This is a genomic window from Xanthomonas rydalmerensis (assembly GCF_033170385.1).
Lineage (GTDB): Bacteria > Pseudomonadota > Gammaproteobacteria > Xanthomonadales > Xanthomonadaceae > Xanthomonas_A > Xanthomonas_A rydalmerensis.
Genome location: NZ_CP126170.1, coordinates 520001 through 635343 on the forward strand (window position 1 = coordinate 520001; position 115343 = coordinate 635343).

The following is a 115343-nucleotide window of genomic DNA, read 5'->3' on the forward strand; positions in this document are numbered from 1 at the left end:
ACCGAGTCTGATAAGGGCGCATAGTCGCGGGCAGTAGACCCGAAACCGGGTGATCTAGTCATGCCCAGGGTGAAGGTCAGGTAACACTGACTGGAGGCCCGAACCCACTCCCGTTGCAAAGGTAGGGGATGAGGTGTGATTAGGAGTGAAAAGCTAATCGAACCCGGAGATAGCTGGTTCTCCTCGAAAGCTATTTAGGTAGCGCCTCATATGTATCCTCTCGGGGGTAGAGCACTGTTATGGCTAGGGGGTCATCGCGACTTACCAAACCATTGCAAACTCCGAATACCGAGACGGACTGTATGGGAGACACACGGCGGGTGCTAACGTCCGTCGTGAAAAGGGAAACAACCCAGACCCACAGCTAAGGTCCCAAATTCACTGCTAAGTGGAAAACGATGTGGAAAGGCATAGACAGCCAGGAGGTTGGCTTAGAAGCAGCCACCCTTTAAAGAAAGCGTAATAGCTCACTGGTCGAGTCGGTCTGCGCGGAAGATTTAACGGGGCTAAGCAGTGAACCGAAGCTTGGGGTGCATCGCGATAAGCGATGCGCGGTAGAGGAGCGTTCCGTAAGCCTGCGAAGGTGGATTGAGAAGTCCGCTGGAGGTATCGGAAGTGCGAATGCTGACATGAGTAACGACAATGCGGGTGAAAAACCCGCACGCCGAAAGCCCAAGGTTTCCTTGCGCAACGTTAATCGGCGCAGGGTGAGTCGGCCCCTAAGGCGAGGGCGAAAGCCGTAGTCGATGGGAAGCAGGTTAATATTCCTGCACCTCGCGTAAGTGCGATGGAGGGACGGAGAAGGTTAGGTGTACCGGGCGTTGGTTGTCCCGGGGAAAGGCGGTAGGTTTGGATCTTTGGCAAATCCGGGATCCTTTAAGACCGAGCACCGAGACGAGTCTTTTAGACGAAGTCACTGATACCACGCTTCCAGGAAAAGCTCCTAAGCTTCAGCTTACGCAGACCGTACCGTAAACCGACACAGGTGGGTAGGATGAGAATTCTCAGGCGCTTGAGAGAACTCGGGTGAAGGAACTAGGCAACATGGCACCGTAACTTCGGGAGAAGGTGCACCCTTTTTGGTGGCTCGTGCGAGCTATAGCTGAAGAGGGTCGCAGAAACCAGGCCGCTGCGACTGTTTATCAAAAACACAGCACTCTGCAAACACGAAAGTGGACGTATAGGGTGTGACGCCTGCCCGGTGCTGGAAGGTTAATTGATGGGGTCAGCCGCAAGGCGAAGCTCTTGATCGAAGCCCCAGTAAACGGCGGCCGTAACTATAACGGTCCTAAGGTAGCGAAATTCCTTGTCGGGTAAGTTCCGACCTGCACGAATGGCGTAACGACAGCGGCGCTGTCTCCACCCGAGACTCAGTGAAATTGAAATCGCTGTGAAGATGCAGCGTTCCCGTGGCAAGACGGAAAGACCCCGTGAACCTTTACTATAGCTTTACACTGAACGTTGAGTTCGTCTGTGTAGGATAGGTGGGAGGCTATGAAACTGTGGCGCTAGCTGCAGTGGAGCCATCCTTGAAATACCACCCTGTCGTGCTTGACGTTCTAACCTAGGTCCGTAATCCGGATCGGGGACCGTGTATGGTGGGTAGTTTGACTGGGGCGGTCTCCTCCTAAAGAGTAACGGAGGAGCACGAAGGTACGCTCAGCGCGGTCGGACATCGCGCACTGTGTGCAAAGGCATAAGCGTGCTTGACTGCAAGATCGACGGATCAAGCAGGTACGAAAGTAGGTCTTAGTGATCCGGTGGTTCTGTATGGAAGGGCCATCGCTCAACGGATAAAAGGTACTCCGGGGATAACAGGCTGATACCGCCCAAGAGTTCATATCGACGGCGGTGTTTGGCACCTCGATGTCGGCTCATCACATCCTGGGGCTGTAGTCGGTCCCAAGGGTATGGCTGTTCGCCATTTAAAGTGGTACGCGAGCTGGGTTCAGAACGTCGTGAGACAGTTCGGTCCCTATCTGCCATGGGCGTTGGAGATTTGAGAGGGGCTGCTCCTAGTACGAGAGGACCGGAGTGGACGAACCTCTGGTGTTCCGGTTGTCACGCCAGTGGCATTGCCGGGTAGCTATGTTCGGAAGCGATAACCGCTGAAAGCATCTAAGCGGGAAGCGCGCCTCAAGATGAGATCTCCCGGGACACAAGTCCCCTAAAGGAACCATGTAGACTACGTGGTTGATAGGTCAGGTGTGTAAGTGCAGCAATGCATTGAGCTAACTGATACTAATGATCCGTGCGGCTTGACCATATAACCTCAAGATGCTTCCTCATTAAGCATCCCTTAGCGCGACACACGTCGATCGCTCTCACTCGCTCGCTACATCACACCCTATGAGAGGCTGGCGCCCATGCCGTCCTCGGTCCAACAACCGAGTACCGTGCACGTGGCGACACTCCAACCGTCTCCCTGGTGAAATTAGCGCTGTGGAACCACCCGATCCCATCCCGAACTCGGAAGTGAAACGCAGCTGCGCCGATGGTAGTGTGGCTCAAGCCATGCGAGAGTAGGTCATCGCCAGGGGCTTTACCCCAAATCCCCGTCCCAAAAGGACGGGGATTTTTTATTGCGTGAGAAAAATCCCTCGCACGCGAGCGCCGCGCGGCCAACGGCTCTACAGGGCTCTCTCTGCAGCGAGCCAAACGCCGCTCAACACGGCAGCAGATCTTCTTCGCTGGCCGTGCCGCACTGTGTGCATGTGCATGTGCATGTGCATGTGGACGAGGCGCTGCGAGACGGCGTGGATCGCGACTGCAGAGCACATGCACTCCAAATCTGCGCATACCTCGCACCCGCGTCACGCCGGGCACCGCGCACGATGCTGCGAGCCGAAGGCGCGGCCTTGCAGCGGCCTCAGGCTCCCCGCGATCCAGCTGTTAAGCAGCTCCAGGCCATTACGTCAGGCGGCCTCTGGCATGCAGCCGCGCTAACCAATTACAGCGTGCGGATGGGCCGCGTTACAGCGATCGACTGGTGACCATGGGAAGAATCAGCGGTGCACCAAGGCAGCAAAACGCGCAATTTCCGGAGCGCTTGCGACTGGAACTGCGCTCGGGTGCGTTGCACTCACACCCTGCCTTCTGTCGCGCTTCTCATTGATCGCCGCTGGTCATCCGCAGGGTCCGCTTTGCCGATGAAGTCCCGCCGTCTGCACGTCATCAGTGAAGTGCATCTACGTTCAGCTGAGTACGTGCGCCAGTCCACAACTGAGGGCGTCTAAAGCGGGTTTTGAACTCGCGCATCGCACCGTTCCATATGACGATGCGTGCCTTTCATGCCATGGCGCTTAGACTTTTTACGATTCCGGCGAACGCGTGCGCAGCATCTTCTGCCCGCCTCGCGCATCGTCCTTCGGCCCCTTTCACCCACCACGAGGCCTTCCCCATGAGCCAAGCCAATGGATACGCCGCCAAGGCATCCGATCAGCCGCTGACCCCCTTCACCTTCGAACGCCGCGCACTCGGCGCGCACGATGTCAGCATCGAGATCCTCTACTGTGGCGTCTGCCACTCCGATCTGCACACCGCGCGTAACGAGTGGCACAACACCCAGTACCCGTCGGTGCCGGGCCATGAAATCGTCGGTCGCGTCACCGCGGTGGGCGACCAGGTTGGCGCCTTCAAGGTCGGCGATCTGGCCGGCGTCGGCTGCATGGTCGACAGCTGCCGGCATTGCGCCTCCTGCGCCGATGGCGAGGAGCAGTACTGCGGGAACGGTTTTGTCGGCACCTACAACGGTCCGATGTTCGGCGGCGAGAACACCTATGGCGGCTACTCCGATCACATCGTGGTCGACGAGAAGTACACGCTGCACATCCGCCACGATGCCAAGCAACTGGCTGCAGTGGCGCCGCTGCTGTGCGCCGGCATCACCACCTATTCGCCGCTGAACCATTGGAAGGTCGGCCCGGGCAAGAAGGTCGGCATCGTCGGCTTGGGCGGCCTTGGGCACATGGGCGTGAAGATCGCCCACGCCATGGGCGCGCACGTGGTGCTGTTCACCACGTCGGCCGGCAAGCGCGAGGATGCGTTGCGCCTGGGCGCCAACGAGGTGGTGGTGTCGAAGAATCCCGACGAGATGGCGGCGCACGCCAACAGCTTCGATTTCATCCTCAACACCGTCGCGGCGCCGCACGATCTGGATGCGTTCCTGACCCTGCTCAAGCGCGACGGCACCATGACCCTGGTCGGCGCGCCGGCCGAGCCGCATCCGTCGCCGGCGGTGTTCAATCTGATCCTGAAGCGGCGCCAGTTGGCCGGTTCGCTGATCGGCGGCATCCGCGAGACGCAGGAGATGCTGGACTTCTGCGCCAAGCACAACATCGTGTCCGACATCGAGACGATCGAGATGGCGCAGATCAACGAGGCCTACGAGCGCATGCTCAAGGGCGACGTGAAGTACCGCTTCGTCATCGACATGGCCAGCCTGGGGCAGGCCAAGCAAGCGGCCTGAGGCGGTTGTCCGCGGTAGCGGTCGGCTACCGCGGGCACATCACGCGTCATGGCGCGGCCATGGAAGCCCGGGCAAGAGCATGCCCGGGCTTTTTTATTGGGAGCGTGCCGCTGAGATCGTAGTGTGCCGCAAGGGCAATGGAACCGTCGCCGCCAGGCGACAGATCTCGGCATCCTAGGGACGCAGTCACAGGGCGCCGCATGATTGAGGCAGCCGATACGCAGAGCGGTGCATGGACGCAGAGAGGGCCACGCGCTTTAGGGGGCGATGCTCCGTGTCGGCCGCGAATGCGGGTTGTCGCGATCGAAGAAAACCGCAAAGAACGCCAATCAGAATCGCTACGCTACCGACAGACACACCGACAGACCGACAGCCTACGATTTCGCGTTGCACATCGATGGGGCCGCGGACATCCAAGCGACCGGTGCGCTATCCGCCGTTGTAGGAGCGGCTTCAGCCGCGACAGGAGTGACCGGCTAAGCCCGTCGCGGCTGAAGCCGCTCCTACGGTTGTGTCTCGTATTGCTGCTCAAGGCGCCACGCAGTCGTTCCTGCAACGGCGCACACCGTAGCGCGCTGTCGGAGTGATTTTGATCGCAGCCGGACAGCGACAATCGAAATGCAATGTCGTCGTGTCCCATACGCCGCACGCCTGATGGCCTGCACATACGACAACGGCGCCGAAGCGCCGCTGCCATGGAAGCGAAAGATGTGCAGCCGACTACTTGCCGTTGGCAGGCGCCGTTGCCGGCAGCGACGTCCGCCTGCCCATCATCTTGTCGCGCGCGGCCTTGAACGGGTTGTCCGGGTACCAGTTCGGCCAGCTGTCGCCGGCCGCCAGTTCCTTGCCGACGCCATACACCGCCTGCAGGTCGTCCATCACGCCGTCGAGTTTCCAGGTTGCCGGGTCGTACTCGTCGGCCGGCGAGTGGTAGCGCTTGGCGTATTCCGCCGCGGCACGGCGTCCGGCCTCGATGCCACCGTCGATCAGGTCCTCACCGCCGTCGATGTACAGCGCCGGCACGCCGGCCTTGGCGAAGTTGAAGTGATCGGAACGGAAGTAGAACCCGCTCTGCGGCGCGTCTTCGGCATGCAGCACGCGGCCTTGTGCGGCAGCGATGGGCTTGAGCAGGTCTTCCAGTTGGGAACTGCCGAACCCGTTGACCACCAGGTCCTTGGCACGCCCGGCCACCGGCATCGCATCCAGGTTGATGACGCCGGCGATCTTGTTCAATGGGAATGTCGGATGCGCCACGTAATACTTGGAACCGAGCAGCCCCGACTCCTCCAGCGTCACCGCCAGGAACACCACCGAGCGTTCGGGCTTGGGTTGCTGGTGCGCGAACGCCTCGGCAATTTCCAGGATGCCGGCCACGCCGGTGGCGTTGTCGACCGCGCCGTTGTAGATGTTGTCGCCCGGTTCGCCATCGTGCTTGCCCAGGTGATCCCAGTGCGCCATGTACAGCACCGCTTCGTCGGCGCGGCTGCCGCCGGGCAGCACGCCGACCACGTTGCGCGAGGTCTTCTCGGCAATCGTGCTCTTCAGGTCCACCGAGAGTTTGGCCTTCAGCGGAATCGGCTTGAAGCCGCGCTTGCTGGCGTCTTTGTACGCCTGCGCCAGATCCAGGCCGGCGTCGGCGAACAGCTTCTTGGCGGCGTCGGCGGTGATCCAGCCTTGCACCGGGATGCGCGGCTCCGGATCGTCCTTCGCCGGCAGGTCGTACTGTGCGCCGGACCAGGAATTCTTGACCACGTCCCAGCCGTAGCTGGCGCCGGGCGTGTCGTGCACGATCAACGCGGCAGCGGCGCCCTTGCGTGCGGCTTCCTCGAACTTGTAGGTCCAGCGCCCGTAGTAGGTCATGCGCTTGCCTTCGAACAGGCTGCCTTCGCCGGTGTGGAAGCCGGGGTCGTTGACGAACATCACCACGGTCTTGCCCTTCCAGTCCTGGCCGGCGTAGTCGTTCCACTTCTGCTCCGGCGCGTCCACGCCGTAGCCGACGAAGACCATGTCGCTGCCATCGAGCTTGACCTCGGGGTGGCCGGTGCGTGTGCCCACCACCATGTCGGTGCCGAAGGCGAGCTGCCGCGCTGCGCCGTCGTGGGCGATGGTGAGCGTGGTGCTGGGTGCCGCCGTGGTCTCGGTCATCGCCACGTCCTGGAACCAACTGTCGCCGTTGCCCGGTTGCAGACCGATGCGTTGCATCTGGTCGCGGATGTAGGCGACCGTCTTGTCTTCGCCAGCTGTGCCGGGACCGCGGCCTTCGAAGGCGTCGGAGGACAGCGTCTTGACCAGTTCGGCGAAGTCCGCCGGCGCGATCCCGGTGGAAAACGCATGCGCGGGCGCCGGAGCGGGGGCGGGCGCAGCGGCTTGCGGCGCGGCGTCGGCGGCCGGGGCAGGCGCTTCGCGTTTGCACGCGGTCAGCGCCGCCGCCGCGGCCAGGCACAGCATGAGCTTGCGGGTCATGAGGGCTCCTGTTGGCGAGGGAACCCTGGATTCTATAGGCAAGCCGCATGCGCCCGGACGGGCGCGGCGACGCGGCACGGCTCAGTTGTTCGGCGCGGTGTCGCCGTCGAAGGGCAGCGCGGTGGCGCCAGTGATCGGGCCGGTCTTGGCGCTGCGGTGCACGTATAGGGTGACTTCGCGCTCGAAGCGCAGCGGGCCGTCGATCACCGCACGCGGGCCGACGATGACCCGCGGCTTGCGCGTGGGCTTGAACGACATGCTGAAGCTGGGCTTGTTGATCGAGATGCCGCCGCCGACATGCGAGTCGTGGCCGACGGTGATGTCGCCGTTCACCGTTTCGATGCCGTGGTCCAGTTGCGTGGCGACCAGGCCGATGCTGCCGTTGACGCTCTCGATGCCGCCGCTGACGCGGCCGCCGCGGTCGACGAAGATGCCGCCGTTGACGGTTTCGATGGAACCGGCGACCTGCGCGCGCTCGGCGAGGGTGATGCCGCCGTTGACCGTGGACAGGCCCTTGGTCTGCGCGCCGTCGGCGACCTTGACGCTGCCGTTGACCGTTTCCACGCTGCCCACCTGGGCGCCCGACTGCACGGTAATGCTGCCGTTCACGGTTTCCAGGTCGCCGTACTGCTTGCCAGCGTCGGCGGTGATGCTGCCGTTGACCTTGCTGATGCCTTCGTCCGCGAACGCCGGGCCGGCCGCCAGGGCCAGTGTCAGCACAACCGCCAGATGCATGCGTTTCATCCCTCACCTCCCGGGCGCCGGCGCTGCGGCAGCAATCAATCGTGGGGCGATCACAACACGCTTCGCTACAATCCACACCTGCCTGAAGTCACTGGACCCCCTCTTGCCCGTAGCCGCTCCTGTCCCGTTGCGTTCCGCCGCGCCCCGCGCGGTCGAGCGGCGTGCGCCCGGGCGCTGGCGCGGGCTGTTGCGCAGCCTGCTGGCGGCGGTGTGCTTGCTGACCGCAGGATTGGCCGTGGCGCAGAACCCGCGCGAGGCCGAGAAGCGCCTGGAGAAAGTGCGCGGCGAGCTGAAGAGCGTGGCCGAGGAACGGCGGCAACTGGAAGGCAAGCGCGGCGATGCCGCACGCCAGTTGCGCGATGCCGACGAAAAGGTCGCCGCCACCGGCCGCAGCCTGGCGCAGACGCAACAGGCGCTGCAGCGGCACCAGCAGACGCTGGCCGAACTCGAGCGCAAGCGCGATGGCCTGCGCAGCGGCTTGACCCGCCAGCGCGCCGAACTGGCGCAACTGCTGCGTGCGGCCTATGCCATCGGCGGCAATGCGCCGCTGAAGCTGCTGCTGGCGCAGGACCGCGTGGCCGACGCCAACCGCCTGCTGGCCTATCACCGCTATCTGCAGCGCGAGCGCGCGCAGCGCATCGCCACGCTGACCCACGAGTTGCAGGCGCTGGAGCAGGTGCAGCGCGAGGTCGTCGAACAGAAGCAGCAACTGAGCGAGGCCCAGCGCCGCCAGCAGGAACAGGCCCAGGCGCTGCAGCGCGACCGCAAGCAACGCGCCAGCGTGGTCTCGGAACTGGACCAGCGCTACCAGGACCGCAGCGAACGCGAGAAGGCGCTGGGCCAGGATGCCAAGGCACTGGAAACCCTGCTCGCCAATCTGCGCGCCGCCGCGGCCCGTGCCGAAGCCGAGCGTCGTGCCGCGGCCAAGCGCGAAGCGGCCGAACAGGCGGCGCAGGCCAAGGCCGCGGCGAAGTCCGGGCGTGGCGGCGGCAAGGTGCCGCCCAAGGTGGTCGCCTCGGCGCCGCCGCTGAAGGTCGGCGGCCTGGGCTGGCCGCTGTCGGGCGATCTGATCGCGCGCTACGGCGGCAGGCTGCCCGATGGGCGCACCAGCAGCGGCGTGTTGATCGCCGCGCCCGCCGGCAGCACCGTCACCGCCGTCGCCGATGGCACGGTGGTGTTCTCCGACTGGATGACCGGCTACGGCATGATCCTGATCGTGGACCACGGCAACGGCTACATGAGCCTGTACGCGCACAACGACACCTTGTTGCGCGACGCCGGCGCCAAGGTCAAGCGCGGCGATGCGGTGGCCAAGGTCGGCAATTCCGGCGGCCAGGGCCGCCCGGCGCTGTACTTCGAATTGCGCCGCAATGGCCAGCCGGTGGATCCGTCGTCGTGGCTGCAGCGCCGCTGAGCGGCGCCGGCTGCGCGCGTTCAACGCGAATTTAGCTCGGCTTCGCGCATAATCCGGGCAATCGCGCCGTGCACGGTGCGGGCCTTCCCCAATCGGAGTGCTTCATGCGCGTAGTCCTGTCCGCAGCCCTGTTGCTCGCTCTGGCGCCGCTGCCGTCGATGGCGCAACGCGCCGAGGCGCAGACGCCCACGGCCCCGGCGGCCAGCGCCGACGATCCCGATTCCACCGAATCGGCCAGTGCCAAGGTGCCGCTGGACGAGATCCGCCGCTACGTCGCGGTCTACAACGCGGTGAAGGAAGCCTACGTCGATCCGGTCGACGACAAGAAGCTGATGCAGTCCGCGATCCGTGGCCTGCTGCTGGACCTGGATCCGCACAGCACCTATTTCAGCAAGGAAGACGCCGAAGCGTTCGACGAGCAGACCAGCGGTGCCTACGACGGCATCGGCGTGGAGCTGCTGCAGCTGCCGGACAACACGCTCAAGGTGGTGTCGCCGATCGACGACACGCCCGCCGCGCGCGCCGGCCTGCGTTCGGGCGACATCATCATCGCCATCGACGGCAAGCCGATCAGCGCGGTCAAGGCGATGGAGCCGCTGCGCGGCGAGTCGGGCAGCAAGGTCGTGCTGACCATCGCCCGCGACAAGGTGGCCAAGCCGTTCGACGTGACCCTGACCCGGCAGACCATCCGCGTGGCCAGCGTGCGCAGCCGCATGCTCGAACCCGGCTACGGCTACATCCGCATCAGCACCTTCCAGGCCGACACCGGCGCCGATTTCCACAAGCAGCTGCAGCAGTTGCAGGCGCAGGCCGGCGGCAAGCTGCGCGGGCTGGTGCTGGACCTGCGCAGCAACCCCGGCGGCCTGCTGACCGCGGCGGTGCAGGTGGCCGACGACGTGCTCGACAAGGGCACCATCGTCAGTACCCGCGGGCGTATCTCGGTCAGCGATTCCAAGTTCGACGCCACTCCCGGCGACCTGCTCAACGGTGCGCCGATGGTGGTGCTGGTGGATGCCGGTTCGGCCAGCGCCTCGGAAGTGCTGGCCGGCGCGCTGCGCGACAACAAGCGCGCGCGCATCGTCGGCAGCCGCACCTTCGGTAAGGGCTCGGTGCAGACCGTGCTGCCGCTGGACAACGGCGACTCGGTCAAGCTGACCACGGCGCGGTACTACACCCCCAGCGGCAAGTCGATCCAGGCCAGCGGCATCGTGCCCGACGTGGTGCTGCGCCCGGAGGCCAGCGCGGAGGATGCCGACAAGCCGGCGGCGATCGCCGACTACAGCGAAGCGACCCTGCCGGGCCACCTGCATGGCGATGACGAGGGCGAGGAAGGCTACCGCGCCGGCGATGTGCTGCCTGGCGATGGTCCGATCGCGCAGGCGCTGGCCGAACTGAAGCAGCCCGGCGCCGTGGCGCGGGCGGCTGCGGCGGCACCGGCCGGCAAGGGCAAGGCCAAGCCGGCGCACAAGCCGGCGGGCGCGGTGCCGAAGGCAGCCCCGGCGAAGCCGCCGGCGGCGGAACCGGCCAAGCCCGATCCCGCCAAGTCCGAACCTGCAAAGACCGAGTCCGACAAGACCGAGCCTGCGCCGGCCTCCAGCCCCTGAGCCGGCCGCGGCCGCCCCACCGCCATCGCGCGCGGCTTGGCCGCTGCGCGGTGGCGGCCAGCGGCTCAGTCGGCGGCGCTGAGGACGTCGGGATTGGCCAGGCGTTGCGGCGTGCCGGCGGCGAAGGCCAGCACGTTGTCGAAGGCCGCGCCGAAATACAGGTCGTAGCTGCTATGTTCGACGTAACCCAGGTGCGGCGTCGCCAGCACCCGCGGATGCCGCAGCAGCGGATGCTGCGGATCCAGCACCGGCTCCTGCTCGAACACGTCCAGTGCCGCCTGCCCGGGACGGCCGGCCTCCAGCGCCGCCAGCAGCGCGCCGGGAGCGAGCAGTTCGGCGCGGCTGGTGTTGACCAGCAGCGCATCGGGTTTCATCCGCAGCAGGTCGTCCAGTCCGATCTGGTGGCGGGTGGCCGCGGCCAGGCGGCGATGCAGCGTCAGCACGTCGCTCTCGGCGAACAGCGCCTCGCGGCTGGCGGCGACCGCGAAGCCGTCGGCGCGCGCCTGCGCACAACTGTCCTCGCCGCCCCACACCTGCACGCGCATGCCGAAGGCACGGCCGTAGGCGGCGACGCGTCGACCGATCTTGCCGTAGCTCCAGATGCCCAGGGTCAGGCCGTCCACGCTGCGGCCCAAGTGCGCATCGCCGGTGGCCTGCCAGTGCCCGGCCAGCAGCGCATCGCGGTAGGCGGGCAAGCGCCGGCTGGCCGCCATCAGCAGCGCCCAGGTCAGTTCCGCCGGCGCCACCGGCGAGCCGACGCCTTCGGCCACGGCCACGCCGCGCGCGGTGCAGGCGGCCAGGTCGATGTGTTCGCCGATCCGTCCGGTCTGGCTGATCAGGCGCAGCTTCGGCAACTGCGCCAGCAGCGCGGCATCGATGCGGGTGCGCTCGCGGATCAGCATCAGCGCCTCGGCCTCGGCGGCGTGGCGGACCAGGGTTTGCCGGTCGGGCGCCAGCGCGGTCAGCACCTGCACGCTGTGCGCGTGCAGCCGCGCGAAGCAGGGCAGGTGGCGCACCGCATCCTGATAGTCGTCGGCGATCAGGATGCGCATCGACTCAGCGGGGTTTGCCGGGCATCGGGAACGGCGTGACCACCTTCTCACCGGTGGCCGCATCGCGGATCGTCGATTGGCCCTTCTTCTCCACTTCCTCGATGCGCACGATGCTCTGCATCGGCAGGTGCAGCGTCTTGGTGTCGCCGAACTCCTCGCGCAGGCGCTCCTCGGTGGGATCGATCACCAGCCCGTCGTGCACGTCGAACACCAGCGTGCCGATCTCGGTGAAGCCCCACAGGTGACTGCTGCCGACGTGCTGGCAGTACAGCTCGTAGACCTTGCCGTGGTTGAGGAAGGTCACTTTGTACAGGTGCTTGAACATGCGCGCAGTATAAGGCGGCCGTCGCCGCACGCGGCTCAGAAGCCCTTGCGCTTGCGCAGCCGTCGCGCGATCGCCGCGCGCACGTACAGCCCGTAGACCATGCCGAAGGCGAAGCCGGCCAGGTGCGCCGACCACGCCACCATGCCGAACGCCGGGCCGATGTAGGCGAATACCACCTGCAGCGCCGCCCAGGTGCCGATCAGCAGTGAGGCCGGGGCGCGCACGAATTCCAGGAACAGCCCCAGCGGCAGCACCACGCCGAGCTTGGCCCGCGGGAACAGCGCTAGATACGTGCCGATCAGCGCCGAGACCGCGCCGCTGGCGCCGATGATGACCCGGTCCGGGGTACCAACCGCGAACACCGCGGCCAGGTTGGAGATCGCCCCGCCGCCCAGGAACAGCAGCAGGAACCGCCACGGCCCCAGCACGCGCTCGGCGGGCAGACCGAAAATCAGCAGGAACACCAGGTTGCCGAGCAGGTGCGACCAATCGGCGTGCAGGAACAGCGCGGTGAACAGGCGCAGCACGCTGCCGTCCTGCACCGTCGCCAGCCAGTCGCGCGGGCTGCCGACCCCGGCCGAGAGCGCCCCCCAGTCCAGCCACAGGGTCGCGCGCGCCTCGTCGGGGCGGCTGATCGACCACAGGAACGCCAGCCACATCGCCGCGAACAACAGCGGGGTGGCCCAGCGCAGCGTGGTGCGTTCGCGGGAAGGGATGGAGACGAACATGCGAGAGAAAGAGGGGACCGGAAACCGCCAGGGACGCCACGATAACGGCTTCATCCGGCTGAACGCACGCCCACTCCACACGAAGCTGAACGCATCATGTCGTTATTGTTTAGTTAACGGTGCGGGGTATACTCGCATACGGCGTCGTATGTCGGGAGGGGACTCCGGCGCGCATTCCTGGGCCTGCTCGGCCCGGGCCTGCGCAGGCGCGAACACAGACAATTCGTCTTCCGGAGAAAAACTAGCCATGCAAAACGCAACCCAGTTCGTCCGTTTCACCGCTCTGGCCGTCGGCATCGTCGGCGCGCTGGCCATGGGCCAGGCGCACGGCGCCGCGTTCCAGCTCAAGGAGAACAGCGCCAAGGGTCTGGGCCGCGCCTTTGCCGGCTCCGGCAGCGCCCCGGGCGATGCCTCGATCATCGCCGTGAACCCGGCCGGCATGCGCCAGCTCGACGGCAAGGTGTTCCAGGCCGACGTCAGCGCCATCCAGTTCTCGGCCAAGTACCAGGGCGACGGCGGCACCTATGCCAACGGCGCGCCGATCTCCGGCGGCCGTGGCGGCGACGCCGGCATGATCGCGCCGGTTCCGGCCGTGTACTTCCACATGCCGTTCGGCGAAAACAACAACATGCACTTCGGCACCTCGCTGACCGTGCCGTTCGGCTTCAAGACCGAATACGACCGCGACTGGGTCGGCCGCTACAACGGCGTGAAGACCGAGCTGCAGGCGATCGATCTGAACTTCGCCTTCTCCTACGACGTCAACCCGTACGTGTCGTTCGGCGCGTCCGTGTTCGCCGAGCGCCTGGACATCGACCTGAGCAATGCCATCGACTTCGGCACCCTGCTGGCCGCGCGCCGCGTGCCGGGCTTCGCGCCGGGCAGCGCCGATGGTTTCTCGCGCATCAAGGGCGACAACACCGAGGTCGGCTTCACCCTGGGCGGCCTGTTCAGCGTCGACGAGCACACCCACATCGGCTTCAGCTACCGCTCGCAGGTCGAGCACAAGATCACCGATGGCGATGCCAACTTCACCGTGCCGGGCAATGCCGCCACCGTGCTGGCCTTCGCCGCGCCGGGTACCTTCGTCGACACCAAGGGCCGTGCCACGGTCAAGCTGCCGGCCAGCGCCACCGCCAGCTTCACCCACGACATCAACGAGCAGTGGACGGTGATGGCCGACGTCACCCGCACCGCCTGGAGCAAGTTCGACAAGGTCACCGTCGACTTCGCCTCCAACCAGCCGGATAGCGTGCTGGACTTCTCGTACCGCGACACGACCTTCGTCTCGCTGGGTGCCGACTACCGCATGAGCGATACGCTGACCCTGCGTGGCGGTGTGGCCTACGACCAGACCCCGACCACCGACCAGCACCGCGACGTGCGCGTGCCGGACGCGAGCCGCAAGTGGGTCTCGCTGGGTCTGACCTGGAAGCCGTCCCAGCAGGCCGAGTACAGCTTCGGCTACACCCACCTGTTCACCAGCGACCCGAGCATCGCCACCACCAGCGCCACCGGCAACACCCTGGTCGGCGACTACGACGTGAGCGGCAACGTGCTGGCGGCCTCGGTCAACTACAAGTTCTGATCGCAGACGCCTCGCAGTGCACGAAAAAGCCCCGCTTCGGCGGGGCTTTTTTTATGCCTGTCCGCGGCGGGCGATGCGCGCGGCGGCAGGCTGCGCTCGGCGCAGGTTCCGGGCGGAACGCTGCGCCGAGGGCTGGGGCGACTCAGTCGCCCAGCGTCAGCAACGAGGCGTTGCCGCCGGCCGCGGTGGTGTTGACCGTCACCACCTTCTCGGTGGCGAAGCGCAGCAGGTAGTGCGGGCCGCCGGCCTTGGGGCCGGTGCCGGACAGGCCCTGGCCGCCGAACGGCTGCACGCCGACCACCGCGCCGATCTGGTTGCGGTTGACGTAGACGTTGCCCACCGCCACGCGCGAGGCGATGCGCTCGATGGTCTCGTCGATGCGCGAATGCACGCCCAGGGTCAGGCCGTAGCCGGTGGCGTTGATCTGGTCGATCACCGCATCGAGCTGGTCGGCCTTCCAGCGGATCACGTGCAGCACCGGCCCGAAGATCTCGCGCTGCAACTGCGCCAGCGACTGCAGTTCGTAGGCACGCGGGGCGAAGAAGCTGCCGTGCGCAGTGGCCTCGTCGGTGGCGGCCACGGCGATCGGGCGCGCCTCGCGGTCCATGCGCGCGGCGTGATCGGTGAGGATCTGCAGCGCATCGGCGTCGATCACCGGGCCGACGTCGGTGGACAGCAGGCCGGGGTCGCCGACCTTCAGTTCGGCCATGGCGCCGGCCAGCATGGTCATCACCTTGTCGGCGATGTCGTCCTGCACGAACAGCACGCGCGCGGCCGAGCAGCGCTGGCCGGCGGAGATGAAGGCGCTGGAGATCGCGTCCTTGACCACCGCTTCCGGCAGCGACGAGGAGTCGGCGATGAAGGCGTTCTGGCCGCCGGTCTCGGCGATCAGCACGCCGATGGCGGCATCGCGCGCGGCCAGCGCGCGGTTGATCGCGCGGGCGGTGTCGGTGGAGCCGGTGAAGGCGACGCCGGCCACGCGCGGATCGCGGGTCAGCGCGGCACCGACGGTGGCGCCGTCGCCGGGCAGGAACTGCACCACCGCCTCCGGCACGCCGGCTTCGTGCAGAAGCTTCACTGCGGCATGGCCGACCAGGTTGGTCTGCTCGGCCGGCTTGGCGATGACGCTGTTGCCGGCGGCCAACGCCGCGGCGACCTGGCCGAGGAAGATGGCGAGCGGGAAATTCCACGGGCTGATGCACACGAACACGCCGCGGCCGTGCAGCTGCAGTTCGTTGGACTCGCCGGTGGGCCCGGGCAGGCGCTCGGGCGCGCCGAACTGCGCGCGCGCCTGGCCGGCGTAGTAGCGCAGGAAGTCCACCGCCTCGCGCACTTCGGCGACGCCGTCGGGCAGGGTCTTGCCGGCTTCCTTGACGCACAGCGCCATGAACTCGGGCATGCGCGCTTCCAGCAGGTCGGCGGCGTGTTCGAGGATGGTGGCGCGGCTGGCGGCCGGCGTGCGGTTCCAGGCCGGGTAGGCGGCCGCGGCATTGCTCAGCGCCTTCTCCACGGTGGCGGCATCGGCCGGCTTCCAGTGGCCGACGACCTGGCGATGGTCGGCCGGGTTGGCGACCGGGAGGGCATCGCCGGCGATCACCGCGCCGGGCACCAACGGCGCGGCATGCCAGGGCTTGAGCGCGGTGTTGAGCTGGTCGGCCAGCGCGCGCAGATCGTTGTCGTTGGCGAGGTTGGCGCCCATGGAGTTCTTCCTGTTGTGGTTCTGGCTGCGCAGCAGATCGACCGGCAGCGGAATCTTCGGATGCGGGATGGAAGCGAACGCGGACACGGCCTCGACCGGATCGCGGATCAGGTCTTCGATGGCCACGTCTTCGTCGGTGATGCGGTTGACGAAGCTGGAGTTGGCGCCGTTCTCCAGCAGGCGCCGCACCAGGTAGGGCAGCAGGTCCTCGTGCGAACCCACCGGCGCGTACACGCGGCAGGGCACGCCGAGGCGGTCGGCGGGGATCACCTCGGCGTAGAGGTCGTCGCCCATGCCGTGCAGCTTCTGGTGCTCGTAGTCGCGGCCGCCGGCGATGGCGCGCACCGCGGCGATGGTCTGCGCGTTGTGGGTGGCGAACATCGGATACAGCGCATCGCTGTGCGCGAACAGGCGCTTGGCGCAGGCCAGGTAGGACACATCGGTGTTCTGCTTGCGGGTGAATACCGGATAGCCCGGGTGGCCCTCGACCTGCGCGCGCTTGATCTCCGCGTCCCAGTAGGCGCCCTTGACCAGGCGCACCGGGATGCGGCGGCCGACGCGGCGTGCCAGGTCGGCGAGGAAGTCGATCGTGTACGGGGTGCGCTTCTGGTACGCCTGCACCGCCAGGCCGTAGCCCTCCCAACCGTCCAGCGAGGGATCGGAGAAGGTGGCCTCGATGATGTCCAGCGACAGCTCCAGGCGGTCGGCTTCCTCGGCATCGACCGTGTAGCCGATGCCGTAGGACTTGGCCAGTTGCGCCAGTTCCAGCACGCCGGGCACCAGCTCGGCCATCACCCGTGCGCGTTTGGCATGCTCGTAGCGCGGGTACAGCGCCGAGAGCTTGATCGAGATGCTGGGCGCGGCGAACACCGCGTCCTTGCCGCCGCCCTGCTGGCGCTGCGCCGCGAAATGCCTGCCGATGGCGTGGATCGCCTGGCGGTAGGCATCGAGATAGCGCTGCGCGTCCTTCATGGTCAGCGCGCCTTCGCCGAGCATGTCGAACGAATAGCGGTAGTTGGCGTTGTCGCCCTTCTTCGAGCGGGTCAGCGCCTCGCCGATGGTGCGGCCCATCACGAACTGGTGGCCCATGATCTTCATCGCCTGGCGCACCGCCAGGCGGATCACCGGTTCGCCGACGCGGCCGATCAGGCGCTTGAACGCGCCGGACACGTCGGCGCGGGTGAGGTCGTTGATCTGCACCAGCTTGCCGGTGAGCATCAGGCCCCAGGTCGACGCATTGACCAGGATCGAGTCGCTCTCGCCCATGTGCTTCTTCCAGTCCGCATCGCCGAGCTTGTCGCGGATCAGCTTGTCGGCGGTGTCCTGGTCGGGGATGCGCAGCAGCGCTTCGGCCACGCACATCAGCAGCACGCCTTCCTCGCTGCCGAGGTCGTACTGGCGCATGAAGGCCTCGATCGCGCCCTGGTCCTGGGCGCGGGCGCGCACGCGGGTGACCAGGTCGGCGGCCAGCGCCTGCACCTTGGCCTGGTCGGCCGCGGGCAGGCGCGCCTGCTCGAGCAGTTCGCGTACGTGTTCGGCTTCGTCCTTGAGCCAGGCGGCGGTGATCGCCGCGCGCAGGGCCTGCGGCGCGGGCGGGAGTTCGGGGGACAGCAAGGGCGAAGGAGACGCGGACGGCATCGCCGGAACAGAGCCGGCGCCAGGCAGAGCGTTCATGCGGGAAAGGCCAGGGACAGAGCCCGCTATTTTATGTCAGCGCCTGCACGCGCAGGGCGTCGCCGGCATCGTCGCGACACGGTCGATGGCGCCGAGGCTGAACGCGAATCTGGTTGCGCTGCAGCATTTTTTGTGGTGAACGCGCGCTTGCCGCCGCGCAGGCCGGGGGCTACCATCCAGGCGTGCTCGCGGCTCGGGCGTGAGCGGTTCGGAAGCGCGGTTCGACATGATCGAAATGTTTCCGTTTTCTCCGGAGGGGTCGGGTACGCAGCTGCGGCTGCGACCGCCGCGGGCGTTGAACGCCCGGCAATTCGTTCTGTTGTTCCTCGCACTGGCCGGGGCGATGTGGGCCGTGGCTGGGCTGGGGTGGCTCGCGGGCAATGTGTTCGCGCCTGCGTTCGCTCTGTTGCACAGCATCGTGGTGGCGCTCGCGCTGCATTGGTCGTGGCGCGGCGGCGAGCGCGAAGAGGATATCCGGGTGGGTCCGGCCTGCGTGGAAGTGACCCGTCCGAATGCAGGAACGCCAGCGTTCCGCGCCCATCCGCATTGGGTGCGGTTGCGGATCGAAGGCGACGACAGGGTGGTGCTGGCATCCAGCGGCAAGCAGGTCCGGGTCGGCGAGTTCCTCGGCCCCGACGAACGCCGGCAACTGGCGCAGACCCTGGAAGGCTTGCTCGCGGCCGTGACCGGCCGCAACCGATGACGCTCCAAGGGGTCTAGGCAATGAAGCAACGCGGCGGGTGGGTGCAACAGGCGGTCAGGGGCGGGATGGCGTTGGCGGCGGCGATGGCCGCACCGCTGGCGTGGGCGCAATCGGCTGATCCCAAGCCGTGGCAGCTCAACATGGGCAGGGGCGTCACCCAGAGCGCGCGCAATGCCTACGACGCGCACATGGTCGCGTTGTGGGTCTGCGTGGTCATCGGCGTGTTGGTGTTCGGCGCGATGGCCTATGCGATCTTCAAGTTCCGCAAGTCCAAGGGCGCGGTGCCGGCGCAGTTCAGCCACAACACCAAGGCCGAGATCGTGTGGACGGTGATCCCGGTGCTGATCCTGATCGTGATGGCCTGGCCGGCCACGGCCAAGCTGATCGCGATGTACGACACCCGCGATGCCGAGATGACGGTGAAGGTCACCGGCTACCAGTGGATGTGGCGCTACGAATACCTGGGCGAGAACGTCTCGTTCACCAGCCGCCTGGCGCGCAGTTCCGACCGGCTGCGGCAGAGCGGTGCGGTGCCGACGGTCGAACACGACCCGCACTATCTGCTGAACGTGGACAACCGGCTGGTGCTGCCGGTAAACACCAAGGTGCGCTTCGTCATCACCGCCGACGACGTCATCCACGCCTGGTGGGTGCCGGCGCTGGGATGGAAGCAGGACGCCATCCCCGGAATCATCAACGAGGCCTGGACCAGCATCGACACCCCCGGGGTGTACCGCGGCCAGTGCGCCGAACTGTGCGGCAAGGACCACGGCTTCATGCCGATCGTGGTCGAGGCGGTGAGCAAGCAGGACTTCCAGAAGTGGCTGGCATCGCGCAAGCCGGCGCCCGCCGCCGCGCCCGCGCCGGCCACCCCGACGGCGGCCCCGGCTGCCGCGCCGGCCACCGCCGCACCCGCTGCGGCGCCCGCCGATGCCCAGGCGCCGGCGGCCCCGCCGCAGGCGCGGCTGTCGCGTCCTCGTTCCGACTCGCACCTGACCGTGCAAGCCGCCTGATCTCCAGCATTCCTTTTCTGAGGTAGCCGCCATGGCCCATTCGGCAGTCGATCACCACGACGAGCACGGGCATCAGCAGAGCTTCGTCGAGCGTTGGTTGTTCTCCACCAACCACAAGGACATCGGCACGCTGTACCTGCTCTTCAGCTTCACCATGTTCGTCATCGGTGCGGCGATGAGCGTGGTGATCCGCGCCGAACTGGCGCAGCCGGGCCTGCAGTTCGTCAAGCCCGAGTTCTTCAACCAGATGACCACCGTGCACGCGCTGGTGATGATCTTCGGCGGGGTGATGCCGGCCTTCGTCGGCCTGGCCAACTGGATGATCCCGCTGCAGATCGGCGCGCCGGACATGGCGCTGCCGCGCATGAACAACTGGTCGTTCTGGCTGCTGCCGGTGGCCTTCACCCTGCTGCTGCTGACCCTGTTCCTGCCCGGCGGCGCACCGGCGGGCGGCTGGACCATGTATCCGCCGTTGATGCTGCAGGGCGGCTACAACGTGGCCTTCTCGGTGTTCGCCATCCACGTCGCCGGCATCAGCTCGATCATGGGCGCGATCAACATCATCGCCACCGTGCTCAACATGCGCGCGCCGGGCATCGACCTGCTGAAGATGCCGATCTTCTGCTGGGCCTGGCTGATCACCGCGTTCCTGCTGATCGCAGTGATGCCGGTGCTGGCCGGTGCGGTGACCATGCTGCTCACCGACAAGTTCTTCGGCACCTCGTTCTTCAACGCCGCCGGCGGCGGCGACCCGGTGATGTATCAGCACATCTTCTGGTTCTTCGGGCACCCCGAGGTCTACATCATGATCCTGCCGGCGTTCGGCGTGATCAGCGAAATCATCCCGACCTTCAGCCGCAAGCCGCTGTTCGGCTACCAGGCGATGGTCTATGCGATCGCCGCGATCGCGTTCCTGAGCTTCATCGTCTGGGCGCACCACATGTTCACCGTGGGCATGCCGCTGGGCGGCGAGATCTACTTCATGTTCGCCACCATGCTCATCTCCATCCCCACCGGGGTGAAGGTGTTCAACTGGGTCAGCACCATGTGGCAGGGCTCGATGACCTTCGAGTCGCCGATGCTGTGGTCCATCGCCTTCGTCATCCTGTTCACCATCGGCGGTTTCTCCGGGCTGATGCTGGCGATCGTGCCGGCCGACTTCCAGTACCACGACACCTACTTCGTGGTCGCGCACTTCCACTACGTGCTGGTCACCGGCGCGGTGTTCGCGCTGATCGCGGCGGTGTACTACTGGTGGCCGAAGTGGACCGGGCGCATGTACAACGAGGCCTGGGCCAAGTTCCATTTCTGGTGGACGATGGTGTTCGTCAACCTGCTGTTCTTCCCGCAGCACTTCCTCGGCCTGGCCGGCATGCCGCGGCGCATCCCCGACTACAACGTGGTGTTCGCCGACTGGAACCTGGTCAGCTCGATCGGTGCGTTCGGCATGTTCGTCACCCCGTTCCTGATGGCCGGCATCCTGCTGGCATCGCTGCGCAGCGGCGCACGCGCCGAAGCGCGCTCCTGGGAAGGTGCGCGCGGCCTGGAGTGGACGGTGCCGTCGCCGGCGCCGGCGCACACCTTCACCCTGCCGCCGGTGCTCAAGCCCGGCGACCTGGCCCACGACGACATCAGCCACTGATGACCGCGCAACCGCCGCTCGACGACCTGGTCCTGCGCCGCAAGCGTGCGGCGCGCACCGCGCTGGTGGTCGGCGTGGTGGCGCTGGCGATCTACGTCGGCTTCATCCTCTCGGGGGTGCTGGGACGATGAACGCGCCAGCGCCGCAGGTGCACAGCAGTGCCGGGCTGTTCAAGCTGGTCGGCGTGGCGCTGGCGGTGTTCGTGCTGACCTTCTCGCTGGTGCCGCTGTACCGCATCGCTTGCGAGAAAGTGTTTGGCGTGCGCCTGGAGCGCGGCCCCGGCGAGGGCCCGCAGGCCGGCAAACCGCTGGCGGGCAAGCGTACGGTCACGGTGCAGTTCGACGGCGGCGTGAACTCCAAGCTGCCGTGGTCGTTCCATCCGGAGCAGCTGACCATGCAGGTGGTGCCGGGCGAACTCAACGAGGCGCTGTACTACGCGCACAACGACGGCGCGCATGCCATCGTCGGCAGCGCGGTGCCGTCGGTGGCACCGGCACGCGCCTCGGGCTACTTCACCAAGACCGAGTGCTTCTGCTTCACCGCGCAGACCCTGCAGGCCGGCGAGAAGCGCGACATGCCGGTGCGCTTCATCGTCGACCCCAACCTGCCCAGCGACATCTCCACCATCACCCTGTCCTACACCTTCTACAAGAACGATGCGCTGAGCGCGGAACTGGGATCGCCGAAACTGGCCGGTTCCGCGCGCGCGGCTCCCTGACCCGACCGGAATGCCTGCCATGGCCCAGCCCAGCACCGACGCCACCGCCAACGCCTACTACGTGCCCAGCCAGAGCCGCTGGCCGTTCATCGGCTCGATCGCGATGTTCGTGACCATGATCGGCGTGGCCAGTTGGCTCAACGACGCGTCCTGGGGCAAGTGGACCTTCTTCACCGGCATCGCGATGCTGGTGGCGACGCTGTTCATGTGGTTCGGCGACGTGATCCGCGAGTCGATCGCCGGGCACTACAACCGCCAGGTCGACGTGTCGTTCCGCATGGGGATGGTGTGGTTCATCTTCTCCGAGGTGATGTTCTTCGGTGCCTTCTTCGGTGCGCTGTTCTACACCCGCACCTTCATCCTGCCGTGGCTGGGCGGCGAGGGCGACGGGGTGATGACCAACGCGCTGCTGTGGGACGGCTACTCGGCGGCCTGGCCGACCAATGGCCCGGGCGGCGTCGGTGGCCAGTTCCAGACCATCCCGGCGTGGGGCCTGCCGCTGATCAACACGCTGATCCTGCTCAGCTCCGGCGTGACCCTGACCATCGCGCACCACGCGCTCAAGGCCGGCCAGCGCACCCGGCTGATGGTGTTCCAGGCGTTGACCGTGCTGCTCGGCTGCACCTTCCTGTACTTCCAGGCCGAGGAGTACATGCATGCCTACAAGGAGCTCAACCTGACCCTGGGCTCGGGCATCTACGGCTCGACCTTCTTCATGCTCACCGGCTTCCACGGTGCGCACGTGCTGCTGGGCACGATCATGCTGCTGGTGATGCTGCTGCGGATCAGCCGCGGCCACTTCAGCCGCGACAACCATTTCGCCTTCGAAGCGGCGGCGTGGTACTGGCACTTCGTCGACGTGGTGTGGCTGGCGCTGTTCTTGTTCGTGTATGTGCTTTGAGGGCGGGGATTGGGGAGTCGGGATTGGGGATTGGTTGGTTTCCGCGCGTGCCGGTGTTCCAGGCGGTGGCGTGGTGTAGGAGCGGCTTTAGCCGCGACGCGTTACCGGTAAGGCGTCGCGGCTAAAGCCGCTCCTACAAGGAATCAGCGTTTTACGGGTCGCGGGCGTGCACCGTTCCCATGCGGACGGCATGCTGCCATCCCGAATCCCGAATCCCGAATCCCGAATCCCGAATCCCGAATCCCGAATCCCGAATCCCGAATCCCGGCACTACGTTTAGCGTCCCAATCCATGCGGCTTGATCACTCCGGTATAGATGCCCAGGATCACCAGCAGGATCAGGCACACCGAGAGGCCGATGCGCCAGGTCAACGCGTTCACCGTGCGCTTGCTCTGGCCGCGGTCCACCAACAGGTAGTACAGGCCGGCGCCCAGGTTCCACAGGATGAGCAGCAGGAACGCGACGATCAGCAAAGTCTTCAGCGAGTCGTTCATGGGCGTCTCGGCACATGGTGTGTCCGCATTATGACCCTCGCTGCTGCCTCGCGCGTGCGTGCGCGCCGGCGCATGCCGTTGTGGCTGGGCTGGAGCGTGGCGCTGGCGGTGGCGCTGGGCTTCTGCGCGTTGGGCCGCTGGCAGTTGCAGCGCATGCACGAGAAGCAGGCATTGCTGGCGCAGGCGGCGCATGTGCGCGACCACCCGCAGGCGCTGGCCGATGCGCTGCGCGCGACGCTGCCGGGACAGTTGCGCTGGGTGCATGGTGCCGGCCGCTTCCTGCCCGGGCAGATCCTGCTCGACAACCAACTGCGGCAGGGCCGCAGCGGGGTCAAGGTGTACCAGCCGTTCCTGGCCGACGGCGCCGCGGCGCCGCTGCTGGTGGAACTGGGCTGGTTGCCGCTGCCGGCCGACCGCGCGCTGCCCGAGCCGGTGCCACTGCAGGGCCGCTACACGCTGGTCGGCCTGCTCGGGCCGGCGCCGTCGCATGGACTGGCGCTGGGCCCGGCTCTGGTCGCCGCGCCGTCGCCGCAGCGCTGGCTGGCGATGCGCATCGAGCCGGCGGCGATCGGGACCGCGCTCGGCCGCCGCGACATTTTGTCGCAGGTGCTGCGCCTGGATCCGGCCCTGCCGCTGGGCTATCCGCGCGACCTGGACCTGCTGCCGAACACGCTGCCGCCCGAGCGCCACTTGGGTTACGCGGTGCAATGGTTCGGCCTGGCGCTGGCGGTGCTGGTCACCGCGGCGCTGCTCAGCTGGCGCGCGCGCAGGGGACGGGGCGGGCGCTGAGCGCGCGCGCATGAGAAAATCCCCGGCATGAATGCTCCCATCCCGGCCCCGCGCCCGGCGGCCGCTCGCGGCCGCTGGCCGCTGATCGTGTTGTTCGCCCTGTTCTTCGGCTCGATGCTGGTCGCCGGCGTGTTGCGCTTTTCCGGCTGGCAGCCGGCGGCCGCCCGCAATCATGGCGAACTGCTGCAGCCGCCGGCCGACCTGCGCGCGCTACAGCCACGGCTGGCCGATGGCCGCGTCTATGCCTGGGAACCGCAGCGGCGGCTGTGGCGCATCGCGCTGGCGCCGCCGGCGGACTGCGGCAGCGCCTGCGATGCGCTGGCGCGCGACCTGGACAAGGTCTGGCAGCTGTTCGGCCACGATGCCGACCACGTGCAGATCCTGTGGATCGGCACGCCGCCGGCCGCCGCCCGGGCGCTGCCGCCGGTGCAGGCGCTGCGCGCGGACCCGGCGCTGCTGGCGGCGCTGCCGCGGGTGCGCGATGCGGCCGGGGTGCCGGTCTATGTCATCGATCCGAACGGTTTCGTGGTGCTGCGCTATGCCCCCGGGTTCGACCCGGCCGGGCTGCGCGCGGACCTGGCGAAACTGCTGAAACTCCTGTGAGCCGCTCCCTATGACCCTGTTCGCGCGCCCGGCGCTGTTCCGGCATTTCCACCGCATGGCCTGGCTGGCGGCGCTGTTCACCGCCAGCACCATCATGTTCGGTTCGTTCGTGCGCCTGTCCGATGCGGGCATGAGCTGCCCGGACTGGCCGACCTGCTACGGGCGCATCACCTGGCCGCAGACCAGCGCCGAAGCCGACACCCACGCCGCCAGCAAGATCCGGCCGCTGGAGACGCACAAGGCCTGGCGCGAGCAGATCCACCGCTTCTTGGCCGGCGCGCTGGGCGTGGAAGTGCTGGTGCTGTCGCTGCTGGCGGCACGGCGGCGCCGGCTCGGCATCGCCCAGATCGTCACGGCGGCGGCGCTGGTGGCGCTGTCGATCCCGCTGTACATGTCCGGCTGGCCGGGGCTGGCGATGTTGGCGGCGGTCGGCGGCGAGGCGATTCTGCTGCTGGCGGCGCTGCGCTGGTCCAACGACGACCTGGCCCGCGCGGCGGTGCTGACCCTGTCGGTGGTGATCTTCCAGGCCTTGCTGGGCATGTGGACGGTGACCCTGCTGCTCAAGCCGATCGTGGTGATGGGACACCTGCTGGGCGGCTTGCTGATGTTCTCGCTGCTGGTGTGGATGGCCTGGCGCGCCACCCACCTGCCGATCACCCTGGCCGATGCGCCGCGGCTGAAGTGGCTGCTGCGCCTGGGCGTGGCGGTGCTGGTTCTGCAGATCGCGCTGGGCGGCTGGGTCAGCGCCAACTACGCGGCGCTGGCCTGCGGCGGCGGCAGCTGGTCGGCCGACAACTTCCCGCGTTGCGTCAGCCAGTGGTGGCCGCCGCACGATTTCCGCGAGGGCTTCACCCTGTGGCGCGGCATCGGCGTGGACTACGAAGGCGGCGTGCTCGACGGCGCGGCGCGCATCGCCATCCAGATGGCGCACCGGATGATGGCGATGGTGGTGGCGGCGTACTTGCTGTGGCTGAGCTGGCGCCTGAGCCGCACGCCGGGCATGCGCGGCTGGGCCGCGGCGCTGGCGTTGCTGCTGGTCGCGCAGGTGTGCCTGGGCATCCTCAACGTCAAGCTGGCGCTGCCCCTGCCGGTGGCGGTGCTGCACAACGCCGGCGCGGTGGCGTTGCTGTTCGTGCTGGTGTCGCTGCTGGCGCGATTGCGGGCGCCGCAATGAGCGCGCACCGCGTGCACTGGCGCGACTATTGGGACCTGACCAAGCCCAAGGTGGTGGCGCTGATCGTGTTCACCGCCCTGGTCGGCATGTGCCTGGCGATCCCGGGGCTGCCGACCTGGGCGCAGGTGCGCACCGGCCTGCTCGGCTTCTTCGGCATCTGGCTGGCGGCTTCGGCCGCGGCAGCGATCAACCAGCTGCTGGACGCGCGCATCGACGCGCAGATGGCGCGCACCTCCTGGCGTCCGCTGGTGGTGGGCAAGGTGCTGCCGTGGCAGGTGCTGCTGTTCGCCACCCTGCTCACCGCGCTGTCGATGACCGTGCTGGTGGTGTGGGTCAACCTGATCACCGCGGTGCTGACCTTCGCCTCGCTGATCGGCTATGCGGTGATCTACACCGTGTTCCTCAAGCGCACCACGCCGCAGAACATCGTCATCGGCGGCCTGGCCGGCGCGGCGCCGCCGCTGCTGGGCTGGGCCGCGATCACCGGCATGCAGGGCCAGTGGGACTGGGCCTACGCTTCGCTGCTGGTGCTGATCATCTTCGTGTGGACGCCGCCGCACTTCTGGGCGCTGGCGATCTTCCGCCGCGCCGACTACGCCAAGGCGTCGATCCCGATGCTCCCGGTCACCCACGGCGTGGCCCATACCCGCCGGCAGATCCTGGTGTACACGGTGCTGTTGGTGGTGGTGACGCTGCTGCCGGTGGCGGTGGGCATGAGCGGGGTGTTCTATCTCGGCGGCACCCTGGTGCTGGACGCGGTGTTCCTCTGGTACGCCTGGCGCATGCTCGACCCGCCGGACGAGATGTTCTCGATGCGCATGTTCGGCTATTCCATCGTGTACCTGATGGCGTTGTTCGCGTTCCTGCTGGTCGATCACTGGATCGCCTGAACCGCGCGTTCAGTTCTCCGCTCAAGTGTTGCCGCTCGCGGTCGTTACCGAGCGATTGACCAGAATCGGCAAAGCCGCGGAGACGTGTATGTGGGGCAAGAGCAAGCAACAGGCGGCCAAGCTACAGGCATTGAGTGAGCGCTTGCGCGAGGCCGAGGCCGAGCGTGACCGCGCGCGGGCGCAGGCCGACCGCGCCGGCACCGATCTGGACGCTCTGCGTGGTCGTTTCGACCTGGTCACCTCCGCGACCACCGACGGCCTGTGGGAGATGAGCGTGATCGCCGGCGATCCGATCAACCCGGCCAACGAATTCTGGTGGTCGTCGCAGTTCCGCGCGATGCTGGGTTTCTCCTCCGAGCTCGACTTCCCCAACGTGCTCGACAGCTGGGCCTCGCGCCTGCACCCGGAGGACAAGCAGGCCACGCTGGACGCGTTCGCCGTGCATTTGGCCGACCGCAGCGGCAAGACCCCGTACGACGTGGAGTACCGGCTGCAGCTGAAGAACGGCCAGTACCGCTGGTTCCGCGCGCTCGGCACCACCCAGCGCGACGCCCAGGGCTCGCCGCTGCGGGTGGCCGGCGCGCTCACCGACATCACCGAGCGGCGTGAGCGCGAGGCGTTCCTGGACGTGGTCCTGACCCGCTTCGAACTGGGCGCGGACATGCTCAACGACGGCCTGTGGGACATGAGCGTGATCGCCGGCGATCCGATCAATCCGTCCAACGAGTTCTGGTGGTCGGCGCAGTTCCGTTCGCTGCTGGGCTTCGCTTCCGAGGCCGAGTTCCCCAACGTGCTCGACAGCTGGTCTTCGCGCCTGCACCCGGAGGACGCGCAGTTCGCGCTCAACGCCTTCGCCGCGCACCTCAACGACCGCACCGGCCGCACCGGCTTCGACATCGAGTACCGGCTGCGCATGAAGAACGGCGAGTACCGCTGGTTCCGCGCGCGCGGCCTGACCAAGCGCGCCGCCGACGGCACCCCGCTGCGCGCGGTCGGCGCCTTGCTGGACATCCATGCCGCGCGCCAGCTCGGCGAGGCCGCGCATACCCTGCAGACGGCGGCAGCGGAAATGGTCGACGACAACAGCGACCTGGCCCGGCGCACCGAGCAGCAGGCCGCCGCGCTGGAAGAGGCGGCCAGCTCGATGGAAGAGATCACCGGCACCGTGCAGCGCAACGTCGAGCACGTCGGCCACGCCAACCGCCTGGTCGATGGCGCCACCGACGTCGCCCAGCGCGGTGGCGACGTGGTGCGCGACGTGGTCCAGACCATGGCCGGCATCGAGAGCGCGTCGCGCAAGATCGCCGACATCATCAGCGTCATCGACGGCATCGCCTTCCAGACCAACATCCTCGCCCTGAACGCGGCGGTGGAAGCGGCGCGCGCCGGCGAGCAGGGCCGCGGCTTCGCCGTGGTCGCCACCGAAGTGCGCAGCCTGGCCCAGCGCTGTGCCGATGCGGCCAAGGAAGTGCGTGGCCTGATCGCCGGTTCCAGCGAGCAGGTCGATCGCGGTTCGGCGCTGGTCGCGCGCGCCGGCGCCACCATGGAAGAACTGCTCGGCTCGGTGCGCGAGGTGCAGCGCATCATGACCGACATCGCCGGGGCCAGCCGCGAACAGAGTGCCGGTATCGGCCAGGTCAACCAGATCGTCGTGCAGATGGATACCGCCACGCAGCAGAACGCGGCACTGGTCGAAAAGATGGCCGAGGCCGCGCGCGCGCTGGAAGGGCAGGCGCAAGGCCTGAACGCGCATACCAGCAGTGGCCGCCGCGCCGGCAGCCAGGGCGCCGGTCACGTGGCACCGGCACGCGTCGCGGCCTGATCGGGAGCCGCTGAGCGCACGGCGCGTGGTTGCGCGCCGCTGCGCGCGGCATGCAATTCGTCGTGCGGCGCGGGCAATCGCGCCGTGGCGACGCGGTGGACCGGAACGCATGAGAGGGCGGCAGTACAGCGCGCCGGCGGTTGCCGATGGCGCGTTGCACTGCGCGTCGCGCGTGACGCGCCTTATGCCCTCATCCCAGCCAATGCTGGCAACTGTCGCGCGCCTGGCTGCCGCAGCTTTGCTGCATCTTGTGCTGCAGCCGCGCGAGCACCGCGCTGCCGTCGTGGCCCTTGCTCCAGGCCTGCAGGGTCTTGGCCAGGGTGTCGAAACGCTGCCGGGTGCGCTGGTGATAGCCGTCGGGCTGGCCGGCGAGTTCCCCAATGACCTGTCCGGCGGCCGCCTCGATCGCGGCCGCATTGTCCGGCTGCAGCCGGATCAGCCCATCGACGTAGAGCACGCCCCATTGCACGCGGGTGGCGGGGCCTTCGGCGCTCTCGTAGGCCTTCTTCAGCCAGAACAGCGCCGTTTGCTTGTCGCCGCGCGCCTCGGCCAGGCTGGCCAGTTCCGGCATGTAGTAGTACGGGGTCTTGCTGCGCTGGAGTTCGGCCAACAGCAGTTGTTCGGCGCCGGCGCTGTCGCCGGCGGCGTCGAGCAACGCGGCGGCGCTGCTGATCGTGGACTGGCGCTCGTAGTCGGTCTTGGCGGCCTGCTCGGCCCATTGCACGCGCTGCTGCACCTTGGCGACCACCGCGGGCGGCAGCGGCTTCTTCGGGCCATCGCCGGCCTCGGCCGGCTGGCCTTGCGCCAAGCGCGCCAGGGCGATGTCCGCGGCGGCGGTGTCCAGGCGGTCGCTGATCGGCAGGCTGCTGTCGGCGTAGACCTGGTCCAGTGCATGGGTCAGCGCACTCGACAGCGCGCTGCGTTCGGCGGCGTCGTCGGCCGCGGCCTGCACCAGGTCGCGCGCGGCATAGGTGAGCGTGCTGCGGTTGGCGCGCACCTCGGCCGGATCGGCCAGCACCGCCCGCAGCAGGTCGCGATCGGCGGCGCGATGCTTGGCGTCCACGCTGGCGGCCGTGGCCGGATCCTGCGCGGCCAGCGCGAGCAATGCGAAACGGCGTTGCAGGGCCGGCTGTGGTGCCGCTGCGGCCAAATGCGTGAGCACGTCGGCCGCCTGCCCCGGCTTGACCAACTGCGCCGCATCCACTGCCCAGCCGTATTCGCCGAGCAGGGTCCAGTCGTCGGCGATGAGCGTGGCCGGCGCCTTCAGCGCCTGCTGCAGCAACTGCGCCGAGGTGGCGGTGCGGGTCGCGGCCACGCGCAGGGCCTCGGCCAGGCGCACGGTATCGCTGTCGCCGGCCAGGCGGGTGATCTCGCTGCGGTCCGGGCGCAACACGATGATGGTCGGATAGCCCTTGATGCCGAAGCGTTCGCCCCAGGCCTGCGCACCCTCCGAATCGCCGTCCAGGTGCACCGCGACGAAGGCGCGGGTGCGGGCGATGAACGCCGGGTCCTTGAACAGCGTGGCCTTGAGCCGATTGCAGGGTGGGCACCAGGCGGCGCCCCAGTACAGCAGCACCGGCTTGTTGTGTTCGCGCGCTTCGGCGAAGGCATCGTCGACGTCGCCCTCGCGCCAGGCGATGCCGGCGCTGTCGGCGGCAGGCGCCGGTGTGGCGGCCTTGGGCGCAGCAGGCGCGGGCGGTTTCTGGCAGGCGCCCAGCGCCAGCAGCGTGACCAGGCTGGCGGAAATCGTCGCGCAACGGCGAAACATGCGGCTCATGGGGGCACCGGATGGGAAGGGAGCACGGCACCGGCCGTGCCGGCCGTCCACTGTACGCAGCCCCTGCCGCGCTTGCACATGCCGGCTGCGCATCTGCATATGCCGCCATGCGCGGTGTCGCCGCGGCGGAGAGGTGGCTCGCCCGCGGTCGGCGCGCTGCGCGGCCATCGCCTCCGCACCGCCCGGCTGCTGTCCGCAGTTGGCTAGTGCTGCGCTTCCGCTTCCACCTTGGCCGCGCGCGCGTAGCGTTGCGCGATCACCGCGCAGACGATCAGCTGGATCTGGTGGTAGATCATCACCGGCAGCACGATCGCGCCGAGGCTGCCGCTGGCGAACAGCACCTTGGCCATCGGCACGCCGGTGGCCAGGCTCTTCTTGGAGCCGCAGAACACGATCGGGATCTCGTCCTCGCGCGAAAAGCCCAGGCGCCGCGCGCCGAAGGTGATCAACGTCATCGCCAGCGCCAGGAGCACCGCGCCGACCACGGCGACGCCGAGCAGTGCCGGCAGCGGCGTCTTGTGCCACAGGCCTTCGACCACCGCCGCGCTGAACGCGGTGTACACCACCAGCAGGATGGTGCTCTGGTCGGTGTAGCGCAGCACCGCGCGGCGACGCTCGACCCAGCCGCCGATCCAGCGCTGCAGCAGGTGGCCGGCGACGAACGGCACCAGCAGTTGCAACATGATCTTGCCCATCGCCTCCAGCGGATTGGCAATGGCGCTCTGTGCGTCGCTCAGCACGCCCATCAGCAGCGGCGTCAGGAACACCCCGAGCAGGCTCGACAGCGAGGCGCTGCACACCGCCGCCGGCACGTTGCCGCCGGCCATCGAGGTGAAGGCGATCGACGACTGCACCGTGGACGGCAGCGTGCACAGGAACAGCACGCCGATGTACAGGTCCGGGGTCAGCAGCCAGTGCGACAGCGGCTTGAACAGCAGGCCCAGCAGCGGGAACAGGATGAAGGTGGCGGCGAAGATGGTCAGGTGCAGGCGCCAGTGCAGCGCGCCGGCGACGATGGCCTCACGCGACAGCCGTGCGCCATGCAGGAAGAACAGCGCGGCGATCGCCAGATCGGTGACCACGTCCATCACCGACGCCGCGCGTCCCTGCACCGGCAGCAGCGAGGCGAGCAGCACCGTGCACAGCAGCGCCAGGGTGAACGGTTCGATGCGCAGGCGCGCGAGCCAGGACTTGATCATGGGGGGAGTCGAGCGGCGGGAATGTGCATTTTAGGAAGCATGGCGCCCGCACGCGAATCCCGACGCACCGCGTAGACAACTCGCAGACATGTTGCGGTGCCAACCGCTTCGGTCAAATACGTGCGGCGGTGGCTTGCTAGATTGCCGCGACCCGGTCGATGAGGAGCGCGCCGGGCAGCCAGGCGCGCGTTGCGCGCGTGCGCTTCTTGCTCCTTCAGGCACTGCCACGGACTAGGAGCTTGCACATGCAATACGATCAGTATCAGACCGTTTTCGCGCTTTCGAGCCTGGCTAATTGGGTCAGCCACCGGCATGGCGTTGCGTCGGCGCTACAGGCCGACTATCAGCGTGTATTGCATGCGACGCTGGGTTCGGCACCGGCGCAGGCCGCGATCGGTACTTGGGATGTCGTGTGGGGGCCGCAAATCTGGCAGGCGAAGGACTCCGACCGCTCGGATAACGCGATGTTCGTCGCCAAGTCGAGCAACGTGGATGGCATTGCCGGCGATGTCTATGTGGTGGCGATTTGCGCGACCAATCCTTCCTCGTTCTACGATTGGCTGGTGGAGGACTTCGACGTCTCCGCTACGGTCAAGTTCGCGAAGTACGACCCGTTGGCACCTACTCCACCGGTCGCGGCGGGCAAGCTGATTCTGTCGGAGACGCCGGTTATTTCGATGGGCACCGCCCTGGGTGTCTGGCACCTGCTCAACATGGTGAGTCCCGCCTCGGCGGCCGCGCCCGGCACAACGCTCGACGCGTTCCTGAAAACCGTAGAGCAAAGCGGCGCGACAGTGGTCTTCACCGGGCATAGCCTGGGCGGCGCGTTGTCGCCGACCATGGCGACCTGGTTCAAGAGCAGAGGCATGCTCGCTGGCTGCAAGGATGTGTACTGCTATGCCACTGCTGGCGCCACGCCCGGAAATGCGGCGTTCGCGGAGTTGTGCACACAGATGCTGCCGCCCCCGGCCATCGGCGCGAAGCCGTATCAGGCATGGAATCACGACCTGTGGAATATGCTCGACGTGGTGCCGCATGCGTGGGCGCCGGAGATGCTGAGCGAGATCCCTCACATCTACGACAACGGACCGATTCCCGGCGTGGAAGCGTTTGTGTTCCTGGCCCGGATCAATGCGCTCGCTTCCGGCATTACCTATAGCCAGATCGCGAATCAATCCTTGCAGGGAACACGCAGCGGCTCACCGCCGACGGATACATTCGAGTTTCTCAAGCAGATGGCAATCCAGCACGGAACCGCCTACCAAACGCTGATCGCCGATTGGCTGACGCCGGTCGTGTCGTTGGGTTACGCGCTGCGCAGTGCGGAGATCGATACCGATGCGTTGTTGCAGGTGCAGGCGACGCGTCTGGACGAGGCAGGTGCGGGCATCCGCGCGCTACAGGCAAAGGATCGTGCGGCGTTCACCGCTTCCACCGCCGCTGCGGGCGGCTGATTGTGTTGACCGACGGCTGACTGCAGGGACGATGCCTGGCATCGCGCCGGCCACTTACGTTGCGTGGCTGGCGCCGATGCTTGGTGCATCGGCGCGTCGCAGCTAATGCAGCCCCGCACGCGCCTTCAACAGTTCCCGCAACTCGTACTTGTCGGTCTCGTCCAGGCCTTGCGCGCGCTGCTTGGCCTGCAGTTCGTCCAGGCGCTGCTGCAACGTCTGCTTTTCCAACTGCACGACCACGTCGTGCAGCTCCTGGCGCCAGCTGGCGGTCTCGCCGGCGATCTCCTGCACCGCCAGCTTCTGCAGCGCGGCCAGTTCCTCGCGTTCGTGGAAGTGTTCGAGTAGCGCGCCGGTGGTGATTTCCGGGCGCGCATGCACGATCTGCAGCAGTTCGATCATCAGCTCGATGCCGGGCAGACGCAGGCCGGCGAACGGGTAGGGCGGCGGCAGGTCCAGCGCCAGCGACGGCGCCTGCAGCAGGCGCACGATCGCCTCGCGGACCAGGCTGCGCTTGTGCGCCGGGCGCGGCGCGCGCGGCGGTGGCCTGCTCGCCGCGGCTGTGGCGGCCGCCGGTGCGGCGGCGCCGATGCCGGTGAGTTCGGCCAGGCGCTGGCGCATCAGATCGCCGAAGGCGCCGTCGGGAATCTGCGCCAGCATCGGCCGCGCGCGTTCGGCCAGGCGTGCCTTGCCGTCGAGCGTGCCGAGGTTGATCTCGCGCGAGAGCTCGTCGAAGAAGAACTGCGACAGCGGCGTGGCCTGGACCAGCCGCGCGTCGAAGGCCGCGGCGCCTTCCTTGCGCACGATGGTGTCCGGGTCCTCGCCGTCGGGCAGGAACAGGAAGAACGCCTGGCGCCCGTCCTTCATCCGCGGCAGCACCGATTCCAGCGCCTTCCAGCCGGCGCGACGGCCGGCGGCGTCGCCGTCGAAGCAGAAGAACACGTCCGGCGCGTTGCGGAACAACAGTTCGGCGTGGTCCGGCGTGGTTGCGGTGCCCAGCGTCGCCACCGCCTGGGTGACGCCGAACTGGAACAGCGAGACCACGTCCATGTAGCCCTCGACCACGATCAGCCGCTCGATCTTCTGGTTGGCCTGGCGCACCTGCCACAGGCCGTACAGTTCGCGGCCCTTGTGGAACAGCGCGGTCTCCGGCGAGTTCAGGTACTTGGGGCCGTCGTCCTTGTCGAGCACGCGGCCGCCGAAGGCGATGACCCGGCCTCGGCGATCGAAGATCGGGAACATCACCCGATCGCGGAACTTGTCGTAGACGTGGCCGCGGTCGTTCTTGGAGAACAGCCCGGCGCGGTCCAGCAGCTTGAGCCGGCGCTCGTCGGTGCCCAGCGCGTCCTTGAGCGCGCTGTAGCCGTCCGGGGCGTAGCCGATCTGGAAGCGCGCGCGGTTCTCGGCGTCCACGCCGCGGCCGTCCAGGTAGGTGCGCGCCTTCTCGCTGCCGTCGAGCTGGCGCTGGAAGAACTTGGCCGCCGCTTCCAGCGCCGAGTACAGGTCGCGGTGGTCGTCGCCGGCGGCCTGGGCGGCGCCGCGCTGCTGGGCGTCGCGCGGGATTTCCATGCCGGCGCGCTTGGCCAGTTCGTCGACCGCGTCGAGGAATTCGAGGCGGTCGTAATTCATCAGGAAGCTGATCGCGGTGCCGTGCGCGCCGCAGCCGAAGCAGTGGTAGAACTGCTTGGTCGGCGACACCGTGAACGAGGCCGAGCGCTCGTCGTGGAACGGGCAGCGCGCCGCGTATTCCTTGCCCTGGCGCTTCAGCGGCACGCGCGTGCCGACCACCTCGACGATGTCGGTGCGGGCGAGCAGGTCGTCGATGAATGCGTCGGGGATGCGGGCCATCCGCATAGGATGCCACGCGCGTGCGCCGTCACGCTGGGCGCGCGGCCTGCGCGGTTCAGCGCCGTGCGATCAGGGCGTCGGTGGCGCCTGCGCGGCGCTGCGCGGGTCGATCCCGGCGGCGGTGAGCTTGCTGTGCGAGCGCAGGCGCTCGTCGATCACCGCGGTGATCAGCGCGCCGACGAAGAACACCACGGTGGCGTAGTAGATCCACACCAGCAGGATCACCAGCGCGCCCATCGAACCGTAGGCGCTGCCCGGCGCGGCGGTGGCGATGTACAGGCCGATCGCGTAGCGCCCGGCCACGAACAGGCAGGCGGTGATGGCGCCGCCGATGACCGCCTGGCGCCATTGCACCCGGCGGTCGGGCAGGTAGTGGTAGAGCACGGCGAAGGCCAACACGTAGATCGCCAGGGTCGAGATGTAGCCGACCGCCGGCAGCAGCGACGGCATCCGCGCGAACACCACCTGCAGCACGGTGGTCAGGATCATCGAGATCAGCAGCAGGAAGCCCAGGCCCAGCACCACGCCGAAGGAGAACACGCGCTTCTTCAGCCAGGCCAGGATGCCGTCCAGGCGCTGCTTGTCGGTGCGGAAGATCAGGTTCAGCGCATTCTGCAGCTGCGCGAACACCGCGGTGGCGCCGACGAACAGCAGCAGGGTGCTCCACAGGCCCGCCAGCGAGCCGACGTTGGGTTGGTTCTTGGCGTTGTCGATCACCGTCTGCGCGACTTCGCGCGCGCCGTGGCCGGCCAGTTGCCCGATCTGTGCGATCAGCGCTTCCTGCGCCTGCGGATACAGCGAGGCGGTGAGCCACAGCAGCAGCACCAGCAGCGGCGCCAGCGACAGCAGCGCGTAGAACGACAGCGACGCCGCCTGGGTCATCACGTCGATCTCGACGAAGCGCCGCACCAGCGCGGCCGGCAGGCTCTGCTGCAGGCGGTCGAGATGTTTGTGCAGGCGATCGGACGACAGGGGCAGGGACATGGGCGCGGACCTTCGGCGCGCGGCGTCGCAACGCCAGTCCCGCACTGCGCGCTGAAAGAGTGCGCGGGCTTGCCGGGCGTTGTAGCAGCCCGGCGTCGAAAGGCGGGTGAAACCCGCCGTCCGCGAGTCCGGCAGTCCGGTCAGCCTGCCAGCTGCTGCTTGACCAGCACCGACACCTGGCCCATGTCGGCCTTGCCGGCCAACATCGGCTTGAGCACGCCCATCAGCTTGCCCATGTCGGCCGGGCTGGCGGCGCCGGTCTGCGCGATGGCCGCCTGGATCGCGGCGACGATCTCGGCTTCGCCCATCTTGCTCGGCAGGTAGCGCTCGATCACCACGATCTCCTCGCGCTCCACCTTGGCCAGGTCGTCGCGGCCGGCGGCCTCGTACTGGCTCACCGAGTCCTTGCGCTGCTTGACCATCTTGTCCATCACCGCGATCACCGCGGCGTCGTCCATTTCCACGCGCTCGTCCACTTCCTTCTGCTTGATCGCGGCGTTGATCAGCCGGATCACGCCCAGGCTGTGCTTGTCGCCGGACTTCATCGCGGCCTTCATGTCGTCGGTGAGCTGCTGCTTGAGGGTCATGAGGGGCTCCACAGGGATAGAGAAAAGGGGAAGGGCATTCTAGGCAGGCGCGCTGGCGTGGGCCGTGTGGCCGAGGCGGCATACGGGCGCCGAGGGAACAGGTGCGCGACCGGGATCCCGCGCAGGGCGGAGCGCCTGGTCAAAACCGCAGACGCACAAAAAGCCGGCGACGCTTGCGCGTGCCGGCTTCGTGGGCTTACCGTAGCGGATGCCGAAACCGGCACACCCGCTACCGCAGGCCGCGATCCTCAGTACAGACGCTGGCGCTTGGTGACGTCGCGCGAGGTGCGACGCAGCTGGCGCTTCACCGCGGCAGCGGCCTTGCGCTTGCGTTCCTGGGTCGGCTTTTCGTAGAACTCGCGCTTGCGGGTTTCGGCCAGCACGCCGGCCTTTTCGCAGGTGCGCTTGAAGCGACGGAGCGCAAACTCGAAGGGCTCGTTCTCGCGGACTTTAACGCTGGGCATGGAATCTCCGGGACACAATGGTGACCGGGTCACGCCCGGCGAGCCGCACATTATAGCGACAGTTTTCGCGGCTGCAAGCACCCCGTTTGGCCTGCCGCCGATTCGGCCGCACAATGCAGCGTATGAACGTTCTTGGCATTGAATCCAGTTGTGACGAAACCGGCGTCGCCGTCTACGACACCAGCCGCTCAGGGGCGGCCGCGCTGCGCGCGCACGCACTGTATAGCCAGATCGCGCTGCACGCCGAGTACGGCGGGGTGGTGCCGGAGCTGGCCAGCCGCGACCACGTGCGCAAGCTGCTGCCGCTGATCCGCCAGACCCTGGCCGAGGCCGGCCTGCAGGTGCGCGACCTGGACGGGGTGGCCTATACCGCCGGCCCGGGCCTGGTCGGCGCGCTGCTGGTCGGTGCCGGCGTGGCGCGGGCCCTGGCCTGGGCGCTGGAGGTGCCAGCGATCGGCGTGCACCACATGGAAGGCCACCTGCTGGCGCCGCTGATGGAGGATCCGGACCCGGTGCACGGGGCGCCGGCGCCGCCGTTCGTGGCGCTGCTGGTGTCCGGCGGCCACACCCAGTTGATCGCGGTGGAGGCCATCGGCCGCTATCGCCTGCTCGGCGAGACCCTGGACGATGCGGCCGGCGAGGCCTTCGACAAGACCGCCAAGCTGATGGGCCTGCCGTATCCAGGCGGCCCGCAACTGGCGGCGCTGGCCACCCAGGGCACCCCGGGACGGTTCCGCTTCGCCCGGCCGATGACCGACCGGCCCGGCCTGGACTTCAGCTTTTCCGGGCTCAAGACCCAGGTGCTGCTGGCCTGGCGCGACAGCGACCAGTCCGAGGCGGTGCGCGCCGACATCGCCCGCGGTTTCGAGGATGCGGTGGTGGACACGCTGGCGATCAAGTGCGAGCGCGCGCTGGAGGCGGCCGGCAGCGACACCATCGTGGTGGCCGGCGGCGTCGGCGCCAATCTGCGCCTGCGCGCCAAGCTGCAGGCGATGGCGCAGGCGCGCGGCGGCCGCGCCTGCTTCCCGCGCCCGGCGCTGTGCACCGACAACGGCGCGATGATCGCCTTCGCCGGCGCCCTGCGCCTGCAGTCCGGGCTGCACGACGCCGCATCCGCGGTGCAGGTGACGCCGCGCTGGGACATGGCCACGCTGCCGCCGTTGGCGGCGGCGCGAGATTCGGGAGTGGGGATTGGGGATTCGTAACGCGGCTCCGCTCCTGCCTCTACTTTTGCTTTGCTTTCGCCTTTCGCTCTTACCATTCCCCAATCCCCATTCCCCAATCCCGGCTCCTCATGGATAAAGTCTTCATCGAAGGTCTGGAAATCGACGCGCTGATCGGCATCTACGATTGGGAGCGGCGGATCCGGCAGACGCTGCGCTTCGATCTGGAAATGGGCTTCGACAACCGCAAGCCCGCGGCCAGCGACGACATCGCCGACACGCTCAACTACAAGGCGGTGAGCAAGCGCCTGGTGCAACTGGTCGAGCAGTCCGGCTACGGCCTGGTCGAGACCCTGGCCGAGCGTTGCGCGGCGGCGGTGCTGGACGAGTTCGACGTGCAGTGGCTGCGGCTGAAGCTGAGCAAGCCGGGCGCGGTGCGCGGGGCGCAGGCGGTGGGGGTCATCATCGAGCGCAGCCGCGCATGAGGGTGCAGGCGTTGTCGCCGTTCGCCAGCGCCGCGCCGACGGCGGCGCCCGGCGCGAACTTCTTCGCCCACCTGCAGCACACGCTGGCGCCGTACCCCTGGGCCTACGACGCGATGGTGATCGCGGCGCTGCTGCTGGCGGCGTGGCTGGCCAACTGGGTGACCAAGCGGATCCTGCTGCGCGGGCTGCGGCGGGCGCTGCGCGCCACCGTGCTCAGCGACAAGGAGGTGAAGCTGAGCGTGATCCCGCGCCTGGCCAACGTGATCCCGGCATTGGTGCTGTCGCTGGGCATCGGCGCGATGCCGCACCTGCCGGCGGCGATGGTCAGCGTGGTGCGCAACGTCTGCGCCGCCTTCATCGTGCTGACCGTGGCGCTGGCGGTGTCGCGCGTGCTGGACCTGCTCAACCACGTCTACGAGCGGCGCCCGGATGCGCACAACAAGCCGATCAAGGGCTACATGCAGTTGCTCAAGATCGTGCTCGGCGTGGTCGCGGCGGTGCTGATGGTGTCGGTGCTGGTCGACAAGTCGCCGGTGATCCTGCTGTCGGGCGTGGGCGCGATGATGGCGGTGCTGATCCTGGTGTTCCAGGACACCCTGCTGTCGCTGGTGGCCAGCGTCACCATCAGTTCCAACGACATGGTCCGTGTCGGTGACTGGATCGAGATGCCGCAGCAGAACGCCGACGGCGACGTGATCGATATCGCGCTGCATACGGTCAAGGTCCAGAACTGGGACAAGACCATCACCACCATCCCGACCAAGAAGCTGATCAGCGACTCGTTCAAGAACTGGCGCGGGATGAGCGAGGCTGGCGGGCGCCGGATCAAGCGCGCGCTGTACCTGGACCAGCACAGCGTGCGCTTCCTCGACGCCGCCGAGATCGAGCAGATGCGGCAGTTGACCGTGCTGCGCGAGTACATCGACCGCAAGCGCGACGAGATCGGCGCCTGGAACGGGGCGCTGGCCGAGCGTGGGGTGGCGCCGATCAACGGCCGCCGGATCACCAACCTCGGCACCTTCCGCGCCTACGTCGAGCACTACCTGCGCGCCAGCCCGCACGTGCGCCAGGACATGACCCTGCTGGTGCGGCAACTGGAGCCCGGCGCCAACGGCCTGCCGCTGGAGCTGTACTGCTTCGCCAACGACACCCGCTGGGCGATGTACGAGCAGATCCAGGCGGACCTGTTCGACCACCTGCTGGCGATCCTGCCCAACTTCGACCTGCGCGTGTTCCAGGCCTCCAGCGACGCCATGTTCATGGACAGCGCACGCATCCGCCGCGCCCCGGACGCCGTGCCGCCGCCGTCCGCTTGACGGCCGTCACGTCTGCGGGCATGTTGCGGGACAACATGCCGGCGCTTCTCGCCGCCGGCCCGCAGCAACAAGGGGCGCGATGGACTGGAGCAAGTACCGCACGGCCACCTACGACGAGCTGATCCAGTCCGGTGGGCAGCCACGTCCGGCTGCGCGCCGGGTCATCGAGTACCTGTCCAGCCTCAGCGGACGCGAATTGTCCGAACGCCAGCTCGCCGCCGACGTCGCCGCGCGGGTCATGGGCATCACCTTCACCGTCTACTCCGACGGCCGCAACGTCGACCGCACGCTGCCGTTCGACCTGATCCCGCGGGTGATCCCGCTGCACGAATGGCAGCGCACCGAGGCCGGGCTGAAGCAGCGCATGCGCGCGCTCAACCTGTTCATCGGCGACATCTACGGCGCCCAGCGCATCGTCAAGGACAAGGTGTTCCCGGCGATGCTGCTGGAGCACTCGGTGAACTTCCGCCCGCAGTGCGTGGGCATCACGCCGGCGCTGGGGGTGTGGGCGCACGTGTGCGGCTCGGACCTGGTGCGCGACGCCGACGGCACCCTCTACGCGCTGGAGGACAACCTGCGCATCCCCAGCGGCGTGTCGTACATGCTCGAGAACCGCATGGTCGCCAAGCGGGTGTTCCCGGAGCTGTTCGAGACCAGCGCGATCCTGCCGGTGGACGACTACCCGGCGCAGCTCTACGACACCCTGGCGGCGCTGTCGCCGCGTCCGGGCGACCAGCCGGTGATCGCGCTGCTGACTCCGGGCATCTTCAACAGCGCCTATTTCGAACACGCCTACCTGGCCCAGGCGATGGGCATCGAACTGGTCGAGGGCGACGACCTGTTCGTGGCCGACGACGATTGCACCTACATGCGCACCGTGTACGGGCCGCGCCGGGTCGACGTGATCTACCGCCGGGTCGACGACCTGTTCCTGGATCCGGAGGCGTTCCGCGCGGACTCGGTGCTGGGCGTGGCCGGGCTGATCCGCAGCTGGCGCGCCGGCAAGGTGGCGCTGGCCAATGCGCCGGGCGCCGGCGTGGCCGACGACAAGGTGGTGTTCGCCTACGTGCCGAAGATGATCCGCTACTACCTGGACGAGGAGCCGATCCTGCCCAACGTGCCCAGCTACCTGTGCCACGACGACAGGGACCGCCAGTACGTGCTCGAGCACCTGGACGAGCTGGTGGTGAAGCCGGCCAACGAGTCCGGCGGCTACGGCATGCTGATCGGCCCGCGCTCGACCACGCGCCAGCGCGAGCAGTTCCGCAAGCTGATCCTGGCCGACCCGCGCAACTACATGGCGCAGCCGACCCTGGGCCTGTCCACCGCGCCGATCGTGACCGACGCCGGGCCGGCGCCGCGGCACCTGGACCTGCGCCCGTTCATCCTGTCCCGCGACGACGTCTACGTCACCACCGGCGGGCTGACCCGGGTGGCGATGGAGGAGGGCTCGCTGGTGGTCAATTCCTCGCAGGGCGGCGGCGCCAAGGACACCTGGGTGGTGGACCTGGACGAGGAACTGGACTGATGCTCTCGCGCGTTGCCGACAACCTCTACTGGTTCAGCCGCTACGTGCGCCGCGCCGAGACCACCGCGCGGCTGGTCGGCGTGGGCAGCCTGCTGCAGCTGGACCTGCCGCGCTCGGTGCGCTTCGCCTGGCGGCCGATGATCGACACGGTCGGCGCCGGCGAGATCTTCGCGCTGTGGTTCCCCAACGCCGGCGATGACGTCGGCGACGCCGACGTGGTGCGCTTCCTGCTGCTGGACGAACGCAATCCGTCCTCGCTGCGCACCTCGGTGCAGCACGCGCGCGAACTGCTGCGCGGCATCCGCGACACCCTGCCGCAGGAGATCTGGGAGGCGGTCAACGACCTGCATCTGTACATCGACGCCAACGGCGAGCGCAGCGTCGGCCGCCGTTACCGCATGGAGTTCCTGGGCCACGTCACCGACGCCTGCCTGAAGGTGTCCGGGCTGCTGACCGCCAACGTCAGCCGCGACATCGGCTTCCAGTTCCTGCGCCTGGGCACGGCGATCGAGCAGGCCGACATGACCACGCGCATCATCGATGCCGGCGCCTCGGGCCTGATCACCCCGCGCAAGGCCGACGACCGCGAGGCCTACCAGGCGATGCAGTGGATGAGCGTGCTGCGCGCGCAGGCCGCCTACCAGATGTACCGCCGGCACGTGCGGCAGCGCGTCACCGGCGAGCAGGCGCTGCGTTTCCTGCTGCAGAACAACGACTTCCCGCGCAGCGTGCAGTTCTGCCTGGTCCGCGCCCAGCACATCCTGCCGACCATGCCGCCGCGGCCGCCGGTGGAGCGCGCGCTGATGCGCATCAGCGGGCTGGTGCGCAATGCCGACCCCGCCTACCTGGCGCAGCACAACCCGGCCGGGTTCATGGACGAGATCCAGACCCACCTCGGCCACCTGCACAACGCCATCGCCGAGGCTTACTTCAGCTCCTGAGGTGCCCCGGGGCGCCGCCGGGCCTGAGGCCGGCGGCCCGGCGTGGCCCTTGCCAGCCGGGGCCTTTCTATGCCTAGCCCACCATCGCCTTCCCCTAGGCGGTGCACGTGCGTAGGCGTATGGTACGCGGCGGCCGCGCCGGACCCGGCCGGTAGACAGTTTTATGAATAGGCGATTCCGGCGCCGGAACTTGCCCCATCGACTGGCCGCAGAGCTAGAATTGGCGGCTATGTAAACGTTTTCTCAAAGGACCCCATGGCTTCGGATCGTATCGAATCGCTCATCGCCCGCATGACCGTCGAGGAGAAGGTCGGCCAACTCGGCGTTTTCGCCGACATGGTGCGCCCGTTCGCCCCCGACGTGAATCCGGAAGCCAATGTCCGCAATGCCGACGAGGTGCTGCAGCAGGTGCGGTCCGGTCTGGTCGGCTCGCTGTTCAATGGCGGCGGCGCCGAGTCCGGCCGCATGATCCAGCGCGCAGCGCTGGAGAGCCGTATGGGCATTCCCGTGATCCTGGCCGCGGACGTGATCCACGGCATGCGCACGGTGTTCCCGATCCCGCTGGGCGAGTCCGCCAGCTTCGAGCCGGACCTGGCCGAGCGCACCGCGCGCGCCACCGCGGTCGAGGCCACCGCCGCCGGCATCCATTGGACCTACGCGCCGGCGGTGGATATCGCCCGCGACCAGCGTTGGGGGCGCGGTGCCGAGGGCGCCGGCGAGGACGTGGTGCTGGGCTGCGCCTTTGCCGCCGCACGGGTGCGCGGCTTCCACGGGCCGGACCTGCGCGCCGACGATGCGCTGCTGGCCACGCCCAAGCACTTCGCGGCCTACGGCGCGGTCGCCGCCGGCATGGAATACGCCAGCGTCGACATCTCCCCGCAGACCCTGCGCGACGTGCACCTGCCGCCGTTCAAGGCCGCCTTCGAGGCTGGCGCGCTGAGCGTGATGACCTCCTTCAACGACATCAACGGCGTGCCGGCCAGCGCCAACCACGAACTGCTGACCGAGATCCTGCGTGGCGAATGGAAGTTCCGCGGGGTGGTGGTCTCGGACTACACCGCCGACATGGAGCTGATCGCGCACGGCTATGCCGCCGACGAGCGCGACGCGACCAAGAAGGCGTTCCTGGCCGGCATGGACATGAGCATGCAGAGCGGCTTCTACGCCGCGCACCTGCCGTCGCTGGTGGAGGACGGCGAGGTGCCGATGGCGCTGCTGGATGCGTCGGTGCGCCGCGTGCTGGAACTGAAGGAGGCGATCGGCCTGCTCGACGATCCGTACCGCTCGCTGGACCCGGCGCGCGAGGCCGACCAGTCGCACATCGCCGCGCACGATGCGCTTGCGCGCGAGGCGGCGCGGCGTTCGATCGTGCTGCTGAAGAACGACGGCCCGGTGTTGCCGCTGCGCAAGCAGGGGCAGAAGATCGCGCTGATCGGCCCGTTCGTGCAGGACCGCGACAACATCGAGGGCTGCTGGACCCTGTTCGGCGACAAGAGCCGCTACGTGACCCTGGAAGCCGGCGTGCGCGCCGCGCTGGACGACGCGCAGGCGTTGACTGTGGTGCCGGGCTGCGCGCTGGAAGCGCCGCTGGACGGCGGTATCGAGGCGGCCGTGGCCGCCGCGCGCGCCGCCGACGTGGTGGTGCTGGCGCTGGGCGAGCCGCAGCGCTACAGCGGCGAGGCGCAGTCGCGCACGCAGATCGTGCTGCCGCCGGCGCAGCAGGCGCTGGCCGAGGCGGTGGCCGCCACCGGCACGCCGCTGGTGGTGCTGCTGCGCAACGGCCGCGCGCTGGCACTGCAGGGCGCGGTGCGCGACGCCGCGGCGATCGCGGTGACCTGGTACCTGGGCACGCAGACCGGCCCGGCGGTGGCCGACGTGCTGTTCGGCGACTACAACCCGTCCGCGCGCCTGCCGGTGAGTTTCCCGCTCGACGCGGGGCAGCAGCCTTACTTCTACAACCACCCGCGCACCGGCCGGCCGGAACTGCCGACGATGAGCGAGTTCAAGTCGCGCTGGCGCGAGGTGCCGAACGCGCCGCTGTATCCGTTCGGCCATGGCCTCGGCTATACGCAGTTCGTCTACGGCGCGCCGCAGCTCGACCGCACCCAGGTCGGCTGGGACGATACCCTGACCGTGACCACCCGCATCGACAACGTCGGCGAGCGCGAGGGCGAGGAAGTGGTGCAGCTGTACATCCACGATCGCGTCGCCAGCCGGGTGCGCCCGGTGCGCGAGTTGAAGGCGTTCCGCAAGGTGCGGCTGGCGGCAGGCGAGGGCATGGAGGTCAGCTTCACTCTCGACCGCCACGCGCTGGCCTTCACCGGCCGCGACGGGCAGTGCGCGGCCGAGCCGGGCCTGTTCGACCTGTGGGTGTGCGCGTCGGCGGCCAGCGGCGAGCCGGTCGCGTTCGAGCTGCTGCCGCAGGCCTGAGCGCCGCGGCGCGGGAGTGCGGCAAGTCCTGCCGCCGCCGCGTCGATGGACGTGAATACGCGACGTGTCTACCGGACCCGTCGCCGTGACGTGACCGCGGCCACGCCCTGGCCGCGGCATGCTTGCCGTGCACGCGGCGTCTGCTAGGTTCGGTATTCGACCCCAACCGATAGGTGCACGTCATGCAACGGACTCCCCTGGGTTTGGCTTGCGCGCTGGCCATGGGCCTGGCGATCTCGGCGGCACACGCCGCACCCGCCGACAAAGCGGCCGAGCGGCGCGGCGACTGGCCGTTCTCGGCGACACCGGTCGCTACTTTCAACGAACCGTGGGCGATGAGCTTCCTGCCCGACGGCACCGCCTTGGTCAGCGAGAAGGGCGGCACGCTCAAGCGCATCGACCCGGTCAGCGGCCACACCGGCACGGTCAGCGGCGTCCCGGCGGTGGCCTATGGCGGCCAGGGCGGCCTCGGCGATGTGCTGCCGCATCCGGGCTTCGCCAAGAACGGCTGGGTCTACCTGAGCTACGCCGAACCCGGCAGCGGCGACACCCGCGGCGCGGCGGTGATGCGCGCCAAGCTGACGTTGGACACCAGCGGCGGTGGCACCCTGTCGCAGCAGCAGGTGATCTGGCGGCAGCAGCCCAAGGTGTCCGGCAACGGCCACTTCGGCCATCGCCTGGCGTTCGGCCCGGACGGCAAGCTGTGGATCAGCTCCAGCGAGCGGCAGAAGTTCGATCCGGCGCAGGACATGAGCGGCAATCTGGGCAAGATCGTGCGCCTCAACGACGACGGCAGCGTGCCGGCCGACAACCCGTTCGCCAACCGCGGCGGCGTCGCCGCGCAGGTCTGGTCGCTCGGCCACCGCAATGTGCTCGGCCTGGCCTTCGACGCCAATGGCCGGTTGTGGGAGCACGAAATGGGTCCGGCCGGCGGCGACGAACTCAATCTGATCCAGCGCGGCGCCAACTACGGCTACCCGATCGTGTCCAATGGCGACCACTACGACGGCCGCCCGATTCCCGATCACAGCACGCGCCCGGAATTCGCCGCGCCCAAGGTGAGTTGGACGCCGGTGATTTCGCCGGCGGGCTTCGTCATCTACAACGGCAGCCGCTTCCCGCAATGGCGCGGCAACGGCTTCATCGGCGGCCTGTCCTCGCAGTCGCTGGTCCGGATCGAGTTCAATGGCGAGACCGCACGCGAAGCGGCGCGCTACGACATGGGCCAGCGCATCCGCGAAGTGGAGCAGGGGCCGGACGGCGCACTGTGGCTGCTCGAGGATGGCGCGGGTGGACGCTTGCTGAAGTTGCAGCCGCTGGAGAGTTGATGCACGCGCCAGGCAGCGGCGGTTGCGTCGCTGCCTGGCGAGGGCATTCGTGCGCGTTGACGATGGTGCGATCCCGTGCGGTGTGGGTGGGCGTGCAACGTCACCCAGAAAGCAACACGGTTGTTCGATCTCTCGCAGGCAATGGTGCGGCCGACGGCCCTCTGTTCCGGCAGCCATTTACGAGAGACCGGGTGCGCGAGTGCAACAAAAACGCGACACCCAAAAACGCGACGCCCATGCGTCGTAGGAGCGGCTTTAGCCGCGACAGTTTTCTCGGGAAGGCCTATCGCGGCTAAAGCCGCTCCTGCAAGTTCTGATAATTGCGCGCCTGTGTTAGAGGCCGCCCGCCTTTTTTTGCGGACCACGTGCTCCGCGCCGCCGATGTGCTGACAAGCCGGAGCAACTCAAGCTAGGCCGCAATTCGTCGCCACATTCCCGGATGCAGGCATTGCATCCACGACAGCGTCGTAGGAGCGGCTTCAGCCGCGACGGTCTGATGGTCGATGCCACCTGCCGGTCGCAGCTGAAGCCGCTCCTACGCTGTTTTTCCTGCGGTCATCGGATAACGCGGAAAGCCGGCGTCATTCTCCGTTGCCAGCGCGCTCCCAGGCGCGCCGCACCGCGTGGCGGGCCTTGCTCCAGCTCAGCGTCTGCGAGCCCTTGTTCTGGTCCCAGTCGCGGTGCAGTTCCGCTTCCACCTGTTCGTAGGCGCGGTTGAAGTCGCGGATGCGCGCCTCGTGGCCGGCGTGGTAGGCGGGCTCGTAGTCTTCGAATCGCTCGCCTTCGCTGTAGTAGGGCTCGTCGGCGAAGCGATCGCGCCAGTACTGCGAGATAGTGCTGCGATCCTCGTCGTTGGGCGCGCGGCCGGGAATCTGATACGGAACGCTCATCGTGGGTCTCCGTTGCTGTGAATGCGCTCCACGCTAGCCAGGCGGCCGTTAATCCGGTCCCTGCGCGGCGTGATCGCGATATGAAACATTCATGCCTTCTGGCAGGCTGCGCCGGCGCGCCCGGTGGCTTACGATCCGCCGCTACCTCCCTCTCTTCCGGCACACCCCATGGCCGCCAACGGCATCGCCTTGTTGACCCCGTACCTAGCCACGGCCGGGGTCGGCTGGCTGTATTACCGGCGCATCCGCCGCTACTTCGGCCGCCAGCCCTGGCAGCCGCGGCGCACCGGTGTGCGGCTGGGGTTCCTGCTGCTGGTCGCGGCCCTGCTGACCTGGCTGGCCGCGCACTTGCCCGCCGTGCGCCTGGGCATGGCGCTGGGCGCGGTGGGCGGCGCCGCGCTGGGCGCCTTCGCCCTGCACCACACCCGCATCGAGCTGCAGGACGGCGCGCGCTGTTACACGCCCAACCCGTGGATCGGCGCCGCGCTGAGCGTGCTGTTGCTCGGGCGCCTGGCCTGGCGCTGGGCCAGCGGCGCGTTCTCCGGCGGCAGCGCGCAGACCCTGCAGAACGCCAGTCCGCTGACCATGAGCATCGCCGCGGCGCTGATCGCCTATGGGTTGGTCTACGCCGCCGGCCTGTTGGTGCGCATGCGGTCGCTACCGCCGGTCTGATGAGGGGCGCGCCCACAGATGACGACGCGATGGCAGTCTTCTCGCGGCGTTTAGGTCTCGCAGACCATCCAGCGCAACGACCTGTGCAGCATCGAGGTCTCGCGCAATGTACCCAGCCGCCGGCGTGGCCTCAGTGCGCGGCGGCAGCCGCTTCGTAGGGCAAGGCCGTGGTACCGGCCGCCTGCAGCGGCGCGTCGGCGGCGTCCAATTGTTCCGGCTCGCCTTCGATCACCACCAGGATGCGGCCGGCCTCGATTTCCTCTTCGAAGTTGCGTCGCACCGGGTCCGGCACGGTCGACCCGACCAGGGCCGAGGACCAACTGCCGACCAGGGCGCCAGCGATCGCCATGACCCCGGCGCCAGCCAGGGTGATGCCCAGCGGCGGCACCGCGATCGCCGCCAACCCGGCCAGCAGCCCGGCTGCACCGCCGCCCAGCGCGCCGCGCGCGGCGGCCGGCACGGTGTCGGTCTTGCCTTCCTTGCGGTCGTCGGGGATGGCTTCCAGCTCGATGTCGCCGCGGGCGACCAGCGACAGGTCGTCGTTGTCGAGGCCGGCGCCGCGCGCGGCCTGCAGCGCACGGGTGGCGGTGGGCAGATCCGGAGCGCTGTAGACGCGGCGTCGTTTCATGGCGGTCGGCTCTTGCTGGCGGGCATCCAGCGTCTGGGCCCCGCGGTTATCCGCGCGTGACCTGCGCGCAAGGCGGCGTGAAGGCGTTCACGCCGCGTCCTTGCGCGGGAATCGATAGAACAGCGCACCGACCAGCAGTGCCACGCCTGCCGCAGCCAGGTTCTGCCAGCTGGCGCTGAGCAGCAGCGCCAGCGCCAGCAACAGCGCCGCCAGCGGAATCAACGGCCCGCCCGGCAGGCGCAGCGCACCGGGCCGGTCACCATAGCGCCGCGCCAGCACCAGCACCGCCGCGGCGGTGCCGATGTAGGCGAACAGGCGGGTCACCATCGACAGCAGCGCCAACTGCACGAACGACCCGGACAGGGCCAGCGCCAGCGACAGCACGCCCTGCAGCAGGATCGCCGCGGCCGGCGTGCGGAAACGCGGATGCACCCGCGCCAGGAACGCCGGGCCGTAGCCGTCCTTGGCCAGCGCGAACAGGAAGCGCGGCCCCAGCATCACCGTGTTGCTGGTGGTGCCGAGGATGGAGATGGTGGCGCCCACGGTGAGGATCAGCGCCAGCGCCTCGCCGCCGAAGCCGCTGGCGGCATCGGCCAGCGGCGTCGCCGACTGCGCCACGTTGGGCAGCGTGCCCTGCGCCACCACCTGCACCGCGGCATAGATCAGGGTGACGGTGACGATCATGGTGATCAGTGCGAACGGCACGTCGCGGCGCGGATTGCGGTACTCGCCGGCGGCGGCCGGGATGTTCTCGAACCCGGCGTAGGCGAACAGCAGCAACAAGGCTGCCTCGCCCAGGTTGCCGACATCGCGCGGGTCCGGAGTCTTGCCCGAGAACGCCCACGACCAGTCCACGTAGAACACGCCGATCGCCACGAACAGCAGCAGCGGCACCAGCTTGCCGATCACCAGCGCCACGCCGGTGCGCGCGGCCGATTTCACCCCGATCACGTTGATCGCGGTGAGCAGACCGAGCGAGCCGACCACGATGCCCAGGCGTGCGCCGCCACCGGCCGCGGCCGGCCAGAAGCGCACCACCGCATCGGCCAGGCCGTTGCTCAGCGCGGCGGCCGAACTGATCCGGGTCAGCCAGATCATCCAGCCGATCTCGAAGCCGGCGAAACGGCCGAAGGCCTCGCGCGCATACAGATAGCTGCCGCCGGGTTCGTCGAAGTAGCTGGCGGCCTGCGCGTAGCACAGCACCAACAGCGCCACCGCCACGCCGGCCAGCAGCACCGCCCACAGGCTCAGCGGCCCGAGCAGGGCAGCGGTGGCCGCCGGCAGCAGATAGATGCCGCTGCCGATCACGTCGTTGATCGACAACCCGACGATCTGCCAACGGCTGACCGCACGCACCAGCTCGGGCGCGGGCGCCTGGCTCACGGTGCCGGCTCCACGGCCGGCAGCGCCCAGTCGGCCTGCAGGCGTTGGTAGGCACTGCGCGGCAGCAGCACGAACAGCGGGGCCGCGGACGGCTGCAGCCACGCCAGCAGCCGCTGCATGTCGGCCGGCTGCATCGCGGTGCAGCCGGCGGTGGGGGCGCCCGGGGCGCGCCACAGGTGGGCGAAGATGCAGCTGCCGGCGCCGGGCGTGGCTTGCGCGTTGTGCTGGATCACGAAGCCCTCGCGGTAGCGCTGATCACCGTCGTGTTGCAGGTCCAGGCGCATGGGTTCGGTGGACCCGGCCACCGCGGCGTTACCGACCTTGTCGGCGTCGACGATGCGGTTGTACAGCGGCGAGTCCGGCACATCGATGCAGTAGTTGCTCTGCTGCATCGCCTGGTAGGGCATGGCGCTGTCGATACGCGGCGCGTAGCCGAAGGCCTCGCCGATGGTGAACACCCCGGCCGGGCTGCGGCCGTCGCCTTCGCGCTTCTGCGGACCGTCCGCTTGTGCCGGATGCAGACCCAGGCCCCAGGCGCTGCCGTGGCGGCCGAGGCTCACGTCGAAGGCCTGCCCGTGCGCTTGCCAACCCTGCGCGTCGCGCTCGAATGCCTGTAGCCGCCCCTGCGGGCTATCCCAGTCCGGCGCTAGTACCAGGATCAGTTGCTGCGCGCGCTGCAAGGCGGGCGCGGCGCCGTTGTCGGCGGCCACGCCCGGCGCGGCGATCAGGAGGCACAGCAGGGCCAGGCCGATGCGCCAGGCGCGGTGGCGGCCGGCGTGCAGTGGCGTGGCAGGGGACCGATGGAGCAGGGGCATTGGCATCTCCGGTGGCGGCATGGGCGGGTGGGCGCGCCATGGGTGAACGGTAGCGCAGTTGCGAGGCGGATGGCGCGCGCTGGTGCCGCTCGCTTGCCGGCAACTCGGCCGATGCAGTGGATGGCGGGTGGTGTATGTGCTGGTGAAGTGTGGGCAGTGGTATCGGTGTTGTGTCGTGGGTGCCCATGCCGCACCACGGCAAGCTGATCCATGCCGTTGCCGTTGCCGTTGCCGTTGCCGTTGCTCCTGCTCCTGCTTTTGCTTTTGCTGTTGCTTTTGCTGTTGCTGTTGCTCTGGCTTTTGACTTGCCGGGTTCCCTTCCGAAGCGGCGGCCGGCCCGGGGAAAAACCCCGAAGGGGCGGCGCACAGGGACGTGCGCCGTTCGCGGCAGGGGCAGGATGCCCCTTCCGCGAATCCCCGGGGTGGACGCGGACCCGGAGCGCGTTAGCGCGGAGGGCGCGAGGCAGGGTGTGCTTTCTTTTGGTTACTTTTCTTTGCACAAGCAAAGAAAAGTAACTCGCCGTCAGGCGAAAGCTTTGCTCTTGCACTTGCTCTTGCTGCTGCCGCAGCTGGATTGCAGGAGCGACTTGAGCGGCGACAGGGATTATCGATCACGTCGGTCGCGGCTAAAGCCGCTCCTACAGTCTTTCTCCTCCGACTCAAGCTTGAAGCAACGGCAAAGGCTTTCGCCCTTTCGGGCGAGTTACTTTTCTTTGCTCGCGCAAAGAAAAGGTAACCAAAAGAAAGCGCGCCCTGCCTACGCGCCCTCCGCGCTGCGCGCTCCGGGTCCGCGAACCAGACGGGATCCGCGGAAGGGGCATCCTGCCCCTGCCGCGGACGGCGCACGTCCATGTGCGCCGCCCTTCGGGTTTTTCCCGCCTGGTTCGCCGCTTCGGAAGGGAACCCGGTAAGTCAAAAGCCAAAGCAACGGCAACAGCAAGAGCCACAACCACAGCAACAGCAACAGCAACAGCAACAGCCAAAGCGACACCTGCAACCGCACCGATAGCGCCGCCAGTGTGCTGGCCTCACGGCTCGCCCGATGGCGCGCGAACCGCCAGCGGCCGCGAGACGGAGTCGCGCGTGACCAGGCGGTGCGGCACTACGTGATTGACGCTGATGCGCTCGGCGCCAGCAGCCTGCCGGATCTCCCGCAGCAGCAGGTCGATCGCCGTGTCGGTCATGTCCGCCACCGGTTGATGGATGGTGGTCAGCTCCGGCCACACCATCGTCGCCGCCGACGTATCGTCGAACCCCACCACCGACAGATCCTCCGGCACCTTCAGGCGACGACGGTGCGCCACCGACACCACGGCCGAGGCCATGTCGTCGTTGCTTGCGAAAATCGCGCTCGGGCGCGCCTGCAAGGCCAACAACCGTTCGGCCGCCTCCAGGCCGGCGCGATAGGTGAAGTCGCCCGGCTGCACCAGCGCGGCGTCGTAGCCGATGCCGGCATCGGCCAGGGCATCCCGGTAGCCCTGCCAGCGGTGCGCACTGGCGGTCTGGTTCGGGTCGCCGGTGATGTAGCCGATGCGGGTATGCCCGTGCGCGATCAGGTGCGACACCAGGTCATGGCTGGCGCGGCGGTCGTCGATGCGCACGCAGGAGATCCTGTCGCTGAACCGGCCGGACGCGATGGAGACGACGGGAATCCCGGCGTCGGCGAACACGGCGACGATGGCCTTCGATTCGCACAACGGTGCCGGGAGAAGCACGCCCGCCACGCTGGTGCAGAGCGTGTGCGCGGCGGCGCGGCGTGCACGCGGACCCAACCCATCCCAGGTGGCGATCACCAACTGCGCCGCCGCGCGGGTGGATCCGCGCAGCGCGCCGACCAGCAGTTCGCGCAGATAGCTGGAACTGGGATTGGTATAGATCAACGCGATGCAGGTGTGCTGCGCCGCGGCGAGGGCGCTGGCGGCCGGGTTGGGCCGGTAATCCAGGGCGCGCACGCTGCGCATCACCCGCTCGCGCGTGCTCTCGCGTACGCCGGCATGACCATGGGTGACGCGCGAGACGGTCATCGGCGAGACGCCCGCATGCGCCGCGACGTCGTCGATGGTGATGGCGCTCCCTCTTCGACGCGTCGTTTTGGAGGTGCTCTTCAAGGAATGCGGTCCTTTGTTGCGACGCATGATGACAAGCGATATCCCAGGTGCGTAGTCTGCGCTCGACGCGATGATAGCGCTATCAATCAGCGGCAGTCGGGCTCGGGGGGAGCCTTTATCGCGCGTCGTCTGGCAATCCTGAAACGGAGTTTTGAGTCGCAGCGAACGCACAGCGCGCTGCGATGTTCGGCGTGGAAGACGGGCATCGCCCGTGCGTGCCTCTTGGGGGAGGGGCGATACATCCATCGATCGCATGTCAGAGGGGAGAGTCATGAGCGCTTCTATGTTTCGTCGTAGCCCAGACCTGGGGGCTCGTCCATGAGCCGCACACTGGCGAAGTTCAAATCCAGGGCCATGTTCACCTTCGTCGGTGGCGTCCTGGTCATCAATCCCGCATTCGCGCAGGACGCGTCGACGCCGGCACCGGCGGCCGAGCAACAGGCGCAGAGCAGCCCGACGCAGCTGGACACCGTGCAGGTCACCGGCCTGCGCAACAGCCTCAGCCAGGCGATGGACATCAAGCGCGATTCCGCGGGTGTGGTGGATGCCATCAGTGCCGAGGACATCGGCAAGTTTCCCGACACCAACCTGGCCGAGTCGCTGCAGCGCATCACCGGCATCTCCATCGAGCGACGCGACGGCGAAGGCGCACAGGTCACCGCGCGCGGCTTCGGCCCGCAGTTCAACATGGTGACGCTCAACGGGCGGCAGATGCCCGGCGCCGATGCGTTCGGCGCTGCCGGGCAGGTCGCCATTGGCGGTGTCGACGGCGGCACCCGCGCCTTCAACTTCGCCCAGCTCGCCGCCGAAGCGATCAATGGCATCGAGGTCTACAAGACCAGCCAGGCCAACATGCCCAGCGGCGGCATCGGCGCCACCATCAACATCCTGACTGCGCGTCCGTTCGACCACCAGGGCATCGTCGCCAGCGCCGGCGCCAAGGCGGTCTCCGACCGCAGCCAGCCGTTCGACGACGACCTGACGCCCGAACTGTCCGGCATCTTCAGCTACAGCAACCCGGACAAGACCTTCGGCGTCGGCGTGAGCGCGAGCTACCAGAAGCGCAAGGGCGGCTCGGTGCAGGCCACCGAGAACTACTGGAATGTGCAGCCGTGGACCGGCTCGATGCCCGGCAACCCGACCGTGGTCAACGCCCCGCAGGCCGGTGCGCTGTACGCACGACCGAACGACTTGCGCTATGCGTTCTCCGAGTTCGAGCGCGAGCGCGTCAACGGCCAGGCGGTGCTGCAGTTCGCGCCCACCGACAGCCTGACCTTGACCCTGGACTACACCTATTCGACCAACGAGATCACCGAGAATCGTGGCGAGCAGGGCATGTGGCTGCAGAACAGCAACTACACCGATGTGACGTTCGATACCAGCGGCGCGGTGGCCGTGCCGACCTACATCCGCGAAATCGCCGGCACCAAGGATTTCGGCCTCGAGCAGCAGCGCAGCATGCAGAAGTACAAGCTGGGTTCGCTCGGTCTGAACGCGGTGTGGAACGTGACCGACCGGCTCAAGCTCAGCTTCGACGCGCACGACTCGAAGAACGAAAGCCGCCCGAACGATCCGCTGACCGGTGGCGGCTCCATCTTCATGAGCATCGCCGGCACCAACAACTGCACCTCCGGTCCGCAATGCGGCGGGTCCTGGGTGCAGGAGCTGAACTTCAACAACGGCCTGCCGATCGGCACACAGGTCTGGTATCCGAGCGACGCCGACGCCGCGGCCAGGACCAACGGCGTGGTCAACCCGGGCTTCGTGCCGGGCGAGATCGGTACGCAGGTGCTGCGGGTCAACTCGCAGAGCCAGATCAGCCAGATCAAGCAGGCCCGCGTGGATGGCGAGTGGAGCTTCGACCAGGGCCGCTTCCAGTTCGGCGTGGACAGCAACAAGTCGACCACCCATCGCATCCAGGCCGCCGAGGCGTATTCCACCCTGGGCGACTGGGGCGTGGCCAATGTCGACCGGGATACCGCCGGCGGCCTGATGAACCTGATGCAGCCGGTCAACATCATCGGCCTGTTCCATGACTACGGCGGCAGCAGTTGGCCGGCATGGCGGGGCGATGCGGGCAGGCTCGCGGAATGGGCGGCCAGCCAGTACGGCGTCGGCCTGGGCGTGAGCCCGCAGCGCGCCGCCGACAACTTCGTGGAAGAGAAGACCCGCTCGGCCTATTTCCAGGTCGAGCTGGATGGCGAGCTGGCCGGCATGCGCACCAATACCCGGCTGGGCGTGCGCTACGAAACCACCGACGTGGTGTCGACCTCGGTCATCGCCACGCCCGAAGCGATCGAGTGGCAGTCCAACAACGACTTCCGCGTGGTGCTGTCCAACGAGCAGCAACCGTTCAGCGAAAAGACCAGCTACAGCTACATCCTGCCCAACCTCGATTTCAGCATCGATCTCAGCGAGACGCTGAAGGGGCGCGTCTCGTTCGGCAAGAGCATCGCGCGCGCGCCGATCGGCAACCTCTATGCCGGTCCCGGGGCACAGCAGCCGTTCGGCTCGGTGCTGATCGATCCGTCCTCGCGGGCCAGCGGCACCGCACAGAACCCGTCGTTGAAGCCGCTGGAGTCCGACAACCTGGACCTGGCGCTGGAGTGGTACTTCGCCGATGCGAGCTATCTGTCGGTGACGTACTGGAACAAGTCGGTCAACAATTTCGTCGGCAATACCGTGGTGCAGGAGACGCTGTACGGCCTGCGCGATCCGACCTCCGGTCCGGACGCGAGGACGGCCCTGGGGTTCCTCACCAGCGGTGCCTGCCTTGCCCAGGTCGGCCCGGCCAATGCGGCGGCCTGCTCGGCCAACGATACGTCGTTGTTCACTGCGCTGGCCTTGCTGCGCAACAACCCGGCCGGCCTGGCCGCCTACAACGGCACCGGCGCGCAGGTGCTGGCGACCGAAGCGGCCTACGATCTCTATGGCGAGGCCGACGATCCGTTGTACGAGTTCAACGTCAACCGCCCGATCAACCAGAACCAGGCCAAGCTGCATGGCTGGGAACTCGGCGGGCAGTACTTCCTCGGCGACACCGGGTTCGGCATCCTCGCCAACTACACCATCGTCAAAGGCGACGTCGGCTACGACAATGCCGGCGACCCCAGCATCGACCAGTTCGCGCTCACCGGCCTGAGCGACACCGCCAATGCGGTGCTGATGTACGAAAAGTACGGCTGGTCGGTGCGCCTGGCCTGGAACTGGCGCGACCAGTACCTGATCCTGGCCAACCAGGGCACCAGCCGCAATCCGTACTATGTGGAACCGTACGAACAGTGGGACCTCAGCGTGAACTACACGTTGAACGACAACTGGTCGTTCGGGCTGGAGGCGATCAACCTGACCGGCGAGGACGTGCGCTGGCGCTCGCGCACCTCGCAGATGATCGTCAAGCTGGCCGACCAGAGTCCGCGTTACATGCTGGGCGTTCGCTACAAGTTCTGAGGAAGGCGGAGAGGATCTCTTCGCATGTCGTCACGGGCGCCGCCGCGGTTGCGGCGGTGTCCCGTGCCAGGCTCCACCGGGAGTGCGCACCACCATGCCGCGTTACGAAATGCTCAACAACATCGCCCACCGCGACCTGCGCGTGGCCACCGACTTCGGCCCCGAGTTCGGCGATGCGGTGGGCATGGTGCCGGCCTACCCGAGCGAGTTCGCCGAGTTGCAGCGCGAGTATCCGATCTTCCTGCGCAAGGATCCGGCGACCGGCGCGTGGCAGTCCGTGGCGTTGCTGGGGTTCGAGCAGCACGAGAACCTGTTCCTGCACGAGCGGCGCTGGACGGCGTCGTATCTGCCCGGGGCGGCGGCCAAGGGGCCGTTCCTCATCGGGTTCCAGGAGCAGCGGATCGATGGCGTGCTCAGCCAGGAAGCGGTCCTGCACGTGGACATGGAGCATCCGCGGGTGACCGCGATGCAGGGCGAGCCGGTGTTCCTGCCGCAGGGCGGCAACACGCCCTATCTCGACCACATCGCCGGAGTGCTGCGCGGCATCCACGAGGGCCATGCGTTCGGCGCGGACATGTTCGCCGCGCTCGATGCACAGGGGTTGATCCAGCCCGTCGCGCTCGACGTGCAACTCGATGCGCAGCATCGGGTCGGCGTCAACGGCCTGCATGCGATCGACCGCGAACGCCTGGCCGGGCTGGACGGTCCTGCGCTGGCCGCGCTCAACCGCGCCGGCTATCTGGAGGGCGCGTACCTGATGCTGGCTTCGCTGCACAACATGCGCCGCCTGATCGCCGAGAAACAGCGACGCCTGCGCCTGCAGGATGCCGCCGGCGCGGCAGGCAGGAACTGAGCGTGCCGGACGGCGCGGCCATGCGGACACTGGAGGGCGTGCAGCCCACGGCCCTGCCATTGCAGGCGCTGGTGGCGGCCGGGGAACCGGTGGTCTTGCGCGGCATCGCGCGCGACTGGGGCTTGGTCCAGGCCGGCTTGCGCTCCACGCAGGACGCGTTGGCCTACCTGCGCGGTTTCGATGCGGGCGTGCCGGTTCCATATTCCTTCGGCGAACCCGGGATCGAGGGGCGCCCGTTCTACAACGCGGACTTCACCCAGTTGAATTTCGAGGTCCGGCGCGGACCGCTGACGCAGGTGCTGGATGCGATCGCCGCCGCCCTCGAGGATCCGCGGCCGCCCACCTACTATGTCGCGTCGCTGCCGATCGAGCGGGCGCTGCCGGGGTTCGCGCAGGCCAACGACGCCGGCCTGGCCGGGCAGGGCATCGATGCGCCGGCCAGCATCTGGATCGGCAACCGCGTCATCGCCTCCTGCCATTTCGACACGCCGGACAACCTGGCCTGCTGCGCCGTGGGCCGACGCCGCTTCACCCTGTTTCCGCCGGAGCAGATCGACAACCTGTATCCGGGACCGCTGGAACCGACGCCGGGCGGCCAGGTGGTCAGCGTCGTGGATGTCGATCGCCCCGACTTCGCGCGTTATCCGCGTTTCCGCGATGCCCTCGCCAGCGCGCAGCACGTCGAGCTGGAGCCGGGCGATGCGCTGTTCATCCCGAGCATGTGGTGGCACCACGTGCGCAGCCTGGCGCCGTTCAACGTGCTGGTGAACTACTGGTGGCGCAGCGCGCCTGCCTTTTTGCCCTCGCCGCTGACGGCGCTGCAGCACGCGATGTGGGCGCTGCGCGATCTGCCGGCACGCGAGAAGCAGGCCTGGGCGAAGCTCTTCGACTACTACGTGTTCGGTCCCGGCGAACGTGCAGGCCAGCACCTGCCCGAGGCAGCCCGGGGCGAGCTGGCCCCGTTCGACGAGGCACGGGCGCGCCGCACGCGCGCGCAGTTGCTGGCGCGGCTCAACCGCTGATGGGAGCATCGACTTGACTCTCGCCACCACCACGGACGGGCGCATCCGCAAGGTCGTCATCGCCGGCGGCGGCACCGCTGGCTGGCTGGCCGGCTGCGCGCTGGCCCACCAGTTCCGCGATCGCCTGGACATCACCCTGGTGGAGTCCGAGCAGATCGGCACGGTGGGCGTCGGCGAGTCGACCGTGCCGCCGATCCGCACCTTCCACCGCTTCCTGCAGATCGACGAGCAGGAGTTCCTGCGTGCCGTGGCCGGCACGTTCAAGCTGTCGATCTCGTTCGAGCATTGGCGCCGCCCCGGCGATCGTTTCATCCATCCGTTCGGCACCATCGGACAGGGCACCTGGGCCACGCCGTTCCATCATTTCTGGCTGGACAGCCTGCGCCGCGGCATGCCGTCGGACCTGGGCGATTTCTGCCTGGAAAGCATCGCCTCGCGCGGCGACAAGTTCGCGCTGGACACCCAGCCGCAGGTCAGTTACGCCTACCACTTCGACGCCGCGCTCTACGCGAAATTCCTGCGCAAGAAGGCCGAAGCGCATGGCCTGCGCCGGATCGAAGGACAGATCCGCGAGGTGCGGCAACATGCGCATGACGGCTCCGTCGCGTCGTTGCTGCTGGAAGACGGGCAGGTCATCGAGGGCGACCTGTTCATCGACTGCACCGGCTTCCGTGGCCTGCTGACCGAGCAGACCCTGCACACCGGCTACGAGGACTGGCACGACTGGTTGCCCAGCGATCGCGCCGTCGCGGTGCAGACCGAGGCGGTCGCGCCGCCGGTGCCGTATACCCGTGCCATCGCGCACGAGGCCGGGTGGCGCTGGCATATCGCCCTGCAGCACCGGGTCGGCTGTGGGCTGGTGTTCTCCAGTCGCCACATGTCCGACGACGAGGCGCACGCCAAGCTGCTGCGCGACGTCGACGGCCCGCCGCTGCGGGATCCGTGGCTGGTGCCGTTCCGCAGCGGGCGCAGGTTGCAGGCATGGAACAGGAACGTGGTGGCGCTGGGCCTGGCCAGCGGCTTCATCGAGCCGCTGGAATCGACCAGCATCCACCTGACCATCAGCGCCGTGGTGCGCCTGATCCAGCTGTTTCCAAGCGAGGGCATCAGCCCGGCGCTGGTGGAGTTGTACAACACGGTCAGTCGCCAGGAGATGGAGCACGTGCGCGACTTCATCATCCTGCACTACCACGCCACCCAGCGCGACGAGCCGATGTGGAAAGCCTGCCGTGAGATGGCACTGCCCGAGTCGCTCGCGCTCCGGCTGCGCGCCTGGCGCGAACGCGCGCACGCCTGGCAGGACCCCGGCGAACTGTTCCGCGTGGATTCGTGGACCAGCGTATTGCTGGGACAGGGCATCCAGCCTGGACCGCCGCACCCGCTGGCTGCCGCCATCGACGACGCGGACCTGCGCACGCTGTTGCTGCGGATCCGCCAGCCGCTGCAGCAGGCCAGCGCGGCGATGCCGTCGCAGGCGGAGTTCATCGAACGCTATTGCAAGGCGGCGCCCGACGTCTGGCAACGGAGCGTTTCCCTGGCGTAGCAGCACATTGCTGTCGCTCAAAAATGATAGCGCTAACTAGAAGGCGGAGACGACGTGGAAGAGAGGGAGCTGGTGGCCGGAATCGATGCGGGAACGCAGAGCCTGAAGGTCGTGGTCTACGACCCGGTCGGGCGCAGCGTCGTGGCCAGCAGCAGTGCGCCGCTGGATCTGCATTCCGCCGCCGATGGCAGCCGTGAACAGCGGCCGGCCGACTGGATCGCGGCCCTGCAGGCCTGCTTCCAGGCGATCGATCCTGCGCTGCGATCGCGCCTCGCCGCGCTGGCGGTCTCGGGCCAGCAGCACGGCTTCGTTCCGGTCGATGCGGCGGGCGAGGTGCTGGCACCGGCCAAGCTGTGGTGCGACACCAGCACCTCGGCCGAGTGCGGGCAGATCATGGACGCGGTCGGCGGCGCGGTGCGCACCATCGCGCTGGCGGGCAACCCGATCCTCACCGGTTACACCGCCTCCAAGCTGCCCTGGACCAAGATGCACCGGCCCGAGGTCTATGCACGGCTCGCCACCATTCTGCTGCCGCACGACTACCTCAACTTCGTGCTGACCGGCCAGCGCTTCTGCGAATACGGCGACGCGTCGGGTACGGGCTGGCTGGACGTGCGCACCCGCACGTGGTCGGCCGAACTGCTGCGTGCGACCGATCCGCAGCGCGATCTGGCGGACTGCCTGCCGCGCTTCGCCGCGCCGGATGCGGTGTTCGATATCGACCCGGCGGCCGCCCGCCTGCTCGGCGTGCCGACGACGCTGAAGGTCGCCGTCGGTGGCGGCGACAACATGATGGCGGCGATCGGCACCGGCTGCGTCGTGCCCGGTCGCCTGGCGATGAGCCTGGGCACCTCCGGCACCTTGTTCGCCTATTCCGACACGCCGGTGGTCGACCCGGACGGCGCGTGGGCCGCGTTCTGCTCTTCCACCGGTGGCTGGCTGCCGCTGATCTGCACGATGAACTGCACCGTGGCGACCGAACAGGTCGCCGCCGCGTTCGGCTTCAGCACCCGCGATGGCGATGCGCATCTGCACGCCACCGCGCCCGGTGCCGACGGACTGGTGATGCTGCCGTTCCTCAATGGCGAGCGCACGCCGGACCTGCCGCTGGGCAAGGGCCTGCTGGCGGGACTGGACACGACCAACATGACCCCGGCCCACCTCTATCGCGCGGCGATGGAAGGGGCGACCTACAGCCTGAAATACGGCTTCGACGCATTCGTGCGCGCGGGCATGCAGTTCGAGCGCATCGTGCTGACCGGCGGCGGCAGCAACAGCGGCGCATGGCGGCAACTGGTGGCCGATGTGTTCGGCCTGCCGGTGGACGTGCCCACGCAGCCGGAAGGCGCGGCGTTCGGTGCGGCCCTGCAGGCGCTGTGGGCCATCGGCCTGGCGCGCGGCGATGCCGCGTCCATCGCCGACATCGCGCAGCGGCATGTGGCGGTGGATCCGCAGCGGTCCGCCCGCCCGGATCCGGCGCGCACCCAGGCCTATGCCGCGGCCTATGCGCGCTTCCTGCGCCATCTCGATGCCTGCATGCCGCTGTTCCGCGGCTGATTCCCTTTTCGCACTCCCTCCCACCACGACAGGAACCCGCACCATGCACACCCAGCCCTTTATCGGCGCCAAGGAATACTTCCCCGGCATCGGCCGCATCCCGTTCGAAGGCCGCGGTTCGGACAACCCGCTCGCCTTCAAGGTCTATGAAGCCAACAAGGTCGTCGGCGGCAAGACCATGCAGGAACATCTGCGCTTTGCGGTGTGCTACTGGCACACCTTCTGCAACGCCGGGCAGGATCCGTTCGGCCCGGGCACGCGCCACTTTCCCTGGGAGGTGGGCGCGCCGATGGCCAGCGCCGAAGCGAAAGTGGATGCGGCGTTCGAATTCTTCACCAAGCTCGGCGTGCCGTACTGGTGCTTCCACGACATCGACCTGGCGCCGGACGCCGACGATGCCGCGCAGTACGAGAAGAACCTCAAGCACATGGTGGGCCTGGCCAAGGCGCGCCAGGACGCGACCGGGATGAAGCTGCTGTGGGGCACGGCCAATCTGTTCTCGCATCCGCGCTACATGAACGGTGCCGCGACCAATCCCGATTTCGCCGTGGTGGCGCGTGCCGCCGTGCAGGTGAAGGCGGCGCTGGAGGCGACGGTGGAACTGGGCGGCGAACACTACGTGTTCTGGGGCGGCCGCGAAGGCTATGCCTCGCTGGCGAACACGCAGATGCAGCGCGAACTCGACCACTTCGCGCGCTTCCTCACCATGGCGCGCGACTACGGCCGCAGCATCGGCCTGAAGGGCAACTTCCTGATCGAGCCCAAGCCGATGGAGCCGATGAAGCACCAGTACGACTTCGACAGCGCGACGGTGACGGGTTTCCTGAAGCAGCATGGGCTGGACAAGGACTTCAAGCTCAACATCGAGGCCAACCACGCCACGCTGTCCGGCCACACCTTCGAACACGACCTGCAGGTCGCCTCCGACCACGGCCTGCTGGGCAGCATCGACGCCAACCGCGGCAATGCGCAGAACGGTTGGGATACCGACCAGTTCCCGACAGACCTGTACGACACCGTGGGCGCCATGCTGGTGGTGCTGCGCCAGGGCGGCCTGGAGGGCGGCCTGAACTTCGACGCCAAGGTGCGCCGCGAGTCCACCGAGCTCGAGGATCTGTTCATCGCCCACATCGGCGGCATGGATGCGTTCGCACGCGGGCTGGAAGTCGCCCATGCGTTGCTCAACGACTCGCCCTGGGAACAGTGGCGCCAGGAGCGCTATGCCAGCTTCGACAGTGGTGCCGGCAAGGAGTTCGCGGGCGGCGCGCTCGGCCTCGCCGAGTTGGCCGCATTGGGCGCGAAGGGTGGCGAGCCACGGCAGATCAGTGGCCGGCAGGAGCGCTACGAGAACCTGATCAACCAGTACCTGCTGCGCTGAGCGCGGCGGCAAGGAGAGCGCCGTGACCGACACCCATTCCACACGCCACCACGGCGCACTGCTGGCCGCGCTGCTGCTCGCGCTTGCCGTCTGCAAGGGCGACGTCCAGGCCGCGGCGCCCGCCCGGGCGGAGGCCAGCCCCTGGCCCAACGTGACCTGGCCGCTGCCCGAGGATCCCGCGCTGGAACGGCGCCTCACCGACCTGATCGCCACCATGACGGTGGAGGAAAAGGTCGGCCAGCTGGTGCAGGGCGATATCGGCAGCCTCACCCCGGAGGACGTGCGCAAGTATCGATTGGGGTCGATCCTGGCCGGCGGCAACTCCGATCCCGGCGGCCGCTACGATGCCGCGCCGGCCGAATGGCTGGCGCTGGCCGATGCGTTCTATGCGGCGTCGATGGACACCTCCAAGGGCGGCAAGGCGATCCCGGTGCTGTTCGGCATCGATGCGGTGCACGGGCAAAGCAACATCGTCGGCGCGACCCTGTTTCCGCACAACATCGGCCTGGGCGCGACGCGTAACCCGGCGCTGCTGCGGCGGATCGGTGAAATCACCGCGCTGGAGACCCGTGCCACCGGCATGGAGTGGACCTTCGCGCCGACCGTGGCGGTGCCGCAGGACGACCGCTGGGGCCGCACCTACGAGGGCTATTCCGAGTCGCCCGAGGTGGTGGCCAGCTACGCCGGGGCGATGGTCGAGGGACTGCAGGGCAAGGTGGGAACGCGCGACTTCCTCGATGGCCGCCATGTGATCGCCTCGGTCAAGCATTTCCTCGGCGATGGCGGCACCACCGACGGCCGGGACCAGGGCGACACCAGAATCGGTGAGGCCGAACTGGTCCGCATCCACGCCGCCGGCTATCCCCCGGCCATCGCCGCGGGCGCGCAGACCGCGATGGCCTCGTTCAACAGCGTCAACGGCGAAAAGATGCATGGCCACAAGGCCTACCTGACCGACGCGCTGAAGGGACGCATGCACTTCGGCGGCTTCGTGGTCGGCGACTGGAACGGCCACGGACAGGTCAAGGGCTGCACGCCCACCGATTGCCCCGCCACCATCAACGCCGGCCTGGACATGGCCATGGCCTCGGACAGTTGGAAGGGCTTCTACACGACCACATTGGCGGCGGCGAAGAACGGCACCATCTCCCGGCAACGCCTGGACGATGCGGTGCGCCGGATCCTGCGGGTCAAGATGCGGCTGGGCCTGTTCGAGGCGGGCAAGCCGTCGTCGCGCGCGGTCGGTGGCCAGTTCGCGCTGATCGGCGCCCCGGCGCATCGCGCGGTGGCGCGGCAGGCGGTGCGCGAGTCGCTGGTGCTGCTGAAGAACCAGGGCGGCGTGCTGCCGCTGTCGCCGAAGCAACGCATCCTGGTGGCCGGCGACGGTGCCAACGATGTCGGCAAGCAGGCCGGCGGCTGGACGCTGAACTGGCAGGGCACCGGCACCACCCGCAAGGACTTCCCGAACGCGGACACCATCTACGAGGGCTTCGCCCAGCAGGCCAAGGCCGCAGGCGGCGAGGCCGTGCTTTCGGTCGACGGCAGGTACACGACCAAGCCGGACGTGGCCGTGGTGGTGTTCGGCGAAAACCCGTACGCGGAGTTCCAGGGCGATCGGCCGACCCTGGCCTACAAACCGGGCGACGACACCGACCTGGCGCTGATCAAGCGGCTCAAGGCCGACGGTATTCCCGTGGTCGCGGTGTTCCTCAGCGGGCGCCCGCTGTGGGTCAACCGCGAGCTCAATGCCGCCGATGCCTTCGTCGCGGCATGGCTGCCGGGTTCGGAGGGCGCCGGCATCGCCGACGTGCTGCTGCGCACTCCGCAGGGCGGCGTGCAGCACGACTTCAAGGGCAAGCTCAGCTTCAGTTGGCCGCTCACGGCCACGCAATACGCCAACAACGTGGGGCAGAAGGACTACGACCCGCTGTTCGCCTTCGGCTTCGGCCTGCGCTATGCCGACAACGGCGATCTGGCCAGGCTGCCCGAGGTTTCCGGCCTCACCGGCAACGAAGGCGCGGCCGGGGTGTTCTTCGTGCGCGGCGCGGCCGGCCCGGGCATGGCGCTGCGCCTGGAAGGCAGCACCGGGCAGGGCGTGACCGTCACCCGGGTGCCGGAATCGCTCGATGGCGGCGCGCTGAAGGTCACCGGCGTGGATCACCTAGCGCAGGAAGATGGCCGCCGCCTCGCCTGGTCCGGCGGTCGCGAGGCCGTGGTCGCGCTGCAGTCGCATACGCCGTTGGACCTGCAGCGCGAGAGCAACGGCGACCTGATGCTGGTGACCACGCTGCGCGTGGACGCCGCACCGCAGGGCGAGGTGTGGCTGGCGGTCGGTTGCGGCAGCGGTTGCACCGCGCGGGTCGCGATCGGGCCGACGCTGACAGCCCTACCGGTGGGCCAATGGAAGCGCGTGGGCGTGCCGCTCAAGTGCCTTGCCGCGGCCGGTGCGGATCTGAGCAAGCTGGATCGTCCGTGGGCGTTGACTACGGCGGGCACGATGACGCTGTCGGTGTCGCGGGTCGCGCTCGGTGCATTGAACGAAGCGGAGGCCACCGTCGCATGCCCGAGCACGTGAGCATGCGACCTGCGCTAGCGGCCCTTGGGCGGGCTGGCGACCGAACCGCGCAGCACCAGCCGGTGCGGGACCACGTGGTCGCTGGACATGCGCGCGTCGTCGCGCTTGCGGCGGATGCTGCGCAGCAGGATGTCGATGGCGGCATCGGCCATCGAAGCGATCGGTTGGTGGATGGTGGTGAGCTCCGGCCAGACGGTCGTGGCGGCCGAGGTGTCGTCGAAGCCCACCACCGACAGGTCGCGCGGCACTTCCAGGCCGCGCCGGTGCGCGACCGAGATCGCTGCCGCCCCCATGTCGTCGTTGCTGGCGAAGATCGCGGTCGGCGGCCGCCGGTGCGACAGCAGCTTCTCGGCGGCGGCGAGCCCGGAGCGGTAGGTGTAGTCGCCCTGCTGGACCAGGCCGGGTTCGACCTTCAGCCCGGCCTCCTGCAGGGCGGTGACGAAGCCCTCGTAGCGCTGCGCGCTGGCGCTGAGGTCCTGGCGCCCGCGGATGAAGCCGATGCGCCGGTGGCCGTGCTGGATCAGATGCTCGGCCATCTCCCTGCCGGCGTGGAAATCGTCGATGCGCACGCAGGAGATCGCGTCGCTGAGGCGCCCGGCGGCGATCGCGACCACCGGAATGCCCGCTTTGACCAGTTCGGTCACTGCCGCCTGCGACTCGCACAGCGGCGGCGGCAGGATCACGCCATCCACGCGGCCGCTCAAGGCGCGCGCGGCCTTGCGCTCGGCGTCGGCGTCCAGGTCTTCCCAGTAGTGGATGACCAACTGGATGGCGGCGTTGGACGCGACGCGCAGCAAGCCGACCAGCAGTTCGCGCAGGTAGGCGCCGCTGGGGTTGGTGTAGATCAGCGCGATGCGCGTGTGCTGCGCGGCGGCCAGCGAACTGGCCGCCAGGTTGGGCGTGTAGCCCAGTTCGCGCACCGCGCGCATCACGCGCTCGCGGGTGGCATCGCGCACCTTGCCCTGGTTGATCGCGCGCGAGACGGTCATCGGCGACACCCCGGCCAAGGCCGCCACCTCGTCGATCGTGACCCCGCTGGTCTTGCGGCGGACCGATTTCTTCGGCTTGTCCAAAACGCGTTCCCTTTGTTCTTCTTGACGTTGGCGCGCCGCGGGCACGCCGTCAGCTTACAAGGTTTGTTCGCGGCGCTTGGGCGTCGTGCGCATGTCATGCGGTGTCAGTGGATGGCGTGCGCTGCCATGGCGCTGATGGTCTGCGCAGGCAGCGTGCATGCGGAGGATGGCGCTGCGTTGTGGCTGCGGTATCTGCCTTCGCAAGGCGCTGCGCGCACGGCGGAGTTGGATGAGGTAGTGGCGCCGGAGCAGACCCCGACGCAGCGTGCGGCGCGCGATGAACTGATACGCGGCCTCACCGGCCTGCTGGGCCGCGCGCCGGCGACGCGTGCGGTCGCGACCGGCGATCATGCGGTGGTGCTGGGCACGCCGCAGTCGTCGCCAGCGCTTGCGCCGTTCCGGGAGGAGATCGCGTCGCTGGGCGAGGAGGGCTACCTGCTCAAGCGCGCCCGCATCGACGGGCACGCGGTGTTGCTGGTGGCCGCACGTCGCGACATCGGCGTGCTGTACGGGGTGTTCCATCTGCTGCGGCTGCTGCAGACCGGTGCGTCGCTGGACGCGCTCGAGGTGCATGAGTCGCCACGGATCCAACTGCGCGTGCTCGACCATTGGGACGATCTGGACGGCCATGTCGAGCGCGGCTACGCGGGCCGCTCGTTGTGGGACTGGCAAAGCCTGCCGGAGTGGCGCGACCCGCGTTACACGGACTATGCGCGGGCCAATGCCTCGCTGGGCATCAACGGCACGGTACTGAACAACGTCAACGCCAACGCGCAGAGCCTGGCGCCGGCCTATCTCGACAAGGCGGCGGCGCTGGCGGACGTGTTCCGGCCCTACGGCATCCGCGTCTACCTGAGCGCGCGCTTCAGCGCGCCCATCGAACTGGGTGGGCTGAAGACCGCCGATCCGCTCGACCCGGCCGTGCAGCGCTGGTGGCGCGACAAGGTCGATGACATCTACGCGCGGATTCCGGATTTCGGCGGCTTCCTGGTCAAGGCCAATTCGGAAGGGCAGCCCGGGCCGCAGGACTATGGCCGTTCGCATGCCGACGGCGCCAACCTGCTGGCCGATGCGCTGGCGCCGCACGGCGGCGTGGTGATGTGGCGGGCCTTCGTCTATGCCCACGACGTGCCGGTGGACCGTGCCATGCAGGCCTACACCGAGTTCGCCGGCCTCGACGGCGCCTTCCGTCCGAACGTGATCGTGCAGGTCAAGAACGGCCCCATCGACTTCCAGCCGCGCGAGCCGTTCCATCCGCTGTTCGGTGCCATGCCGCGCACGCCGCTGATGCTGGAATTCCAGATCACCAAGGAGTATCTCGGCTTTGCCACGCACCTGGTGTACCTGGGGCCGTTATACGAAGAAGTGCTGCAGTCCGACACCCACGCCCGCGGCGCGGGCGCCACGGTGGCGGACGTGGTGGACGGTTCGCTGGAAGGCCATGCCCTGAGCGGCATCGCCGGCGTCGCCAACATCGGCAACGACCGCACCTGGAGCGGCTCGCACTTCGACCAGGCCAACTGGTATGCCTTCGGCCGTCTTGCCTGGAATCCGCATCGCTCCGCCCGTGCCATCGCGGCGGAATGGGCGGCGATGACGTTTTCGCCGAGGCCCGAGGTGGTGCAGCCCATCGTCGGGATGATGATGGCCTCGCGCGAGGCCGCGGTGAACTACATGACCCCGCTGGGCCTGCACCACCTGATGGCGCGCGGCCACCACTACGGTCCCGGCCCTTGGGTGGACGGCGGCCCGCGCGCGGATTGGACCTCGGTGTACTACCACCGCGCCGATCGCGACGGCATCGGCTTCGACCGCACCGCTCGCGGCAGCAATGCGGTGAGCCAGTACGCGCCCGAGGTGGCGGCCGTGTATGGCGACCTGGCGCGGGTGCCCGAGCCGCTGCTGTTGTGGTTCCACCACGTGCCGTGGGATCACCGCATGGCCTCCGGGCGGCCGTTGTGGGACGAGCTGGTCGGCCGCTATTCGCAGGGCGTGCGCCAGGTGCAGGCCATGCAGGTGACCTGGGACGGCCTGCGCGGCAAGGTGGATGCCGAGCGGCATGCGCAGGTCGCGGCGTTTCTGCGCATCCAGCTGCGCGAAGCGCAGTGGTGGCGCGATGCCAGCGTGGCGTACTTCCAGTCGGTGAGCGGTCGGCCCTTGCCCCCAGGCGAAACCGCGCCGCCGCACCCGCTGGCCTGGTACCAGGCGCTGCAATTTCCCTCCGCACCCGGAGATGGACGATGAAGCCGACAACGTGGACGGGCTGGCTGCTGGCGATGGTTTCAGGAGCCTGCACGATGCCCTGCATGGCGCAGCAGGCGACGCTGCCGCTGTTGCATCCGCTGTTCCAGGATCACGCCGTACTGCAACGCGACCGGGCGATTTCGGTGTGGGGCCACGCCGCGCCGGGCGCCACGGTGTCGGTGACATTCGCGCGGCAGTCTGTCAGCGCACGCGCCGACGCCGACGGCCACTGGCACGCGACGCTGCGGCCCACTGCCGCTGGCGGTCCTTACGACATGACCGTGCAGGCGGGACAGGCGCGCAAGGTGGTGCGCGATGTGCTGATGGGCGATGTGTGGCTGTGTTCCGGGCAGTCGAACATGGAGCTGCCGGTGTGGCGCGCGCTGGATGCGAGCAGCGAACTGACCGCCGCCGTCCAGCCGAGCATCCGCCTGTTCGCCGTGCCCAAGGTCGCGGCGGTCACGCCGCAGGACATGTTCCCGACCGAAGTCGCGTGGCAACCCGCGTCGCCGGACACGGTGCGCGAGTTTTCCGCCGCCTGTTTCTACTTCGCGCGCGAGCTGCAGAAGACAGTCAAGGTGCCGATGGGGCTGATCCAGGCGGCCTGGGGTGGTGCGCGGATCGAGGCCTGGACCAGCGCCGACGCGCTGCGCGCTCAGGGCGGCATGGGCGAGGCGCTGGACGTGCTGGCGCTGTACGCCAACGACCCCGTGGCCGCGAGCGCGCGCTGGGGGCGGCATTGGCAACAGTGGTGGACCACGCGCGCCGGTGCCAGGCCGGGCGATACGCCGTGGCAGCCCGGCGCCGACCGCACCGGGTGGCAGGCCGCGCCGGCCACGCTCGGCGCCTGGGAACGTTGGGGCGTGCCCGCGCTCGCCGACTACAACGGCATGGTCTGGTACCGCACGCAGGTCACCCTCACCGCTGCGCAGGCGGCGCAGGGCGCACGGCTCGTGCTGGGGCCGGTCGACGAGACGGACATGACCTGGGTCAACGGCGTGGCCGTGGGCAGCCAGAACGCGCCGAGCGATCCGCGCCGGTATGCGCTGCCGCCCGGCCTGTTGAAAGCGGGCGTCAACACGGTGGTCGTCAACGTGCTGGACACCTACGGCGAGGGCGGACTGGCAGGCCCCGCGAGCGCCCATGCCGTGCAACTGGACGATGGCACGCGGATCGTCCTGGATGGGCATTGGCAGTATCGCGTGGCACCCGATCCACAGTCCCCGCCGCTGGCGCCGTGGCATGCGGCCTCCGGCATGTCGACGCTGTACAACGGCATGATCGCGCCGCTGGGCAACGACGGCCTGCGCGGCATCGTCTGGTACCAGGGCGAATCCAATACCGGCGAGGGCGCCGTCTATGCGACACGGCTGCGCCACCTGCGCGACGACTGGCGCAAGCAGTTCGGCGCGGCGCTGCCGTTGCTGGTGGTGCAACTGGCCGGCTACGGCCGCCCGCCGCAGGCACCGACGGAGAGCGGCTGGGCGCAGCTGCGCGAGGCGCAGCGCCGCGTCGTTGCCGAAGACCCGCACTCCGGGCTCGCGGTGGCCATCGACATCGGCGATGCCTACGACATCCATCCGCCCAACAAGCAGGAATTGGGGCGGCGCCTGGCGCGGGTGGCGCGTCACGTGGTCTACGGCGAACGCGCATTGGCGCCGTCCGGCCCGACGCCACGCACGGCAGCACGCACGCAGGGCGCGGTACGCATCGCGTTCGACGACGTCGACGGTCGCCTGGTCACGACCGGGGCGAACGGTCCCATCGGCTTCGAACTCTGCGATGCGCAGGCGCAGCACTGCCGGTATGCCGACGCCACGCTGGACGGGCGCGACGTCGTCCTGCACAGCCCGCAGGCCGCATCCGCCACGCGCGTGCGCTACTGCTGGGCCGACGGTCCGGTCTGCACGCTGCGCGACAGGTCCGGCGCGCCGGCGGGACCGTTCGAACTCTCACTTTCCGAGGAGATTCCCTGATGCGTCCGCTGCTCGCCTCGGCCCTCCTGTTGTTGTCCGCTGCGCTGCAGCCGCTGTGGGCCGTGCCTGCGCCGCCGGTCTACTTCGACTGGTTCGAATACGCCGGGCGCGACGCGGCCTTCGACGTACCGCTGCCAGCAGGCCATTACCGCAACCCGATCCTGGCCGGCTTCCACGCTGACCCGAGCATCGTCCGCGCGAACGGGCGGTTCTACCTGGTCAATTCCAGCTTCACCTACTTCCCCGGCATTCCGGTGTTCGAGAGCGTGGATCTGGTGCACTGGAAACAGATCGGCAACGTGATCGACCGCCCGACGCAACTGGACTTCGATGGCCTGAGCGTGTCGCGCGGCATCTTCGCGCCGGCCATCGCCTACCACGACGGCATGTTCTACGTGGTCACCACGGCAGTAGACAGCGGCGGCAACTTCATCGCCACCGCGCGCGATCCCGCCGGTCCCTGGTCGGACCCGCACTGGCTGCCGGGCATCGGTGGCATCGACCCGTCGCTGTTCTTCGATGCCGACGGTCGCGTCTACCTGCTCAACAACGACGAGCCGCCCGGCCCGCCGCGCTACGACGGCCATCGCGCGATCTGGATGCAGCAGCTCGACCTGGCGAGCTTCATCCCGGTGGGGCCGCGCAAGGTGCTGATCGATGGCGGCGTGGAGCCGGCGAAGAACCCGATCTGGATCGAGGGGCCGCATCTGTATCGCCGCGATGGCTGGTACTACCTCTCCGATGCCGAAGGCGGCACCGGGCCGCAGCACTCCCAAGTGGTGTTGCGCAGCCGCGACGTCTGGGGGCCTTACGTGCCGTACGCGGGCAATCCCATCCTCACCCAGCGCGACCTGCCCGACAACCGGCCGCTGCCGATCGCCAATGCCGGTCACGCGGACCTGGTGGAAGGGCCGGACGGGTCCTGGTGGGCGGTGTTCCTGGCCAGCCGCACCTACGACGTGCGCCACTACAACACCGGGCGCGAGACCTACCTGCTGCCGGTGCAGTGGCGCGACGGCTGGCCGCTGATCCTGCCGGCCGGGCAGGCCATCCCCTATGCGGTCCAGGCGCCGTCGTGGATGCAGGGCGAGGCGTCGAAGGCGCCTTCCACCGGCAACTTCATCGAGCGCGACGAATTCGACGCGCCGACGCTCGGCCGCGGCTGGTTGCGTGTGCGCGTGCCCAAGCGGGACTGGGCGGAGCTGCGCACGCGCCCGGGCAGTCTGGCCGTGCATCCGTTGCCGGAGAACCTGGACACCTTGCGCAACCCCGCCTTCCTGGGGCGTCGCCAGCAGCACCTGCGCTTCGAGGCCAGCACCGCACTGACGCAGCCGGCGACGGGCGTGGCAGCGGGGCTTGCGGCGTTCCAGAACGAGGATTGGTGGTACTTCCTCGGCGTGCGCCGTGTTGGACGCGATCGCTTGGAGGTCTTCCTGGAGGCGCGCGAGGGCAAGGGCGCGACCAGAACCCTGGCCAGCCGCGAATTGGATGCGTCGACGTCGTTGCGCCTGAAGATCGCGGGTGACGAAGGGGCGTATGCATTCGCGTTCGATACCGGTGCGGGGCAGGGCTGGCAGACGCTCGCCGACGATGTCGACGGGACCGTGTTGAGTACGGATCGTGCAGGCGGCTTCGTGGGCGCCCTGCTCGGTCCCTTCGCGCGCGACGAGCGCGCCTCGAGGAGCAAATGATGATGCGCAGGTCTTCCCTTCCTTCCGCCCGCCCTGGCCGCCTCGTCCGCGCGCTGGCCCTGTGCGCCGCCATCACGCTGGCCGGCGTCGGCCATGCCGCCGACACCCAGCCGTGGCAAGACACCTCGGCCAGCTTCGAGACCCGGGCGGCGGCGCTGGTCGCACAGATGACCCTGGAGGAAAAAGCGGCGCAGATGCAGAACGCCGCGCCGGCGATCGACCGCCTGGGCGTGCCGGCCTACGACTGGTGGAACGAAGCGCTGCACGGCGTGGCGCGCGCAGGCCAGGCCACCGTGTTTCCGCAGGCCATCGGGCTGGCCGCTACCTTCGACGTGCCGTTGATGGGGCAGGTGGCCACCACCATCAGCGACGAGGCGCGCGCCAAGCACCACCAGTTCCTCCGCGAAGGCGCGCACGGCCGCTACCAGGGGCTGACCTTCTGGTCGCCGAACATCAACATCTTCCGCGACCCGCGCTGGGGACGCGGACAGGAGACCTACGGCGAGGATCCCTACCTCACCGCGCGCATGGGCGTGGCCTTCGTGCAGGGATTGCAGGGCGACGACCCGGTGTATCGCAAGCTCGACGCCACCGCCAAGCATTTCGCCGTGCACAGCGGTCCGGAGGCCGACCGTCACCACTTCGACGCCCGCCCCAGCAAGCGCGATCTCTACGACACCTACCTGCCGGCGTTCGAGGCACTGGTGAAGGGAGGCCAGGTGGATGCGGTAATGGGCGCCTACAACCGGGTGTACGGCGAGTCCGCCAGCGCCAGCCAATTCCTGTTGCGCGACGTGCTGCGCCGCGACTGGGGCTTCAAGGGCTACGTGGTCTCGGACTGCTGGGCCATCGTCGATATCTGGAAGCATCACCACCTCGCGCCCAGCCGCGAGGCGGCCGCGGCGCTGGCGGTCAAGAACGGCACCGAACTGGAGTGCGGCCAGGAATACGCCACGCTGCCAGCGGCGGTACGCCAGGGGCTGATCGACGAAGCGGAGATCGACGATGCGGTGACGCGCCTGTTCGCCGCGCGGATGCGACTGGGCATGTTCGACCCGCCCGAGCGCGTGCGCTGGGCACGCATTCCCGCCTCCGTGAACCAGGCGCCCGCGCACGATGCGCTGGCCTTGCAGGCCGCGCAGGAATCGCTGGTGTTGCTGAAGAACGATGGCGTGCTGCCGCTGTCGCGCAAGCTCAAGCGCATCGCCGTGGTCGGCCCGACCGCCGACGACACCATGGCCCTGCTCGGCAACTACTTCGGCACGCCGGCGGCGCCGGTCACGATCCTGCAGGGCATCCGCGACGCGGCCAAGGGCATCGAAGTGCGCTATGCCCGCGGTGTGGATCTGGTCGAAGGGCGCGACGATCCGGGCGCCACGCCGCTGATCGAGGCGGCATACCTGCGGCCGGCGGCCGATTCCCCGGAACGCGGCCTGCGCGGCGAATACTTCCGCACGCCCGATCTGGCGGGGACGCCGGCGCTGGTCCGTACCGACGCCCAGATCGGCTTCCGTTGGGACCGCGGCTCGCCGACCGACAACCTGTTGGCCCGCGGCGAAGCGGGGCCGGGGCAGGGCATTCCCAGCGATCATTTCAGCATCCGCTGGAGCGGCCAGCTGCTGCCGCCGGTCTCGGGCCGCTACCGCATCGAGGCGGCCGCCGACGACGGCTTCCGTCTCTACCTGGATGGCAAGCTGGTGCTGGACCACTGGACCGACAGCGACCGCATGCGCGCCGACGGCGTGGACCTGGACCTGCAGGCGGGCCGCGCCTATGCGGTGAAGCTGGAGTACTACGACGCCGAGCGCGACGCGGGCGTGCGGCTGGGCTGGCGCATGCCCGGCGCGAAGCCGCCGTTCGACGAGGCCCTCGATGCGGCGCGCAACGCGGACGTGGTGGTGTTCGTCGGCGGACTGACCGGCGACGTCGAAGGCGAAGAGATGAAGGTCGATTACCCGGGCTTCGCCGGCGGCGACCGCACCGACCTGCGCCTGCCCGCGCCGCAGCGCGCCCTGCTGGAAGCGCTGCACGCCACCGGCAAGCCGGTGGTGATGGTGCTGACCGGTGGCTCGGCACTGGCGGTGGAATGGGCGCAGGCGCATCTGTCGGCGATCCTGATGAGCTGGTATCCGGGACAGCGCGGCGGCACCGCCGTGGGCCAGGCACTATTCGGCGAGGTCAATCCCGCGGGGCGCCTGCCGGTGACGTTCTACCGGGCGGACCAGGCGCTGCCGGCGTTCGACGACTACGCGATGGAAGGCCGCACCTACCGCTACTTCCGCGGCACCCCGCTGTATCCGTTCGGCCACGGCCTGTCGTACACGCGGTTCGACTACGGCAAGCTGCGCATGGATGCGCCGCGCATCGCCGACGACGGACGCCTCAAGGTGCAGGTGGAAGTAGCCAACACCGGCAAGCACGCCGGCGACGAAGTCGCGCAACTGTACGTGCGGCGGCTGGCGGCCGCGCCCGGCGATGCGCAGCAGACGCTGCGTGGCTTCCAGCGCGTTCGTCTGGCCCCGGGCGAGCGGCGGACCCTGACGTTCGAACTGGATGCGCAACAGGCGCTGCGCCAGTACGACGACGCCCGCGGCCGCTATGTCGTGCCGCCCGGAAGCTACGAAGTGCGGATCGGCGGCTCCAGCGCCGATGCCCGCGTGCGTGGGCGCTTCACCGTGGAGGCGCGCCGTGACTGAGCCGCGCAGTGTGGAGACCGCCGTGCACGTGCTGTCGGTGCGGGAGAAGCTGGGCTACAGCCTGGGCGACCTGGCGGCGAACCTGATCTTCCAGACGCTGATCACTTATCTGGCCTTCTTCTATACCGATGTGTACCGATTGCCGGCCGCCACGGCGGCGACGATCATCTTCGTGATCGGCCTGCTCGGCGCGTTCGTGTTCACCCCGCTGATCGGCATCGCCGCCGACCGCACGGCGACCCGCTGGGGCAAGTTCCGGCCCTGGATCCTGTGGACGGCGATCCCGTTCGGCGTGCTGTCGCTGCTCGCCTTCAGTACCCCGGACCTGGGCGCGCGCGGCAAGGTGATGTATGCCCTGACCACCTACGGCCTGCTGATGCTCGTGTACGCGGCCAACAACCTGCCGTACTCCGCGCTCAGCGGGGTGCTGACCGGCAACATGGCCCAGCGCAACAGCCTGTCGGCCTATCGCTTCGTGGCGGTGATGATCGCGCAGTTCATCATCCAGGTGCTGCTGTTGCCGCTGGTGCTGATCCTGGGCGACGGCGACAACGTGCGCGGCTTCGAGCGCCTGATGACGGTGTTCGCGGTGGTAGGCACGCTGTTCTTCCTGATCACCTTCGCCACCACCCGCGAGCGCATCGTGCCGGCCAAGGAACAGAGCGCAGGCGTGCTGCAGGACCTGTCCGACCTGCTGCACAACCGGCCATGGAAGGTGATGCTGGCACTGACGGTGCTGGTCTTCGTCAACCTGGCGCTGAAGGGCGGCACCTACATCTACTACTTCCAGTACTACCTGAGCGAGGCCGCCCTGGCGGGCTTTCTCGACGCCTCCGGCTTCAATGGCTTCATCGGCGGCGTGAACGCGGTGCTCAGCGGATGGGGCCTGTCCGGCTTCACCTGGCCGCAGGACCCGGCCACCTCGGCGTTCAGCCTGTTCAACGCCTGCGGCATCCTGTGCATGATCCTGGGCATCGGTTTTTCCCGGCCCCTGGCCGACCGCTTCGGCAAGCGCGATGCCTTCGGCGGCGCGCTGCTGGTCTCCACCGTGTTCCTGCTGGCGTTCTACGTGTTTCCGCCCACCGCGGTCGGCGTGGCCTTCGGCGCCTTCATGCTGCACGGCTTCTGCTACGGCATCACCATCCCGCTGCTGTGGGCGATGATCGCCGATGTCGCCGACTACTCGGAATGGAAGAACCATCGCCGCGCCACCGCGATCATCTTCTCGGCGATGCTGTGCGGACTGAAGATCGGGCTCAGCATCGGCGGCGCACTGGTCGCCGGCATCCTCGCGCACCACGGCTACCAGGCGGGCGCCGAACAACAGCCGCAGGCCGTGGTGGACGGCATTCGCCTGACCGTGAGCACCTACTGCGCGATTCCGTTCCTGGTCGCGGTGGCGCTGCTGTTCTTCTACCGGATCGACAAGCGCATGGAACTTCGCATCGAACACGACCTGCAGCTGCGGCGGCAGGGAAGCGACCTCGACCACCTCGCGGCGCACGCCATCGCGCAACCGCTGGTGACCCACATCTACACCGCGGACCCGTCGGCCCACGTGTTCGAGGGACGCCTGTACATCTATCCGTCGCACGACATCGACAGCGGCGCGCCGTTCGACGACGAGGGCGGTCACTTCGGCATGGAGGACTACCACGTGCTGCGCATGGACTCGCCCGAAGGCATGGCCACCGACTGCGGCGTCGCCCTGCATGTGCGCGACGTGCCGTGGGCCAGCCGGCAGATGTGGGCGCCGGACGCGGCCACGCGCGATGGCCGCTATTACCTCTATTTCCCGGCCAAGGACGCGCAGGGCCTGTTCCGCATCGGCGTGGCGGTGGCCGACCGCCCGGAAGGCCCGTTCGCCGCCGAGCCCGAGCCGATCGCGGGCACCTACTCGATCGACCCGGCCGTCTTCGAGGACGACGACGGCGCGCACTACCTCTGCTTCGGTGGCATCTGGGGCGGCCAGTTGCAGAAGTACCGCGACGACCGCTTTGAGGCGGCGCATGCCGAGCCCGAGGGCGATGCGCCGGCACTGGGCCCGCGCATCGCCCGGCTGGACCCGGGCATGACCCGGCTGGCGGAGCGCACGCGGGACATCGTGATTCTCGACGAGCACGGGCAACCGCTGCGCGCCGACGATCACGCGCGCCGCTTCTTCGAGGGACCGTGGCTGCACAAGGACCAGGGCCGGTACTACCTGTCGTACTCCACCGGCAACACGCACCTGCTGTGCTACGCCATCGGCGACAGCCCGTACGGCCCGTTCACCTATCGCGGCGTGCTGCTGAAGCCGGTGGTCGGCTGGACCACGCACCACTCCATCTGCGCCTTCCAGGGGCGCTGGTATTTGTTCTACCACGACGCCCTGTTGTCCGGCGGCGTGACTCACCTGCGCTCGGTCAAGTGCACGCCGCTGCACGTCGAGCCGGACGGGAGCATTCGTACTGTCGATCCCTATGGCGGTTAAAAGGCCGTCGCCCAGTGGCACCGCCGCCTGCGGCGTGGCAGGCGGCGCAGTGACCTCCTGTGGGAGTCGACCGTCATGCAGTCGCGACGCGTTCATTCCGATGGCGCAATGCGTCGGGACTAAAGTCCCTCCCACAAGTACGCCAGTAAGGCAGCCGTCCTGCCTAAATCGCTATCAGGCACGCACTACAGTCGCGCAAGGGAGCGGAGGATTCGGTCCCGTGTACCGCCGCGCATCCGGGCCGCGCTCTTCACGACAGAGCGCATCGACACCATGCCACGCACGGCCCGGCGCCGCCACTACACCGTCCGCGGCAACAGCTCCAACCCCTGGATCTCGCGAATCCCCAATCCCGGCGCCTCGCCAATCCGGATCTGCGCCTCGTCGAACTGCACCCCGCCGACCACCGGATCGAAGGCCCCCAGCGACGGCCCATCCAGGTCCACCTTGGTGATGACGTCCGCGCGCGCCACCGCCAGGTGCGCCGCCGCGGCCACGCCGACGCTCGATTCGAGCATGCAGCCGATCATGCACGGCACCCCGTACACCGCAGCGATGTCGGCGATGCGCAGCGCGTTGGACAGGCCGCCGGCCTTGACCAGCTTGATGTTGACGATGTCCGCCGCGCGCCGCTGCAGCAGCGCGATCGCCTGCGCCGGCGAGAACACACTTTCGTCGGCCATCACCGGGGTCTGCACCCGCTCGGTCACGTACTGCAGGCCGTCCACGTCGCCGGCCTTGACCGGCTGCTCCAGCAGTTCCAGCGTCACCCCGGCGCGCTCCAGCGCATGCATCGCCTGCACCGCCTGCTTCGGCGTCCAGCCCTGGTTGGCGTCCAGTCGCAGCTGCGCGCGCTTGCCGACCGCGGCATGGATCGCCTTGACCCGCGCGATGTCCTCGGCGAGATCGGTGCCGATCTTGATCTTCAGCGCCACGAAGCCGCGCGCCAGCGCCGACAGCGCGTCGGCCACCATCGTGTCCACGGCATTCACGCTGATGGTGAGGTCGGTGGTCAGCTGCGGGGTGCCGCCGCCGAGCAGGCGGTACAGCGGTGCGCCATGCTGCTGCGCCCACAGGTCGTGCACGGCGATCTCCATCGCTGCCTTGGCGCTGCTGTTGTGCTCCAGCGCGCCCTGGATCAGGCCGCGCAGGCGCTGCAGGTCGGCGATGTCCTCGCCGATCAGCCGCGGCGCCAGGCAGCGTTCGATCGCCGCGATGATCGAACCGTGCGTGTCGCCGGTGATCGGCGGGGTGGCCGGGGCGCTGCCGTGGCCGATCCGGCCGTCGTCGGTGTGGACCATGACCACCACGTCCTCGATCGCCTGCACGGTGCGCAGCGCGGTCTTGAACGGGGTCTTCAGCGGCACGCGCAGCATGCCCAGGCGGATCTCAGTGATCTTCATTCGGTCGTGGGCGCGCGCAGGCGCTGGATGCGGGTGATGCGGTCGATGAAGGGCGTGCCGTCGCCGAGCAGCAGCGGCTCCAGCGGCGTCACCGACACGCCGTTGAGGCGCACGCGCTGCACCTGCCCGGCGGCGTCGCGGTAGCTGGCGCCGGCCACGTCGTGGATCACCCAGGTCTGGCCGTCCTCGTGGCCGATCACCAGCATCACGTGGCCGGGGATGTAGACCAGGTCGCCCACGCGCAGCCGTGCCAGCGCCTGCCGGCGCTGCGGCAGCGGGTCGGTCGCCACGTAGGGCACCGAAGCCAGGCTGGGACTGCGCGCCTGGTCGCCGGTGTTGCGCGGCAGGTCGATACCCAGGCTGCGGTGGAGGTCGACGACGAAGCCACTGCAGTCGCGTGCGTCGTAACTGTTGCCCCAACCGTAGCGTTCGCCGAGGAACTTGAAGGCCTGCTGCAGCAGCGACTGCGGCGTGGCGGGCAGCGGTGCCTCGGCGACGTCGGCACTGCGCGGCACCAGCGCGGGTACCAACTGCAGGCGTCCGTCGCGGTCGCGCAGCGGCAACTGCACCACGTAGGCGGCCAGCGGCGACTGGCCGTTGACCACCTGTTGCGGCGGCCAGTCGCGCAGCAGCGGCAGGGAACTGCCCATGTCCAGCGCCACCTGCGAGGCCGCCGGTTGTTCCGGGGTGAACACGGTGGACGCGCGTGCGCCGGTGACCAGCAGCCGCGGCGTGCGCTGCGCGTACGCCAGCACACTGGCGCGGTCGCTCTCGGCGACGCGGTCGCGGGCGATCCAGGCGGCGTAGTTGTGCGCCAGCACGAACAGCCATTGCCCATCGGCGCTGGCGTGCAGGATCGCCACCGCGCTGCCCGGATACAGCGCCGATTCCTGGAAGCGGTCGATGTCGCGATCGTCGCGGTCGCTGAACACGCGCTCGGCGGTCGGGAAGCGCCGCAGGTCGGCGCGTTGCACCACCAGCGCGTAGCGCGGCTGCACCTGCGCCGGCAGCGCATCCAGCGCCAGCGCGCGCTGCAGCGCCTGCAGGCGCGCGGCGTCGAGCACAGCGCCTTGGGTATCGTAGAGCGTGCGTGTCGGCGGTGCCGACAGCGCCAGGATCTGCGCACGGACCTGCGCGGCGGACAGTTGCGCCGGCAGTGCGGCCAGGTCGTGCATCGACGGATCGTCGCGCAGCAGGTGGGCATTGAACGCGGCGCGCTGCGTCGCCTCCAACAGCGGAGGCGACGCCGCCGGCAGCTGGGCGATCCAGTGCTCGGCCTGCAATTGCGCCGGCTGCGCCTGCAGCGGCATGGCGTCGCTGGCGCGTGCCGTTGCGAAGGCGCCGCTCGCCGCCGCGGCGAGCAACAGGCACAGGCCGCGCATCGTGATCATGGGATCCCACTGTCTGGAAAGAAGGCCGGCGCGTCCCGCGCCGACGCCAGGATCTTCGATTCCCGGTTTTTCCCTGTCAAGGCGCTGCGTTGACAGGTTTTGCGAGCGCGTGTTACATCCGAATGCACAGGGGGCGCGTGGCGATGGCGCTGGGGAACGTGCAAGCACCGCACGGCAGCGCCGCGTCCGCTCGGCAACATGCAGGAACCCGCAACACGATGGCCGCGTGCCGTGCACGCGTCATCGCCGTGTGCGTGGACGCCAGGGACAGGCGCTCGGCCGTGGCCGCGCCCGCGGCGTTCGCGCCATTCATCCGCGCCATGCAGGAGAGCCGCGTGCCCATGCGAATCGTTCGTCGTCCTTTTCCCTTGCGTCCCGTGCGTCCCGTGCGTCCCGTGCGCGTGGCGCTGGCCGCGCTGACGACGCTGGCCGCGGCCGTGTCGGCGGCGGCAGCAGCGCAGGAACAGGCGGCGACGCCGCGCGATCTCGATGCCGTGCTGGTCACCGGCTCGCGCATCGCCCGCGCGCAGGTGGAGGGCCCGGCGCCGGTCACCGTCATCACCGCCGAGGACATCCGCAAGCAGGGCTTCGGTACGGTGTGGGAATCGCTGGGCACGCTGACCCAGTTCAGCGGCAGCACCTTCAACGAAAGCGACCAGACCGGCAGTTCGCCCAACGGCCAGTACCTCAACCTGCGCGGGCTGGGGCCGGGCTACCAGCTGATCCTGCTCAATGGCAAGCGCATGGCCGATTATCCGCAGCCCTACGGCGCCAACGGCACCGCGGTCAGCCTGGGCAGCATTCCGGCGGCGGCGGTGGAGCGCATCGAGGTGATGAGCGGCGGCGCCTCGGCCATCTACGGCTCCGACGCGGTCGCCGGCGTGGTCAACATCATCACCAAGCGCGATTTCCAGGGCGACAGCCTGCGCGTGCGCGCCGGCACCACCACCCGTGGCGGCGGCGATAGCGGGCAACTGCAGTGGACCGGCGGGCGCCGCGGCGACGGCTGGAGTTTCACCTACGCCTTCGAGCGGCTGGATCGCGAACCCATCGTCGCCCGCCAGCGCGGCTTCATGGATTCCTACGACGATCATCCGGCCAACAAGGCCGATCCCAGCTCGCCCAATGTGTCCATCTCCGGCGTCTACCTGCGCCGCGGCAACACCTATCTGTGGCCGCAGGCGGGCACGCTGTCGACCTCGCCGCAGGCGCTGGCGGCGGCCTGCACCGTGACCAATCCGGCGTTCCGTCCGTACCGCACCAGCGACAGTCTGCCCGCGGCCAACCGCTGCGGCGCGTTCGACTACTACGCCGGGCGCTCGGTGCAGAACGGCTACGGCAAGACCTCGGCCTACCTGGCCGGCGATGCCGAGCTCGGCCAGGACGTCGTCGCCTACGCGCAACTGCTGGCCAATCGCTCGCAGGACAAGAGCTCCAGCCAGACCCACTACTACATCGGCGAGGGTGCGTTCACCACCTACGACCCGGACCTGGGGCTGGTCACCGCGCAGCGCATCTTCCTGCCGGACGAGGTCGGCGGCATCAAGACCATCGACTACGACGAGCGCAGCTGGAACCTCAACGCCGGCGTGCGCGGCAAAGCCTTCGACGGACGTTTCGACTGGGATGCCAGCGTGTCGCTGTCGCGCTACGACATCACCACCCGGCGCCCGCGCTTCCTCACCAACGCGGTGCGCGACTATTACCTCGGGCCGCTGCTGGGCTATCGCCCGGACGGCACCGAGATCCGCCGCGTGCGCACGGACCGGCTGTTCGCGCCCGGCAGCCCCGACTTGTACCAGCAGCTCACCACCGAGGTGGTCAGCCGCGGCGAATCGGCCACCGACCAGGCCCAGTTCGTGGTCAGCGGCGACCTGCTCGCGGTGCCGGCGGGCATGGTGCAGATCGCCGCCGTGCTGGAGGCGGCACGGCAGACCTACGACCTGCAGCCCGATCCGCGCACCACCGTCGACTACACCGGCAGCGAGCGCATCTACAACCTCACCCAGACCCCCGGCGGCGGCCCGCGCAAGCGCTACGCCGCCGGCCTGGAACTGCGCGTGCCGATCGCCAGCCGGCTCAGCGCCACCCTGGCCGCGCGCTACGACGCCTACGACGACATCACCGCGGTCGATGGCGCGGCGACCTGGCAGGCCGGCCTGGAGTGGCGTCCGTTCGACACCTTGCTTCTGCGCGGCAGCCACGCCACCAGCTTCCGCGCACCGGACCTGCTGTGGATCTACGCCGGCACCAGCGCCAACAACCCCACCGTGGTCGACGAATACCTGTGCCGCCGCGACGGCCTGGATCCGTTGTCGGCGGCCTGCGCAAGCGCGCACGAGTACCAGACCTTCTCCACCCAGGCGTCCAATCCGTCGCTGCGCGAGGAGACCGGCAAGTCGACCACGCTCGGCGCGGTGTGGGACGTGCTGCCGTCGCTGTCGCTGAGCCTGGATTACTACCGCATCGAACTGAAGGGTCGGGTCGAGGCCATTTCCAGCGAAACCCTGCTGGAGAACAACGCCAACTGCCTGCTCGGCCGCGACCGCGCCGGCGCCGCGGTGGACACCGCCTCGGCGGCCTGCCGTTTCTACCTGGATGCGGTCACGCGCAGCCCCGGCACCGACCTGACCAGCGAAGGCCAGATCACCGCCTTCAAGACCTTCCCCATCAACCAGTCGCTGATGCGCACCGACGGCATCGATGCCAGCCTGCGCTACGACCTGGACCTCGGCGCCTGGGGCACGCTCGGCCTGCAGGCCGGCCTGACCCGGGTGCTGCGGATGGAGGTGGCGCAGTTCGCCGGTGCGCGCCCGGTGGACGTGATGAACGACGTCGACTACCTGGCGTTCCGCACGCGCAGCAACTGGCGTGCGAACTGGAGCCGCGGCGACTGGTCGGCCAGCGTGTACGGCTACCGCTACGGCTCGCGGCCCGACTACGCCGAGCGCGGCCGGGTGGCGCCGTATTTGGTGTGGAACGTCGACCTCGCCAAGCAGATCACCGACAAGGCGACCGTCGGCCTGAGCGTGCTCAACCTGTTCGACGCGCTGCACCCGCGCGACGACACCTACACCACCTGGCCGTACTTCCCGCGGGTGTACAGCGCGATCGGCCGGCAGTGGTACGTCAACTTCAACTACCGCTTCTGAGCGCGCGCGTGGCCGTCGATGCGCACTTGCACGCCGCCGCCGCGCCGATTGCGTACGCTTGTGCGTCCCCGACCAGGAAGTGTCCATGACCCGCGTTCCCGTGCCGTCCCTGTCCGCCGTGCGCCGGCTGCTGCTGCTGGCCACGCTGGCGTTGCTCGGGGCCTGCGCGCACGCGCCGCAGCGCAACCCGCTGGCCACCTGGGTGCCGTCGCCGAACTACGACGCGCGCCGGCCGATCCTGATCGTCATCCACTACACCGACCAGCACTCGGTGCAGCAGAGCCTGGACACGCTGCGCTCGCACAACAGCAAGGGCAAGGTCAGCGCGCACTACCTGATCGGCCGCGACGGCACGCGCTACCAACTGGTCGCCGACCTGGACCGCGCCTGGCATGGCGGCGCCGGGCGCTGGGGCAGCATCACCGACATCAATTCCGCGTCCATCGGCATCGAACTCGACAACGACGGCAAGACCCCGTTCGCGCCGCAACAGATCGACAGCCTACTGGTCCTGCTGCAGGACCTGTGCACGCGCCTGCGCATCCCGCGCAGCCAGGTGGTCGGGCACGAGGACTTTGCGCCGTCGCGCAAGGTCGACCCGGGCCCGCTGTTCCCGTGGAAGCGACTGGCCGAGGCCGGCTTCGGCCGCTGGCCGGCCGACGACACGCCGCCGGCGCCGCCCGGCTTCGACCCGTGGCAGGCGCTGGCGTTGATCGGCTATCCGGTCGACGACCGCGCCGCCACCCTGCGCGCCTTCCATCACCACTACCGCGGCAACGACGCCACCGCCTTCGACGACGAAGACCTGCGCATCCTGTACGCGCTGACCCAGCCGCTGCTGGCGCGGCCGCAGCCGGTCCCGGCGATGGAACCGGACGCGTCCTGAGCCAGCGCGGTGTGGCGCCAGCGTCGGTCGCGTCGGCGGACACGCCTGTCACCTGGCGCCGCCGCGGTTCTTGGTAGCATCGCGCGCCAACGGACTCCAAAGGACGCAGTGCGATGAGGCGAGGAACCACGGCTCTGTGGGCGGCAACCTTCCTGCTGTTGGGCGGGTGCAAGGACAAGGCCGCCGATGCGCCGGCCGCGGCGCAGACCCCGGCAACCGCGAGCGCGCCGGCAACCGCAGCGCCTGCCGAGGCGAGCGCCGCGGCACAGCCGGCCGCCGCCGAGGTGCCGGCGCCGGGTCGGGTACTGGCCGACATCTACGGCGCCAAGGGCGACGGCTCGGCCTCCTACGCCATCGACAACGGCGCGGTGGCCAGCTTCTGGTACGGCTACCGCTTCGACCTCGGCGGCAAGCAGTACTACACCGGTTTCGCCGATGCCACCGGCGGCAAGTACGACAAGCCCGGGAGCCAGGCCGGCGACCAGGACCTGCCCGACCCGGCGGCCACCGTCAGCATCGGCCAGGCCACCTACGTGCGCGACAGCGCCGGCGGCAAGCCGACCTGGACCCTGTTCCACGCGCAGCGCTGGGCCGGCGATTTCGGGTCCGACGGCAAGGCCGACACCCTGGACGAACAGCGCAAGCCGCAGAGCACCGCCACCCAGGACGGCCACCTGCTGCTGGCGCTGCCGACCACCCGCTTCGCCGACGGCATCACCAGTGCCGGCTTCGCGATCTTCACCTTCGACCCGAACAAGAACGACCTGGGCGACTACAAGGGCTGGGTCTACCTGGGCACGGTCGCCGCCGGCGAGGACAACAGCGCCGCCTGCGACGACCAGGGCACCATGAAGTGCGCCACCAGCACCGGCACGCTGAGCTTCGTGCCGCCGGCCAGCGGCAGCGTGCCGTCGCTGCGGGTGGCCCTGCAGGGCACGGTGGTGGAGGGGCCTGGCAAGGTCCGCACGCTGGGCCCGGCCGATGCCGTCACCTACACCTACGACCCCGCCAAGCAACAGTACACCCCGCCGCTGGACCGCTGAACGGGCGGCGCGGGGAGGTGACGCTGCGCGCACGGCAGCGGTGGTTTCGGGCGTAGGACCTGGTTTAAGATGCGCCCCACGGGGCCTGATGATCAGGCGAGTCATTCGCGAGCGGCATGGGATGCTGCACTCGCCCGAAATGCCGGCGTGGATTGCCGGCGTGCGGTTCGCCATGCGCGACCGCCATCACCGCCCCTGCTCGGGGCCGGCGTGTTACGTCACCTTGTTCCGTCCGAAACCGCGCCTGCGGGGAGTGTTCGCGCTCCGCATCAGGCGTCGCGTCCGCGTCGTGCCTCGCCCATGCCTGGGCGGAAGCGGCGGCGGGGTGCGTCGGGACGCGCAGGTGGGTTCTTCCGGCTTCTTCACCGAATACAGGATGTTCTGGACATGTCGAACGACAACAAGCGCGCCGCTCCCGAAATGCCACCCGATGCGGGCAGCGTGCTGTACCTGATCTACGGCTGGGACGGCGATGGCGCCGTGTCCTACGAGATCGACAACGGCGCCGTGGTGAATTTCTGGGGCGGCCGGCATTTCGAACTGGACGGCAAGCGGTACTACACCGGTTTCAGTTATGCCACGCCGGGCCAGTACGGCATCGACGATGCGGAAACCTTCCCGAACCCGGGCGAGGGCGTTTCGCTCGGCGCCGCCACCTTCCAGCTGACCACCCCGGGCGGCGAGCGGCCGTGGATGGTGCTGCATGCGCAGCGCTACGTCGGCAGCTTCGGCGCCTATGCGCGTGCCGATGCGTTCGATACCACGCGCCCCCCGCAGCAGCATGCGCTCGGCGATGGCCGGTTGCTGCTGGCCGTGCCCACCACCCGCTTCGGCAACGGCATCACCGAGGCCGGCTTCGCGCTGTTCGTGTTCGATCCGAACCGGCACGACCTCGGCGATTACCGTAGCTGGGTCTATTGCGGCACGGTGGCGGCCGGCGAAGACAACGAGGCGGCCAGCGACCCGGACGGCGTGGTGCCGCACGTGTCCAGCACCGGCACCCTGGAATTCCAGGCGGTGCCCGGCCAGCGCATGCCGGCGCTGCGGGTGGCGCTGCACGGCACCGCGATCGCCGGTCCCGGCCGCGCGCGCCTGCTCGATGGCAGCGACGTGCTGCGGTACGCCTATGACCCCGATAGCGGCCAATACCAGCCGGCGCCCGACGCATGACCCGACGGCGCGCGGCGGCGCGCCGATGGACGCAGCACCCGATGTTCCGCAGTACGCAATTGTTCTGTTGACCGCGCACTAACAAGCTCATGGACGAGCTCGGTTGACCCAGGCGGCCGCGATGGCCGTACCTCAACCTCAAGGAGTTACACGAGATGGCACGCGATACCACCAAGGCAGAGAATCTCGACATCATCGAGCGGGAAGCCAGGCAGCGGCAGATTCCGGTCGACGATTTCATGCGCTTCGCCTACATCGAAACCGGCGGCCGCTTCGACGAGCAGGCCAGTCGCGGTCCCAACAGCGCCAAGGGCCTGTTCCAGTTCACGCCCGGCGCCGCCAGCGCCTATGGCATCCGTGGCCGCGAACTCGACGCGGTGGCCAACACCGATGCCGCCGCGCGCATGTACCAGGACAACCGCAACAGCCTGACCCGCCAGCACGAGCGCGACGGCCGCGCCTACCTGTCCGGCAAGCCGCAGCCCGATGGCCTGGACATGTACATGGCGCACCAGCAGGGCGCCGGTGGCTACCGCTCGATCCAGGCCGCGATCGCCACCGGCCACTTCGAGCTCAAGGGCACCCGCGCCAACATCCTCAACAACGTGCCCGGCGAGAAGGACGCGCAGGGCGCGCGCCAGTTCCAGGCCTACACCGGCACCTCGCTGGCCGACTTCAAGAAGCTGTCCGACCAGGATATGGCCAAGGCTTTCGTGAAGTACTGGGACGCCAAGTACGACCACATCGCGATTCCGGAAAAGGGCATCAAGCCGATCGCCGAGGGCCAGGCTGCGCCGGCGCCCGCGCGCACGCCGGCAGCGGACGGCGGCAAGCAGGGCGGCCACGACGGCATCGCGCTGACCGCCGCCTACGATCTGGGCGTCAAGCACGACGACGTGCAGTACGCGATCAACGTCAAGAGCAGCAGGTACTACCACCCCGGCGTGGACGGCAAGCATCTGTCGCAGGGCTACATCGACTGTTCCGGCTGGGTGACCGAGCTGCAGAACGCGACGATGAACGAGATCAACCGCAAGGCCGGCCGCGACGTGTTCACCCAGAAGGACATGCTGGTGCAGGGCATGTCCGGCTCCGGCGAGATCGTCAAGAAGGCCTTCGACAGCTCCGGCGTGCTGCTGCAGGGCAAGGACGTGTTCAAGCCCGGCGCGCTGAAGGAAGGCATGGTCATCGGCGTGGATTCGGGCAAGACCGCGCACGAACACTGGAAGGGTATCGACCACATCATGATGGTCGTGCGCGATCCCAAGAGCGGCGAGCTGCTGGTCAGCCAGTCCACCGGCAGCAAGGGCGTCAACACCATGCCGCTGGACGACTACCTGGCCACGCACCACAACGCCAAGCTGTTCGCCTCCGATCCGCTGGCCAAGGGCCGCGACCTGCTGCACGACCGCCAGCAGACCCAGGCACAGACGCAGGGCACGCAGGAACCGCGCACGGCGCTGAAGCCGGGCGAGCAGGGCGCCGACGTCAAGGCGATGCAGCAACGGCTGATCGAACTGGGCGTCAAGGACGACCAGGGCAAGCTGCTCAGCGGCACCGGCTACTACGGCGAGCGCACCCAGCAGGTGGTCGCCAACCTGCAGCGCGAGAAGGGCCTGGCGCCGACCGGCATCGCCGACAAGGCGACCCTGGAGGCGATCGCCAGGCAGCCCGCGCCGGCCAAGGCCGATGCGGCGGCACTGGCCGACAACCCGCTGTACAAGCAGGCCATGGAGCACCTGCAGAAGCAGGGGCCCAACGGCGGCTTCAAGAGCGCCGAAGAGATGCAGCGCGTCGCCGGCCAGGTCGCGTTCGAGGCCAAGGTGAGCGGCATGCAGCGCATCGACGACCTGGTGCTCAGCGGCGACCGCCGCGGCCTGATCGCCGTGCAGCGCAATCCCGACAATCCGCACGACGTCAATCGCGCCTACGTGGACAAGCAGCAGGCCGCATCGGTGCCGCTGGAGCGCAGCCAGCAGCAGCTGGCCGCCGAAACCCAGCGGCAAGCGCAGGAACAGCCGCAGCAGCCGGATCCACAGCACGAGAAAACCCAGGCGCCGCGCTGACCGGTGTGTGCGGCAACGGCCGCCGTCGCGCACGTTGCGGCGGTGGTCGTGCATGGCGATGGCGGCGGCCACTGCCGTACATGCGCCGACGCGACATTGCCCAACGCCAGCCCAACGCGATCACCCACCATCGCGGCGTGCGATGGACAGCGTGCGCAATGATCGCTTAGAACCTCGCCTTTCCGCTCGCGCTAACGACAAGGACGCAATCCGACCATGGCCATCGCCAAGGCTTTCCAACGCTCTTCCCTGCTGCTGCTGTGCGTGGCCACTGCCGCCTGCAGTGCGCCGTCCTCCACGCCCAGCCAGGCACAGGCACCGGCCGCTCCGGCTGCCGACGCCGCTGCCGCGGCATCCCCTGCCGCCCCCCACGATGCCGGCACCCAGGCCGATGTGGGCAAGGCCGCGCCGGCCGCATCCGCTGCGGCACCGAACCCTTCCACCGCTTCAGGAGATTCCCCCGTGCTGCGACCGTCCTACGACACCTGCATCACCGCCGCCGGCGGCGCCACCCCGGCGATGCTGCAGTGCATTTCCGACGAACATGCCTACCAGGACCAGCGCCTCAACACCGCCTACAAGGCGGCGATGGCCAAGCTCGGCGAGACCGAGCAGCACGCGCTGCGCGAGCGGCAGCGCAAGTGGATCGCCCAGCGCGACGAGAAGTGCGTCGCCGATCCGGACGGTGGCCAGGCCGAGCGTGTGGATGCGGCCGAGTGCCGCTTGGAAATGACCGCGCGCCGCGCCGACGAACTCGAAGCGCACTGATTCACCCCTGTATTGAACCCCGACGCGCGGCGTTTTCCACGCCGCGCGTCCAGCCAAGGAGATAGCGATGAGCGACAAGGATTGGGAACTGGGTCAGACCTCCAAGCATTACGAGACCGGCGGCCGCGGCGCGTCGACCGTGTCCTCCGGCGTCGACGACCCGGGCGGCGTGTCCTACGGCTCGTACCAGATGACCTCGCAGACGACGACCCGTGAGGGCAAGGTCATCAACGGCGGCACCGTCGCCGCCTTCGTCAAGGACAGCAAGTACAGCGACGACTTCGCCGGCCTCAAGCCGGGTTCGGACGCGTTCAGCGCCAAGTGGAAGGACCTGGCCAAGACCGACCCCGGCTTCGGCCAGGAACAGCACGACTACATCAAGCGCACCCACTTCGACAAACTGGTCGACCGGCTCAAGGACAAGGGCATGGACCTGTCCGACCGCGGCCCCGCGGTGCAGGACGCGATGTGGAGCACCGCGGTCCAGTACGGCCCCGGCAGCGACAAGAAGCCGGGCGGCTCCGGCGTGTTCCTGCGTGCGATGGAAGAAAAGTTCGGCAAGCAGGCCGACCTGTCGAAGATTTCCGACAAGGAGATCGTCAGCGCGGTGCAGGACTACAAGGCCGAGCACGTCAAGGAGCTGTTCCCGCGCGTGCACAAGCAGAAGACCCTGGATTCGCTGGAGAACCGCGCCGAGAACGAGAAGGCCGACCTGCTCAAGCTGGCCGACCTCGGCAAGACCGTCGCCAAGCCTGGCGAGCAACGCGACGGGCACGCGGCGCCGAAGCCGCACGACGGCCAGCGCGAGCCGGCCGCGCATGGCGGCGTGCTCGCGCGCAATGCGCAGGGCGAGGCGGTGAAGGGCCTGCAGGAAAAGCTGGCCACGCTCGGCTACCTGGAGGCCAAGGATGCGATCGGCACCTATGGCCCCAAGACCGAAGCGGCGGTGGAGAAGTTCCAGCAGGACCAGCACCTGAAGGGCGTGGACGGCAAGGCCGGCCCGGAGACGCTGGCCGCGATCGACCGCAGCGTGCAGCGGCAGCAGGGCGTGGAGCAGCTGCGGCGCGACAGCCCGCTGTTCGACCAGGCGGTCGCGCAGCTGGAAAAGCAGGGCCCCAACGGTGGCTACGGCGACCGCGAGTCCATGCAGCGTGCGGCCGGGCAGTTGGCGTTCGAGGCCAAGGTCAGCGGCATGTCGCGCATCGACGACCTGGTCGCCAGCACCGATGGCCGCGGCATGATCGCAGTGCAGCGCAACCCGGAGAACGCGCACGACGTGCATCGCGCCTATGTCGATCGCCAGCAGGCGGCGACCGTGCCGCTGGAGCAGAGCCAGCAGCAACTGGCGGCCGAGACCCAGCGCCAGGCGCAGGAGCGGCAGGTGCAGGACCAGCAGCGCACCCAGACCCAGGCGCAGGCGCCCGGACGCTGACGCGCGCTGTGCAGGGCGGTCATCGGCACGCGCCGGTGGCCGCCGCGCATCGCGTGGTTCGCAGATCGTGCATCGACGGCTGCGTGTTGTGGCAGGACAGCGGCGACGGCCATGGCCTATGCTGCGCACATGCCGCATGACCGCCGCTCCCGCCACCGCTGTGCCTCGCGCTCCTGGCGCCGGCATGGCGCACTGCGCGCGGTAGGCCTGGCGCTCGCCCTCGTCGTCGCGCCCGTCGCGCTCGCCGCAGAACCGACCACCTCGCCGGCGACCACGCCGGCGCAGGCGGGGCTGGTCGATGTGCACACGCTGGCGCCGGACATCGCGATGGACATCCGCTACGCCGGCCACGACAACTTCACCGGGCGTCCGGTGCCGGGTTACGACGCGCCCAAGTGCTATCTGCTGGCACCGGCGGCGAAGGCCTTGGCGCAGGTGCAACGCGACCTGCAGGCCAAGGGCTACCGCCTGCAGGTGTTCGACTGCTATCGGCCGCAGCGATCGGTGCGCGCCTTCGTCGCCTGGGCGCGCGATCCGCAGGACCAGGTCGCCAAGGCGCGTTACTACCCGAAGCTGGAAAAAAGCGTGTTGCTGGGCGACTACATCGCCGAGCACTCCGGCCACAGCCGCGGCGCCACTGTCGACCTGGGCTTGCTGGACTGCCGCCAGGGCGCTTGCCGCGCGCTGGACATGGGCACCGGCTTCGATTTCTTCGACCCCAGCGCACACACCGACACGCCGGCCATCGACGCCACCCAGCGCGCGCACCGTCAGCAACTGCTGAAAGCGATGGCGGCACGCGGCTTCGTCAACTATCCGATGGAATGGTGGCACTACACCTTCCAGCCCGAGCCCAGCCCCGGCGTCGCCTTCGACGTGCCGGTGCGCTAGCGGCACGCCACCCTCGCCACGGACCCCCCATGACCGGCACGCACCAGTTCGTCGACCTGCAATGCCCTTACTGCGGCGAATGGATCGATGTCGCGCTGGATCCGTCGGTGGACGTGCAGCAGTACGTCGAGGACTGCCAGGTGTGCTGCAAGCCGATGCTGATGACGGTGCGCTGGGACGAGGACGGTGCGCCGGTGGTGAGCGCGATCGCCGAAAACGCCAGTTGATCTGCGCGCCGGCTTGGCGCATCGCACGCCGGGGCGCGACACGCTCTAGACTTGCGTCCCTGCCGACCAAGGAATCCCGATGAACCTGCCGCTGCATTTCGGCCTGCTGGGCTCGCTGGAAGCCGGGCTGATCGCATTGGCGGTCGGCTTCCTGGTGTATGCGCTGTGGCAGTGGCTGGGCCGGCGGCTGGGCTGGTCCGAGGGCCAGCAACTGGGCGGCGCCTGCCTGATCGCGGTGGCGGTGTCGGCCGGCATCGACTGCTGGAACCTGTTCTACACCAGCATCGTGCGCCTGGAGTCGCCGCTGTACGCGCGCATCGCCCTGTCCACCATCCACGATCCGGACGAACTGGGCTCGCGCGTGGTGCTGGAAGTGGCCGGCGCGCTGTCCGGCGTGGCCCTGGCGTGGATCGTATTCAGGGCGCGTTCAAGCGAAAACGCCGGCGACGGCGGTCACGAAACACGCTGAAACAGACGTTTTCTTTCTGCAATCCAAACGTCTCGAATGGACGCCTTACTGCGTGCTCACCAATCCCTAACCAGTGCGGTAGCGCGCTGCGTCGGCGCCGTGGTTAACGATCCGTTTTGCGGCAATTTTCGACAGGGAATGGATTCAGTCTGAGACCGGCACGGTAGCGCCGTGTTCCGGAATCGACCGGACATGTCACACCGAGAGAGCCAAGGAGAATCCACCCATGAACATTCGCACCCGCACCCCGCTGATCGGTACCGCCGCCATTCTCGCCGCCGCACTGGCCCTGCCGGCGTTCGCCCAGGACGCGCAGGCCGATGCCGCCGCGCAGGCGCAGACGCAGTCGTCGACCAGCGCCACCGGCCAGAGTGGGCAGGCCGGCGCGGCCTCGGGCGGCGGCCAAACCTGGGCCGACGTCGACGCCGACAAGGACGGCGCCATCAGCAAGCAGGAGGCGCAGGTCAACGCCGGCCTCAGCCAGATCTTCGCGCAGGCCGACGCCGACAATGACGGCAAGCTGACGCCGGACGAGTACAAGGCCTACGTCGCCAAGCAGCAGGGCGGCGCGGCGACCGGCAGCGACAGCAACGGCGGCCAGTAACGGGAGCGGTACCGGCATTGGCGGTTGCGTGGCGATGAGCACGCAACCGCCTCGCCGGGACCGAACCTCTGGTGCATCACCCGGGCGTCGTTGCAGCCAGACGCTCCACCACGACGGCGGCCCATGGCCGCCGTCGTGCGTTGTGCGGTGGAGCAGCGTGTCGGCTGCGGTCGGGACGCGCTGCTATGCTTGGCCGATGATGCCGACGCCCACTGCTTTGCGCGCTTCTCCCATCGCCCTGGTCGGTTTCGACGGCGACGACACGCTGTGGAAGAGCGAGGACTACTACCGCGACGCCGAAGCCGCGTTCGAAGCCATTCTCGGCCAGTATCTGGACCTGCAGGACGCCCGCACCCTGCAGCATCTGCTGGCGGTGGAGCGCCGCAACCTGGCGGTGTTCGGCTATGGGGTGAAGGGCATGACCCTGTCGATGATCGAGGCGGCAATCGAACTGACCGACGCGCGCATCGCTGCGCGCGACCTGCAGCGCATCGTCGAGATCGGCCGCGCCACCCTGCAGCATCCGGTGGAGGTGATCGATGGGGTGCGCGAGGCGGTGGCGGCGATCGCCGCCGAGTTCGAGATCGTGCTGATTACCAAGGGCGACCTGTTCCACCAGGAAGCCAAGATCGAACAATCCGGCCTGGGCGACCTGTTCCCGCGCATCGAGGTGGTGTCGGAGAAGGATCCGAAGACCTACGCCAAGGTGCTGTCCGAATTCGGCATCGGTGCCGAGCGCTTCGTGATGATCGGCAACTCGCTGCGGTCGGACGTGGAGCCGGTGATCGCGCTCGGCGGCTGGGGCATCCACACGCCGTACACCACCACTTGGGCGCACGAGGCCGAGCACGGCCTGTCCGCCGACGAACCGCGCCTGCGCGAAGTGGCCGCGGCCGCGGACTGGCCGCAGGCGGTGGCGGATCTCAACCGGCATGCGGCGAGCCTGCAGCAGGGTTGAGCGAATCGCCAAGGGTGCCGATGTGCCCGGCCTGGGTTTGTTTCGTAAGAGCGGCTTCAGCCGCGACACCGCCGAGGCCGCAGTGCACGCACTCGCCGGCTGTTCTCCTTGCTCACCGCGCTGACAGTTCCCGTCGCCTCCGGCAGAATCGCCCCATGCGCCTATTTCCGTCTCCCGCCGGTCTGCTCCTCTGCGCCGCGCTGTGCGCTGCCGGTCCGGCCCTGGCGCAGGATGCGGCGGTGCCCGCGCGCGCAGCTACTGCCGACGCCACGGACGCTGCCCCGGTGGAGGTGCCCGGTACCGACGATGCGTGGATCGATCGCCAGTTGCTGGACATCGACCGCTACGCCGCGCGCTATCCCGACAGCTTCCTCGACGAGGTCGCGCGCTACGCGCAGATGCCGCACGGCTATGCCGAGGTCCTGCTGCGCGAGCGCCACTGGCCGCCGCGCGATGTCTATGTCGCCGCGTTTCTGGCCAAGGCCGCGGGGCGGCCGTACCGCGAGGTGGTGCGCGCACGCACGGCCGCCGGCGCGCCGGCCGGCTGGGCGGCGGTGGCGACGGGACTGGACGCGCCGCCCGGCTCACTGGCCTACCGCACGCTGCGCCACGCCATTGTCGCCAGCTACGACCACTGGGACCGCCCGATCGTGCTGGATGCGCTGTTGCGCCGGCAACTGGGCGACCGCGCCGCACGCGACCGGGCCGCGGCGCAGCCCCAGGACGGGGCTACGCGTTCGCAGTAGGCCCACGGCAGTGCGACGGCACCGCCGCCGCCTGGGCTCACGTCCACGTCGTGCGCATCCCTGCACTGCCACGCGCGGCGAGTGAGGATGCGGGCTTCACCAGCGGCGTGCTCCAACGCCAAGTGGAGACCTAGCCCCTCTCCCCCGGGAGAAGGGTTGGGGTGAGGGTCGGGCGCGCAGCGCCTCACGCAGTGTGGGTGCACGAGGCTGCGCCCGTCCCCTCATCCGCCCCTGCGGGGCACCTTCTCCCGGCGGGAGAAGGAGACAGCGGTGCTGTCCGCGCGCATAAAGAATTGCTGATGCTCAAGCCCCTCTCCCCCCGGGAGAGGGGTTGGGGTGAGGGTCGGGCGCGCAGCGCCTCACGCAGTGTGGGTGCCCGAGGCTGCGCCCGTCACCTCATCCGCCCCTGCGGGGCAGCTTCTCCCGGCGGGAGAAGGAGACAGCGGTGCTGTCCGCGCGCATAAAGAATCGCTGATGCTCACGCCCCTCTCCCTCCGGGAGAGGGGTTGGGGTGAGGGTCGGGCGCGCAGCGCCTCACGCAGTGTGGGTGCCCGAGGCTGCGCCCGTCCCCTCATCCGCCCATGCGGGGCACCTTCTCCCGGCGGGAGAAGGAGACAGCGGTGCCGGCCACTCCCATGCCGCACCGGTACGCGCCGCCGCCCATTCATCCACACTGGCCGCGCCGCCGCCGCGGCGCGAGAATAGGCGTTCTGCCGGTCCTGCCGCCGGCGCCATTGCCGCTCCGGACCGCCCGATGACCAACGCCTTCGTTTCGCCCGACGCTATCCGCAGCCTGTTCGCGCAGGCCATGTCCGACATGTACCGCACCGAGGTGCCGCTGTACGGCACGCTGATGGAACTGGTGGCGCAGGTCAATGCGCAGACCCTGGCCGCGGACCCGGCGCTGGAGGCGCAGCTGCAGCGCAACGACGAACGCGCGCGCCTGGACCAGGAGCGGCATGGCGCGATCCGCGTCGGCACCGCCGAGGAACTGGCCACCCTGCGCCGCCTGTTCGCGGTGATGGGCATGGCGCCGGTGGGCTACTACGACCTGTCGGTGGCCGGCGTGCCGGTGCACTCCACCGCGTTCCGCCCGCTGGACGCGGCGGCGCTGGCGCGCAATCCGTTCCGCGTGTTCACCTCGCTGCTGCGACTGGAGCTGATCGAGGATCCGGCGCTGCGCGAACAGGCGGCGCAGATCCTCGCCGAGCGGCGCATCTTCACCGACGGCGCGCTCGCGCTGATCGCGCAGTGCGAACGCGACGGTGGCCTGGCCGAGGCCGACGCGCAGCGCTTCGTCGCCGAGGCGCTGGAGACCTTCCGCTGGCACAGCGACGCGACCGTGAGCCTGCCGACCTACCGCGCGCTGAGCGAGGCGCACAAGCTGATCGCCGACGTGGTCAGCTTCCACGGCCCGCACATCAACCACCTGACCCCGCGCACCCTGGACATCGACGCGGCGCAGGCGGAGATGCTGCGCCGGGGCATCGACGCCAAGGCGGTGATCGAAGGTCCGCCGCGCCGCGCCTGCCCGATCCTGCTGCGCCAGACGAGCTTCAAGGCGCTGGAGGAAACCGTGCGCTTCCCCGCCGGCGCGGACGGCGCCGAGGCCGGCACCCACACCGCGCGGTTCGGCGAGATCGAACAGCGCGGCCTGGCCCTGACGCCGAAGGGTCGCGCGCTGTACGACGCACTGCTGGAGCGCGCCCGCGCGGCCGAGGGCAGCGCCGGTGCCGACTACGCCACGCGCCTGCAGGCCGCCTTCGCCGATTTCCCCGACGACTACGCCACCCTGCGCCGCGAGGGGCTGGGCTATTTCCGTTACGCACTCACCGACGCCGGTCGCGCGGCCGGCGCCGCCGCCCTGGCCGGCAAGCCGGCCGAAGCACTGATCGCCGACGGCCTGGCCAGCGCCGATCCGATCGTCTACGAAGATTTCCTGCCGGTCAGCGCCGCGGGCATCTTCCAGTCCAACCTCGGCGGCGGCGAGCAGCGCGCCTACGCCGCCCACGCCAATCGCGCCGCGTTCGAACAGGCGCTGGGCGCGACGGTGCACGACGAGTTCGCCATCTACGCCGGCATCGAACGCGATTCGCTGCAGGCGCTGGCGGGTTGAAGCGGGGATTGGGAAATGGGGATTGGGGAATCGCAACAGCGGTTTCCCATCGTCGTGTCCCTACACGCACACGATCGATGTGGCGGTGCACCGTGAGAGGGACTTCAGTCCCGACGGTGTCCGAAGACGGTAGTGCTCACGCCACTGCGCGTCGCGGCTGAAGCCGTCCCACGAGAGGACGGTCGGCGCGGCGGGTGCAATGTGGGAGGGACTTCAGTCCCGACGGCATCCGAAGACAAACATGCTCACACCACCGCGCATCGCGGCCGAAGCGGCTCCTGCACGCGATGCATGCCAAGCGGTGCACCGCGCGATACCGCCTAGCCACCGGCGCAGCGTCTGCTTGCGCGCGACCCTTGTCCGCGCAGCCCCATCGAACGCGGCTTACCCCGCGTAACGCGCCTTGAGCATGGCGTAGGCCGAGCGCAGCGCCAGCGCTTCGCCGCCGGCGGGGCGGCCGGGGCGGTCGCTGTCGTTCCAGGCGTACACGTCCAGGTGCGCCCACGCCTGCCGTGCCGGTACGAAGCGCTCCAGGTACAGGGCGGCGGTGACCGCGCCGGCCATGCGCGAGCCGGCATTGGCCAGGTCGGCGACCGAACTGGTGAGGTAGCGCAGGTAAGGACGCCACAGCGGCATGCGCCAGACCGGGTCGCGGGTGCGCTCGCCGGCGGCGATCCAGGCCTGCGCCAGCGTGTCGTCGTTGCTGAACAGCGCCGGCAGGTCCGGGCCCAGGGCGATGCGCGCGGCGCCGGTTAACGTTGCGAAATCCAGGATCGCGTCGGGGCGCTGCTCGCTGGCATAGGCCAGCGCATCGCACAGCACCAGGCGGCCTTCGGCGTCGGTGTTGTCGATCTCCACGCTGGTGCCCTGGCGGGTGGCGATGACCTCGCCGGGGCGGAACGCGTTCGGGCCGACCGCGTTCTCCACCGACGGCAGCAGCACGGTCAGCCGCAGCGGCAGGCGCTGCGCCATCACCAGCCCGGCCAGCGCCAGCGCGTGCGCGGCGCCGCCCATGTCCTTCTTCATGTTGCGCATGCCGTCGGCCGGCTTCAGGTCCAGGCCGCCGGTGTCGAAGCACACGCCCTTGCCGACCAGCGCCACGTGCGGATGCGCTTCTTCGCCCCAGCGCAGCACCAGCAGCCGCGGCGCGCGGTGCGAGGCGCGGCCGACCGCGTGGATCGCCGGGAAGTTCTGCTCCAGCAGCGCATCGCCGACGATGCTCTCGAACTGCGCGCCGTGTTCCTGCGCGATCGCGCGCGCGGCCTCTTCCAGTTGCTCCGGCCCCATGTGCTCGGTCGGCGTGTTGACCCAGTCGCGCACGCGCAGGCTGGCGGCGATCAGGTCGCGCACTTCCGCCTGCGGCGTGGCCAACAACTGCGCCGGCAGTCGCGGCGGTTGCTTGTAGCGGGCGAAGCGGTAGCTGCCCAGGCCCCAGCCCAGGTGCAGCGCCGCCAGCGCATCGGTGTCCAGCGCAGTCTCCAACCGCCAGGTACTGCCGGCCGGCAACGCGAACGGCGCATGCGCATAGGCATAGGCATCGCCGCGATCGCCGACGCCCAGCACCGCAGCGGCTACGCCGTCGGCGCCCGGCAGCAGCAACACGCTGCCCGGTGTGGCCATGAATTGCTGGGTGTCCATCCACGCCACGCAGGCCGGCGATTGTGCCGCGCGCCATTCGGCCAGGTGTTCGCGGTCGAGCACGTACAGCGGCAGCGCGTGGGAAGAGGCGTCGGTGAAGCCGGTCGGCAGGGACATCAGCGGATCCTTGGAAGAGGGGAGGTGGCCGGTGGGCCAGTACGCGCGGGTCAGGCGCGCGCGACGGCCGGCTGGGTCGCGTCCAGCCAGTCGGCCAGGCCGGTGAGGGTGTCGAAGTGCAGGTCGGGCGGGATCGGCGGATGCCAGGCCTGCGCCTCGCGGTTGATCCAGCAACCGCGCAGGCCGGCCTGCATCGCACCGACTACGTCGATCTCGATGTGGTCGCCCACGTGCAGCACCTGCGCGCAGGGCAGGCCCAGGCGCGCGCAGGCGGCGTGGAAGATGCCTGGGTCGGGCTTGGCCGCGCCGTGCTCGCGGGCACTGAGCTGGAAGGCGAAATGCCGGTCCAGGCCGATCGTGGCCAGGTCGGCATTGCCGTTGCTCAGCGCCACCACCGGCACGCGCGCGGCGATGCGCTCCAGCGCGGCGATGCTGTCCGGATAGCACTCCACCTGGTTGCGCGCGGCATGGAACACCGCGTATGCCGGTTCCAGCAAGGCCGGGTCGGCCCCGCTCTCGTGCAGCGCGCGGCGCAGGGTAAGCCGGCGCAGTTCGCTGAGGTCGTGGTGCAGGTGCGGATGCGCGGCGAACACCTCTTCGCGCAACTGCCGCATCGCCGCGACCGGGAAGCGCGCGGCGGTGGCCGGACTATGCTGCAGCAGCCAATCGTGCAGCACCTGTTCGATGCGCGCGCCGATCGGCGCGAACGGCCACAGCGTGTCGTCCAGATCCAGCGTGATCGCGCGGACGGGGAAGGAGGGCATGGAAGTCACCGGCGCATTTTACGCCAAGCGCTGATACCCCTGCGCCCCACGCCCGGTAGACAGCACGCGCGCTTGCGCTAATCCCCAATCCCGACTTCCCAATCCCCGCCTCACTCCAGCAACCGCGCCCAGCGCTGCATGCCCTCCACCCGCGCCAGCACCATCTTGATGCACACCAGCAGCGGCACCGCCAGCAGCAGGCCGATCATGCCCCACAGCCAGCCGAACAGCATCAGCGCCAGGATCAGCATCAGCGGCGAGATCGCCATGCGCCGGCCGAGCACGATCGGCGTCACCACCTGGCCTTCCAGGGTGTGCAGGCCCAGGTACAGGATCGCCGGCAGCGACGCGCTCAGCGGATCGCGGAAGGCGACGAAGCCCATCAGCAGCATCAGTATCGCGCCGATCAGCGGCCCCACGTATGGCGCGAAGTTCAGCAGCGCCACCACCGTGCCCCACAGCAGCGCTTCCTGCGGCGCGATGCCCAGCAGGATCAGGATGCCGGCGAAGACCAGGCCGACCAGCGTATTGATCACGGTGATGGTCAGCACGTAGCGCGAGACCTCGCGTTCGATCGAGCGCAGGATCTCGGTGGTGAACTTCTGTTGCTGGCGACTGGGCAGCAAGGCGATCGCGTGGCGTTGCAGGTTCTCGCCGAACACCATGAAGAAGAACGTCAGCAGCACCACCGCCAGCGCCGAGGCGGCCAGCCGCGGGGTTCGCACCAGCGCCTTGTAGGGGTCGTCCATCTGCGTGCGGATCACCTGCACGCGGCGCCCGCTCTCGCCGCCGGCGGCGCGGGCGAAGTTCTCCGCGGCCTGGTTGGCCTGCTGCATCGGCTTGGTCAGGTCGCGCACCTGGGTGGCGAGGTGGCGCAGCTGCGCCGGCGCCTGCTGCGCCCACTCGGCGGCGGGCCCGGCCAGTTGCACGGTCAGTGTCGTCGCCACCGCCATGCCCGACAGCAGCACCAGCAGCGCGGCCAGGAAGCGCGGCAGATACAGCCGTTGCAGCACGCGCAGGATCGGATTGCCGACCAGGGCGAAGAAGGCGGAGAGCAGAATTGGCAGGATCACGTCCTGCGCCGCCCACAGCGTGTAGCAGACCGCCAGCGTGGCCAGCACCACCAGCGAGACCGGTCCGCGCGGGCGCGGGGCGGGCGGTGGCGGCAGGGCGCCATGCGGCGCGTCGTCGGCGACGGCCGCGGGATCGGGAACTGTACTCATCGGACCTGCGATGCAGTGGCCTCGGCGCGCGCTGCAGGGCACGCGCCGAACGGCGTCGAAAAGGAAACGAAGTGTAGGCCGGATCGTGGCCGGCGCGATATCAAGGCCGCGTGGCCGCCGCGTGCGTGCGGCGTGGCGGCCGAATGCCATCACCCGCGCGCATCCGCGGGAAACTCAGGGCCGGCCCTGACGCTCGGACAGATCGGTGGCCGCTTCGGCGGCGGCGGGCTGCCCGGGGCGCGAGGCCATCGGCGGCCGCGGCGGCTGCGGGCGGGCAGCGGGCGGGGGAACGGGTGCTGCGGGGGGCGGTGCCTGGGTGGCGGCGTCCACGGCCGCGTCCTGCGCGGTGTCTGCGGCCTCCTCGGCATCGTCGGAGGCGCGTTCGGCGTTATCCGATGCGCTCTTGGCCGTCGTCGCATTGATCAGGCTGGAGACGGCGCTGAGCATCTGCAGCCAGCGTGCGCCGCCGAGCTTGCCGACCACGGCGGCCGGTTCGGCGCGCCCGACCAGGAAGCCGGTGCCCAGACCGACGATCACGATCCGCCACGGCGTCCAGCCTTCGCGCCAGACCTGCTGGAGGGTCGCCCAATGCGTGCGCACCTGCTCCTGGCGTCCTTCCAACACCGATTCGGCGCGGGCGATGCGGTGCTGCAATTGCCGCAGGGTCATGACCTGGCCTCGCGCTTGGCGACATCCTCGTCGCCGTCCTCGTCGTCGCCGCCGATGCCCAGCTTGGCCAGCTGGCGGCGGGTGGCGTCGAGCTTGCTCATGTCGAAGTAGCGCAGCGCCTGCCACGCACCGAGCGCGGTGACCACCAGGCTGAAGGCGGCGGTCGCCGAGATCGACGCCAGCCACGACCAGCCCATGCGCTGCAGCAGGGCGATCATCGCGCCCATCAGCAACATCCACGCCGAGGCGCCGAACGCCACCGACACGGTCAGCCACACCAGCGCCCGCGCCAGTGCGGCGCGGGCCAGGGCCAGATCCGCGGCCACCAGCTTGCGCAACGCGCGGCCGGTGTCCAGGGTGGCGTTGAGTCCTTCGCGCCCGGCGGCGCCGAACGCGCGGAAGGATTCCTCCAACGACGGTGCCGCCGCGGCGTCTGCCGCGGCGCCGTCGGCGCGGGCCTGCTCTTCGCTCACGCGCGGCTTACTTGTCGCCGCCGCTGCGCGCCAGCTTGGCGATGATCCAGCCGGTGGCGAAGGCCACGCCGAACGAGGCCAGCGGGCGCTCGCGGATCAACTCGGCGGCGCTGTCGATCAGGTCGCGGCCCTTGTCCAGCAGCACGTCCACCTGCTCCTTCGCCGCCGCGCCGCCGAACTCGGCGGCCGCCAGCCCGGACAGGGCGCTGTCGGACAGCTCGGCCTTGACGTTGGCCTTGCCCAGTTTCAGTTCCTCGCCGGCGGCACCGGCAGCGCCCTTGATCGCCTCGCCGGCGTAGCTGGCCGCGGACTTCAGGTGCGAACCGGCTTCGCTCAGGTTGTCCTTGAGGTTCTCGGTGTTGGTCGGGCTGGCATTCATGGGCATGTCTCCTCTGGGGTTTGGGGGCCTGCCGTCCGCCAATGCGGACGCTGCGCAGAACGGGGGCGACACAAATACCATCGGCGGGGTGTACGGGGTGTTAGCTCGCCGCCGCAGGCGATGCGCCATAGTGTCGGCGCTCGCCGGCGAGCGGCCAAGAGCGGCCAGCAAAACGACTGCGCGGCCACCAGACGGGCAACTGCTCGCCACGTTTTGTTGGCCACCCTAATGTCCCGGAGGAATCGCGATGCACGCCTACGGCAATCGGAGCGGCCACGCGGGAGTGGTCGCCTACGACAGCGGTCCGGACTGGATCGTGCTGCGCTTCGCCGACAGCGCCACCTACCGCTACGACGGCCATCATCCCGGCCTGCTCCACGTCGTGGAGATGCAGCGCCTGGCCGCGGCCGGGCGCGGTCTTACCACCTATCTCAACCAGCACGTGCGCGACGACTACGCCGCGCGCCTGGCCTGAGCGCCGCGGCTCACTGCATGACCAGGTCGGCCTGCGCGCCGCCGCGCACCACGCGCAGCACCAGCTGTGCCGGCTTGCGCGCGAAGTTGGCGCGGTAGCTGGCCAGGTCGGCGAACTCGCCGACCGAGGCGGCCACCACGATGTCGCCGCCGGCCAGGCCGTTGCGCGCCGCGCGGCTGCCGCGCGCCACGTTGCCGATCAGCACGCCGGAAATGCCGGACTGGCGCAGCGATTCAGGCAGGTCGGTGAAGGTGGCGCCGCTCAGCCGCGGATCCAGCGACTCGCCGCTGATCGCGCGCGGCTGTTCCTTGAGCGTGGCCTTGAGCTGCAGCGGCTTGCCGTCGCGGCGCACGTCCAGGGTCACGGTGCTGCCGACCGGCTGCAAGCCCTCGTAGTTGTGCAGCGCCTCGGCGCTGTCCAGGCGCTCGCCGTTGGCGCCGGTGATCACATCGCCCGGCTGCAGCCCGGCGGCGGCGGCCGCCGACCCGGCCAGCACCCGCGTCACCAGCGCGCCGCGCGGTGCCGACAGGCCCAGGCCTTGCGCCATCTGCGTGGTCAGGTTCTGCGTCTCGATGCCGAAGGTGCCGCGGATCATCACCCCGTTGTTCTTGATCAACTGGTCGACCACCGCGCGCGCCAGGTTCGACGGGATCGCCAGGCCCAGGCCGATGTTGCCGGCCATGCTGCCCTGCGGGTTGAAGCTGGCGGTGTTGATGCCGACCAGTTCGCCGCGCAGGTCCACCAGCGCGCCGCCGGAGTTGCCCGGGTTGATCGAGGCGTCGGTCTGGATGAAGTTCTGGTAGCCCAGGCCGCGGATGCCGTTGCGGCCCATCGCCGAGACGATGCCGGAGGTGACGGTCTGGGTGAAGCCGAACGGGTTGCCGATGGCGGCGACGAAATCGCCCACGCGCAGCTTGTCGCTGTCGCCCAGGCGGATCTCGGTGAGGTTGTCGGCCTTGATCCGGATCAGCGCGATGTCGGTGTCCGCGTCCGAGCCCATGAACTCGGCCTTGAAGCTGCGCCCGTCGGCCAGGGTCACCTGCACGTCGTCGGCGTTCTCCACCACGTGGTGGTTGGTCAGCACGTAGCCGTTCTTCGCATCGATGATCACGCCCGAGCCCAGCGACTCGTTGATGCGCTCCTGCGGGATGTCCGGGAACAGGCGGCGCAGGATCGGATCGTTGAAGAACGGATTGCGGACCCGCACGACCTGTTTGGTGTTGATGCTCACCACCGCGGGCATCACCTTCTGCAGCATCGGCGCCAGCGAAGGCAGCGGCTCGCCGGCCACCGCCGACGGCAGGCGCGCGGCCCCGGACAGCGGCGGCGCCGCCGCGACCGGCGCGGCCTCGGCGCGGTTGTCCAGTTGCGCATTGATCGCGGTGGCGGCGAAACCGCCGAAGGCAGCGGCGGCGGTCAGGGTCAGCAGCGTAGGCAGCGGTCGCATGGGTGGGTTTTCCGGGGAACGCGGGAGACGTGGGGCCAGATGGGCGCGCGTGCGCGTAAATCAAGATGAACGCGCGGCGTTTAACCGCCAGTGAAAGCGCACCAGCGCGGTCCGCGCAAGGCCAGGCCGGCGCTCCGCGTGCACAGCAACTTGACGGCATGTGATCGGCGCGCGACGACGTTGACAGTCGGCCTGCCCGGGGTTAGCGTTCACGCGTGCAATAGCCACTACATGTAGCGGTATCGCGTCGATACGGCACTAGACGTAGGGTTTTCTTCACCAGGATTTCACATCCGGGGGCGCGCTCGGCGGTGCATGACGGGACGGTGACAGGGAGGGTCGCGGATTCGGGGAATTTCGATCGGTCGAGGGCAGCCGCCGCGTGCGCTGCCGCGGCCGTCTCTGCCGTGCAGCGCAAGTGCGATATAGACAAGACACACGGCGGATGACCATCCATCCGCCCCATCGGGACAGGTTCGAGGAGAACACAGCAGAATGAGTACGGTGCGCCTGGAAGTCGTCCAGACCGGATCCAAGCACGACCCCATCCCGATGCAGCCGGCGTCGCAGGACATCTGGGACAAGAAGTATCGGCTCAAGACCAAGCAGGGCGAACCGCTGGATGCCGACATCGACGGCACCTACCTGCGCGTGGCCCGTGCGCTGGCCGACGCCGAGGCCGGCGAGGAGCAGCGCGCCTACTGGTTCGAGCGTTTCGCCTGGGCGCTGCGCCGCGGCGCGATCCCGGCCGGGCGCATCACCTCCAATGCCGGTGCGCAGGAACACAAGCCGGCCACCAGCACGATCAACTGCACCGTGTCGGGCACCATCACCGACTCGATGGACGGCATCCTGGAGAAGGTCCATGAGGCCGGCCTGACCCTCAAGGCCGGCTGCGGCATCGGCTACGAGTTCAGCACGCTGCGCCCGCGCGGTGCGTTCGTGGCCGGCGCCGGAGCGTACACCTCCGGGCCGATGTCGTTCATGGATATCTTCGACAAGATGTGCTTCACCGTGTCCTCGGCCGGAGGCCGCCGTGGCGCGCAGATGGGCACCTTCGACGTGTCCCACCCGGACGTGAAGGACTTCATCCGCGCCAAGCGCGAGGACGGGCGCCTGCGCCAGTTCAACCTGTCGCTGCTGATCACCGACGGCTTCATGCAGGCGGTGGAGCAGGACGCCGACTGGCCGCTGGTGTTCCCGGTGAACCGCAAGGAAGAGGCCGACGTCGACCTGGCCGACGCCAGTGCCGTGGTCTGGCGCGACTGGCCCACGCACAAGGACTACATCGTGCGCGACGACGGCCTGGTCGCGTGCAAGGTGTACGGGCACATCCGCGCCCGCCACCTGTGGGACATGATCATGGTCTCCACCTACGACTACGCCGAGCCAGGCTTCATCCTGATCGACCGCGTCAACGAAATGAACAACAACTGGTGGTGCGAGACCATCCGCGCGACCAATCCTTGCGGCGAGCAACCATTGCCGCCCTACGGCGCCTGCCTGCTCGGCTCGATCAACCTCACCAATTTCGTGCGAGACCCGTTCACCGAGCGCGCCCGCTTCGACTGGGAGGAATACAAGGAAGTGGTGCGGGTGTTCACCCGCATGCTCGACAACGTGGTCGAGGTCAGCGGCCTGCCGCTGCAGCAGCAGCGCGACGAGATCATGCGCAAGCGCCGCCACGGCATGGGCTTCCTCGGCCTGGGCTCGACCATGACCATGCTGCGCATGAAATACGGCAGCGCCGAGTCCTGTGAGTTCACCGAGTCCATCGCCCGCGAGATGGCCGTGGCCGGCTGGGAGACCGCGCTGTCGCTGGCCAAGGAAAAGGGCCCGGCGCCGATCATGCAGGAGACCTTCGAGGTCACTGCGGCGATGCTGCGGCAGCGCCCGGAGATGGCTCGCGACGGCTGGCGCGTGGGTGAGCGCATCGAGGGACGGCTGCTGCACGCCAAGTACAGCCGCTACATGCAGCGCATCGCCGAGGTGGCGCCGGCGCTGGTCGAGGAACTGGCCGAAGTGGGCGCGCGCTTCACCCACCACAGCTCCATCGCCCCCACCGGCACCATCTCGCTGAGCCTGGCCAACAATGCCTCCAACGGCATCGAGCCGAGCTTCGCCCATCACTACAGCCGCAACGTGATCCGCGAGGGCAAGAAGAGCAAGGAGAAGGTGGACGTATTCTCCTTCGAGTTGCTGGCCTACCGCCACCTGGTCAACCCCAAGGCGATGCCGTTCGCCGAGGACGCCGCCGCGCGCCTGCCGGACTACTTCATCGCCGCCGACGACATCCATCCCAAGGAACACGTGGACGTGCAGGCGGCCGCGCAGAAGTGGGTGGACAGCTCCATCTCCAAGACCGCCAACGTTCCCACCGACTATCCCTACGAGCAGTTCAAGGATATCTACCGCTACGCCCACCAGCAGGGCCTGAAGGGCTGCACCACGTTCCGCTTCAATCCGGCCGCCTTCCAGGGCGTGCTGGTCAAGGAAGCGGACCTGGAGAACACCACCTACCGCTTCGAGCTCGAAGACGGCAGCGTGGTCGAGGTCAAGGGCAACGAACAGATCGAATACGACGGCGAGATGCACACCGCCGCCAACCTGTTCGATGCGCTGAAAGAAGGGTATTACGGCAAGTTCTGACGCCGTCCCGTTTCCCCTTTCGCGCCGGCGGAGGGGAGGGGGGCGGTGGGAGCCTCGGAAGGGCGGTGCGCCGCCCTTCCCGAACACTTCCCCACCGTCCGCCGCGTGTCGCCGTTTCCGGCTCCCCGCTTCGCTGCAATCGGTATAGCATCGCCCGCGTTACATAAACACTGACACCCTGAGGAGGGTTTTATGAGCAATGGCAACGGAGTAACGGCGACGCTGACGCAGGTCGCCGAGAACGTGAAAGAAACCGCCACCAACATGGGCGAGAGCATCGCCGCCACCGCCAGCGAAGCCGTCGCCAGCGTCAAGCAGACCGCCGAGAACGTGCAGAAGCGCGTGCAGGACCAGGTCGCCAAGACCCGCAAGGTGGTGAAGCAGGCCGAGAAGGCCGTGGCCAAGCGCGCCGAGAAGGCCGGCAAGGCGGTCAAGAAGACCGTCGCCAGCGCACGCAAGAAGCTGGAAGCGGCCAAGGCCAGCGCCCAGGCCGAAGCGGCGTCCCTGACCAAGGGCGGCAAGAAGACCGCCAAGAAGGCGGCTGCGAAGAAGGCGCCGGCGAAGAAGGCCGCTGCCAAGAAGACCGTTGCTAAAAAGGCCGTCGCCAAGAAGGCTCCGGCCAAGAAAGTGACCGCCAAGAAGGCCGCGCCGAAGAAGGCGGTCAAGAAGGTCGCCGCCAAGAAGGCCGTGACCAAGAAGTCGGTGGTCGCCAAGAAGAGCGCAGTGAAGAAGAGCGTGGGCGCGCGCAAGGCCGTGGCCAAGAAGGCCGTGGGCAAGGCCGCCAAGGCGGTCAAGAAGAGCGCCGCCAAGGTCGCCAAGAAGAGCGCCGCAGTGAAGAAGACCGCCGTGCGCAAGGCCGCCGGCAAGAAGGCCGCGGCCACCCGCGCCCGGAAGTAAGCCGTCCAGCAGCATCCTCTCTCCCGTGCGCGGGAGAGAGGCCGGGCCTACGCCCGCCCCGATCCGCATTCCAGGAACGCACGCCTCATGGCCATCAAGATCGACCAGAAAATCAAGGGCTACGCCGTCGTCACCCCCGAGGACAAGGCGCGCGATGCCGCCGCCGCGATGCCCGCCTCGTCGATCGACCGCGCCACCGCCGAGGCCGAAGCGCCTGCCGACAACATCATCCACATGCACGAGCGCATCGAGCGCCCGGACGTGCTGATCGGCAGCACCTACAAGATCAAATCGCCGTTGGTGGAACACGCCATGTACGTGACCCTCAACGACATCGTGCTCAACGCCAGCACCGAGCACGAACTGCGCCGCCCGTTCGAAATCTTCGTCAACTCCAAGTCCATGGAGCACTTCCAGTGGATCGTGGCGCTGACCCGCATCATGTCCGCCGTGTTCCGCAAGGGTGGCGACGTCACCTTCCTGGTCGACGAGATGAAGGCCGTGTTCGACCCCAAGGGCGGCTACTTCAAGGCCGGCGGCGTGTACATGCCGTCGCTGGTCGCCGAACTGGGCAGCATCGTCGAAGAGCACATGAAGTCGATCGGCCTGCTGCACGACCCGGAAATGAGCGACCACCAGCGCGCGCTGATCGCCGAGAAGCGCAAGCAGTACGAAGAGCGCTCAAAAAAAAACAGTGACGTAAAGCCGGCTGTTCCTTCTCCTGCGGGAGAAGGTGCCCGCAGGGCGGACGAGGGCGCGGCCGCCGCGAACTCCACCGCCGACCACGAAGAGGACATCGCCGTCACCGGCGACGGCGCGAGTTTCCCGCCGTCGGCCACGATGTGCCACAAGTGCAATACCAAGGCGCTGGTCATCATGGACGGGTGTGCGACGTGTTTGAATTGTGGGTATTCGAAGTGTGGGTGAGTGCATTGCAGTAATTTTGCGGCCATAAATAAAATGACCGCACTAAGTGGTAAATATTGAGCGGGGCGGGATAGTAAAGTAATTTATTACACATATGCCATGGGAGGGTTTGTGATAAAAAATTCTTATGCAATTTGGAATAATAAGGGCGGAGTGGGCAAGAGCACCATCACTTTCAATGTTGCCTCTCGTTTTGCTGAGCTAAATGAGGACAAGCACGTTCTCGTCATAGATATGTGCCCGCAAGCCAATGTAAGCATGATGCTTCTTGGAGGGGGTTTAAAAGGGGAGGCGGAGGTTCACAAGCTCTGTACTAGCGCAGCTGCCCCAACAATCGTCGGCTATTTAACACAGGCATTGGGCGGTGGCCCCCTAGCCAATGCTCCAATGGCGGCGACTTATGTGACGAATGTTTCTGCCATCAATACTAGTTTGCCGAAAAATTTGCATCTAATATGTGGCGATCCAAATCTTGAGCTTATTTCTGCCTATATTTCAAATCTTGCTTCAGCGCAGCAAGTTTTGCCCACTATCAAGCCATGGGTGTGGGTGCATGAGGTTGTTAAGAGGCTAATAAGTTCAGTTGATAAAGAGTTGGGTGGAGAGTGGGTGGTTTTTATCGACACAAATCCGAGCTTTTCTAGTTACACAGAACTTGCCATTTGTGCTGTCGAAAGATTGCTGCTCCCTGTTAATGCTGACGACTCATCAAGAACTGCGATTGGCGCTATGCATTCGCTTTTATATGGCCAAAATCCACCGCATCCCATTTATGGCGCATGGACATTCGCGCATAATGCGCAGGCATATGGGGTGTCAGTTCCGAAGATACATCAAGTTATTGGCAATAGGCTTACGCAAAATCTAGGCGCGGCTGCAGCATTTGCGGCACTGTCTCGCGCTAGTGCTGAATCTCTATATGGTTTGTACAAAGGGAATCCAGGTCGTTTTACTGTGCGAGCCCAGGCTCCTACTAACGAGAATGATTTTGTTATTAAGTACTCGGTATCATTGCGGGATTTTAATACTGCTGGTGTTGTTGCTGCGCATGAAGGTGTGCCTGTCTCATCCTTGCATGGAGGTCGGCACTTCGTTCACGGTCGTGAAGTTAATATAGATAATAATAGGATAGTTGACTGCAGAATTGCGCTTGATCTGGTTGTTAAGTCTGTTTGACTTTTTGAGTGTAATGGGCGGGATGATCGTGCGTCACTCAGCTATTTGGGTGCGAATGAGAGATGTAAGGCGGTGCCGTTTGAGCTAGCCGTCCTGCTTAGCAAAAGGAGCTCCTTGCAATGGATGCTGTCAAGCCACCACTGACGTTCGCTTTGCTGGAGCAGAAGATCGCGGCGATGCCGGAAGGGCCAGTGTCTGCGTTGTCGACGCCGCGCTGGACGCGGGTGCTCAATGCAGTGGGATGGGTGGGAATCGTCATCGGGTTGCTGCCATCGCTTCTGTTGCTCTGGATTGCGCCGCAGCTGTGGATGGTGACCCTGTCGCGGGCGGGGTTGGTCCTCACGTTGGCTTTTCTCCCTTATTTGCTACGTACGGTCTGGTTGGTCATTTACGAGTTCGTCAATTCGCGTCGGCAGTTCGTCGAACAGTTCGATCACGATGTGGTTCAGCTGCGTCAGGTGTCGCAGTGGTTGCTGGCCTATCCGCGCGACGTGCTGGAGGACCAGTTGCGTTATGCCAAGATGGCGCAGGAACGTCTGGTCTCCAAGCTCGGTCTGCTAGTCGGCGGCTTGGACAAGCTCGGCTTGCTGCCACTGTGCCTGTCGTTATTCGTTGTCCTGCGCAACTGGCGCGATCTTTTGGTCTTGCCCGCGTGGCTGGCGATGCTGGCGCTGTTCGCTGCGATCCTTTGGATGATCAGCTGGCTGGGCGCCAGGTTCCGTCTGCGTCTGCACCTGTACGAAAGCGTGCTTGCTGCGGCGATTGCCAATGCTAGCGCTGCCAAGGCGGACGTGTCGACTGAGACGGCATCGCCCACCTCGCTTCAAGACTCCTCCGTACATCGCATCATCAGCGTCGCAACCCTAGAAGCCCTTTACGGCCAGCCCGCTGAGCGCGCAGTACGCAAGCAACTCGACCATCTGAACGCCGACTACCAGGCGTTCGTGCACGCCTCGCCGTTCGTGGTGCTGGCCTCGGCCGGCGACGAAGGACTGGACTGCTCGCCGCGCGGCGATGCGCCGGGGTTCGTGCAGGTGCTGGATGCGCGCACGCTGGCACTGCCGGACCGGCCGGGCAACAACCGCGTCGATACGCTGCGCAATCTGCTGCAGGATCCGCGGCTGTCGCTGTTGTTCCTGATTCCCGGCATCGGCGAAACCTTGCGGGTGAACGGCCGCGCCGAGATCCGGGTCGATCCGGACCTGCTGGCGCGGTTCGCGGTCGGCGAGCGTTTGCCGCGCAGCGTGATCATGGTGCACATCGAGGCGGTGTACTTCCACTGCGCCAGGGCGATCGTGCGGTCGCAGCTGTGGGATCCGACACGGCATCTGCCGCGGGATCGCCTGCCCAGCCCTGGCACCATGCACGCACATCTGGCCGATGGTGCGTTCGACGCCGACACCTACGATCGGGAATTGCCGCAGCGCACCCGGGACTCGTTGTACTAACGCGACTGGAGCGGATGTGCGGGCGACGCGTGCGCAGCGCCTCGCCGCGGGGATCTATATGCCGCCGGTCGATTCGGTCACCGGTTTTCCCGGTCATGCCGCCCTGCTAGGGTGCGCCCCTGGTGGAAAGCGGCGGCGACGCCCTTTCCGGGGCGCAGCAAACGGCAGGGGAGCGTGGATGCGGGGACTTGAGGAGCCGTCAGGCGGATGGGGCGAACTGCTGCTGGTGATAGCGGTGGCGTTCGGGTTGCCGATCTATTGGAGTGCGCTGGCGGTGCTGGCGCCGGTGGTGGAGCCGTCTCTTTCCGACGCCAGCCTGTGGGGCACGGTGTTCTACGAGTTGCTGGTGCTGGCGGTGTTGCTGCCGACGTTGTGGTTCCGCGGCTGGACGCCGCAGGCGTTGGGGCTGCAATGGCAGACGCGGGATCTCGGCGTTGGCCTGGCACTGCTGGCCGCCTGCCTGGTGGCGACCTACCCGTTGCACCTGTTGAAGGACAGCGTGGCGGCGGAGCTGAATCCGTCGATGGACGCGATGGTGGCCGGGCCGCTGTCGGCGGGCATGGTGGTGTTGGTCTCGCTGCTCAATCCGATCTTCGAAGAGGTGTTCGTCTGCGCCTACGTAATCCGCGCGCTGGAGCGGCGGCACAGCCCGGCGTTCGCGGTGAACGTCAGCGTGGCCATCCGCGCGTCGTACCACCTGTACCAGGGACCGGTCGGCACCATCGGCATCCTGGTGGTGGGGCTGATCCTGGGCTGGTGGGTGGCGCGCACCGGGCGGCTGTGGCCGGCGATCGTGGCGCATGCCGGGCTGGATCTGTTGGGGCTGATGGCCTACACCTGATGCGCTGGCGCCCGGGCAGGCTGCGGCGCTGCATGGATGACCCACCTCCGATGCCAGTCGGACCGCCCCTTTCTCTGGCGAACGGCAGCCACCCAGCGTGGCACGCGGTTCGGACCTGATCGCGTTGGTGCCGGGCTCGTTCATGGCGGCGCAGCCCGACACGCTGCGCGAGCCGACGCATACGTTCGCGCTGCCCGTGGTCATTCAGCCGATCACGGTGTCGATGCTGTGGCATCCGCGCCTGGAGCACGACGCGGTGCACCGTTGGCTGCGTGCGTTGGTGCTGGCCGAGTTCCGTGCGCGGATGCCGCTGCGCTGATCCGGCCGATCGCACAGGTCGTCGCTGCAGGGATGCGATGCGACCTCGGCACTGGCCCGACGCCGCAGCGATGCCGCACACTTGCCGGCTCTGATCGAAGGCGGGAACAGGCGATGACACGGCGATACGGATGGAGCGCGATGCTGGTGTGGCTGGTGACGTTCGGCGCGGCGGCGGCCGGCCCGACGCCCGGCGAGTACGCCACCAAGGAAGGCTGGGGCAGCATGCGGGTCACCGACAAGGGCGGAGCACGCCAGTTCGACCTGTTGTCGGTCGGCGCCAACGGCCATACCTGCTCGCTGTCGGGCACGCTGCAGGGCGACAAGGCGGAGGTGAACGATGCCGGCGACGTGCCATGCAAGCTCGCGTTCAAGCCGGTGCCGGGTGGGTTCGATGTGGCCGCGTTGACCCAGGAAAGCTGCCGCGACTACTGCGGCATGCGCGCCAGCTTCGAGGGCGACTACCTGCGCTTGCCGGCCGGCTGCACCGCCGCGGCCAGCAGCCGGCGGCGCGAGGCGTATCTGAAGGACTATCGCGGCAAGCGCTATGCCGAGGCGCTGGCCGGCATGCAGGCGTTCGAAGGCGAGTGCGGTGGCTTCTTCAACTGGCTCGATCGCGACCGCTTCGCCAACGACCGCGCCATCACCCTGCTGCGCCTGGGCAGGCCGAAGGAGTGCCTGGCGGCGCTGGACGGCACCATGGCCGGCCGCAGCCGCGACGAGGCCTCGTTCCAGGCGGAACTGGACAAGCAGAGCACCATGCTGCCGCCCAGCGACTGGGACGCCTATCTGCCGATCGCCAAGTCCACCTGGTTCAACCGCAAGTTGTGCGAGGCGGCTCGGGACTGAGCCCGCGCTGGCGCCGGGTGCCGTGCAGGCACGCGCTGCCATGGCGCCGCCTGCGTGCGGCGCCGCGCGCTGCGTGAGCCGACGCGGGACGCGGCGCGCCGGCATTGATGCGCCTGCGACCGACGCGGCAGCGCAACGGCGCCGCACGCTGGTGCCCACCATGCATCCGTCGGCGGCCGTGACGCGCGTGGCGCCGCCGGTTGCCGTCGCCGCGGGCGACTGCGCATACTTCCGACGACCGACTGTGCGTTGGAAGCCCTGGAGCAAGGATGATCGACCGACTGCGACGCCTGTTGTCCCGCACCTCGCCGCGCGGGGCCGATGCCACCCACGATGCTGCAGGGGCGGAGGTCGCGCCCGACGCGCAACCGGGCCACACACTGCAGCAGCTGTTGCTGCAGATACTGCAGCGCGAGGGACATGCGGCGACCTTGCACGACGATGTGGTGGTGCTCGACAACGGTCTGCAATTGCTCACCGAACTGGTGGACATGGCCGAACTGCGCAACGGCGTGCGGACCGCGAGCTGCATCCGCGTGCATCACCGCAGCCTGTTTCCCGATGGCATCGTCGAGTTCCAGCATTCCATCGGCGAGGACACCGAAGCGAGCTTGGCGTCTGGCTTCACGACCTGGGCGCGGACCGATCTGGTGGCGCTGTCGGAGGCGGTGACGGCGCCGGCCGATGCCCGCTGCATGACGCTGCAGATGGAGTTTGCTGCCTCGGCCGCAGCCGAGGCGGCGGTGCGGCGCACGGTGGTGCTGGGGCCGGTGGCGCACATGAATGGCGACGCGGCCAGGGCCGCGGCGGGCGACGACACGGAACATGCGTTCTGCCCGTGCTGCCTGTTCACCAACAGCCTGGACGCCTTGATGCCGCTGCTGCAGCGGGACCAGCGCATGCTCGGGATCCGCCTGTTCGCCTCGCGCGATGCCGACGGCGAAGTCGCGGCCGACTGCAGGGTCAACGGCGAGGACTTTCCCGAAGGCGTGGCGTGCCTGCGCCGCTATGCCGAAACCTGGCCGGCGCTGGGCGCCATGGAGTTCCGCAAGCAGTACGCCGTGGTGCGCCTGCCGGAGCCGGTGGTGCAGGACACGACGCACTGACGCGTCATCGGGCATTGCGCGCGCGCGCCCGCGGCCGTGCTTCGCCGGCCTAGGCCGCAGCGGTATCCGCCGGCGTGGAGGCAGGCAGCGCCGACGCCACGATGCCATGCAACTGCGCGGCCAGCGCCTTGCGGTCGCTGCCCGGCGCCACCGCGATCGGGGCGTGGAAGGTCACACGGACCACGGCGCCGGACAGGCGCAGGAAATGCGCGACGTGCGCACCGGCCTGCATCTCGCCGTAGAAGGCATAGGCATCGCGATCGCCGCCTTGCGCGATGGGCTGCCCGTCGACGCTGCGCACCTCCAGGGTGAACGGCTGCAGGGTCCATTGCCGGGCGCCGGGTTCGGCGCTGAGGAACAGCGAGAACAGGCTGGACTTGAACGGCGCCACCCGTTCGCCGGAGGAGGTGGTGCCTTCGGCGAACAGCACCACGTCGTGATCCGGGCGCAGCTGCGCGGCCACGGCGGCGGCCACCGCGGCCGCATCCTGGCGGCGCCGGCTGATGAACACGGTCTGCGCCAGCGCGCCGATATGGCGCATGCCCGGCCAGCGCTCCATGTCGTTCTTGGCGATGAAGCGCGCGCGCAGCAGGCTGCCCAGCACCACGATGTCGAAGTGGGAGACGTGATTGCCGACGAACAGCGTCCCGCCTGTATCGCGCGGCGCGCCCACCACCTCGACGCGGATGCCCAGGGCGCGCCGCAGGCAGCCGAACCACAGCCGCGGCAGCACGAACGCACCGCGGCCGCGGGTGAGGCGCATCAACAGCCACTGCGGCGGTATCAGCAGCAGGCTGGCGACCACGCAGATGGCGATGCGGACGATGCTGCGCAGGCGGCCGACGAGGGCGCCTGCAGCGGGGCGGGACGGAGCGGCGGCGGGCATGGGCGGCAGTGGCTGGGGAAGATGGTCGGCGCGCGCTCGCGCGCCCGCGGCGATGGTAGCCGAGCCTGGCGTCTTCGGCAGCGCTGCAAGCGACTGTCTTCAAGTCCCGTTGGCGAGGCTCCGATTGCTCGCTGCGCCACCGACCTCACTGCAGATGCGCTGGGCGTGGGTCGAGCCGTCGCATCGTGGCGCCACGAAGATCAGGCGTATGCCGATTGGTCCTGGTCGCGGTACGCACAACCATGGCATCGCACGCCGGCATCGCACTGGCAGATGCAGGTCCTTCCACCAACCTCAGGAGTCCATGCCATGTCGTATCCCGTCTGGAAGAAGATCCGCGCCGAACGTCTCGACGATCCAACCAACTGGGCGCGGACTTATACCCGCTACCTGCATAGCCATGCGGAGGAAACCCAATTCAAGGTCGACATCGTCGCCGCGGCGGCGACCGAGACGGGGGACAACAACCCGCAGCACTACCGGCTGTCCTACGGCCCCAGCTCCAATGCGCAACCCGCCGACGCGCGCGCGATCTGATGTGCGCTGCGTGAGCCGCGACGAGGCGTTACCGAGAGCGTCCGTCGCGGCATGCCTCGCCACGTCGTAGCAAGAGCGAGTGACGCGATGCGACCTGACGCAGCGGCCGGGACCGGTGCAGCTTGCAAGCTCAGTGCGTGCTGTCGGCCTGCTTGCAATCCGCAG

At 68.4% G+C, this 115343-nt stretch carries 91 protein-coding genes, 2 rRNA genes and 1 pseudogene (2 of these 94 running past the window's edge); 64 read left to right on the forward strand and 30 right to left on the reverse strand.

The window, feature by feature from the left end; genetic code table 11:
- From QN245_RS02295 to QN245_RS02305, 3 genes are all read left to right on the forward strand, one after another.
- A 23S ribosomal RNA gene (locus tag QN245_RS02295) occupies positions 1-2266 on the forward strand (it extends 614 nt beyond the left edge of the window).
- A 158-nt stretch (positions 2267-2424) separates the two neighbouring features.
- Positions 2425-2539, forward strand: a 5S ribosomal RNA gene (gene rrf, locus QN245_RS02300).
- Between the two features lie 861 nt (positions 2540-3400).
- A complete protein-coding gene (locus tag QN245_RS02305) occupies positions 3401-4468 on the forward strand; it encodes an NAD(P)-dependent alcohol dehydrogenase (RefSeq protein WP_317844449.1) in 1068 nt (355 codons plus the stop codon).
- 720 nt (positions 4469-5188) lie between these two features.
- On the opposite strand, the gene QN245_RS02310 is transcribed toward QN245_RS02305, so the two are convergent.
- A complete protein-coding gene (locus QN245_RS02310; RefSeq protein WP_317844450.1) occupies positions 5189-6931 on the reverse strand; it encodes a M28 family metallopeptidase in 1743 nt (580 codons plus the stop codon).
- 81 nt (positions 6932-7012) lie between these two features.
- Positions 7013-7675 (reverse strand): hypothetical protein, encoded by a 663-nt coding sequence (locus tag QN245_RS02315; RefSeq protein WP_160968832.1) that lies wholly within the window; start codon positions 7673-7675, stop codon positions 7013-7015.
- A 103-nt stretch (positions 7676-7778) separates the two neighbouring features.
- On the opposite strand from QN245_RS02315, the gene QN245_RS02320 reads away from it, so the two are divergent.
- Entirely contained in the window at positions 7779-9089 is a 1311-nt protein-coding gene (locus QN245_RS02320; RefSeq protein ID WP_425612901.1) for a murein hydrolase activator EnvC family protein, read from the forward strand.
- 104 nt (positions 9090-9193) lie between these two features.
- On the forward strand, positions 9194-10693 hold the full coding sequence (locus tag QN245_RS02325; RefSeq protein WP_317844451.1) for a S41 family peptidase: 1500 nt from the start codon (positions 9194-9196) through the stop codon (positions 10691-10693).
- Positions 10694-10758: 65 nt separating this feature from the next.
- Here the strand turns inward: QN245_RS02325 and QN245_RS02330 are convergent, their stop codons facing one another.
- Genes QN245_RS02330 through QN245_RS02340 form a run of 3 tightly spaced genes read right to left on the reverse strand, consistent with a single transcriptional unit; the run spans position 10759 to position 12798 of the window.
- Positions 10759-11745 (reverse strand): D-2-hydroxyacid dehydrogenase family protein, encoded by a 987-nt coding sequence (locus QN245_RS02330; protein WP_317844452.1) that lies wholly within the window; start codon positions 11743-11745, stop codon positions 10759-10761.
- A 4-nt stretch (positions 11746-11749) separates the two neighbouring features.
- Positions 11750-12070: a DUF1820 family protein gene (locus tag QN245_RS02335; RefSeq protein ID WP_017908048.1), complete on the reverse strand. Its 321-nt coding sequence runs from the start codon at positions 12068-12070 to the stop codon at positions 11750-11752.
- 35 nt (positions 12071-12105) lie between these two features.
- Positions 12106-12798, reverse strand: a complete 693-nt coding sequence (locus QN245_RS02340; protein WP_017908049.1) for a rhomboid family intramembrane serine protease — start codon at positions 12796-12798, stop codon at positions 12106-12108.
- A gap of 247 nt (positions 12799-13045) precedes the next feature.
- Between QN245_RS02340 and QN245_RS02345 the strand changes: the two genes are divergently transcribed.
- Positions 13046-14386 carry an outer membrane protein transport protein gene (locus tag QN245_RS02345; RefSeq protein ID WP_184648062.1) on the forward strand — a complete coding sequence of 447 codons (1341 nt, stop codon included), beginning with the start codon at positions 13046-13048 and terminating at the stop codon, positions 14384-14386.
- A gap of 142 nt (positions 14387-14528) precedes the next feature.
- Here QN245_RS02345 and putA read toward each other — a convergent pair whose 3' ends face one another.
- Entirely contained in the window at positions 14529-17723 is a 3195-nt protein-coding gene (gene putA / locus QN245_RS02350) for a bifunctional proline dehydrogenase/L-glutamate gamma-semialdehyde dehydrogenase PutA (protein WP_317845284.1), read from the reverse strand.
- A gap of 262 nt (positions 17724-17985) precedes the next feature.
- On the opposite strand from putA, the gene QN245_RS02355 reads away from it, so the two are divergent.
- The 6 genes from QN245_RS02355 to QN245_RS02380 are packed head-to-tail and all read left to right on the forward strand — an operon-like array spanning position 17986 to position 22736.
- Entirely contained in the window at positions 17986-18462 is a 477-nt protein-coding gene (locus tag QN245_RS02355; protein ID WP_029561818.1) for a DUF2244 domain-containing protein, read from the forward strand.
- Between the two features lie 20 nt (positions 18463-18482).
- The gene (coxB, locus tag QN245_RS02360; protein ID WP_317844453.1) at positions 18483-19475 is read left to right on the forward strand and encodes a cytochrome c oxidase subunit II; all 993 of its coding nucleotides are present in this window, start codon (positions 18483-18485) and stop codon (positions 19473-19475) included.
- 31 nt (positions 19476-19506) lie between these two features.
- Positions 19507-21117 (forward strand): cytochrome c oxidase subunit I, encoded by a 1611-nt coding sequence (gene ctaD, locus QN245_RS02365; RefSeq protein WP_160968822.1) that lies wholly within the window; start codon positions 19507-19509, stop codon positions 21115-21117.
- The gene (locus tag QN245_RS02370) at positions 21117-21248 is read left to right on the forward strand and encodes a hypothetical protein (protein ID WP_255347926.1); all 132 of its coding nucleotides are present in this window, start codon (positions 21117-21119) and stop codon (positions 21246-21248) included. The genes ctaD and QN245_RS02370 overlap by 1 nt, the downstream gene beginning before the upstream one ends.
- The gene (locus tag QN245_RS02375; protein WP_160968820.1) at positions 21245-21835 is read left to right on the forward strand and encodes a cytochrome c oxidase assembly protein; all 591 of its coding nucleotides are present in this window, start codon (positions 21245-21247) and stop codon (positions 21833-21835) included. Before QN245_RS02370 ends, QN245_RS02375 begins: the two co-directional genes overlap by 4 nt.
- Before the next feature lie 19 nt (positions 21836-21854).
- On the forward strand, positions 21855-22736 hold the full coding sequence (locus QN245_RS02380) for a cytochrome c oxidase subunit 3 (protein ID WP_184447407.1): 882 nt from the start codon (positions 21855-21857) through the stop codon (positions 22734-22736).
- A 276-nt stretch (positions 22737-23012) separates the two neighbouring features.
- Here the strand turns inward: QN245_RS02380 and QN245_RS02385 are convergent, their stop codons facing one another.
- Positions 23013-23231: a twin transmembrane helix small protein gene (locus tag QN245_RS02385; protein ID WP_010341612.1), complete on the reverse strand. Its 219-nt coding sequence runs from the start codon at positions 23229-23231 to the stop codon at positions 23013-23015.
- Positions 23232-23261: 30 nt separating this feature from the next.
- Between QN245_RS02385 and QN245_RS02390 the strand changes: the two genes are divergently transcribed.
- The 5 genes from QN245_RS02390 (at position 23262) to QN245_RS02410 (ending at position 28509) form a co-directional block, all read left to right on the forward strand.
- Positions 23262-24020, forward strand: a complete 759-nt coding sequence (locus QN245_RS02390; RefSeq protein ID WP_317844454.1) for an SURF1 family protein — start codon at positions 23262-23264, stop codon at positions 24018-24020.
- A gap of 27 nt (positions 24021-24047) precedes the next feature.
- Positions 24048-24623, forward strand: a complete 576-nt coding sequence (locus QN245_RS02395; protein WP_317844455.1) for a hypothetical protein — start codon at positions 24048-24050, stop codon at positions 24621-24623.
- Between the two features lie 10 nt (positions 24624-24633).
- Positions 24634-25797, forward strand: coding sequence for a COX15/CtaA family protein (locus QN245_RS02400; protein ID WP_184447404.1), 1164 nt, complete (start codon positions 24634-24636; stop codon positions 25795-25797).
- A complete protein-coding gene (cyoE, locus tag QN245_RS02405) occupies positions 25794-26687 on the forward strand; it encodes a heme o synthase (protein WP_160968808.1) in 894 nt (297 codons plus the stop codon). The genes QN245_RS02400 and cyoE overlap by 4 nt, the downstream gene beginning before the upstream one ends.
- Positions 26688-26775: 88 nt before the next feature.
- On the forward strand, positions 26776-28509 hold the full coding sequence (locus QN245_RS02410) for a methyl-accepting chemotaxis protein (protein WP_317844456.1): 1734 nt from the start codon (positions 26776-26778) through the stop codon (positions 28507-28509).
- A gap of 190 nt (positions 28510-28699) precedes the next feature.
- On the opposite strand, the gene QN245_RS02415 is transcribed toward QN245_RS02410, so the two are convergent.
- Positions 28700-30286 carry a thioredoxin family protein gene (locus QN245_RS02415; RefSeq protein WP_317844457.1) on the reverse strand — a complete coding sequence of 529 codons (1587 nt, stop codon included), beginning with the start codon at positions 30284-30286 and terminating at the stop codon, positions 28700-28702.
- Between the two features lie 203 nt (positions 30287-30489).
- Complete coding sequence (locus QN245_RS02420) at positions 30490-31485, reverse strand: bile acid:sodium symporter family protein (RefSeq protein ID WP_160968802.1); 996 nt, start codon at positions 31483-31485, stop codon at positions 30490-30492.
- Between the two features lie 245 nt (positions 31486-31730).
- On the opposite strand from QN245_RS02420, the gene QN245_RS02425 reads away from it, so the two are divergent.
- On the forward strand, positions 31731-32939 hold the full coding sequence (locus QN245_RS02425; RefSeq protein ID WP_317844458.1) for a lipase family protein: 1209 nt from the start codon (positions 31731-31733) through the stop codon (positions 32937-32939).
- A 102-nt stretch (positions 32940-33041) separates the two neighbouring features.
- Here the strand turns inward: QN245_RS02425 and dnaG are convergent, their stop codons facing one another.
- From dnaG to rpsU, 4 genes are all read right to left on the reverse strand, one after another.
- A complete protein-coding gene (dnaG, locus tag QN245_RS02430; protein WP_317844459.1) occupies positions 33042-34784 on the reverse strand; it encodes a DNA primase in 1743 nt (580 codons plus the stop codon).
- A gap of 69 nt (positions 34785-34853) precedes the next feature.
- Positions 34854-35768, reverse strand: a complete 915-nt coding sequence (locus tag QN245_RS02435) for a YihY/virulence factor BrkB family protein (RefSeq protein ID WP_160968796.1) — start codon at positions 35766-35768, stop codon at positions 34854-34856.
- 140 nt (positions 35769-35908) lie between these two features.
- The gene (locus QN245_RS02440) at positions 35909-36355 is read right to left on the reverse strand and encodes a GatB/YqeY domain-containing protein (RefSeq protein ID WP_160968795.1); all 447 of its coding nucleotides are present in this window, start codon (positions 36353-36355) and stop codon (positions 35909-35911) included.
- 248 nt (positions 36356-36603) lie between these two features.
- Complete coding sequence (rpsU, locus tag QN245_RS02445; RefSeq protein WP_003465342.1) at positions 36604-36819, reverse strand: 30S ribosomal protein S21; 216 nt, start codon at positions 36817-36819, stop codon at positions 36604-36606.
- A 122-nt stretch (positions 36820-36941) separates the two neighbouring features.
- On the opposite strand from rpsU, the gene tsaD reads away from it, so the two are divergent.
- The 7 genes from tsaD (at position 36942) to QN245_RS02480 (ending at position 46010) form a co-directional block, all read left to right on the forward strand.
- Complete coding sequence (gene tsaD / locus QN245_RS02450; protein WP_317844460.1) at positions 36942-38024, forward strand: tRNA (adenosine(37)-N6)-threonylcarbamoyltransferase complex transferase subunit TsaD; 1083 nt, start codon at positions 36942-36944, stop codon at positions 38022-38024.
- A gap of 89 nt (positions 38025-38113) precedes the next feature.
- Positions 38114-38467, forward strand: a complete 354-nt coding sequence (folB, locus tag QN245_RS02455) for a dihydroneopterin aldolase (RefSeq protein WP_160968792.1) — start codon at positions 38114-38116, stop codon at positions 38465-38467.
- Positions 38464-39783, forward strand: coding sequence for a mechanosensitive ion channel family protein (locus QN245_RS02460; RefSeq protein ID WP_425612902.1), 1320 nt, complete (start codon positions 38464-38466; stop codon positions 39781-39783). Before folB ends, QN245_RS02460 begins: the two co-directional genes overlap by 4 nt.
- Positions 39784-39862: 79 nt before the next feature.
- Positions 39863-41311 carry a circularly permuted type 2 ATP-grasp protein gene (locus tag QN245_RS02465; RefSeq protein ID WP_317844461.1) on the forward strand — a complete coding sequence of 483 codons (1449 nt, stop codon included), beginning with the start codon at positions 39863-39865 and terminating at the stop codon, positions 41309-41311.
- Positions 41311-42252, forward strand: coding sequence for an alpha-E domain-containing protein (locus tag QN245_RS02470; RefSeq protein ID WP_160968786.1), 942 nt, complete (start codon positions 41311-41313; stop codon positions 42250-42252). Before QN245_RS02465 ends, QN245_RS02470 begins: the two co-directional genes overlap by 1 nt.
- A gap of 255 nt (positions 42253-42507) precedes the next feature.
- Positions 42508-44682, forward strand: coding sequence for a glycoside hydrolase family 3 N-terminal domain-containing protein (locus QN245_RS02475; protein ID WP_317844462.1), 2175 nt, complete (start codon positions 42508-42510; stop codon positions 44680-44682).
- Positions 44683-44864: 182 nt separating this feature from the next.
- On the forward strand, positions 44865-46010 hold the full coding sequence (locus tag QN245_RS02480; RefSeq protein WP_317844463.1) for a PQQ-dependent sugar dehydrogenase: 1146 nt from the start codon (positions 44865-44867) through the stop codon (positions 46008-46010).
- A gap of 581 nt (positions 46011-46591) precedes the next feature.
- On the opposite strand, the gene QN245_RS02485 is transcribed toward QN245_RS02480, so the two are convergent.
- A complete protein-coding gene (locus QN245_RS02485; protein WP_184447394.1) occupies positions 46592-46900 on the reverse strand; it encodes a hypothetical protein in 309 nt (102 codons plus the stop codon).
- A gap of 168 nt (positions 46901-47068) precedes the next feature.
- On the opposite strand from QN245_RS02485, the gene QN245_RS02490 reads away from it, so the two are divergent.
- Positions 47069-47572, forward strand: coding sequence for a CcdC protein domain-containing protein (locus tag QN245_RS02490; RefSeq protein WP_184447393.1), 504 nt, complete (start codon positions 47069-47071; stop codon positions 47570-47572).
- Between the two features lie 130 nt (positions 47573-47702).
- Here QN245_RS02490 and QN245_RS02495 read toward each other — a convergent pair whose 3' ends face one another.
- The 4 genes from QN245_RS02495 to QN245_RS02510 form a co-directional block, all read right to left on the reverse strand.
- The gene (locus QN245_RS02495; RefSeq protein ID WP_184447392.1) at positions 47703-48200 is read right to left on the reverse strand and encodes a hypothetical protein; all 498 of its coding nucleotides are present in this window, start codon (positions 48198-48200) and stop codon (positions 47703-47705) included.
- Between the two features lie 87 nt (positions 48201-48287).
- Positions 48288-49583, reverse strand: coding sequence for an APC family permease (locus QN245_RS02500; RefSeq protein ID WP_317844464.1), 1296 nt, complete (start codon positions 49581-49583; stop codon positions 48288-48290).
- Positions 49580-50398 carry a L,D-transpeptidase family protein gene (locus QN245_RS02505; protein WP_317844465.1) on the reverse strand — a complete coding sequence of 273 codons (819 nt, stop codon included), beginning with the start codon at positions 50396-50398 and terminating at the stop codon, positions 49580-49582. The genes QN245_RS02500 and QN245_RS02505 overlap by 4 nt, the downstream gene beginning before the upstream one ends.
- Positions 50399-51426: 1028 nt before the next feature.
- Positions 51427-52422, reverse strand: coding sequence for a LacI family DNA-binding transcriptional regulator (locus QN245_RS02510; RefSeq protein WP_317845286.1), 996 nt, complete (start codon positions 52420-52422; stop codon positions 51427-51429).
- Positions 52423-52824: 402 nt separating this feature from the next.
- Here QN245_RS02510 and QN245_RS02515 point away from each other — a divergent pair, with 402 nt between their 5' ends.
- From QN245_RS02515 to QN245_RS02545, 7 genes are all read left to right on the forward strand, one after another.
- On the forward strand, positions 52825-55956 hold the full coding sequence (locus QN245_RS02515; RefSeq protein WP_184447389.1) for a TonB-dependent receptor: 3132 nt from the start codon (positions 52825-52827) through the stop codon (positions 55954-55956).
- Between the two features lie 94 nt (positions 55957-56050).
- Positions 56051-56809 carry a SapC family protein gene (locus QN245_RS02520; RefSeq protein ID WP_184646320.1) on the forward strand — a complete coding sequence of 253 codons (759 nt, stop codon included), beginning with the start codon at positions 56051-56053 and terminating at the stop codon, positions 56807-56809.
- A 20-nt stretch (positions 56810-56829) separates the two neighbouring features.
- Positions 56830-57831: a cupin-like domain-containing protein gene (locus QN245_RS02525; protein ID WP_184646318.1), complete on the forward strand. Its 1002-nt coding sequence runs from the start codon at positions 56830-56832 to the stop codon at positions 57829-57831.
- 13 nt (positions 57832-57844) lie between these two features.
- Positions 57845-59374, forward strand: a complete 1530-nt coding sequence (locus QN245_RS02530; protein ID WP_317844466.1) for a tryptophan halogenase family protein — start codon at positions 57845-57847, stop codon at positions 59372-59374.
- A 54-nt stretch (positions 59375-59428) separates the two neighbouring features.
- The gene (xylB, locus tag QN245_RS02535; RefSeq protein WP_317844467.1) at positions 59429-60931 is read left to right on the forward strand and encodes a xylulokinase; all 1503 of its coding nucleotides are present in this window, start codon (positions 59429-59431) and stop codon (positions 60929-60931) included.
- A 43-nt stretch (positions 60932-60974) separates the two neighbouring features.
- Positions 60975-62309 carry a xylose isomerase gene (gene xylA, locus QN245_RS02540; protein WP_317844468.1) on the forward strand — a complete coding sequence of 445 codons (1335 nt, stop codon included), beginning with the start codon at positions 60975-60977 and terminating at the stop codon, positions 62307-62309.
- Between the two features lie 22 nt (positions 62310-62331).
- Positions 62332-64884: a glycoside hydrolase family 3 protein gene (locus QN245_RS02545; protein ID WP_317844469.1), complete on the forward strand. Its 2553-nt coding sequence runs from the start codon at positions 62332-62334 to the stop codon at positions 64882-64884.
- Between the two features lie 14 nt (positions 64885-64898).
- Here QN245_RS02545 and QN245_RS02550 read toward each other — a convergent pair whose 3' ends face one another.
- The gene (locus QN245_RS02550) at positions 64899-65957 is read right to left on the reverse strand and encodes a LacI family DNA-binding transcriptional regulator (protein WP_317844470.1); all 1059 of its coding nucleotides are present in this window, start codon (positions 65955-65957) and stop codon (positions 64899-64901) included.
- Between the two features lie 96 nt (positions 65958-66053).
- On the opposite strand from QN245_RS02550, the gene QN245_RS02555 reads away from it, so the two are divergent.
- The 6 genes and pseudogenes from QN245_RS02555 (at position 66054) to QN245_RS02580 (ending at position 77037) form a co-directional block, all read left to right on the forward strand.
- On the forward strand, positions 66054-68201 hold the full coding sequence (locus QN245_RS02555) for an alpha-glucuronidase family glycosyl hydrolase (RefSeq protein WP_425612937.1): 2148 nt from the start codon (positions 66054-66056) through the stop codon (positions 68199-68201).
- Positions 68198-70177 carry a sialate O-acetylesterase gene (locus tag QN245_RS02560; protein WP_425612903.1) on the forward strand — a complete coding sequence of 660 codons (1980 nt, stop codon included), beginning with the start codon at positions 68198-68200 and terminating at the stop codon, positions 70175-70177. The genes QN245_RS02555 and QN245_RS02560 overlap by 4 nt, the downstream gene beginning before the upstream one ends.
- A complete protein-coding gene (locus tag QN245_RS02565; protein ID WP_317844471.1) occupies positions 70177-71868 on the forward strand; it encodes a glycoside hydrolase family 43 protein in 1692 nt (563 codons plus the stop codon). The genes QN245_RS02560 and QN245_RS02565 overlap by 1 nt, the downstream gene beginning before the upstream one ends.
- A 2-nt stretch (positions 71869-71870) precedes the next feature.
- Entirely contained in the window at positions 71871-74564 is a 2694-nt protein-coding gene (locus QN245_RS02570; protein WP_425612904.1) for a glycoside hydrolase family 3 protein, read from the forward strand.
- A pseudogene (locus QN245_RS02575) lies at positions 74467-76047 on the forward strand (MFS transporter); the annotation flags it as partial. The gene QN245_RS02570 and the pseudogene QN245_RS02575, both read left to right, overlap by 98 nt.
- Entirely contained in the window at positions 76021-77037 is a 1017-nt protein-coding gene (locus tag QN245_RS02580; RefSeq protein ID WP_425612938.1) for a glycoside hydrolase family 43 protein, read from the forward strand. The pseudogene QN245_RS02575 and the gene QN245_RS02580, both read left to right, overlap by 27 nt.
- A 299-nt stretch (positions 77038-77336) precedes the next feature.
- Here the strand turns inward: QN245_RS02580 and QN245_RS02585 are convergent, their stop codons facing one another.
- Together QN245_RS02585 and QN245_RS02590 are read right to left on the reverse strand one after the other, a co-directional pair.
- On the reverse strand, positions 77337-78440 hold the full coding sequence (locus QN245_RS02585; protein ID WP_317844472.1) for a dipeptide epimerase: 1104 nt from the start codon (positions 78438-78440) through the stop codon (positions 77337-77339).
- Positions 78437-79831 carry an SH3 domain-containing protein gene (locus tag QN245_RS02590; protein WP_317844473.1) on the reverse strand — a complete coding sequence of 465 codons (1395 nt, stop codon included), beginning with the start codon at positions 79829-79831 and terminating at the stop codon, positions 78437-78439. The genes QN245_RS02585 and QN245_RS02590 overlap by 4 nt, the downstream gene beginning before the upstream one ends.
- 341 nt (positions 79832-80172) lie before the next feature.
- Between QN245_RS02590 and QN245_RS02595 the strand changes: the two genes are divergently transcribed.
- The 14 genes from QN245_RS02595 (at position 80173) to hglS (ending at position 96359) form a co-directional block, all read left to right on the forward strand.
- Positions 80173-82983, forward strand: a complete 2811-nt coding sequence (locus tag QN245_RS02595) for a TonB-dependent receptor plug domain-containing protein (protein WP_317845291.1) — start codon at positions 80173-80175, stop codon at positions 82981-82983.
- 85 nt (positions 82984-83068) lie between these two features.
- Entirely contained in the window at positions 83069-83869 is an 801-nt protein-coding gene (locus tag QN245_RS02600; protein ID WP_317844474.1) for an N-acetylmuramoyl-L-alanine amidase, read from the forward strand.
- A 113-nt stretch (positions 83870-83982) separates the two neighbouring features.
- On the forward strand, positions 83983-84912 hold the full coding sequence (locus QN245_RS02605; protein WP_184646295.1) for a hypothetical protein: 930 nt from the start codon (positions 83983-83985) through the stop codon (positions 84910-84912).
- 387 nt (positions 84913-85299) lie between these two features.
- Complete coding sequence (locus QN245_RS02610; RefSeq protein ID WP_317844475.1) at positions 85300-86082, forward strand: hypothetical protein; 783 nt, start codon at positions 85300-85302, stop codon at positions 86080-86082.
- A gap of 155 nt (positions 86083-86237) precedes the next feature.
- Positions 86238-88148 carry an XVIPCD domain-containing protein gene (locus tag QN245_RS02615; protein ID WP_317844476.1) on the forward strand — a complete coding sequence of 637 codons (1911 nt, stop codon included), beginning with the start codon at positions 86238-86240 and terminating at the stop codon, positions 88146-88148.
- A gap of 216 nt (positions 88149-88364) precedes the next feature.
- Positions 88365-88916, forward strand: a complete 552-nt coding sequence (locus tag QN245_RS02620) for a lysozyme inhibitor LprI family protein (RefSeq protein WP_317844477.1) — start codon at positions 88365-88367, stop codon at positions 88914-88916.
- 67 nt (positions 88917-88983) lie between these two features.
- Positions 88984-90348, forward strand: coding sequence for a peptidoglycan-binding domain-containing protein (locus tag QN245_RS02625; RefSeq protein WP_184447373.1), 1365 nt, complete (start codon positions 88984-88986; stop codon positions 90346-90348).
- Positions 90349-90459: 111 nt separating this feature from the next.
- A complete protein-coding gene (locus tag QN245_RS02630; RefSeq protein WP_317844478.1) occupies positions 90460-91239 on the forward strand; it encodes a M15 family metallopeptidase in 780 nt (259 codons plus the stop codon).
- Between the two features lie 29 nt (positions 91240-91268).
- Positions 91269-91466 carry a CPXCG motif-containing cysteine-rich protein gene (locus QN245_RS02635; protein WP_010340161.1) on the forward strand — a complete coding sequence of 66 codons (198 nt, stop codon included), beginning with the start codon at positions 91269-91271 and terminating at the stop codon, positions 91464-91466.
- A 79-nt stretch (positions 91467-91545) separates the two neighbouring features.
- Positions 91546-91935, forward strand: coding sequence for a hypothetical protein (locus QN245_RS02640; protein ID WP_160970968.1), 390 nt, complete (start codon positions 91546-91548; stop codon positions 91933-91935).
- A gap of 226 nt (positions 91936-92161) precedes the next feature.
- Positions 92162-92539, forward strand: a complete 378-nt coding sequence (locus QN245_RS02645) for an EF-hand domain-containing protein (protein WP_317844479.1) — start codon at positions 92162-92164, stop codon at positions 92537-92539.
- Positions 92540-92738: 199 nt separating this feature from the next.
- Positions 92739-93497: an HAD family hydrolase gene (locus QN245_RS02650; protein ID WP_317845292.1), complete on the forward strand. Its 759-nt coding sequence runs from the start codon at positions 92739-92741 to the stop codon at positions 93495-93497.
- A 155-nt stretch (positions 93498-93652) separates the two neighbouring features.
- Positions 93653-94243 carry a hypothetical protein gene (locus tag QN245_RS02655; RefSeq protein ID WP_317844480.1) on the forward strand — a complete coding sequence of 197 codons (591 nt, stop codon included), beginning with the start codon at positions 93653-93655 and terminating at the stop codon, positions 94241-94243.
- A 754-nt stretch (positions 94244-94997) separates the two neighbouring features.
- Positions 94998-96359 (forward strand): 2-oxoadipate dioxygenase/decarboxylase HglS, encoded by a 1362-nt coding sequence (gene hglS / locus QN245_RS02660; protein WP_184447371.1) that lies wholly within the window; start codon positions 94998-95000, stop codon positions 96357-96359.
- Positions 96360-96743: 384 nt separating this feature from the next.
- On the opposite strand, the gene QN245_RS02665 is transcribed toward hglS, so the two are convergent.
- The 6 genes from QN245_RS02665 to QN245_RS02690 form a co-directional block, all read right to left on the reverse strand.
- Positions 96744-98114 carry a leucyl aminopeptidase family protein gene (locus QN245_RS02665; RefSeq protein WP_317844481.1) on the reverse strand — a complete coding sequence of 457 codons (1371 nt, stop codon included), beginning with the start codon at positions 98112-98114 and terminating at the stop codon, positions 96744-96746.
- Positions 98115-98164: 50 nt separating this feature from the next.
- A complete protein-coding gene (locus QN245_RS02670; protein WP_317844482.1) occupies positions 98165-98878 on the reverse strand; it encodes an HAD family hydrolase in 714 nt (237 codons plus the stop codon).
- Positions 98879-98988: 110 nt separating this feature from the next.
- Positions 98989-100101 (reverse strand): AI-2E family transporter, encoded by a 1113-nt coding sequence (locus QN245_RS02675; protein ID WP_160971099.1) that lies wholly within the window; start codon positions 100099-100101, stop codon positions 98989-98991.
- Between the two features lie 174 nt (positions 100102-100275).
- A complete protein-coding gene (locus QN245_RS02680) occupies positions 100276-100770 on the reverse strand; it encodes a hypothetical protein (protein WP_184447367.1) in 495 nt (164 codons plus the stop codon).
- Complete coding sequence (locus tag QN245_RS02685) at positions 100767-101243, reverse strand: phage holin family protein (protein WP_184447366.1); 477 nt, start codon at positions 101241-101243, stop codon at positions 100767-100769. The genes QN245_RS02680 and QN245_RS02685 overlap by 4 nt, the downstream gene beginning before the upstream one ends.
- A 7-nt stretch (positions 101244-101250) precedes the next feature.
- A complete protein-coding gene (locus QN245_RS02690) occupies positions 101251-101622 on the reverse strand; it encodes a hypothetical protein (RefSeq protein ID WP_160970160.1) in 372 nt (123 codons plus the stop codon).
- A 247-nt stretch (positions 101623-101869) separates the two neighbouring features.
- Between QN245_RS02690 and QN245_RS02695 the strand changes: the two genes are divergently transcribed.
- Entirely contained in the window at positions 101870-102097 is a 228-nt protein-coding gene (locus QN245_RS02695) for a hypothetical protein (RefSeq protein WP_317844483.1), read from the forward strand.
- Positions 102098-102107: 10 nt separating this feature from the next.
- Here the strand turns inward: QN245_RS02695 and QN245_RS02700 are convergent, their stop codons facing one another.
- A complete protein-coding gene (locus tag QN245_RS02700; RefSeq protein WP_160970164.1) occupies positions 102108-103544 on the reverse strand; it encodes a Do family serine endopeptidase in 1437 nt (478 codons plus the stop codon).
- A gap of 495 nt (positions 103545-104039) precedes the next feature.
- Between QN245_RS02700 and QN245_RS02705 the strand changes: the two genes are divergently transcribed.
- From QN245_RS02705 to QN245_RS02745, 9 genes are all read left to right on the forward strand, one after another.
- Entirely contained in the window at positions 104040-106193 is a 2154-nt protein-coding gene (locus QN245_RS02705; protein WP_317844484.1) for an adenosylcobalamin-dependent ribonucleoside-diphosphate reductase, read from the forward strand.
- A 192-nt stretch (positions 106194-106385) separates the two neighbouring features.
- Positions 106386-107090, forward strand: a complete 705-nt coding sequence (locus QN245_RS02710; RefSeq protein ID WP_317844485.1) for a hypothetical protein — start codon at positions 106386-106388, stop codon at positions 107088-107090.
- Positions 107091-107177: 87 nt separating this feature from the next.
- Entirely contained in the window at positions 107178-108017 is an 840-nt protein-coding gene (locus QN245_RS02715; protein WP_317844486.1) for a TSCPD domain-containing protein, read from the forward strand.
- A gap of 99 nt (positions 108018-108116) precedes the next feature.
- A complete protein-coding gene (locus QN245_RS02720; RefSeq protein ID WP_184646274.1) occupies positions 108117-109193 on the forward strand; it encodes a ParA family protein in 1077 nt (358 codons plus the stop codon).
- 119 nt (positions 109194-109312) lie between these two features.
- Positions 109313-110641 carry a pyridoxamine 5'-phosphate oxidase family protein gene (locus tag QN245_RS02725; RefSeq protein ID WP_317844487.1) on the forward strand — a complete coding sequence of 443 codons (1329 nt, stop codon included), beginning with the start codon at positions 109313-109315 and terminating at the stop codon, positions 110639-110641.
- Positions 110642-110819: 178 nt separating this feature from the next.
- Positions 110820-111482, forward strand: a complete 663-nt coding sequence (locus QN245_RS02730) for a CPBP family intramembrane glutamic endopeptidase (RefSeq protein WP_317844488.1) — start codon at positions 110820-110822, stop codon at positions 111480-111482.
- A 97-nt stretch (positions 111483-111579) separates the two neighbouring features.
- Positions 111580-111801, forward strand: coding sequence for a type 2 periplasmic-binding domain-containing protein (locus QN245_RS02735; protein ID WP_317844489.1), 222 nt, complete (start codon positions 111580-111582; stop codon positions 111799-111801).
- 113 nt (positions 111802-111914) lie between these two features.
- Positions 111915-112649, forward strand: a complete 735-nt coding sequence (locus tag QN245_RS02740) for a hypothetical protein (RefSeq protein ID WP_317844490.1) — start codon at positions 111915-111917, stop codon at positions 112647-112649.
- Positions 112650-112918: 269 nt separating this feature from the next.
- Positions 112919-113755: a DUF6348 family protein gene (locus QN245_RS02745; protein WP_317844491.1), complete on the forward strand. Its 837-nt coding sequence runs from the start codon at positions 112919-112921 to the stop codon at positions 113753-113755.
- 49 nt (positions 113756-113804) lie between these two features.
- Here the strand turns inward: QN245_RS02745 and QN245_RS02750 are convergent, their stop codons facing one another.
- Entirely contained in the window at positions 113805-114641 is an 837-nt protein-coding gene (locus QN245_RS02750) for a lysophospholipid acyltransferase family protein (protein ID WP_317844492.1), read from the reverse strand.
- A 309-nt stretch (positions 114642-114950) separates the two neighbouring features.
- Here QN245_RS02750 and QN245_RS02755 point away from each other — a divergent pair, with 309 nt between their 5' ends.
- The gene (locus QN245_RS02755) at positions 114951-115178 is read left to right on the forward strand and encodes a hypothetical protein (RefSeq protein WP_160970180.1); all 228 of its coding nucleotides are present in this window, start codon (positions 114951-114953) and stop codon (positions 115176-115178) included.
- Between the two features lie 130 nt (positions 115179-115308).
- On the opposite strand, the gene QN245_RS02760 is transcribed toward QN245_RS02755, so the two are convergent.
- Positions 115309-115343, reverse strand: partial view of a hypothetical protein gene (locus tag QN245_RS02760; RefSeq protein WP_317844493.1) — the end only. 394 nt of this gene lie beyond the right edge of the window; 35 of the gene's 429 nt are visible here — the last part of the coding sequence; the start codon falls outside the window, past its right edge; it ends in the stop codon at positions 115309-115311.

What these genes read in the sequence shown, in the direction of transcription:
- QN245_RS02590 (WP_317844473.1), bottom strand. Translation starts at nt 79,831, where the DNA reads ATGATCACGATGCGCGGCCTGTGCCTGTTGCTCGCCGCGGCGGCGAGC.
- QN245_RS02705 (WP_317844484.1), top strand. Translation starts at nt 104,040, where the DNA reads ATGAGTACGGTGCGCCTGGAAGTCGTCCAGACCGGATCCAAGCACGAC.
- QN245_RS02710 (WP_317844485.1), top strand. Translation starts at nt 106,386, where the DNA reads ATGAGCAATGGCAACGGAGTAACGGCGACGCTGACGCAGGTCGCCGAG.
- QN245_RS02315 (WP_160968832.1), bottom strand. Translation starts at nt 7,675, where the DNA reads ATGAAACGCATGCATCTGGCGGTTGTGCTGACACTGGCCCTGGCGGCC.
- QN245_RS02715 (WP_317844486.1), top strand. Translation starts at nt 107,178, where the DNA reads ATGGCCATCAAGATCGACCAGAAAATCAAGGGCTACGCCGTCGTCACC.
- QN245_RS02605 (WP_184646295.1), top strand. Translation starts at nt 83,983, where the DNA reads ATGAGGCGAGGAACCACGGCTCTGTGGGCGGCAACCTTCCTGCTGTTG.
- coxB (WP_317844453.1), top strand. Translation starts at nt 18,483, where the DNA reads ATGAAGCAACGCGGCGGGTGGGTGCAACAGGCGGTCAGGGGCGGGATG.
- QN245_RS02635 (WP_010340161.1), top strand. Translation starts at nt 91,269, where the DNA reads ATGACCGGCACGCACCAGTTCGTCGACCTGCAATGCCCTTACTGCGGC.
- QN245_RS02465 (WP_317844461.1), top strand. Translation starts at nt 39,863, where the DNA reads ATGGACTGGAGCAAGTACCGCACGGCCACCTACGACGAGCTGATCCAG.
- QN245_RS02680 (WP_184447367.1), bottom strand. Translation starts at nt 100,770, where the DNA reads ATGACCCTGCGGCAATTGCAGCACCGCATCGCCCGCGCCGAATCGGTG.
- QN245_RS02725 (WP_317844487.1), top strand. Translation starts at nt 109,313, where the DNA reads ATGGATGCTGTCAAGCCACCACTGACGTTCGCTTTGCTGGAGCAGAAG.
- QN245_RS02560 (WP_425612903.1), top strand. Translation starts at nt 68,198, where the DNA reads ATGAAGCCGACAACGTGGACGGGCTGGCTGCTGGCGATGGTTTCAGGA.
- QN245_RS02600 (WP_317844474.1), top strand. Translation starts at nt 83,069, where the DNA reads ATGACCCGCGTTCCCGTGCCGTCCCTGTCCGCCGTGCGCCGGCTGCTG.
- hglS (WP_184447371.1), top strand. Translation starts at nt 94,998, where the DNA reads ATGACCAACGCCTTCGTTTCGCCCGACGCTATCCGCAGCCTGTTCGCG.
- QN245_RS02335 (WP_017908048.1), bottom strand. Translation starts at nt 12,070, where the DNA reads ATGTTCAAGCACCTGTACAAAGTGACCTTCCTCAACCACGGCAAGGTC.
- QN245_RS02695 (WP_317844483.1), top strand. Translation starts at nt 101,870, where the DNA reads ATGCACGCCTACGGCAATCGGAGCGGCCACGCGGGAGTGGTCGCCTAC.
- QN245_RS02475 (WP_317844462.1), top strand. Translation starts at nt 42,508, where the DNA reads ATGGCTTCGGATCGTATCGAATCGCTCATCGCCCGCATGACCGTCGAG.
- QN245_RS02620 (WP_317844477.1), top strand. Translation starts at nt 88,365, where the DNA reads ATGGCCATCGCCAAGGCTTTCCAACGCTCTTCCCTGCTGCTGCTGTGC.
- QN245_RS02330 (WP_317844452.1), bottom strand. Translation starts at nt 11,745, where the DNA reads ATGCGCATCCTGATCGCCGACGACTATCAGGATGCGGTGCGCCACCTG.
- QN245_RS02390 (WP_317844454.1), top strand. Translation starts at nt 23,262, where the DNA reads ATGACCCTCGCTGCTGCCTCGCGCGTGCGTGCGCGCCGGCGCATGCCG.
- QN245_RS02305 (WP_317844449.1), top strand. Translation starts at nt 3,401, where the DNA reads ATGAGCCAAGCCAATGGATACGCCGCCAAGGCATCCGATCAGCCGCTG.
- QN245_RS02645 (WP_317844479.1), top strand. Translation starts at nt 92,162, where the DNA reads ATGAACATTCGCACCCGCACCCCGCTGATCGGTACCGCCGCCATTCTC.
- QN245_RS02565 (WP_317844471.1), top strand. Translation starts at nt 70,177, where the DNA reads ATGCGTCCGCTGCTCGCCTCGGCCCTCCTGTTGTTGTCCGCTGCGCTG.
- xylA (WP_317844468.1), top strand. Translation starts at nt 60,975, where the DNA reads ATGCACACCCAGCCCTTTATCGGCGCCAAGGAATACTTCCCCGGCATC.
- QN245_RS02755 (WP_160970180.1), top strand. Translation starts at nt 114,951, where the DNA reads ATGTCGTATCCCGTCTGGAAGAAGATCCGCGCCGAACGTCTCGACGAT.
- QN245_RS02670 (WP_317844482.1), bottom strand. Translation starts at nt 98,878, where the DNA reads ATGCCCTCCTTCCCCGTCCGCGCGATCACGCTGGATCTGGACGACACG.
- QN245_RS02370 (WP_255347926.1), top strand. Translation starts at nt 21,117, where the DNA reads ATGACCGCGCAACCGCCGCTCGACGACCTGGTCCTGCGCCGCAAGCGT.
- QN245_RS02325 (WP_317844451.1), top strand. Translation starts at nt 9,194, where the DNA reads ATGCGCGTAGTCCTGTCCGCAGCCCTGTTGCTCGCTCTGGCGCCGCTG.
- QN245_RS02595 (WP_317845291.1), top strand. Translation starts at nt 80,173, where the DNA reads ATGCGAATCGTTCGTCGTCCTTTTCCCTTGCGTCCCGTGCGTCCCGTG.
- QN245_RS02555 (WP_425612937.1), top strand. Translation starts at nt 66,054, where the DNA reads ATGCGGTGTCAGTGGATGGCGTGCGCTGCCATGGCGCTGATGGTCTGC.
- QN245_RS02720 (WP_184646274.1), top strand. Translation starts at nt 108,117, where the DNA reads ATGGGAGGGTTTGTGATAAAAAATTCTTATGCAATTTGGAATAATAAG.
- QN245_RS02675 (WP_160971099.1), bottom strand. Translation starts at nt 100,101, where the DNA reads ATGAGTACAGTTCCCGATCCCGCGGCCGTCGCCGACGACGCGCCGCAT.
- QN245_RS02410 (WP_317844456.1), top strand. Translation starts at nt 26,776, where the DNA reads ATGTGGGGCAAGAGCAAGCAACAGGCGGCCAAGCTACAGGCATTGAGT.
- QN245_RS02440 (WP_160968795.1), bottom strand. Translation starts at nt 36,355, where the DNA reads ATGACCCTCAAGCAGCAGCTCACCGACGACATGAAGGCCGCGATGAAG.
- QN245_RS02375 (WP_160968820.1), top strand. Translation starts at nt 21,245, where the DNA reads ATGAACGCGCCAGCGCCGCAGGTGCACAGCAGTGCCGGGCTGTTCAAG.
- QN245_RS02490 (WP_184447393.1), top strand. Translation starts at nt 47,069, where the DNA reads ATGGCCGCCAACGGCATCGCCTTGTTGACCCCGTACCTAGCCACGGCC.
- QN245_RS02505 (WP_317844465.1), bottom strand. Translation starts at nt 50,398, where the DNA reads ATGCCCCTGCTCCATCGGTCCCCTGCCACGCCACTGCACGCCGGCCGC.
- cyoE (WP_160968808.1), top strand. Translation starts at nt 25,794, where the DNA reads ATGAGCGCGCACCGCGTGCACTGGCGCGACTATTGGGACCTGACCAAG.
- QN245_RS02700 (WP_160970164.1), bottom strand. Translation starts at nt 103,544, where the DNA reads ATGCGACCGCTGCCTACGCTGCTGACCCTGACCGCCGCCGCTGCCTTC.
- QN245_RS02750 (WP_317844492.1), bottom strand. Translation starts at nt 114,641, where the DNA reads ATGCCCGCCGCCGCTCCGTCCCGCCCCGCTGCAGGCGCCCTCGTCGGC.
- QN245_RS02655 (WP_317844480.1), top strand. Translation starts at nt 93,653, where the DNA reads ATGCGCCTATTTCCGTCTCCCGCCGGTCTGCTCCTCTGCGCCGCGCTG.
- QN245_RS02740 (WP_317844490.1), top strand. Translation starts at nt 111,915, where the DNA reads ATGACACGGCGATACGGATGGAGCGCGATGCTGGTGTGGCTGGTGACG.
- QN245_RS02480 (WP_317844463.1), top strand. Translation starts at nt 44,865, where the DNA reads ATGCAACGGACTCCCCTGGGTTTGGCTTGCGCGCTGGCCATGGGCCTG.
- QN245_RS02515 (WP_184447389.1), top strand. Translation starts at nt 52,825, where the DNA reads ATGAGCCGCACACTGGCGAAGTTCAAATCCAGGGCCATGTTCACCTTC.
- QN245_RS02665 (WP_317844481.1), bottom strand. Translation starts at nt 98,114, where the DNA reads ATGTCCCTGCCGACCGGCTTCACCGACGCCTCTTCCCACGCGCTGCCG.
- QN245_RS02485 (WP_184447394.1), bottom strand. Translation starts at nt 46,900, where the DNA reads ATGAGCGTTCCGTATCAGATTCCCGGCCGCGCGCCCAACGACGAGGAT.
- QN245_RS02730 (WP_317844488.1), top strand. Translation starts at nt 110,820, where the DNA reads ATGCGGGGACTTGAGGAGCCGTCAGGCGGATGGGGCGAACTGCTGCTG.
- QN245_RS02340 (WP_017908049.1), bottom strand. Translation starts at nt 12,798, where the DNA reads ATGTTCGTCTCCATCCCTTCCCGCGAACGCACCACGCTGCGCTGGGCC.
- QN245_RS02520 (WP_184646320.1), top strand. Translation starts at nt 56,051, where the DNA reads ATGCCGCGTTACGAAATGCTCAACAACATCGCCCACCGCGACCTGCGC.
- QN245_RS02610 (WP_317844475.1), top strand. Translation starts at nt 85,300, where the DNA reads ATGTCGAACGACAACAAGCGCGCCGCTCCCGAAATGCCACCCGATGCG.
- QN245_RS02690 (WP_160970160.1), bottom strand. Translation starts at nt 101,622, where the DNA reads ATGAATGCCAGCCCGACCAACACCGAGAACCTCAAGGACAACCTGAGC.
- QN245_RS02510 (WP_317845286.1), bottom strand. Translation starts at nt 52,422, where the DNA reads ATGACCGTCTCGCGCGTCACCCATGGTCATGCCGGCGTACGCGAGAGC.
- QN245_RS02495 (WP_184447392.1), bottom strand. Translation starts at nt 48,200, where the DNA reads ATGAAACGACGCCGCGTCTACAGCGCTCCGGATCTGCCCACCGCCACC.
- QN245_RS02415 (WP_317844457.1), bottom strand. Translation starts at nt 30,286, where the DNA reads ATGAGCCGCATGTTTCGCCGTTGCGCGACGATTTCCGCCAGCCTGGTC.
- QN245_RS02420 (WP_160968802.1), bottom strand. Translation starts at nt 31,485, where the DNA reads ATGATCAAGTCCTGGCTCGCGCGCCTGCGCATCGAACCGTTCACCCTG.
- QN245_RS02435 (WP_160968796.1), bottom strand. Translation starts at nt 35,768, where the DNA reads ATGTCCCTGCCCCTGTCGTCCGATCGCCTGCACAAACATCTCGACCGC.
- QN245_RS02745 (WP_317844491.1), top strand. Translation starts at nt 112,919, where the DNA reads ATGATCGACCGACTGCGACGCCTGTTGTCCCGCACCTCGCCGCGCGGG.
- QN245_RS02355 (WP_029561818.1), top strand. Translation starts at nt 17,986, where the DNA reads ATGATCGAAATGTTTCCGTTTTCTCCGGAGGGGTCGGGTACGCAGCTG.
- QN245_RS02380 (WP_184447407.1), top strand. Translation starts at nt 21,855, where the DNA reads ATGGCCCAGCCCAGCACCGACGCCACCGCCAACGCCTACTACGTGCCC.
- QN245_RS02345 (WP_184648062.1), top strand. Translation starts at nt 13,046, where the DNA reads ATGCAAAACGCAACCCAGTTCGTCCGTTTCACCGCTCTGGCCGTCGGC.
- QN245_RS02470 (WP_160968786.1), top strand. Translation starts at nt 41,311, where the DNA reads ATGCTCTCGCGCGTTGCCGACAACCTCTACTGGTTCAGCCGCTACGTG.
- ctaD (WP_160968822.1), top strand. Translation starts at nt 19,507, where the DNA reads ATGGCCCATTCGGCAGTCGATCACCACGACGAGCACGGGCATCAGCAG.
- putA (WP_317845284.1), bottom strand. Translation starts at nt 17,723, where the DNA reads ATGCCGTCCGCGTCTCCTTCGCCCTTGCTGTCCCCCGAACTCCCGCCC.
- dnaG (WP_317844459.1), bottom strand. Translation starts at nt 34,784, where the DNA reads ATGGCCCGCATCCCCGACGCATTCATCGACGACCTGCTCGCCCGCACC.
- QN245_RS02425 (WP_317844458.1), top strand. Translation starts at nt 31,731, where the DNA reads ATGCAATACGATCAGTATCAGACCGTTTTCGCGCTTTCGAGCCTGGCT.
- QN245_RS02630 (WP_317844478.1), top strand. Translation starts at nt 90,460, where the DNA reads ATGGCCTATGCTGCGCACATGCCGCATGACCGCCGCTCCCGCCACCGC.
- QN245_RS02395 (WP_317844455.1), top strand. Translation starts at nt 24,048, where the DNA reads ATGAATGCTCCCATCCCGGCCCCGCGCCCGGCGGCCGCTCGCGGCCGC.
- QN245_RS02625 (WP_184447373.1), top strand. Translation starts at nt 88,984, where the DNA reads ATGAGCGACAAGGATTGGGAACTGGGTCAGACCTCCAAGCATTACGAG.
- QN245_RS02460 (WP_425612902.1), top strand. Translation starts at nt 38,464, where the DNA reads ATGAGGGTGCAGGCGTTGTCGCCGTTCGCCAGCGCCGCGCCGACGGCG.
- QN245_RS02310 (WP_317844450.1), bottom strand. Translation starts at nt 6,931, where the DNA reads ATGACCCGCAAGCTCATGCTGTGCCTGGCCGCGGCGGCGGCGCTGACC.
- folB (WP_160968792.1), top strand. Translation starts at nt 38,114, where the DNA reads ATGGATAAAGTCTTCATCGAAGGTCTGGAAATCGACGCGCTGATCGGC.
- tsaD (WP_317844460.1), top strand. Translation starts at nt 36,942, where the DNA reads ATGAACGTTCTTGGCATTGAATCCAGTTGTGACGAAACCGGCGTCGCC.
- QN245_RS02585 (WP_317844472.1), bottom strand. Translation starts at nt 78,440, where the DNA reads ATGAAGATCACTGAGATCCGCCTGGGCATGCTGCGCGTGCCGCTGAAG.
- QN245_RS02385 (WP_010341612.1), bottom strand. Translation starts at nt 23,231, where the DNA reads ATGAACGACTCGCTGAAGACTTTGCTGATCGTCGCGTTCCTGCTGCTC.
- rpsU (WP_003465342.1), bottom strand. Translation starts at nt 36,819, where the DNA reads ATGCCCAGCGTTAAAGTCCGCGAGAACGAGCCCTTCGAGTTTGCGCTC.
- QN245_RS02525 (WP_184646318.1), top strand. Translation starts at nt 56,830, where the DNA reads ATGCGGACACTGGAGGGCGTGCAGCCCACGGCCCTGCCATTGCAGGCG.
- QN245_RS02615 (WP_317844476.1), top strand. Translation starts at nt 86,238, where the DNA reads ATGGCACGCGATACCACCAAGGCAGAGAATCTCGACATCATCGAGCGG.
- QN245_RS02650 (WP_317845292.1), top strand. Translation starts at nt 92,739, where the DNA reads ATGCCGACGCCCACTGCTTTGCGCGCTTCTCCCATCGCCCTGGTCGGT.
- QN245_RS02640 (WP_160970968.1), top strand. Translation starts at nt 91,546, where the DNA reads ATGAACCTGCCGCTGCATTTCGGCCTGCTGGGCTCGCTGGAAGCCGGG.
- QN245_RS02400 (WP_184447404.1), top strand. Translation starts at nt 24,634, where the DNA reads ATGACCCTGTTCGCGCGCCCGGCGCTGTTCCGGCATTTCCACCGCATG.
- QN245_RS02570 (WP_425612904.1), top strand. Translation starts at nt 71,871, where the DNA reads ATGCGCAGGTCTTCCCTTCCTTCCGCCCGCCCTGGCCGCCTCGTCCGC.